Annotated in this window: 100 protein-coding genes and 1 riboswitch (1 of these 101 running past the window's edge); of the genes, 51 read left to right on the top strand and 49 right to left on the bottom strand. The window is 70.2% G+C overall.

Translation table 11 applies throughout. From position 1 onward, the window contains the following. The 3 genes from ABD817_RS16800 to ABD817_RS16810 all read right to left on the bottom strand — a co-directional run. Positions 1-324, bottom strand: a 324-nt coding sequence (locus tag ABD817_RS16800) for a hypothetical protein (protein WP_344918871.1), incomplete at its 3' end; no start/stop codon positions are given. 614 nt (positions 325-938) lie between these two features. Next, positions 939-1,400: an amidohydrolase family protein gene (locus ABD817_RS16805; protein WP_344918872.1), complete on the bottom strand. Its 462-nt coding sequence runs from the start codon at positions 1,398-1,400 to the stop codon at positions 939-941. A gap of 135 nt (positions 1,401-1,535) precedes the next feature. Then, a complete protein-coding gene (locus tag ABD817_RS16810) occupies positions 1,536-1,769 on the bottom strand; it encodes a hypothetical protein (protein ID WP_344918873.1) in 234 nt (77 codons plus the stop codon). 262 nt (positions 1,770-2,031) lie between these two features. Between ABD817_RS16810 and ABD817_RS16815 the strand changes: the two genes are divergently transcribed. The 3 genes from ABD817_RS16815 (at position 2,032) to ABD817_RS16825 (ending at position 4,646) form a co-directional block, all read left to right on the top strand. Then, entirely contained in the window at positions 2,032-3,249 is a 1,218-nt protein-coding gene (locus tag ABD817_RS16815) for a helix-turn-helix domain-containing protein (protein ID WP_344918874.1), read from the top strand. 130 nt (positions 3,250-3,379) lie between these two features. Beyond that, entirely contained in the window at positions 3,380-3,766 is a 387-nt protein-coding gene (locus tag ABD817_RS16820) for a hypothetical protein (protein ID WP_344918875.1), read from the top strand. A 178-nt stretch (positions 3,767-3,944) separates the two neighbouring features. Continuing rightward, entirely contained in the window at positions 3,945-4,646 is a 702-nt protein-coding gene (locus ABD817_RS16825) for a hypothetical protein (protein ID WP_344918876.1), read from the top strand. A 281-nt stretch (positions 4,647-4,927) separates the two neighbouring features. On the opposite strand, the gene ABD817_RS16830 is transcribed toward ABD817_RS16825, so the two are convergent. Further along, positions 4,928-5,887 (bottom strand): C40 family peptidase, encoded by a 960-nt coding sequence (locus tag ABD817_RS16830; protein ID WP_344918877.1) that lies wholly within the window; start codon positions 5,885-5,887, stop codon positions 4,928-4,930. 634 nt (positions 5,888-6,521) lie between these two features. On the opposite strand from ABD817_RS16830, the gene ABD817_RS16835 reads away from it, so the two are divergent. The 4 genes from ABD817_RS16835 (at position 6,522) to ABD817_RS16850 (ending at position 9,462) form a co-directional block, all read left to right on the top strand. Beyond that, positions 6,522-7,145 carry a DUF305 domain-containing protein gene (locus ABD817_RS16835; RefSeq protein ID WP_344918878.1) on the top strand — a complete coding sequence of 208 codons (624 nt, stop codon included), beginning with the start codon at positions 6,522-6,524 and terminating at the stop codon, positions 7,143-7,145. Positions 7,146-7,411: 266 nt separating this feature from the next. Next, the gene (locus ABD817_RS16840; RefSeq protein ID WP_344918879.1) at positions 7,412-7,690 is read left to right on the top strand and encodes a heavy-metal-associated domain-containing protein; all 279 of its coding nucleotides are present in this window, start codon (positions 7,412-7,414) and stop codon (positions 7,688-7,690) included. Positions 7,691-8,146: 456 nt separating this feature from the next. Then, on the top strand, positions 8,147-8,515 hold the full coding sequence (locus tag ABD817_RS16845; protein ID WP_307568654.1) for a BlaI/MecI/CopY family transcriptional regulator: 369 nt from the start codon (positions 8,147-8,149) through the stop codon (positions 8,513-8,515). After that, positions 8,512-9,462 (top strand): M56 family metallopeptidase, encoded by a 951-nt coding sequence (locus tag ABD817_RS16850; RefSeq protein ID WP_344918880.1) that lies wholly within the window; start codon positions 8,512-8,514, stop codon positions 9,460-9,462. Before ABD817_RS16845 ends, ABD817_RS16850 begins: the two co-directional genes overlap by 4 nt. Positions 9,463-9,641: 179 nt before the next feature. Here ABD817_RS16850 and ABD817_RS16855 read toward each other — a convergent pair whose 3' ends face one another. Further along, on the bottom strand, positions 9,642-11,000 hold the full coding sequence (locus ABD817_RS16855) for a S8 family peptidase (RefSeq protein WP_344918881.1): 1,359 nt from the start codon (positions 10,998-11,000) through the stop codon (positions 9,642-9,644). Positions 11,001-11,171: 171 nt separating this feature from the next. Between ABD817_RS16855 and ABD817_RS16860 the strand changes: the two genes are divergently transcribed. After that, complete coding sequence (locus ABD817_RS16860; RefSeq protein ID WP_344918882.1) at positions 11,172-13,241, top strand: spermine/spermidine synthase domain-containing protein; 2,070 nt, start codon at positions 11,172-11,174, stop codon at positions 13,239-13,241. 178 nt (positions 13,242-13,419) lie between these two features. Here the strand turns inward: ABD817_RS16860 and ABD817_RS16865 are convergent, their stop codons facing one another. Both ABD817_RS16865 and ABD817_RS16870 read right to left on the bottom strand, forming a co-directional pair. Then, positions 13,420-15,429 (bottom strand): LCP family protein, encoded by a 2,010-nt coding sequence (locus ABD817_RS16865; RefSeq protein ID WP_344918883.1) that lies wholly within the window; start codon positions 15,427-15,429, stop codon positions 13,420-13,422. Positions 15,430-15,722: 293 nt separating this feature from the next. Beyond that, on the bottom strand, positions 15,723-16,820 hold the full coding sequence (locus ABD817_RS16870; RefSeq protein ID WP_344918884.1) for a neutral zinc metallopeptidase: 1,098 nt from the start codon (positions 16,818-16,820) through the stop codon (positions 15,723-15,725). Positions 16,821-17,585: 765 nt separating this feature from the next. Between ABD817_RS16870 and ABD817_RS16875 the strand changes: the two genes are divergently transcribed. The 3 genes from ABD817_RS16875 (at position 17,586) to ABD817_RS16885 (ending at position 20,119) form a co-directional block, all read left to right on the top strand. Next, a complete protein-coding gene (locus ABD817_RS16875) occupies positions 17,586-18,455 on the top strand; it encodes a LysR family transcriptional regulator (RefSeq protein ID WP_329083172.1) in 870 nt (289 codons plus the stop codon). Between the two features lie 97 nt (positions 18,456-18,552). After that, positions 18,553-19,386 (top strand): dihydropteroate synthase, encoded by an 834-nt coding sequence (gene folP, locus ABD817_RS16880; protein ID WP_344918886.1) that lies wholly within the window; start codon positions 18,553-18,555, stop codon positions 19,384-19,386. 115 nt (positions 19,387-19,501) lie between these two features. Further along, the gene (locus ABD817_RS16885) at positions 19,502-20,119 is read left to right on the top strand and encodes a VOC family protein (protein ID WP_344918887.1); all 618 of its coding nucleotides are present in this window, start codon (positions 19,502-19,504) and stop codon (positions 20,117-20,119) included. Positions 20,120-20,324: 205 nt separating this feature from the next. Here ABD817_RS16885 and ABD817_RS16890 read toward each other — a convergent pair whose 3' ends face one another. The 5 genes from ABD817_RS16890 to ABD817_RS16910 all read right to left on the bottom strand — a co-directional run bounded on the left by ABD817_RS16890 (position 20,325) and on the right by ABD817_RS16910 (position 26,922). Next, positions 20,325-22,097: a S8 family peptidase gene (locus tag ABD817_RS16890; RefSeq protein ID WP_344918888.1), complete on the bottom strand. Its 1,773-nt coding sequence runs from the start codon at positions 22,095-22,097 to the stop codon at positions 20,325-20,327. A 149-nt stretch (positions 22,098-22,246) separates the two neighbouring features. Further along, the gene (locus ABD817_RS16895) at positions 22,247-23,677 is read right to left on the bottom strand and encodes a pyridoxal phosphate-dependent decarboxylase family protein (protein ID WP_344918889.1); all 1,431 of its coding nucleotides are present in this window, start codon (positions 23,675-23,677) and stop codon (positions 22,247-22,249) included. Positions 23,678-23,931: 254 nt separating this feature from the next. Then, positions 23,932-24,573, bottom strand: coding sequence for a TetR/AcrR family transcriptional regulator (locus ABD817_RS16900; protein ID WP_344918890.1), 642 nt, complete (start codon positions 24,571-24,573; stop codon positions 23,932-23,934). A 59-nt stretch (positions 24,574-24,632) separates the two neighbouring features. Beyond that, positions 24,633-26,258 carry a sensor histidine kinase gene (locus tag ABD817_RS16905; RefSeq protein ID WP_344918891.1) on the bottom strand — a complete coding sequence of 542 codons (1,626 nt, stop codon included), beginning with the start codon at positions 26,256-26,258 and terminating at the stop codon, positions 24,633-24,635. Continuing rightward, positions 26,248-26,922 carry a response regulator transcription factor gene (locus tag ABD817_RS16910; protein WP_344746749.1) on the bottom strand — a complete coding sequence of 225 codons (675 nt, stop codon included), beginning with the start codon at positions 26,920-26,922 and terminating at the stop codon, positions 26,248-26,250. Before ABD817_RS16910 ends, ABD817_RS16905 begins: the two co-directional genes overlap by 11 nt. Before the next feature lie 162 nt (positions 26,923-27,084). Here ABD817_RS16910 and ABD817_RS16915 point away from each other — a divergent pair, with 162 nt between their 5' ends. From ABD817_RS16915 to ABD817_RS16925, 3 genes are all read left to right on the top strand, one after another. Further along, positions 27,085-28,281, top strand: a complete 1,197-nt coding sequence (locus tag ABD817_RS16915) for a LolA family protein (protein WP_344918892.1) — start codon at positions 27,085-27,087, stop codon at positions 28,279-28,281. Between the two features lie 243 nt (positions 28,282-28,524). Then, positions 28,525-29,610: an ABC transporter ATP-binding protein gene (locus ABD817_RS16920; protein ID WP_344918893.1), complete on the top strand. Its 1,086-nt coding sequence runs from the start codon at positions 28,525-28,527 to the stop codon at positions 29,608-29,610. Positions 29,611-29,623: 13 nt separating this feature from the next. Then, positions 29,624-30,610 (top strand): ABC transporter permease, encoded by a 987-nt coding sequence (locus ABD817_RS16925; protein WP_344918894.1) that lies wholly within the window; start codon positions 29,624-29,626, stop codon positions 30,608-30,610. A 54-nt stretch (positions 30,611-30,664) separates the two neighbouring features. On the opposite strand, the gene ABD817_RS16930 is transcribed toward ABD817_RS16925, so the two are convergent. The 3 genes from ABD817_RS16930 to ABD817_RS16940 form a co-directional block, all read right to left on the bottom strand. After that, positions 30,665-32,023, bottom strand: coding sequence for an ABC transporter substrate-binding protein (locus tag ABD817_RS16930; protein WP_344918897.1), 1,359 nt, complete (start codon positions 32,021-32,023; stop codon positions 30,665-30,667). A gap of 408 nt (positions 32,024-32,431) precedes the next feature. Next, positions 32,432-33,172, bottom strand: coding sequence for a YcnI family copper-binding membrane protein (locus ABD817_RS16935; RefSeq protein WP_344918898.1), 741 nt, complete (start codon positions 33,170-33,172; stop codon positions 32,432-32,434). Between the two features lie 51 nt (positions 33,173-33,223). Continuing rightward, positions 33,224-33,748: an MFS transporter gene (locus ABD817_RS16940; RefSeq protein ID WP_344918899.1), complete on the bottom strand. Its 525-nt coding sequence runs from the start codon at positions 33,746-33,748 to the stop codon at positions 33,224-33,226. Between the two features lie 130 nt (positions 33,749-33,878). Here ABD817_RS16940 and ABD817_RS16945 point away from each other — a divergent pair, with 130 nt between their 5' ends. After that, positions 33,879-34,361, top strand: a complete 483-nt coding sequence (locus tag ABD817_RS16945) for a hypothetical protein (RefSeq protein WP_344918900.1) — start codon at positions 33,879-33,881, stop codon at positions 34,359-34,361. Positions 34,362-34,468: 107 nt separating this feature from the next. Here the strand turns inward: ABD817_RS16945 and ABD817_RS16950 are convergent, their stop codons facing one another. From ABD817_RS16950 to ABD817_RS16970, 5 genes are all read right to left on the bottom strand, one after another. Further along, complete coding sequence (locus tag ABD817_RS16950; protein WP_344918902.1) at positions 34,469-36,001, bottom strand: sensor histidine kinase; 1,533 nt, start codon at positions 35,999-36,001, stop codon at positions 34,469-34,471. Continuing rightward, entirely contained in the window at positions 35,998-36,828 is an 831-nt protein-coding gene (locus ABD817_RS16955) for a helix-turn-helix transcriptional regulator (protein WP_344918903.1), read from the bottom strand. The genes ABD817_RS16950 and ABD817_RS16955 overlap by 4 nt, the downstream gene beginning before the upstream one ends. Before the next feature lie 408 nt (positions 36,829-37,236). Next, a complete protein-coding gene (locus tag ABD817_RS16960) occupies positions 37,237-37,986 on the bottom strand; it encodes an ABC transporter ATP-binding protein (RefSeq protein ID WP_344918904.1) in 750 nt (249 codons plus the stop codon). 3 nt (positions 37,987-37,989) lie between these two features. Further along, positions 37,990-38,778, bottom strand: coding sequence for an ABC transporter permease (locus ABD817_RS16965; RefSeq protein ID WP_344918905.1), 789 nt, complete (start codon positions 38,776-38,778; stop codon positions 37,990-37,992). Between the two features lie 81 nt (positions 38,779-38,859). Beyond that, positions 38,860-39,642 (bottom strand): ABC transporter permease, encoded by a 783-nt coding sequence (locus tag ABD817_RS16970; RefSeq protein ID WP_344919039.1) that lies wholly within the window; start codon positions 39,640-39,642, stop codon positions 38,860-38,862. Positions 39,643-39,999: 357 nt separating this feature from the next. On the opposite strand from ABD817_RS16970, the gene ABD817_RS16975 reads away from it, so the two are divergent. From ABD817_RS16975 to ABD817_RS16990, 4 genes are all read left to right on the top strand, one after another. Further along, entirely contained in the window at positions 40,000-41,139 is a 1,140-nt protein-coding gene (locus ABD817_RS16975) for an alpha/beta hydrolase (protein ID WP_344918906.1), read from the top strand. Between the two features lie 242 nt (positions 41,140-41,381). Continuing rightward, the gene (locus ABD817_RS16980) at positions 41,382-43,040 is read left to right on the top strand and encodes a protein kinase domain-containing protein (protein WP_344919040.1); all 1,659 of its coding nucleotides are present in this window, start codon (positions 41,382-41,384) and stop codon (positions 43,038-43,040) included. A gap of 84 nt (positions 43,041-43,124) precedes the next feature. After that, positions 43,125-43,940 carry an ABC transporter ATP-binding protein gene (locus tag ABD817_RS16985; RefSeq protein ID WP_344918907.1) on the top strand — a complete coding sequence of 272 codons (816 nt, stop codon included), beginning with the start codon at positions 43,125-43,127 and terminating at the stop codon, positions 43,938-43,940. A gap of 136 nt (positions 43,941-44,076) precedes the next feature. Further along, complete coding sequence (locus ABD817_RS16990) at positions 44,077-44,811, top strand: DUF7873 family protein (protein WP_344918908.1); 735 nt, start codon at positions 44,077-44,079, stop codon at positions 44,809-44,811. 443 nt (positions 44,812-45,254) lie between these two features. Here the strand turns inward: ABD817_RS16990 and ABD817_RS16995 are convergent, their stop codons facing one another. Both ABD817_RS16995 and ABD817_RS17000 read right to left on the bottom strand, forming a co-directional pair. Further along, complete coding sequence (locus tag ABD817_RS16995) at positions 45,255-45,542, bottom strand: HU family DNA-binding protein (RefSeq protein WP_030909250.1); 288 nt, start codon at positions 45,540-45,542, stop codon at positions 45,255-45,257. Between the two features lie 344 nt (positions 45,543-45,886). Then, entirely contained in the window at positions 45,887-46,060 is a 174-nt protein-coding gene (locus tag ABD817_RS17000; protein ID WP_344918909.1) for a hypothetical protein, read from the bottom strand. Positions 46,061-46,223: 163 nt separating this feature from the next. Between ABD817_RS17000 and mihF the strand changes: the two genes are divergently transcribed. Further along, positions 46,224-46,532 carry an integration host factor, actinobacterial type gene (gene mihF, locus ABD817_RS17005; protein WP_344918910.1) on the top strand — a complete coding sequence of 103 codons (309 nt, stop codon included), beginning with the start codon at positions 46,224-46,226 and terminating at the stop codon, positions 46,530-46,532. Positions 46,533-46,770: 238 nt separating this feature from the next. On the opposite strand, the gene aceA is transcribed toward mihF, so the two are convergent. Next, on the bottom strand, positions 46,771-48,063 hold the full coding sequence (aceA, locus tag ABD817_RS17010) for an isocitrate lyase (protein WP_344918911.1): 1,293 nt from the start codon (positions 48,061-48,063) through the stop codon (positions 46,771-46,773). Between the two features lie 355 nt (positions 48,064-48,418). Between aceA and ABD817_RS17015 the strand changes: the two genes are divergently transcribed. Then, entirely contained in the window at positions 48,419-49,888 is a 1,470-nt protein-coding gene (locus ABD817_RS17015) for a helix-turn-helix domain-containing protein (protein ID WP_425583369.1), read from the top strand. Between the two features lie 16 nt (positions 49,889-49,904). On the opposite strand, the gene ABD817_RS17020 is transcribed toward ABD817_RS17015, so the two are convergent. Further along, a complete protein-coding gene (locus tag ABD817_RS17020; RefSeq protein WP_344918913.1) occupies positions 49,905-51,815 on the bottom strand; it encodes a hypothetical protein in 1,911 nt (636 codons plus the stop codon). 132 nt (positions 51,816-51,947) lie between these two features. On the opposite strand from ABD817_RS17020, the gene ABD817_RS17025 reads away from it, so the two are divergent. Further along, the gene (locus tag ABD817_RS17025) at positions 51,948-52,898 is read left to right on the top strand and encodes a glucosyl-3-phosphoglycerate synthase (protein WP_344918914.1); all 951 of its coding nucleotides are present in this window, start codon (positions 51,948-51,950) and stop codon (positions 52,896-52,898) included. Between the two features lie 37 nt (positions 52,899-52,935). Here ABD817_RS17025 and ABD817_RS17030 read toward each other — a convergent pair whose 3' ends face one another. Then, a complete protein-coding gene (locus ABD817_RS17030) occupies positions 52,936-53,907 on the bottom strand; it encodes a threo-3-hydroxy-L-aspartate ammonia-lyase (protein ID WP_344918915.1) in 972 nt (323 codons plus the stop codon). A gap of 300 nt (positions 53,908-54,207) precedes the next feature. Here ABD817_RS17030 and ABD817_RS17035 point away from each other — a divergent pair, with 300 nt between their 5' ends. The 4 genes from ABD817_RS17035 (at position 54,208) to ABD817_RS17050 (ending at position 57,652) form a co-directional block, all read left to right on the top strand. After that, positions 54,208-54,639 (top strand): cold-shock protein, encoded by a 432-nt coding sequence (locus ABD817_RS17035; protein WP_344918916.1) that lies wholly within the window; start codon positions 54,208-54,210, stop codon positions 54,637-54,639. A gap of 316 nt (positions 54,640-54,955) precedes the next feature. Further along, the gene (locus ABD817_RS17040) at positions 54,956-55,783 is read left to right on the top strand and encodes a copper resistance CopC family protein (RefSeq protein WP_344918917.1); all 828 of its coding nucleotides are present in this window, start codon (positions 54,956-54,958) and stop codon (positions 55,781-55,783) included. 156 nt (positions 55,784-55,939) lie between these two features. Then, complete coding sequence (locus ABD817_RS17045) at positions 55,940-56,326, top strand: cupredoxin domain-containing protein (RefSeq protein WP_344918918.1); 387 nt, start codon at positions 55,940-55,942, stop codon at positions 56,324-56,326. A 9-nt stretch (positions 56,327-56,335) separates the two neighbouring features. Then, complete coding sequence (locus ABD817_RS17050; protein ID WP_344918919.1) at positions 56,336-57,652, top strand: hypothetical protein; 1,317 nt, start codon at positions 56,336-56,338, stop codon at positions 57,650-57,652. 22 nt (positions 57,653-57,674) lie between these two features. On the opposite strand, the gene ABD817_RS17055 is transcribed toward ABD817_RS17050, so the two are convergent. From ABD817_RS17055 to ABD817_RS17065, 3 genes are all read right to left on the bottom strand, one after another. Then, positions 57,675-58,442, bottom strand: coding sequence for a S1 family peptidase (locus ABD817_RS17055; protein ID WP_344918920.1), 768 nt, complete (start codon positions 58,440-58,442; stop codon positions 57,675-57,677). 193 nt (positions 58,443-58,635) lie between these two features. Next, on the bottom strand, positions 58,636-59,910 hold the full coding sequence (locus ABD817_RS17060; protein ID WP_344918921.1) for a cytochrome P450: 1,275 nt from the start codon (positions 59,908-59,910) through the stop codon (positions 58,636-58,638). Beyond that, positions 59,897-60,874, bottom strand: coding sequence for a TetR family transcriptional regulator (locus tag ABD817_RS17065; RefSeq protein WP_344918922.1), 978 nt, complete (start codon positions 60,872-60,874; stop codon positions 59,897-59,899). The genes ABD817_RS17060 and ABD817_RS17065 overlap by 14 nt, the downstream gene beginning before the upstream one ends. A 141-nt stretch (positions 60,875-61,015) precedes the next feature. Here ABD817_RS17065 and ABD817_RS17070 point away from each other — a divergent pair, with 141 nt between their 5' ends. Then, positions 61,016-61,645 (top strand): NUDIX domain-containing protein, encoded by a 630-nt coding sequence (locus ABD817_RS17070; RefSeq protein ID WP_344918923.1) that lies wholly within the window; start codon positions 61,016-61,018, stop codon positions 61,643-61,645. Between the two features lie 90 nt (positions 61,646-61,735). Then, positions 61,736-62,077 (top strand): hypothetical protein, encoded by a 342-nt coding sequence (locus tag ABD817_RS17075; RefSeq protein WP_344918924.1) that lies wholly within the window; start codon positions 61,736-61,738, stop codon positions 62,075-62,077. On the opposite strand, the gene ABD817_RS17080 is transcribed toward ABD817_RS17075, so the two are convergent. The 3 genes from ABD817_RS17080 to ABD817_RS17090 form a co-directional block, all read right to left on the bottom strand. Further along, positions 62,074-62,619: a S1 RNA-binding domain-containing protein gene (locus tag ABD817_RS17080; RefSeq protein WP_344918925.1), complete on the bottom strand. Its 546-nt coding sequence runs from the start codon at positions 62,617-62,619 to the stop codon at positions 62,074-62,076. The two genes, ABD817_RS17075 and ABD817_RS17080, sit on opposite strands and share 4 nt — an antisense overlap. A 575-nt stretch (positions 62,620-63,194) precedes the next feature. After that, a complete protein-coding gene (locus ABD817_RS17085; protein WP_344918926.1) occupies positions 63,195-64,262 on the bottom strand; it encodes a hypothetical protein in 1,068 nt (355 codons plus the stop codon). 286 nt (positions 64,263-64,548) lie between these two features. Continuing rightward, positions 64,549-65,505 (bottom strand): cyclase family protein, encoded by a 957-nt coding sequence (locus ABD817_RS17090; RefSeq protein ID WP_344918927.1) that lies wholly within the window; start codon positions 65,503-65,505, stop codon positions 64,549-64,551. Positions 65,506-65,853: 348 nt separating this feature from the next. Between ABD817_RS17090 and ABD817_RS17095 the strand changes: the two genes are divergently transcribed. The 3 genes from ABD817_RS17095 to ABD817_RS17105 all read left to right on the top strand — a co-directional run bounded on the left by ABD817_RS17095 (position 65,854) and on the right by ABD817_RS17105 (position 70,403). Beyond that, entirely contained in the window at positions 65,854-66,279 is a 426-nt protein-coding gene (locus ABD817_RS17095) for a VOC family protein (protein ID WP_425583380.1), read from the top strand. A 287-nt stretch (positions 66,280-66,566) separates the two neighbouring features. Then, on the top strand, positions 66,567-68,441 hold the full coding sequence (locus ABD817_RS17100) for a glucuronyl esterase domain-containing protein (protein ID WP_344918929.1): 1,875 nt from the start codon (positions 66,567-66,569) through the stop codon (positions 68,439-68,441). Positions 68,442-68,915: 474 nt separating this feature from the next. Next, entirely contained in the window at positions 68,916-70,403 is a 1,488-nt protein-coding gene (locus ABD817_RS17105; protein ID WP_344918930.1) for a sulfatase family protein, read from the top strand. 233 nt (positions 70,404-70,636) lie between these two features. On the opposite strand, the gene ABD817_RS17110 is transcribed toward ABD817_RS17105, so the two are convergent. After that, positions 70,637-71,239, bottom strand: a complete 603-nt coding sequence (locus ABD817_RS17110; protein ID WP_344918932.1) for a CGNR zinc finger domain-containing protein — start codon at positions 71,237-71,239, stop codon at positions 70,637-70,639. Positions 71,240-71,328: 89 nt separating this feature from the next. On the opposite strand from ABD817_RS17110, the gene ABD817_RS17115 reads away from it, so the two are divergent. Continuing rightward, complete coding sequence (locus ABD817_RS17115; RefSeq protein ID WP_344918933.1) at positions 71,329-72,111, top strand: MBL fold metallo-hydrolase; 783 nt, start codon at positions 71,329-71,331, stop codon at positions 72,109-72,111. Between the two features lie 390 nt (positions 72,112-72,501). Further along, a complete protein-coding gene (locus ABD817_RS17120) occupies positions 72,502-73,245 on the top strand; it encodes a flavodoxin family protein (RefSeq protein WP_344918934.1) in 744 nt (247 codons plus the stop codon). Here ABD817_RS17120 and ABD817_RS17125 read toward each other — a convergent pair. From ABD817_RS17125 to ABD817_RS17160, 8 genes are all read right to left on the bottom strand, one after another. After that, positions 73,188-73,724: a hypothetical protein gene (locus ABD817_RS17125; RefSeq protein WP_344918935.1), complete on the bottom strand. Its 537-nt coding sequence runs from the start codon at positions 73,722-73,724 to the stop codon at positions 73,188-73,190. The two genes, ABD817_RS17120 and ABD817_RS17125, sit on opposite strands and share 58 nt — an antisense overlap. After that, positions 73,721-74,107 (bottom strand): carboxymuconolactone decarboxylase family protein, encoded by a 387-nt coding sequence (locus ABD817_RS17130; RefSeq protein WP_344918936.1) that lies wholly within the window; start codon positions 74,105-74,107, stop codon positions 73,721-73,723. The genes ABD817_RS17125 and ABD817_RS17130 overlap by 4 nt, the downstream gene beginning before the upstream one ends. 3 nt (positions 74,108-74,110) lie before the next feature. After that, complete coding sequence (locus ABD817_RS17135) at positions 74,111-75,319, bottom strand: MFS transporter (RefSeq protein ID WP_344918937.1); 1,209 nt, start codon at positions 75,317-75,319, stop codon at positions 74,111-74,113. A gap of 7 nt (positions 75,320-75,326) precedes the next feature. After that, positions 75,327-75,839 carry an aromatic-ring-hydroxylating dioxygenase subunit beta gene (locus tag ABD817_RS17140; protein WP_344918938.1) on the bottom strand — a complete coding sequence of 171 codons (513 nt, stop codon included), beginning with the start codon at positions 75,837-75,839 and terminating at the stop codon, positions 75,327-75,329. Continuing rightward, entirely contained in the window at positions 75,836-77,155 is a 1,320-nt protein-coding gene (locus ABD817_RS17145) for an aromatic ring-hydroxylating oxygenase subunit alpha (protein ID WP_344918939.1), read from the bottom strand. The genes ABD817_RS17140 and ABD817_RS17145 overlap by 4 nt, the downstream gene beginning before the upstream one ends. Next, positions 77,152-78,318, bottom strand: coding sequence for a glycosyltransferase (locus ABD817_RS17150; protein ID WP_344918940.1), 1,167 nt, complete (start codon positions 78,316-78,318; stop codon positions 77,152-77,154). The genes ABD817_RS17145 and ABD817_RS17150 overlap by 4 nt, the downstream gene beginning before the upstream one ends. Positions 78,319-79,017: 699 nt before the next feature. Next, positions 79,018-79,227, bottom strand: a complete 210-nt coding sequence (locus ABD817_RS17155) for a hypothetical protein (RefSeq protein ID WP_344918941.1) — start codon at positions 79,225-79,227, stop codon at positions 79,018-79,020. 2 nt (positions 79,228-79,229) lie between these two features. Then, positions 79,230-79,643, bottom strand: coding sequence for a hypothetical protein (locus ABD817_RS17160; RefSeq protein ID WP_344918942.1), 414 nt, complete (start codon positions 79,641-79,643; stop codon positions 79,230-79,232). Positions 79,644-79,784: 141 nt separating this feature from the next. On the opposite strand from ABD817_RS17160, the gene ABD817_RS17165 reads away from it, so the two are divergent. Beyond that, positions 79,785-80,930, top strand: a complete 1,146-nt coding sequence (locus tag ABD817_RS17165) for an NsdA family TPR-like regulatory protein (protein WP_344918944.1) — start codon at positions 79,785-79,787, stop codon at positions 80,928-80,930. Between the two features lie 286 nt (positions 80,931-81,216). Here ABD817_RS17165 and ABD817_RS17170 read toward each other — a convergent pair whose 3' ends face one another. After that, the gene (locus tag ABD817_RS17170) at positions 81,217-81,624 is read right to left on the bottom strand and encodes a hypothetical protein (RefSeq protein WP_344918945.1); all 408 of its coding nucleotides are present in this window, start codon (positions 81,622-81,624) and stop codon (positions 81,217-81,219) included. A gap of 255 nt (positions 81,625-81,879) precedes the next feature. Further along, complete coding sequence (locus ABD817_RS17175; protein WP_344918946.1) at positions 81,880-82,617, bottom strand: uridine kinase family protein; 738 nt, start codon at positions 82,615-82,617, stop codon at positions 81,880-81,882. A 331-nt stretch (positions 82,618-82,948) separates the two neighbouring features. Then, a riboswitch (cobalamin riboswitch) is annotated at positions 82,949-83,160 on the top strand. A 110-nt stretch (positions 83,161-83,270) separates the two neighbouring features. On the opposite strand from ABD817_RS17175, the gene metE reads away from it, so the two are divergent. The 5 genes from metE to ABD817_RS17200 all read left to right on the top strand — a co-directional run bounded on the left by metE (position 83,271) and on the right by ABD817_RS17200 (position 93,568). Beyond that, a complete protein-coding gene (metE, locus tag ABD817_RS17180; protein WP_344918947.1) occupies positions 83,271-85,496 on the top strand; it encodes a 5-methyltetrahydropteroyltriglutamate--homocysteine S-methyltransferase in 2,226 nt (741 codons plus the stop codon). Positions 85,497-85,809: 313 nt separating this feature from the next. Next, a complete protein-coding gene (locus ABD817_RS17185; RefSeq protein WP_344918948.1) occupies positions 85,810-86,316 on the top strand; it encodes a lytic polysaccharide monooxygenase auxiliary activity family 9 protein in 507 nt (168 codons plus the stop codon). 545 nt (positions 86,317-86,861) lie between these two features. Beyond that, a complete protein-coding gene (locus ABD817_RS17190; RefSeq protein WP_344919041.1) occupies positions 86,862-90,812 on the top strand; it encodes an NB-ARC domain-containing protein in 3,951 nt (1,316 codons plus the stop codon). A gap of 137 nt (positions 90,813-90,949) precedes the next feature. Next, on the top strand, positions 90,950-91,768 hold the full coding sequence (locus tag ABD817_RS17195; protein WP_344918950.1) for a PIG-L family deacetylase: 819 nt from the start codon (positions 90,950-90,952) through the stop codon (positions 91,766-91,768). Between the two features lie 144 nt (positions 91,769-91,912). Continuing rightward, positions 91,913-93,568 (top strand): penicillin-binding transpeptidase domain-containing protein, encoded by a 1,656-nt coding sequence (locus ABD817_RS17200; protein WP_344918951.1) that lies wholly within the window; start codon positions 91,913-91,915, stop codon positions 93,566-93,568. A 49-nt stretch (positions 93,569-93,617) separates the two neighbouring features. On the opposite strand, the gene ABD817_RS17205 is transcribed toward ABD817_RS17200, so the two are convergent. After that, on the bottom strand, positions 93,618-94,652 hold the full coding sequence (locus ABD817_RS17205) for an aldo/keto reductase (RefSeq protein WP_344918952.1): 1,035 nt from the start codon (positions 94,650-94,652) through the stop codon (positions 93,618-93,620). 170 nt (positions 94,653-94,822) lie between these two features. Here ABD817_RS17205 and ABD817_RS17210 point away from each other — a divergent pair, with 170 nt between their 5' ends. From ABD817_RS17210 to ABD817_RS17250, 9 genes are all read left to right on the top strand, one after another. Further along, the gene (locus ABD817_RS17210) at positions 94,823-95,413 is read left to right on the top strand and encodes a phosphoribosylanthranilate isomerase (protein ID WP_344918953.1); all 591 of its coding nucleotides are present in this window, start codon (positions 94,823-94,825) and stop codon (positions 95,411-95,413) included. Between the two features lie 828 nt (positions 95,414-96,241). Next, on the top strand, positions 96,242-97,816 hold the full coding sequence (locus ABD817_RS17215; protein WP_344918954.1) for a pyridoxal phosphate-dependent decarboxylase family protein: 1,575 nt from the start codon (positions 96,242-96,244) through the stop codon (positions 97,814-97,816). Then, positions 97,813-99,354: a phenylacetate--CoA ligase family protein gene (locus tag ABD817_RS17220; protein ID WP_344918955.1), complete on the top strand. Its 1,542-nt coding sequence runs from the start codon at positions 97,813-97,815 to the stop codon at positions 99,352-99,354. Before ABD817_RS17215 ends, ABD817_RS17220 begins: the two co-directional genes overlap by 4 nt. Positions 99,355-99,402: 48 nt before the next feature. After that, on the top strand, positions 99,403-99,885 hold the full coding sequence (locus ABD817_RS17225) for a hypothetical protein (protein ID WP_344918956.1): 483 nt from the start codon (positions 99,403-99,405) through the stop codon (positions 99,883-99,885). Positions 99,886-99,910: 25 nt separating this feature from the next. Beyond that, on the top strand, positions 99,911-100,693 hold the full coding sequence (locus ABD817_RS17230; RefSeq protein ID WP_344918957.1) for a hypothetical protein: 783 nt from the start codon (positions 99,911-99,913) through the stop codon (positions 100,691-100,693). A 39-nt stretch (positions 100,694-100,732) separates the two neighbouring features. After that, entirely contained in the window at positions 100,733-101,209 is a 477-nt protein-coding gene (locus ABD817_RS17235) for a hypothetical protein (RefSeq protein WP_344918958.1), read from the top strand. Then, positions 101,206-101,754, top strand: a complete 549-nt coding sequence (locus ABD817_RS17240; protein ID WP_344918959.1) for a hypothetical protein — start codon at positions 101,206-101,208, stop codon at positions 101,752-101,754. Before ABD817_RS17235 ends, ABD817_RS17240 begins: the two co-directional genes overlap by 4 nt. A 339-nt stretch (positions 101,755-102,093) precedes the next feature. After that, entirely contained in the window at positions 102,094-102,666 is a 573-nt protein-coding gene (locus tag ABD817_RS17245; RefSeq protein ID WP_344918960.1) for a carboxymuconolactone decarboxylase family protein, read from the top strand. 98 nt (positions 102,667-102,764) lie between these two features. Further along, positions 102,765-103,274 (top strand): DUF4396 domain-containing protein, encoded by a 510-nt coding sequence (locus ABD817_RS17250; protein ID WP_344918961.1) that lies wholly within the window; start codon positions 102,765-102,767, stop codon positions 103,272-103,274. Between the two features lie 68 nt (positions 103,275-103,342). Here ABD817_RS17250 and ABD817_RS17255 read toward each other — a convergent pair whose 3' ends face one another. Then, positions 103,343-103,945, bottom strand: coding sequence for an O-methyltransferase (locus ABD817_RS17255; protein WP_344918962.1), 603 nt, complete (start codon positions 103,943-103,945; stop codon positions 103,343-103,345). A gap of 186 nt (positions 103,946-104,131) precedes the next feature. Here ABD817_RS17255 and ABD817_RS17260 point away from each other — a divergent pair, with 186 nt between their 5' ends. Beyond that, positions 104,132-104,926, top strand: a complete 795-nt coding sequence (locus tag ABD817_RS17260) for an SDR family NAD(P)-dependent oxidoreductase (protein WP_344918963.1) — start codon at positions 104,132-104,134, stop codon at positions 104,924-104,926. Positions 104,927-105,063: 137 nt separating this feature from the next. Here ABD817_RS17260 and ABD817_RS17265 read toward each other — a convergent pair whose 3' ends face one another. From ABD817_RS17265 to ABD817_RS17280, 4 genes are all read right to left on the bottom strand, one after another. Beyond that, positions 105,064-106,437, bottom strand: coding sequence for a GntP family permease (locus ABD817_RS17265; RefSeq protein WP_344918964.1), 1,374 nt, complete (start codon positions 106,435-106,437; stop codon positions 105,064-105,066). Then, complete coding sequence (locus tag ABD817_RS17270; protein WP_344918965.1) at positions 106,434-107,057, bottom strand: gluconokinase; 624 nt, start codon at positions 107,055-107,057, stop codon at positions 106,434-106,436. The genes ABD817_RS17265 and ABD817_RS17270 overlap by 4 nt, the downstream gene beginning before the upstream one ends. A gap of 522 nt (positions 107,058-107,579) precedes the next feature. Further along, positions 107,580-108,395 carry an SAM-dependent methyltransferase gene (locus ABD817_RS17275; RefSeq protein WP_344918966.1) on the bottom strand — a complete coding sequence of 272 codons (816 nt, stop codon included), beginning with the start codon at positions 108,393-108,395 and terminating at the stop codon, positions 107,580-107,582. Positions 108,396-108,756: 361 nt separating this feature from the next. Further along, complete coding sequence (locus tag ABD817_RS17280) at positions 108,757-109,005, bottom strand: hypothetical protein (protein WP_344918967.1); 249 nt, start codon at positions 109,003-109,005, stop codon at positions 108,757-108,759. A gap of 406 nt (positions 109,006-109,411) precedes the next feature. On the opposite strand from ABD817_RS17280, the gene ABD817_RS17285 reads away from it, so the two are divergent. Continuing rightward, entirely contained in the window at positions 109,412-110,725 is a 1,314-nt protein-coding gene (locus tag ABD817_RS17285; protein ID WP_344918968.1) for a YncE family protein, read from the top strand. Positions 110,726-110,892: 167 nt separating this feature from the next. Here the strand turns inward: ABD817_RS17285 and ABD817_RS17290 are convergent, their stop codons facing one another. Continuing rightward, positions 110,893-112,194, bottom strand: coding sequence for an alginate lyase family protein (locus tag ABD817_RS17290; protein WP_344918969.1), 1,302 nt, complete (start codon positions 112,192-112,194; stop codon positions 110,893-110,895). A gap of 275 nt (positions 112,195-112,469) precedes the next feature. Between ABD817_RS17290 and ABD817_RS17295 the strand changes: the two genes are divergently transcribed. Then, positions 112,470-113,111 carry the 5' portion of a class I SAM-dependent methyltransferase gene (locus ABD817_RS17295; protein ID WP_344918970.1) on the top strand. The gene runs 156 nt beyond the window's last position, so 642 of the gene's 798 nt are visible here — the first part of the coding sequence; its start codon is at positions 112,470-112,472; its stop codon lies off the right edge, out of view.

Here is a 113,111-nt window from a genome sequence, read left to right on the forward strand (position 1 = left end):
GTATTCGCGTTTGCGGTTGCTCGCGCACGTGAGGCCGAGTTCGCGCTTGTATGCGCGCCTGAGTTCGCGGCGGTATTCGCGTCTGCGGTCGCTCTTGCACGTGAGCCCGAGCTCACGCCTGTACTCGCGCCTGAGTTCGCGACGGGCGCGGCACCTGTCGGGGTTCTTGTGCTCGCTGCAGGGCTTCAGGAGGAAGGTGAGAGTTGTCGGGGTGGTCATGGCCAGGGTGTCCGCGGCGGCGAACGAGGTCGACATCGCCGCGGGGACGACGAGAGCGGAGGCCATCACGGCTCCGGCTGCGAGGGCGTTTCTGATTTTGGTCATGGCAAATCACTCCACGTCGAATCGGTGTCGAATCGGTCGAGCCCCGGGCGATGCCCCGGGCTGGCGGAGCGCCGTGCGGCGTCGAGGACGACGCCGACACGATGCGTAACCTACCCTCACGGTAAGTGGAGGGGGTCGCGGGAGTCTGCTAGTGGATCCCAAAGCCTTGGGGCGGTCAGATTACCCGGCGGTAGCAGAAAGGAGCGGAAAAGGGGTGATCGGTAACGTTCGGCTACCGGCCTCCGTCGGAGGCTCGTGTCCCGACAGGATGCCATCCGCGGCCGGACCGCCAGAGTTCAGTAGATCGTCTCCGCTCAAGCGCCCGTTTTCGTGGGCAGAATCCCGCCGATCCTGGGCCGTCACGACGCCCGAGCGCCGACTTCCCCGGCCTCGCCCGCGCGCGGCCTTGCCGGTTTCCCGGCGTCGCTCGTTCGCCGCCGTGCCGGTCTCTCCGCCTCGGCCGTACGGCGCCTGGCGTCCGCGCCCGTCGGAGAGGAACACCGGGTCCGGAGGAGGTGTGCAGGCTGGACGAGGCCACGACCCGGCCCGCGACGACGACGTGGCGGGGCGGCGCGGGCCGGTCAGGGCCTCGCGGAGGGTCCGCTCCTCCAGGATCACCAGGTCGGCGGGAGCCCCGGGCTCCAGGCGGTGGGCGGGCAGGCCGACGACCCGCGCCGCCTCGACTCGATGTCGGCGAAGGCCTGTACCGCCCGGACGCCCTGTCGTACGGACTCCAGGAGCACCGGCCTGGCGCGTTCGAGGACGGATTCTGCGGTCTGGCCGGTCTTGACGGTGGCGGCCGTCTCGATGGCGCTCATCGCGGCCCCGGTGTACTGCGAGAGGGCGGCGGGTCCGGCCCGGTCGAGGGTGTGGACCTTGCGCAGGTGCAGGTGGGCGTCCACGAACGGCTCGGTGACCAGGGCGCCGTCCGCGTCGAGGGTCACGCCGGTCGCCGGGGCCAAACCGGGATCGTCCTCGGCGACGAGGCTGATGAGCCCGCCCGTGGCGGCCGGCGACCACCTGCCGGGACGGCCGCACAGGGCGGCGTTCCTGATGAGGAGATCCGGAGTGTCCATGACAGCACGGTAGAAGCACGCCGTGAGGGCCAGACCTGCCAAGCCGCCGCCTCGCGAGCGGCTGTCCGCGTGAAAGCTTCCCGATTCGTCGAAGTGTTCGTTGACAGCTGGAAAGCGCTTTCCTATGGGAAGGGCTCAGCCCGAGGGGCCGTACGGCTCGATCCTCGGGTCGGAGTAGGGGCCCCCGCCCGCCTCGGGGGCGACGCGGTGGGCGGCGGACTCGCTCACCCGCAGGCCGTACAGACCCTGGTCGGGGTCGATGAGCACCAGGCCGTAATCGGTGTCGACGTCTTCCTCCGGTAACTCCAGACGCCGCATGGCCTGCGCGAGCGTCGCGTCGGGCGGGAGCCGTACGGTGATCAGGAGCATACGCATCACGCTACGCGCTCTTCCTCGCCATCGCGGAAGCTCTCTTCCCTTCGGGGGCTTCGCGTGGGTGGAATCAATCTCAGAAATACACAGATGTTTCTTGAGACCGCAAACTACACACGAGACCCGACCGGCTGATCCCCCGCGCCCTGATCGGCGACTAACTTCTCTCCTTCACCGTGTGGGTGTCCGAGAATGTTCATCCCCTTGGCAGGGGCACACCATATGGTAAGGATGTCGCGTCAAGCGAGGAGAGAAGCGCATGACCGGAATGGACTGGGACCCCGACCTGGGGGGTAGCGGCAAGCTGGAACCTACAGGCGTCCGGATCGCCAGGGCGCGAAAGCGTCGAGGATGGACCCAGAACGGTCTGGCTGCCAAGGCGAATGTCTCCCGTAGCTTGATCGCACAGGTCGAGTCCGGTCACAAACCAGCCACCCCGTCACTTGTCGCGATAGTGGCAAGAACCTGCGGGGTCGATGCGGCGGAAATCAACGGCCAGCCGTACAGAGGGTCAGATAAACGCACCGATGCCGTACACGCGGCGATACCCGTCATTCGGCGTGCTCTGGCGTATGCTGATATCGCTCCTGAGCTGGAAATACCTCCTCGCCCACTCGAAGTGCTGGCCGTGGAGATGACAGCGCTCCAGAAGCTTCAAGGCTCCGCCGCGCACGTCGCCGTCGGCAGCCGCCTACCGGCTGCGATCGAGGAATTGACGATTCACACGCTGGAGTCAGGCCTCCCGGGGGCGTGGCGGCTGTTGCATCACTCTTACGCCCTGGTGGTGTCTCTGGCGCGTCGTCTGGGGTACAACGACCTGGCGCATGTCGCCATCGAGCGAGGAGCGGCTGCCGCGCTACGCGCCAATGATCCGCATCTCCAACACCTCGTCTCCCTGTCGCGGACGACCTTGCTCCTCACGCTGGGTTCCGGGGACATCGCGCTGACGCTGGCGAACCGAGTGGTGAACAACGTGGACCAATCCACACCAACAGGGTTGGAGGTCTACGGGTCACTCCATCTTCGTGCGGCCGTATCCGCAGCACGGATGGGCCGTGCGTCGGAAGCGTGGGACCACCATGGCCATGCGGCTGACACGGTGGCGCGCATCGCACCACGAGACCGGCTGGACCCGCATGGGCTACAACTGAACCCCGCCAATGTGGCCATCCACGGCTGTGCGCTGGCGACGGAACTCGGCGACTACGACACGGCAATTCGCCTGGATGCGGATTTCAAGCTGCCTACCAGCCTTTACGGCGAGCGCAGGGCACACCACGAGATCGACATGGCCAGAGCGCACCTGTGGCTCAACGAAAATGACAAATCGCTCAATCGGGTGCTTAAAGCCGAGCGGATCGCACCACAAATGACGCGATTCCATCCTATGGCGAGAGAGACGGTCAGGCAGCTGGGTCCTCGCTATCGCATCGTCCCGGAAAAGCTGCGTGCGCTGGAAGCGCGAATGGCTCTCTGAGCTTCATTCGAACGATTTGTTCACGGAAGCTGTGAACGTTTCCCGTCCTTGCGCTTCGTAGGGTCGTGGTGACAGAGAGGAGTACGGTCCTCTCCGTCCGAATCTGATGATTCCGACCCCAGGGGGCGATATGGCGAAGCTCGCGTCAAAAGCCGAGGAGCGTGCAGAAGAGGCCATAAGTGATGAGACGGCGGAGAAGCACGACAGGGCGCTGGGGGTCGTGCAACGGCTGTTGAACGCGAAGGGGGTTCCCTCCTACGCCGTTCACACGATCGTCCTGAAGCTGAGCGAGGGCGGCAAGCCATGGGCTTTGGGGCAGTGCACCCGTCGTGTCCCCCACCTGATCGCGCACAAGCGCGACGGCCGGGAGGTGGCGAGCGTGACCGTGGGGCCGCGCTCCGGCTGCTACGTGGTCTCCCTGCTTACGGTGGGGGTCGCGGCTCAGCTGGTGAACGCCGACCAGCCTCACGCGGTGGTGGACCTGATTCTCGCGGCGCTCTCGGAGGAGAGGGCATGAGGCGGGAGGTCCCGGAGTCCGACGTGACGAAGCATCCGGACGACACCCTTGAGGCACGCCGCACGGGCAGTCCCGCGGGTGCCCCGGCCGACGTGACCGTAGCGATGTTCCAAGACCTTCGACCGGGGTGCCCGGCCGTGCGAGTGGCATGGTCGATCGGGCCGGACGGGGAGACGAGATGACCGGCGCCGCGTCGGCACCGCTTCGTGTTCCCTACGTCATCGCGCACGCGGAGGAGGCCGTACCGCAACGTCTGCGGTTCGTCCGCCGCCCGCTCGGAAGGCTGCGGCTCGCCTACGACGACCCGCGCCGGGGTGACATGGTCGACGGGGTGCTGCGTGCCCGCGTTCTGACCAACCGCCGGGGGGCGCCGCAGTGGCGCATGCTCAACACGCTGCGCCAGTGGAGGTGCATGGTGAGAGACCTGTGCCAGGTCTGCGGGCAGGCCGCGACCGACCCCGGCACCGGGCGCATTCCGTGGATCATGACCGCCACCGCGTTCCGCGACATCCCCGACGTGCCGGACAGCGGCTACACCAGCGCGCCCGCGACCTGCCGGGCGTGCATCCCCGAATCACTGAGCATGTGTCCCCAGCTCCACGTGTCGTCGGCCGTCTACACCGTGGCCCGCAGCGAGCCCGCCGCCGTCCTGGCGGACATGTTCCGCCCAGGCTCGGACGGGCGACCTGTTCATACGGGAGAACACAACGTCCTGGTGGGTCTGAACGAGCCGCACCTCCTTCGCCGCGCGCTGGCCACCCAGCTGATCGTCCAGGTCCACGACCTCCGTCCGGCGCCCCACCTGGCGAACCAGGACAGGGACCACCGGCATGTCCGGCCGGGCGAACCGGATGGGCCGAGCCGGGATCTGCCCGTCTAGCCCACCGAAAGCTCCTCCGGTAGGGCGACCCTTCCCCGGACGGTCTGTCTCTGACCGCCGCCCTATCGGGGGCCACAACCCCCCTGGCTGCAGGTGAACACCCACGTCACCATCCCTCGACGTCGCGGAGGGCGAGGAGAGGGAGCAGCCAGGGGGCCACAACCCAGCGCAGTCGCCCTGCGGCTGGTGACCGCTGGAAAGAGCCCGGGTTGGGCGTATCGAACATCTCGCCACGCCGATTCCCGCCCGTACGCGGCCCGGTCCAGGAGGCCGGAGCGGTGTCAGGGACGAATGGCGCCAAGGAGGCGGCCCCACCAGTAGTCGTCGAGGTCGACCTCTTTGATGACGTCGCCGGTCCGGGGGGCGTGCACCATCTTGCCGTTGCCCGCGTACATGCCCATGTGCCCCAGGCCCTTGCTGAAAAGCAGGTCACCGGGCTGCAACTGGTTCAGATCCAGTGGCACCCGCCTGCCGGCCCCCCAGCTCCACTGCTCGTAGGTGGTGCGGGGGATGCCGACCCCGGCCCTGGCCCAGGCGCTTTGCGTCAGGCCCGAGCAGTCGTACGATCCCGGCCCCTCCCCGCCCCACTGGTACGGCTTGCCGATCTGCGCGTAGGCGAACTGCAGAGCGGTTCTGGCGCTGCCGGAGGCCGAGCCGGTGTAGGCGACGCCGACGCTGTTGGGGTCGCCGACCCGGAAGGCGCCGAGCCTGCGCAGCAGCTTCGTCTGTTCGGCGATCAGACGCTTGGTCGTGCTCTTCTCCTTGGCCAGTGTGTCTCGCGCCTTGTCCGCTTCGCTCAGCGCGTCCTTGGCCTTGCCGTGCTGCGCTTTGAGGGCTTGGGTGGCGGCGTCGAACGTACGCAGCGACTGCGCGTGCCCTGCCGATATCTGGTCGACCGCGGCCATGCCGCTCAGCAGTGAGCGGGGGTCGTCGCTGGACATGAGCCCCGCCCCGCCGCTCAGCCCACCGGCCTGATAACTGCTGACGGCCAGCGTGACGAGGTTGCGGCGCAGGGCCTCGACTGATTCTCGCTGCTGACCGTAGACCTCGTTCAGCTTGTCGTAGTGCTTCTTCGCCTTCTTCCACCGCTCGTCGGCCAGGTTGTAGCGGTCGACGACCTTGCCGGCCTGGTCGTTGAGCTTGGCCAGTTTCGCCCTGGCCTGGGCGAGGGTGGGCCGTGGCTCGGCGACCGCTGCGTCGAGCGGCGACAGCAGGACGGCGATCACGACTCCCGCCGCCACAGGTATCCGTCGAACTCGCACCGGCATGCCCGCAACGACCACTGTGTGATGCCTTTCCTTGTCCCGATGTCGGGCGAAATGCTACAGAAACAGCAGGGGTCATTCATCTCTTACTCCGTATTTCCGTGCTGATGCGAGGCGGCCCTGCTTGGCGTTCGGGTGAGGCCACGGATTCGCCCGCAACGCTTCGTGCCGCATCGTCGCTGCTCAGCACGGGTCTTCGAAGCCTGCTCGGAGACTTGACCGGCTGTCGGCTCACCTGGGAGCGAGGGGTCGCGGGACGAACAAAATGACTATTGGCCGTAGTAGAAGACCTCTTCCCTCGTGCCGGTGGAGGCGCCGGAGCGGATCTGGTCGCTGGTGTGGAGGGTGGCGTGTGACCATCCGGTGGCCTTCCCGGTACGCGCCTCCTCGGCTCCCAGCCCGTGCTCATGAACGTCAAACTTCGACCGCGTCCAACACAATCCGCAGGTCAGGTCGTGTTGCCCGAATGTTTTCGGGCATGTAAGGGCCGCGCCTCGAACGGTTTTCGAATGACCCGCATCCACGACGAGCGCGTACGCGGCACGTCCCCGAGACCTGCCCGCGACGGCGAGGTCCGGCGGTATTCGAGAAACCAGAAGGAGCCACACCCATGCCCATCGACCGACCTTCGCCCCGCGGGCTCGCTCCGGCCGTCATCGCGGCAGCCGGTGTGCTCGCCCTCCTCACCGCCTGCGCGAGCGGCGGCGACGTCACGGCCGGGCTCACCGGCCCGGCCGACGCTCCGGCCGCCTCCCCGACCCAGGGGCCGGGTGCCTCCTTCAACGAGGCGGATGTGACCTTCACCCAGATGATGATCGAGCACCACAGGCAGGCCGTGGAGATGGCCGGGCTGGCCCGGACGCGCAGCCAGGACCCGGAGATCAAGAAGCTGGCGGCCGCGATCGACAAGTCTCAAGGGGCGGAGATCACCACTATGACGGGCTGGCTGGCGCGGTGGGGCAAGCCCGCGACACCTTCGGGGGGAATGCAGGGACATGACATGCCCGGGATGATGACCGGCGAGGACATGAAGAGGCTCGACGCGGCCAGGGGCAGGGAATTCGACCGCATGTTCCTGCGGATGATGATCACTCATCACCAGGGGGCGATCGCGATGGCCGAAACCGAGCGGGCCCGAGGATCCGACCCGCAAGCCAAGGAACTGGCCACGACCATTGAGGCCACTCAGCGGGCGGAGATAAAGCGGATGCGGAAACTGCTCGCCCGGCGCTGATCCCCGCCGTCGCAGGAAACGCCGTCGCGGGAAACGAGGTGCCGAACCGGTTGATCGGTCCTGACCGTTGCCGTGACGGTACGCGGACGCCGAACGCGACATCGCCGACATCGTCTCCGCGGCACGCGAGAGCCTCAGCGGTGATCCGGACGCGAGTGCCGGTCTCCTGGCTGATCAATGTCCTGCACTCCGTCTTAACTCCCAGGGGGTATGTTAAAGTCGCAAACCAATGTACCCCACCGGGGTACACGGGAGAGGGGAACCCTATGTGCACGGCATGTGCGTGCGCCACCGCGGACAGCACCTCCGCGCAGGTGGAGACCACCGGGAGCGTCTACCGGGTCAGCGGGATGACCTGCGGGCACTGTGTTTCCTCGGTCTCCGCCGAGATCGGCAAGGTCGGCGGCGTGAGCGACGTTCAGGTCGACCTGCCCACCGGCGCCGTCACCGTCACCGGAGCGGGCTTCTCTGACGAGGAGATCCGCGCGGCCGTGGGCCGGGCGGGCTACGCGCTGGCCGACGTCTCGCCGACCGGCGCCTCCTAGAGCGGCTTCGTCGCAGGAGCGCGATGGCGAGATGGTGGACGCCGAGGCGATGGGCGATCGGCGCATGCCAGGGCTTCACCCCGTGGACGGTGCGTCTCGGTCGTCATCGGTTCCCCATCGGTTCCTTCGGGAGCGGAGACGGGCGGCCTTCGAAGGTGACAGCACGAGCGTGGAGGGTGACCTCCGGCCGGGTGGCCAGGCGTTCGCGGCCTTGCCGGTCGAATCCGGACTCATGACCACTGTGGGATGCGCGTGAGCCGGAATCCCGCCTCCTTGCCCGTCGGTCGCATCGCTCGTCGACGGCTTCGGCGAGGAGGTTGGGACCGGTGCTGGAAACCGCCGGTCGGCCGAATCCTCCAGTTGTGGCAGGCGTGCCCTGGCAGGGATAACGCATGGCAGGCGTCTACGACGGCCAGTAGCATTGAACGACTCGCTGGTAGATGGGAGTCTCACACGATGCGTGGTCTGGGAGACCTGGAGTCCACGGTCATGGAGCGCCTGTGGTCGTATCACCGGCCGGCGTCGGTCAGGGACGTTCTCGAAGATCTTCGCCGTGAGCGGGAGATCGCCTACACGACCGTCATGACGGTGATGGACAAACTCCACAAGAAGGGGCTGCTTCGCAGGAAGGCGGTCGGCCGGGCGTATGTGTACGAGACGGTGGCCACCAGGGAGGCCTACACCGCCGACCTGATGCGCAGCAGCCTCGCCTCCAGCGGCAACCAGGCGGCCACGCTGGTGCACTTCCTGGAGCGGCTGACCCCCGAGGAGTCGGTCGCGCTCGAGGCCGCACTCAAGGTGTATCCGCCCGGGGGCCGCGCGTGATCACCGCCGCCGTGCTGGCCCTGTACGCCATGGTCGCGGTGGTCGTCCTGCCCCGCCTGCTGAGCCGGGGCCAATGGGCCCAGCGCGCCCCCCGCCTGGCGATCTGCGTCTGGCTGGCCGCCTGCGCCTCCGCACTCGCCTCCATGGTCTTCTCGGCGCTCGCCGTGGCGATCCCGGCCAGTGTGATCGGCCATGGCCTGGCCGCGTTCTTCGAGGCGTGCGCGGACATCCTCTCCGAGGGTGCCCCACTGAGCTCCCCGGGCACGCGCGCCGCTCTGCTCGGCGCCGGGCTGATCGTGGCCAGGTTCACCTACTGCGGGGCGGCCATCGTCGTCAGGGCGCGTTGGGAGCGCCGACGGCATGCCGACATGCTGAACCTCCTCGGCCGCCGCGACGGCGCACTGGACGCGGTCGTGCTCGATCATGACGAGGCCGCCGCCTACTGCCTGCCCGGCCGCGAGGGCAGGGCGGTCATCACCACCGCGGCGCTGCACTCCCTGGCCCCCGAACAGGTGGCGGCCGTCCTCGCCCACGAGCAGGCCCACCTGCGGGGACGCCATCACCTCCTCCTGGCCGCGGCCGAAACCTTCTGCCGGGCCTTTCCCCGTCTGCCGTTGTTCGCCCGAGCCCGCGGCGAGGTCGCACGCCTGGTCGAGCTCCTGGCCGACGACGTCGCGGCCCGCCACCACTGCCGTCTCCACATCGCCGCCGCGCTGGTACGGCTCGCCACCGGGCGAGCGCCCGCGTTCGCGCTGGGCGCGGGCGGCGAGACGGCCCTCACTCGTGTCAGGCGCATGCTCAGCCCGGCAGCCCCCCTCCGGCGCCGCGAACGCGTCGCGGGCCTTGCCGCCGTCACCGTCCTGCTCGCGGGCCCCGTGGCCGTGGCGGTGATTCCCGGCGTGAGCTCGTTCCTGGCCCACCACTGCCACACCATCTCGATTTTCTAACCGCCAGGCCGTCTACGGCAGTACGTAGTAGATAGGGATGGGTCTTCATCCCGTCCGGTCTTCGCCCGCGCATGCGCTAATGCCGGTGACCGGCGGTGTCCAGAGGCGGGCTGAGCCTTTCCCTCGACCCGGACACCGCCGGGCCCTCCATGACCCACCGCCGCTTCAGGAGCATGCGCTCACGCCACGCGTTTGGCGCGGCGGCGCAGCGAGGCGAGCATTCCGGCGGTGTCGAGGACGCCGTAGCCGTAGTCGTGGTCGAACCCGATGTCGCCGTGGTCGTCGGCGGTGCGCCGGAGCAGGGTGCGCAGCTGGGCGGGTGACAGGCGGGAGGAGGGCCACAGGGTGCGTACGGCCGCGACCAGTCCGGCGGCGACGGGGCACGCGGCCGAGGTGCCCGAGTCGGGCTCGTCGTCGCCGAAGGCCCGCGAGCCGGAGAAGTGGGTGTAGGCGCAGAGGTCGGGCTTGCGGGCGGTGAGGCGGCCGGGACCCTGCGAGGAGTAGCCGACCCGCTCGCCACGGATGTCGACGCCGCCGATCGACAGGACGCGCGGGTGGGAGTTGGCGCCCGTGATCGGCCGGTTGGCGTACGCGCACCGGCCGTCGGGGCAGTCGCGCCCGCAGTTTCCCGCCGCGAACAGCACGTCGGCGCCCGCCCGCTCCAGGCTGGAGACGATCAGGTTGAACGGGTGGGCCGGGTTGTCGGAGTAGTTGCCGGGATGGCCCGCGGGGAAATCCCAGTCGGGGGAGAAGGAGCCCCAGCTGTTGGTGACGACCAGGGAGCGCGAGGCGGCGGGCTGGGCTTCGAGGACGGTGCGCAGGTGGGCGAAGGCCGCGACCGCGTCCGACAGCAGGCCGTCCAGCGCGCTGCCGCCGGGGCGCCGGGAGAGCAGCACGGGAACGTCGATCAGCGACGCCCTCGGGGCGGCGAGAAGCGCGTCGAAGGCGCACATCGTGCCGTGGTCGACGGGGAACTCGCCCGCCTCGCCCCGCACCCCCGACGGCTTCCAGCTGCGCTGCGCGTCGAGGGTCACGGCGCGGTCGAGGCTCCGGGCCACGTGCGCGGCGTTGACGCCGGTGTCGAGCACCGCGAGCGCGACGCCCGAGCCGTCGAGGCCCTCGCGGGCCAGCTCGGTGACGCCGAGCAGCCGCTCCACGTCGCGCCAGTCGCCCACCGGGGGCGCTCCGCCGCAGGTGAGACCCCGCTCGATCACCGGGTCGGCGAAGACCCCCACGACGTCGGGACGGAGCGCGGGCAGCAGGGTGATCCGGGTGGAGATCTCGTCGTCGGAGATCTCCCCGCGGACCAGGACGAAGGCCTCGTTGTCGGCGAAGGAGAAGGTCAGCGGCTGGTTGAGCGAGAGGGGGTCGCCCCCGGCGACGGGAACCGGGCGGGGGGCGAGGACCGGGGTGAAGGAGGGATCCACGACGACCCCGGGCAGCGCGTCGGCGACGTCGGCCGCCGGTGTGCTCACCGCGGGGTCGGCCACGGCCGCGACGACGTCGGGGGAGGGACGGAGCTGGAGCAGGACCCGCATGTGCACCACCGGGGCTCGAGGGGATCGGGTTCCACCACGTTCCTGCATCCCCCTCGGCCGCGTCCAGCCGTTAAAACCACCCCCTATCTGGACTCATATGATGCAATCCGCACAAACGACAGACGTGGATTTCCTTCCCTGCGCGAGTGACGGTCACTAGCGTTGGGCGTCATGACCGCAGAGCCGCCCCCCAACCCCGATGTCCGGCACACACACTGGCTGAGCACGCGGCCCAGACTGATAGTGGCCAGTGGCTTCATGCTCTTCCTGGAGCTGGCCCTGATCCGGTGGACCGGGTCGAACATCGTTCATCTGAGTTACTTCACCAACTTCGTCCTGCTGGGGTCCTTCCTCGGCATCGGGCTCGGCTTCCTCCGGGTGGGACGCAGCACCCGGCAGCCGTACTACTCGCCGATCGTGCTCGCCGCCCTCGTCCTGATCGTGTGGCTCTTCCCGGTCACCGTGGACCGCCAGACCGAGGGGGTCCTGTACTGGACGAGCCTGAGCGCCAGCGGTCCGCCCCCCTGGCTGATCCTGCCGGTGATCTTCGCCGCGGCGGCGATCGTGCTGATGGGCCCGGCCGAGCTGGTCGGGCGCTGCTTCCCCGAGCTCGAACGGCTGGAGGCCTACCGCTACGACCTGATCGGCAGCCTCAGCGGCATCGCGCTGTTCACCGCGCTGTCGTTCCTCAGCGCGCCCCCGGTGGTGTGGGGCACGATCGCCGCGATCGCCTACGCGGTGCTGCTCTGGCCCCGCAGGGTCTGGGCTCGGGCGGCACTGCTGGTGCCGTCGCTGATCGTCGTCGGCGTCCTCGCGACGGAGACGCTGACGGCCGGGGCGCTGTGGTCGCCCTACTACAAGGTGACCTACGTGCGCGGCTACTGGAACGACGTGCCGCTGATGAACATCGACGTCAACGGCATCCCGCACCAGCAGGCCACCCCGGCCAAGAGCCGCCTGGAGTGGGAGCGCCAGTACGCCCTCCCGTACGAGCGCGCGGCCTCCGGCAAGCTGGACAACGTGCTGATCGTGGGCGCGGGCAGCGGCACCGACGTGTCCATCGCGCTGTCGAAGGGCGCCAAGCACGTGGACGCCGTGGAGATCGACCCCAAGCTGCTCGAACTCGGCCGTTCGTACCACCCGGACAATCCCTACAGCGACCCCCGGGTCACCACCCACGTCACCGACGGCCGCGCCTTCCTGGAACGGACCTCCGACAAGTACGACCTGATCCTCTTCGCGCTGCCCGACTCGCTCACCCTGGTGTCCGGGGCGAGCTCGCTGCGGCTGGAGAGCTACCTGTTCACCCAGCAGGCGATGGAGGCGGCCAGGGACCACCTCAAGCCCGGCGGCGCCTTCTCGATGTACAACTACTACCGCGAGACCTGGCTGGTGGACCGCCTCGGCTCCACCATGCAGGCCGCCTTCGGCCACAAGCCCTGCGTCGACATCGTCAGCGAGACCGGCCAGCAGGCGGTGATCACCGCGGGGCTCACCACCGAGGCGCAGCGATGCGGCTCCGAGTGGGCGGGGGCGACCGCCGACACCCCGCCCCCGGCCAGTGACGACCGGCCCTTCCTCTATCTGAAGGACCGGACGATCCCGCAGATCTACATCATCACCCTCGGCCTGATCCTCATCGTCAGCCTGCTCGCCGTCCGGGCCGTCGCCGGTCCGTACCGGCGCATGCGCCCGTACGCCGATCTCTTCCTGCTCGGTGTGGCGTTCCTGTTGCTGGAGACGAAGAGCGTCACCGGGTTCGCGCTGCTGTTCGGCACCACCTGGGTGGTGAACGCGATCGTGTTCGGCGGGGTGCTGGTCGCCGTGCTCGCCGCGGTGGAGGTGACACGCCGCTTCAGGGTGCCGTCCCTGCCCGTGATGTACGGCGTGCTGGTCGCCGGGCTCGTCCTGGCCTGGCTGGTGCCCAACTCCTGGCTGCTGAGCCTGCCGCTGCCGCTGCGCGCGGTGGTCGCCGTGATCGTGGCGTTCCTGCCGATCTTCGCGGCCAACGTGGTGTTCGCCAAGCGCTTCGCCGACTCCGCGGACGCCACCGTGTCCTTCGGGGCCAACCTGCTGGGCGCGATGGTCGGCGGCTGTCTGGAGTATCTGGCGCTGGTCATCGGCTACCAGGCGCTGCTGATCGTGGCGGGCCTGGTCTATCTAGGCGCCTTCGCCCTGCTGCCCAGGACCGGCGGGACCGCCGGGGGCGTCGGGACGACCGGAGCGGTCAAGATCGGCTGAGCCTCGGGCAGCCCTGGAGTTCCGGGGTCCTGGAGCAGTTCCAGGACCCCGGAGCCCGGGGAAAGCGTTGTGGCCCGTCCTCCTTCGTGGAGGGCGGGCCACATGTGTGCGGGGCGGTCAGAGAATCAGGGGCTCAGGGGCTCAGGGGCTCAGGGGCGAAGCCGACCGTGCGGGGTGGTCAGAATCCGCAGAGCTCGTCCAGGGACTGGGCCTCGGACTTGCCGTTCGGGGTGGGAGTCTGGCTCGGCTTGGCCGCCGTCGGCCTGGTGGTCGTGGCGGTGGCGGCGGGCGTCGCACCGCTCATGCCGGGGGAGGCCGTCGCTGCCTGGGGGCGGCGGGCGGGCCGCAGCGACTGGGTCAGCGTCCTGGCGGTCGCGGCACGGATCTTCTGCCAGTCGGGGGAGCCGGTGTAGAACTCCGGCGGCACGAACTGGAGGCTGACGATCCTCGCGTCCTTGACCTTCAGTCCCAGCTCGATGATGTGCTCCAGCAGCTCGCGGGGGATGTCGGTCTTGGCCATCTTCTTGGCCACGCCCGCGATCTTGGCGAAGTTGGTGAGCACGACCGACGGGGTGGCCTGCTGGGCGAAGGCGCCGATGACGCAGCGCTGGCGGGCCATCCGGGAGAAGTCGTCGCTGCCGACACGGGAGCGCCCGTACCAGAGCGCCTCCTCGCCAGAGAGCTTCCGGTATCCGGCCTTGATGGTCCCGGCGGTGCCGTAGAGGCCGCCCCAGGGGACGTCGCGCTCCACCCTGATCCTGAGGCCGCCGATGGCGTCCACCAGGTGGGCGAAGCCGAACATGTTCACCAGGGCGTAGTAGTCGATCTTCAGGTTGAGCGTGAAGCCGATGGCGTCCATGAGCGCCCGGGGGCCCCGCTGCCCGTCGTTGACTCCGGGCATCAGCTCGGGGTGGTCCTCGGCGTACTGCCAGACCTCGTTGAGCAGGCCGCCGTTGGGCAGCTCGCGCATGAAACCGTTGGGGAACCGCTTGCCCAGCGCGGTGCCGGGCGGGAAGCGGACGTGCTGGAGGTTGCGGGGGAGGCTGAACATGGCGGTGTTGCCGGTCGCGACGTGCACGCTGGCCATGGTCATGCTGTCGGTCCGCACGCCCTCCCGGTTCCCGGCGCCGTCGCCGCCGACGAGCAGGAAGTTCACCCGCTTGCGCCCGCCCCACGGGTCCTCGTGCTTGACGGGGACGGCCGTGGGGTTGTCGGCGGAGGACGCGAAGATGGCGTTCGCCGTCTCCTTGCCGGTCATCACGGTGCTCGCGGTCAGCGCGAACGGCGCCATCACCGACACGCACAGCACGCCGACCGCGATGCCCGACACGATCTGCCCCCTGCCGCTGAGCCGGTGGGGCCCGAGGGAGACGTAGGAGAAGAGCACCAGCAGGAACCAGGCGATCGCACCGGCGATGGCCAGGATCGCCCCGGTCATCAGCGTGCTGTCGCGGGCGAGGAAACCGGCGTTCCCCTCACCGCTGAGGACGAGCGCGCCGACCAGGATGGACAGCAGCAGCGCGCCGAAGATCGTGAGCAGGATGTATCCGGTACGACGGTGTCCCGACCGCAGGTGCGCCGCGCCGGGGAGGATCGCCGACAGCGCGGTCCAGCCGATGAGCGCGCCGACCGTCAGCGGCTTGGCGAAGCGCGGCCGCTTCCCGGGAGGGCCTGGAGGGTCGGAAGGTCCGGGCGGGCCGGGGGGAGATCCGGCGGCCCCCCCGATCTGGCCCGGCTCTTGGACCTGCCCCGGCCCCTGGCCTGTCGCCTGGCCCTGGTCCGTTCCCTGGGCTTGGCCCGGCCCTTGGCCCTGGTCCGGCCCCGTGGCCGGAGTGGGCCGCGTACCCGTTCCGGCCGGTGAGGGGGAGGCCGTCCGGCTCTCGGGCGCCCCCCGGGGAGGGAGGGTTTCCTGCCCGTTGTGCGTGATGGCCTGTCCGTTGCGTACGCCGACCGAGGGGAGCGTCCCCTGCCCGTTGGGTACGTCGTGCGGGGGAGGTGTCCCCTGCCCGTTGCGCGCGCCCTGGACGAGGGGCGGCGCATCCTGCCCGTTGGCGGCGCCCCGTACGCCGGGCCTGGGCTGCGGGGGAGGCGTCCCTCGCCCATCCGGTGCGCCTTTGCCCAGGTCAGGGACCGTCCGGCGCCCGTTGGGCGCCTCCTGCCCGGCGGGAGCGCCCTGGGCCTGTGGCATACCGGGTGGGCCGGAGGGGGGCTGCGTCTCGGCCGGACCCTGCGCGCTCCCGCGGCCCGCGCCTCCGCCGCGGCGCCGGAGGCGCCGTTTCCCACTGTCGCCGGCGAGATCCCCCGAGTCTTGCCCAAGGTGCATCGTCACACCGCTTCCTACTACTTTTTGCCCCGGTCTACCTGCCAAAACAGCCAGGTTCCCCGATTGAACGGAATTTGCCAGGATTCTAGTCCCCATACCTGGACATGACAGACAGATCGCTAATCTGTGGTGAATGATCCCTTAAGTCGTGACGTCGGCTAGGAGGTCGACGAGGAGGGCGCCAACCAGGTGTTGCACTGGAACGCCTTGTTCTTCTCGTAGCCCTGGCGGAACCACCTGTTGTTGTTCGCCGGAGAGCCGTGGTCACGGGGATAGCCGGGCCAGTCGCCCACGCGGGAGTAGAAGTAGTAGAGGGTGTTGCGCCGGGCCGGGGTCACCGGGTAGCTGGCCGCGACCGAGCGCATGAACATCGCCCCGAAGCAGGTCGCCTGGAGCTCGAACCGGCGGCTGAGCGCGAGTTTCCCGCTCCGGCTGCTGGAGCGCAGCGACTTCTGCCACCAGGTGTCGGACAGCCCCGACAGCTGCTGCACGTGGTGCCCGTACTCGTGCGCCATCATGCTGATCACCCCGCCGTGCCAGTCGGTGATGGAGCCGTACCCGCCGGAGTCGCCCACCCCCCGCACCATCGCCCTGGTCGAGGCGTAGATGGTGGTGTTGCGCGGGCAGTAGTACGGCACCATGCTGCCCGGCGAGGGAAAGTCGCCGCAGGCGCCGCGGCCCTTCGTCGCGGTGAGGGCGTAGCCGGGCGGGCGCCAGTTCATGCCTTGCTTGCGCATGATCTGGGACCAGCCCCTGTCCATGCACCTGGACGTCTTGAGGATCAGCGCCTTGAGCTGGCTGTGGCTGTAGATGCTGGCCGATCCCGCCGGGCAGTTCACCCTGGGAAGCCCTCCCGCCCGGTAGAGCGTGTTGTTGTCCAGGCTGGTGTTGAGCGTTCGCACCCTGGCCGGGGGCGCGATCGTGTCCTCCGAGATGTCGGAGGAGGCCGTCGTCCGCCTCGGCTCGGCGGTGGGCGTGTACGACGGCCTGCTGTCCAGGAAGGTGGGCAGCGGGGGGATCGCGACCGGCGAGACCGGATCCGAGCGGCGGCTGTTCTTGGCCACCGCGCCCATCACGACGAGCCCGACGAACAGCAGTGCGACCACGCCGAGGATCCCGCCGACGATCGCCCCGGCGCCGCCGGAGCGGGGACGCGGCGGCTGCCACTGCGGCGGGTAGGCGTGCCGCTGCCGGGGGTCCGGCGGCGGCGGTGGCGGGGCCGGATGGCCGTACGGCACCTGGCCCCCGGGCCGCATGGGCGGCGGGTATCCCTGTCCCGGCGGCGGCTGCGGACGCGCCGACGGGGGCGGGAACGGCGGAGGATACCCCGGGGGCGGTGGCGGCTGGGGGTGGCTCCGCGGTGGCCCCTGGGGATGGCCCTGAGGCGGGTACCCCCGGCCGGGCGGGGGCGGGGGTGGCTGCCGGGGGGCGGGCGGGTACCCGTATCCGGGAGGGAATCCCTGTCCTGGTGGCGACGCCGGGTGGCTCCCGTGCCCCGGCGGCGACGCTGGATGGTTTCCCTGTCTCGGTGGTGCGGGTGGATGTCCCACCTGTCCCGGTGGTGGTGCCGGTGGATGTCCCACCTGTCTCGGTGGGGGCGCCGATGGGTTTCCCCGGCCCCGGCCCCGGCCCTGGCCCTGTCCCGGGTACGCGGGCGGTGGCGGATATCCCTGGCTCCCCGGTGCCGGGTGCCCCTGTCCCGGTGGTGGCGGCGGTGGATATCCCGGTGGCGGTGGCTGAGGGTGGCCCTGAGCCGCCCACGCCGGTGGTGCCTGAGGTGGTTGCCCCCGAGGTGGAGGGGGTGGTGGAGGGTAGTGCCCGTTGCCTGTCACGCTGTCTCCCCGTTAACCCGAGCATCCGATATGAGCTACAGGTCCGGACTTTTGCCGAATTTGGGGCGTAAGCATACTGATTTATCATCCGTCACGGATGTCGCTGCATTCGATTACATTCCGAAATCATCCGAGGTGATCTCCGCGATGTGCAGGACCGATCCAGGGCTCGTGACCTAGCTTCAAGTCATGAATCTGCAGCAGCTCCGCTATGTGGTCGCGACGGCGGAGCATCGCACCATGACCGACGCGGCCAGGTCGCTGTACATCGCACAACCTGCCCTTTCCCGTGCGATCAGGGATTTGGAACGAGAGCTCGGGATGACGTTGTTCGCACGTTCCGGACGTGGCGTGGTCGTCACGGCACAGGGACGCCGGGTGGTCAAGCTGGCCCGGGAGGCACTCGACGCCGTCCGCGAGATCGAGGCACTGTCCACGCACGGCCACGCGTCCGAGGCGGAGCTCCGCATCGCCTCGATCCCCAGCCTCGAACCGGGGCTGGCGGGACGCCTCCTCCCCGCGTACACCGCCGAACATCCCGGGGTACGCATTCACATCGTCCGCTGTGACGGGCGGGACGGCGTGGTGAGCGCCATCAGGGACCAGCGGGCCGATCTCGGCCTGACGGACCTGCCCGTCCCCACCGATCTGGTCAGCCACCCGCTGGAGCGCCAGGAGATCGTGCTGATCTCCCCGCCCGGCGTGGACCTGCCCGACCCGGTGCCGATGAGGAGACTCAACGGCATGCGGCTGGTGCTGCCGGTCCCCGGCAGTTCCCGGCGCAGGGAGTTCGACGCGCTCTTCGCCAAGCACGGTGTGGCCCCCGTGGTGGCGACGCAGCTCGACGAGCGCGGCAACTGGCTGAGCACCGTCCGTTCGGGTACGGCCTCGATGCTCTGGTACCGGGGGATGGCCGAGCAGGCCGCCCGCGCCGGGCTCGTGGTCCGCACCCTCGATCCCTCGGTCCGCCGGGTGATCGCCATCGTTCACGCGCGACGGCGGTTGCCCGCCATCGCCCAGGAGTTCCTGTCCGTGGCCGAAAGTGGGTCGGCCGCGTAGGAGCTCCGAGGCTCATCGGTTTTCCCCAGTTTTCCCCCAGAGGCGGCGCAGGTGGGAGCGCCGTCCTCTCCGACACCGGGCTATAGGCTCGGTCTCGATGACTATCTTGCGCCTGCGCGGCCGTGAGTTCCGGCCCGGCGAGTTCGCGATCATGGCGGTGGTCAACCGCACCCCCGACTCCTTCTTCGACAGGGGCAGGACGTACGGCTTCGCGGCAGCCCTGGAAGCGGTGGACGGTGCCGTCGCGGGAGGCGCGGACATCGTCGACATCGGCGGCGTCAAGGCGGGTCCCGGCGACGAGGTCGATCCCGCCGAGGAGATCCGCAGGGTGGCCGACCTGGTCGCCGAGGTCAGGCGTCGTCACCCCCGGCTCATCGTCAGCGTCGACACCTGGCGCGCGGAGGTCGCCGAGGTCGTCGCCGAGGCGGGCGCGGACCTTCTCAACGACACCTGGGGCGGGGTCGATCCCGAACTGGCCGGGGTCGCCGCCCGGCACGGCATCGGCCTGGTCTGCGCGCACGCCGGACGCGTGACGCCGCGCACCCGCCCGCACCGCATCGCCTACGCCGACGTGGTCGCCGACGTCATCGGCTACACCGTCGACCTCGCCGAGCGCGCCGTCGCCGCGGGGGTGCCCAGGGAGTCGGTCCTCATCGACCCGGCGCACGACTTCGGCAAGAACACCTGGCACTCCCTGGAGGTCAGCCGCCGCCTCGACGAGATGGTCGCCACCGGCTGGCCGGTGCTCGTCGCGGTCTCCAACAAGGACTTCGTCGGCGAGACCCTCGGCGGCCTGCCGGTGGACGAGCGCCACGCCGGGACCATGGCCACGCTGGCGGTCTCCGCCTGGCAGGGCGCCCGGGTCTTCCGCGTCCACGACGCCGCCTCCGCCCGCGCCGCCCTGGCCACCGTCGGGAGACTGCGCCGGTGACGGTGACAGTGCCGGTGAGACGCCGGTGACGACGCCCGCCTCGCACCGCACCGCGAGTACACCTCCACCGCGGGCGCCGAGCCGCCCGCCGCACGCACGGACGGGAGCCCGACCCATGCCGGAAGAACTGCTCGACCACCTCGTCTACGCCACCCCCGACCTGTACGCGACCGTACGGGAGCTCGCCGGACTGCTCGGCGCGGAGCCCGCCGAGGGCGGGCGCCACGTGGGCCTGGGCACCCGCAACTACCTGCTGGGCCTGGGCGGGCGCCGCTACCTTGAGATCATCGGCCCGGATCCCGAACAGCCGGATCCCGGCCTCGCCCGGCCGTTCGGTCTCGACCTGCTGCCCGGCCCGCGCCTGGTCACCTGGGCGATCCGCCCGGCCGACCTCGACGCGACCGTCGCGCGGGCCCGCGAGCGCGGCTACGAGCCGGGCGACGTCCACCCGATGTCGCGTCGCACCCCGGAGGGGGAACTGCTGGAGTGGCGCCTCACGTCGTCGCCCGGCGACACCGGCGACGGCCTGGTCCCGTTCCTGATCGACTGGGGGGCCACGACGCACCCCGCGGAGCGCGGCCTGCCCGTGGTGGAGCTGACCTCCCTCACCGCCCTCCATCCCGACCCCGCGGCCGTCGCCGCGAACCTGGCCGCGCTCGGGGCCGAGCTGGAGGTGGCCGCCGGTGACGAGCCCCGCCTGGTGGCCGTGGTCGGCGGCGTCAGGCTCTCGTAAGGCGTCGTCCGTCGTCCCGTTGTCCCGACAGGCCGGGAGGCGAGCCGGATCGGCGTCGGACCCGGCCTGACGCCGATCCGGTGGCCAGATCCGGTGGCCCGGGGAAGAACGGGCCGGAGTCCGGGAGAAACGGATCGGGCCACCCGTGGGGGGGAACGGGTGGCCCGATCGCGAGGCGGGGGCGCGCCTCGCACTCCAGGAAGGTCTACTGTGATGTGATCTTGACGTCGTCGATCCCGGCCTCCACCAGGCTCGCCCCGGAGGCGTCGGCCGCGTCCACGACGACCCGGACGACCTGCCCGGCGTGGCCGGAGATGTTGGCCGTGGCGGTGGCCCAGGCGGCGGCGCGGTTGGACGCGGCTCCGGCCTGGTTCAGCACGGTCGTGGTGGTCGTGCCGACCACGCGGACCCGGACGTAGTCCGCGCTGCTCGCGTTGTTCAGGTGGCCGAGATACCAGGAGAAGGACAGCGTGAGCGTCCCGCTCGCGGGCAGCGTGATCGCCGGAGACTGGGCGCTCGTCACGCCGCCGTCGATGTCGCCGTCACCCGCGCTCGCCCCGGCCGCCGCACCGCTGACCAGCCCGTACATGCCGCTGGGGGTGGTGCCGGGCTGGGTGGTCACGCCGCCGCTCGACGTCTGTCCCGGGTCGCCTCGCTCGAAGCGGCCCGTGGTCGCGGTGTCGGTGCCGCCGGGGTTGACCGTCCAGCCGCGCTCGGCCTCGAAGTCGTCGGAGTAGACCACGGTGGGCTGGGGGCCGGGGCCGGGGCCACCGCCGCCGCCGACGTACAGCAGCAGGTTCGGCGATCCGGTGCCGGGGTTGGTCACCACGCCGGGCGTGGCGTTGGTGACGATCGTGTCGCGCACCTGCGCCGGGGTGGCGGTGGGACTGCCGCTGAGGACGAGTGCCGCCGCGCCCGCGACGTGCGGGGAGGCCATCGAGGTGCCGTTGATCGTGTTGGAGGCGGTGTCGTTCGTGTTCCAGGCCGAGGTGATGGCCGACCCCGGGGCGAACAGGTCCAGGCAGGTGCCGAAGTTGGAGTAGGACGCGCGGGCGTCGGTGCTGGTGGTGGCGCCCACCGTGATCGCGGCGGGAACCCGCGCGGGGGAGCGGGTGCACGCGTTGGTGCTCTCGTTGCCCGCGGCGAGCGCGTACACGACGCCGGAGGCGATGGAGTTGGAGACCGCGGTGTCGAGCGTGGCGCTCGCGCTGCCGCCCAGGCTCATGTTGGCCACGGCCGGCTTGACCGCGTTGGCGGTGACCCAGTCCACGCCCTCGATGATGATCGAGGTGGAGGTGCTGCTGCCACAGCCGAACACTCGCACGCCGACCAGCGTGACGGCCTTGGCGATGCCGTACTGGCCGCCGCCGACCGTTCCCGAGACGTGGGTGCCGTGGCCGTTGCAGTCGGCCACGTCGTTGTCGTCGTCGTAGACGTCGCGCCCGGCCTGCGCCCGTCCGCCGAAGTCGGAGTGGGTGACCCGGATACCGGTGTCGATGATGTAGGCCCGCACGCCGGAACCGGTGTTCGGCGCGGTGTAGTTGCCGTCGAGCGGCAGGTTCCGCTGGTCGACCCGGTCCAGGCCCCACGAGGCCACGGCCTGGTTGACCAGGGTGAACTCCTGGTCCTGCTCGACGTAGGCGACGTCGGGCCGCGCGGCGATCCGGCGGGCCTGCTCCTCGCTGGCCCGGATGGCGAAGCCGTTGACGGCGCGCTGGTAGACGGCGCTGACCTGCGCGCCCTCGCCCTCGGCGACCTCACGCGCCTGGCGGTCGCGGTCGGCGCGGCTGAACTGGCCCTTGAGGACCACGATGTAGCTGTCGGCGAGCGCGGTCGCGCTGTCCGCCTTGACGATGGAACCGGTGGAAGCGATGGAACCCGTGTGCTGCTGCGCCGAGGCCGGGGTGACCGACCCGAGGGCGAGCAGGAGTGCGGCGGTGACCAAGCCCGCTAATCGGATGGCGGGGGCCTTGCTCATGTTCGCGGACCTCCTGGAGGGGGTGGGCCCGGCGTCCCGGTCGGGGATTCCGGGCGGCGGTGGAGCGTCCCCATCGTCGGCCAGCATGATATTTACCGCAATATCATGACTCAAGTAAATCAATTTGTTATGTAGTTGTACTTGGGGAATCAGGCGTAGATAACAGAAAGGAAGCGGATCAGGATCGCCTCTCGCCGGTCGGCGGGAAGGGCGTCGAGCACCGCGTTGACCACGGCCATCTCCGGCTGTCCCGAGCCCCCCAGGTCCACGCCGACGGCCGCCGCCAGCTCACCGAAGGCGGCGTCGTCGAGCGCGTCCAGATCCAGGCCCGCCACCAGCTCCACCAGCCCCTCCGGCAGCTCCGCGGGACCCCGCTCGCGCGCCGCCTCCACGGCCTCCGCGATCACCTCCAGCATCGCCTCGACGCCCCGCAGGGTCACCCCGGTCACCGTGATGTGGATATTGGCCGGGATACCCGCGTAGGACAGCTGCGGCTGCAGGAACCACCCGCGTTTCCTGGCCTCGTCCGACAGCACGAACACGTCCACCCCGTCGTCGTCCCCCGTGGAGCCGAAGGCGACGAGCGCCGACTCCGGGTCGCCGAGCACCCGCAGCCCCGGGATCTTCGCGATGCCCTCGCGGAGCTCTCGGGCCGCCGCCAGGGTGGTGCGGCCGAGCTCCAGGTAGCCCTCCCGGCCCAGCGCCTGGAAGGTGGCCCACGCGCCGCCCAGCGGGCCCGCGGACTTCGAGCTCTGCACCGTGGCGTTGATCACCGTGTAGCCGGGCCACGAGGCCGAGGCGAAGTACGCCCTGCGCCTCATCGCCGGGTCGGCGAACAGCACGACCGAGGCGCCCTTGGGCGCGTAGCCGAACTTGTGCAGGTCGCAGGAGAGCGACGTGACCCCGGGCACCGACAGGTCGAAGGGCGGGATGTCGGCCCCGGCCTCGCGCAGCCACGGCAGCAGCCACCCGCCCACGCAGGCGTCCACGTGGCACGGCACGCCACGCGCGGCGGCGATCCCGGCGATCTCGGCGATCGGGTCGATCACGCCCTGCGGGTAGGACGGCGCCGAGGCGACCACCAGGACGGTGTCCTCGGTGATCGCGGCCTCGACGCCCCCGGGGGAGGCGCGGAACGTCACCGGGTCCACCGGCACGGCGTCCACCGCGAGCCCCAGGTAGTGCGCGGCCTTGTGGAAGGCCGGGTGCGCGGTCACCGGGACCGCCATCCGGGGGCGCCCCCCGGTCTCCCGCGAGTCCCGCGCCGCCTTCACCGCCAGCATGACCGATTCGGTGCCGCCGCTGGTGAAGACGCCGGAACCCCCGCCGAGCAACTCGGCGACCGCGCCGACGACCTGCTTCTCCATCTCCACCACGCTCGGGAAGGCCGTCGGGTCGAGGGTGTTGACCTCCAGCATCTCGAAGTAGGCCCTGGCGGCGGCCTCGTGCACCTCGGGCCGTCCGGTGTCGTAGACGTACGCGGTCACCTTGCCGCCGCGCACCGGCAGGTCGTCCCGCTTGAGCCGGGCGATCTCGGCCAGAAGTTCCTCGGTGCTGCGGCCCTTGTCAGGCAGGCTCATCGGTCTCCTCGGGGGTACGGCTCACGCGGGCCGGAAGGACGCGGCCCGCAGGGGGCCGCCGGGGAAGTGCCAGCATCACACGAATCGTGCCGTACGGGGATGATCGGACAATGCCATGGCCCGGCGGGGAGGGCGAGGGCCCACGATCGCTTCGACCTCCGGGGGAGCGGGGGCGCGGGGAGCCGTGGTTCAGGAGGGAGAGGGCCGGGCATGGCGAGGGCCCGCTCGGGGGCACAAAGACCCGGGGAGCCCGGTCAGGAAGGAGGGGGGCCGGGCAGGGCGGCGACGCGGTGGACCATCTTGTGCAGGTAGGTGCGGAACCGCCGCAGCACGGCGGGATCCTCCGCGTCCTGGCGGTTGCCGTCCCGGTCGAGCACCCCGCCCTGGCAGAAGCCGTGCACGCACCACACCACCGACCAGAAGGCGTACTTCATGTCGACGTCGGCGTCCACGTACCCGGCCTCCATCGCGGGAGTGATCACGCTGGAGACGAGGTCGATCTGCGGCTGGATGTATCTCCGTTCCAGCTCGGTGACGTCGCTGGCGTCCGCGAGCCACCGGTGCATCCACAGGGAGGGGAACTCGGGATGGGCGAGGCAGAAGTCGAGGTAGTGGTCGATGACCCGGTGGATCACCAGCGCCGTCTGCTCGGGGGTCACCGCGGAGATCCCCTCCAGCGCCTTCACCAGGGACGCCCGCTCGGCCCGGTACTCGCGCTCCATGATCTCCAGGTAGAGCTCCCGCTTGCCGTCGAACTCCGCGCCGAGGGCCTCGACGCTCAGCCCGGCGGCCTCGGCGACCTGGCTCGCGGACGTGCTGTCGTACCCCAGCGCGGCGAACAGGCTGGTGGCGACCCGCAGGATCAGCTCCCGTCGGCTGTCGTCACCGGAAGTCATGCATGTGACGCTAGGTCCCGATCCATCGCCCGGCCAAGCGGATGATTCACAAGCCTCGGTCAAGATAGCGGAAGCCGTACGACCGCGCGGAGGCCCGGGGAGGCGTCCTCCAGGTGGACCGCGCCGCCGTGGGCGTGGACCGTCTCGCGCACGATGGCCAGGCCCAGCCCGGCTCCGCCCTCGTCGCGGCTGCGCGCGCTGTCCAGCCGGGTGAACCGGTCGAACACCCGCTCCCGGTCGGCCTCGGGGATGCCCGGCCCGTCGTCGGTGACGGTCAGCACGGCGTCGGCCCCCTCGGCCCGCAGCTCGACCACCACGGGGGCCGAGGTGTGCCGCAGCGCGTTGTCGACCAGGTTGACCAGCACCCGGCCCAGATCCAGCGCGTCCCCGGTGACCCTGATCGGCCTGCCCTCCGGCTCGCCGGTGAGCGCGCCGGACCCGCTCTCCGGCCCGCCGGTGGTCACGCTCCCCGGCGCGCTGTCCGGCCGGTCGGTGTCCGGCCGGTTGACGTCCGGTTGGCTCACGTCCGGTTGGCCGGAGATCCGCACCGTGACGGCCTCGCCGTACCGCTCGACGGTCTGCGAGACCAGCTGGTCCAGCTCCACCGGCTCGCCCCGCGCGGGCGTGCCGCCGCGCTCGTCCAGGCGGGCCAGCGAGAGCAGGTCCTCGGCGAGCCTGGACAGGCGCATGGTGTCCTCCAGCACGCCCTCGGCCGTCTCCCGCCAGTCCTGCCCCTCGGGGTGGCCGAGCGCCACCTCCAGCTGGAGCCTGATGCTCGCCAGCGGGCTGCGCAGCTCGTGCGCCGCGTCCGAGACCAGGGCCCGCTGCCGGATACCGGCCTTCTCCAGCCGGGCCAGCATCGCGTTCAGCGTCGTGGCCAGGCTGTGCACCTCGTCGCGCGCCTCGGGCACCGGCAGGCGGCGGAAGCGGGCGGTGCCGGTGATCTCGTCCGCGCCCCGGCGTAGCGCCGCGATCGGCCGCAGGGTCCCACCGATGATCACCCAGCTCGCCCCCGCGAGCAGGATCAGCAGCAGCGGCGTGCCGACGATCAGCACGTGCCCGGCCGTGGAGATGCTGGTCTGCACCTCGCTGAAGGGACGCGCCGCGATCACCGTCTGCCCCCGGTCGGCGCTGAGCACCCGGACTCGGAGCATGTGCGGGATGCCGTACGGCTTGCCGTCCAGGAAGCGCGCCTCCCCCTCGTCGATCGCCGCCGCCCGCTCCCCGGCGTCCAGCAGCGGCACCAGCCTGTCGGTGCCGGTGGTCGTGTGGGTGATCCGCTCCGCGCCGTCGATCACCTGTAGGAGCGTGCCGTCCGGCGAGGTCATCTCGTTGGGCAGCCGCCCGGCGTCGGCCAGCGAGACGGTCTCCCTGGCCCGCTGGTAGATCGACTCGTCGATGGTGGTCAGCAGCGCGTTGCCGAGCACGGTGATCATCACGTAGGCCGAGACCACCAGCGCCACCGCCAGCACGGCCGAGGCGACCGCCGTCAGCCGGAAGCGCAGGCTCTTGCGCCGCCACCTGCCGACCGCGCGCCCGCCCCCGTGCGCGACCGCGTCGGCCGGGGGGACGGCGCCGGTACGGGAACCCGTGCCCGCCCCGCCGACGGACCGCTCCTGGAGGTCACGGGGCTCCTGACGGTTCCGGGGATCCCGGCGGTCCCGGGGGGCCGGATCAGCCGCCATCGCCGGCCAGCCGGTATCCCGCTCCCCGTACCGTCTGCAGCGCGTTCCTGGAGAACGGCACGTCGATCTTGCGCCGCAGGTAGCCGACGTAGACCTCGACCACGTTGGGATCGGTGTCGAAGGTGTCCCAGACGTGCTCCAGGATCTCCGTCTTGGAGACCACCTCGTCGTGGTGGCGGAGCAGGAACTCCAGCAGCGCGAACTCCCTGGGCGTCAGCTCCACCGGCGTCTCGCCCCTGGTGACGCGCCGCCGCGCCGGGTCGAGCGCCAGATCCCCCGCCCTCAGCACGGACGGGCGCCGGTTCGCCCCGCGCCGCAGCAGCGCCCTCAGCCTGGCCACCAGCACCACGTACGAGAACGGCTTGGTCAGGTAGTCGTCGGCACCGAGGTCGAGCCCGTCGGCCATGTCGTACTCGCCGTCCTTGGCCGACAGCATCAGGATCGGGACCCAGTTCTCCTCGGCCCGCAGCTGCTTGCAGACGTTGTAGCCGGAGATCCTGGGCAGCATGATGTCCAGCACCACGACGTCGTACTCGCCGTGCCTGGCCTGGTGCAGGCCGTCCTCCCCGTCGTGCGCGAGGTCGACCGCGAACCCCTCGGCCTGCAGACCACGCTGCAGGGCGGCGGCCATCCTCCGCTCGTCCTCGACGACGAGAACCCGCATGACTGCCCCTTTCACCACCTCGAACGCGTCCATCCTCGGCCACCCGGCCTGAGAGGCGGCTGAGAACCCTGTGAACCCTCTCAGTCTGTCTCAGCTTCGGCACAGGACCCGTCGCGCAAGCTGCTGTCGACAGGGATTGACGGCATACCGTGGAGGAATGAGATGTCTGAGCAAGCGAGACGGGGCCGCGCGGTGAGGTGGGCCGTGCCGGTCGCCGCGATCGCGCTGGTCACCGGGGCCATCGGAGCCGGACCGGTCATCGCCGCCGTCCAGGGGGATCCCACACTGCCGGAGCGTACCGCCGAGCAACTGCTGGCCAGCGCCGCCCAGGCGAGCCAGGCCGGGCTGAAGCCCATGTCGGGCACCGTCATGCAGACCGCCTCACTCGGGCTACCCGGGCTGCCCGCCGTGTCGGGCATGGGCGGATCCTCGCCCGCGGCCCTGCTGGCGGGCTCGCACGAGCTCAAGGTCTGGTACGGCGGCGAGGACAAGGTCCGCTTCGCCCTCCCCGGGCGGATGAGCGAGACCGACCTGATCGTCAACGGCGACCAGGTGTGGATGTGGCAGAGCGACACGAACAAGGCCACCCGCATCAAGAAGGGGGACGCGGACGGCACCGGAGGCGAGAAGGGCCTCGGGCACGGGGGGCCGGACGACGCGCACCGGGCGCTGCCCACGGCGACCACGCCGCAGCAGCTCGCCCGGCAACTGCTGGGCCGGATCGGGGCCGACACCGCGGTCAGCGTGACCAACACCGAGAAGGTCGCCGACCGCGCGGCCTACCAGCTCGTCCTCGCCCCCAAGGACACCTCGTCCCTGGTCAGGGAGGTCAAGCTGGCGCTGGACGGGGAGACCTTCGTCCCGCTGCGGATCCAGGTGTACGCCAGGAACGCGGCCGAGCCCGCCTTCGAGGTCGGCTTCACCTCGGTCACGTTCTCCCCGCCCGCCGCGGAGAACTTCACCTTCACCCCGCCCGCGGGCGCCAAGGTCGAGGAGGCGTCGATCGGCGAGCTCGCCGGGGAGCACGGGGCCCAGCCGGGCGAGAGGCTCAAGGAGGGCGAGGAGATCAAGGGCAAGGCCAGGACCGTCGGCGAGGGCTGGACCACGGTCGCGGTGATCCCCGCCTCCGAGATGGAGAAGCTGACCTCGGCACCGCGGGGTGAGGCCCCCGAGGGACAGCAGGACGCCGGTGCGATCACCGACGCCCTGCTGAAGTCGGCCAAGCCGATCAGCGGCACGTGGGGCAGCGGCAAGGTCATCCAGACCAAGCTGGTCTCCGCGCTGCTGACCGACGACGGCCGCCTGCTGGTCGGCGCCGTCACCCCGGAGAAGCTGTCCGAGGCGGCCGGTCGGAAGTGAGCCCGGTGCCGGGAGCTCGACGCCCGCGCCGGGCTCCCGGCCGATCTCCCCGGATCCCGCGTACGGGATCCGGGGGTGGGGTCCGGCGGCGCGAATCGGGGACGCCGCCGTCCGGGCCCCACCGGATGTTCGGGAAATCCAGCACGTTCATGGACGGTCGTGGGCGCCCGTGAACGTGCTGGGCGTGAGATGAGGCGGGACGGCCGCGTGGCCGTCCCGCGACCGACGAGCAGTGGGGGAGAAGTGTCGATCGTCCAGAACGCGGGGAGTGGCGGGACCGGGAAGAACCGGACCGGCGCCGCCCCGGAGAACGGAACCGGCGAGGCCCGAGGCGCCGGGACGGCCGGGAGTGCCGTGCTGACGGCCGAAAGACCAGCGCCGGGTTTCCCCGCCGACGACGGGTTCGCCATCGTCACCAGCGGGCTGACCAAGCGCTTCGGGAGCGGCCAGGTGGCCGTGGACGCCCTCGACCTGGCCGTGCCCGGGGGGTCGGTGTTCGGCTTCCTCGGCCCCAACGGCTCGGGCAAGACCACCACGATCCGCATGCTGCTCGGCCTGGTGTCCCCGACGGCGGGAGACTGGCGGCTGCTCGGCACGCCGATGCCCGGCGGGGCGGGCGGCGTGCTGCCGAGGGTGGGGGCCTTGGTCGAGGGACCGGCCTTCTACCCCTACCTGTCGGGCGAGGCCAACCTGCGCCGCTACGACGCCGCCGACCCGTCGGCCGACCCGCGCACCGTCTCGGCCAGGATCGGGTACGCGCTGGAACGGGTGGGCCTGGCCGCCGCGGCCCGCAAGCGCTACCGGGCCTACTCGCTCGGCATGCGCCAGCGGCTCGCCATCGCCGGCGCGCTGCTCGGCCCGAGGGAGCTCCTCATCCTCGACGAGCCGACCAACGGCCTGGACCCGCAGGGCACCCGCGAGGTGCGCGGCCTGGTCAAGGAGATCGCCGCCGAGGGGACGACGGTGTTCGTCTCCTCCCATCTGCTGGCCGAGGTGGAGCAGATGTGCTCCCACATCGCCGTCATGCGGGCCGGGCGGCTCGTCGCCCAGGGGGCCATCGCCGAGCTGCGCGCGGGGGAGGCGGTCAGGATCCGGGTGGAGACCCCCGACACCGTCGAGGCGGCGGCCGTGCTGGCCGGACTCGGCCTGTCGGAGATCCGCCTCGGCGACGGCGACGTCAGCGCCGCGCTGGGAACCGGCGCGGCGGAGCGGGTGTGCGCCGCGCTGGTCGCCGACGGCGTCGCCGTCCGCGGCCTCGCCGTCCAGCGGCCCAGCCTTGAGGACATGTTCGTGGGCCTGACCGGGGAGGGATTCGATGTCGACGGTTAGCGGGAAGGAAGCCGTGTCCACTGAGCAGGCCGTGTCCAGCGAGGGCACCGTGTCCACCGAGAGCGCCGTACGCGCCGTCTCCGGGGAGACCGCCACGGCGACGGGCCCGCTCTCCGGGGGCGTACCGGCCGGAGGGCGGATCCCGCCCGCGCGGGCGGTGGGCGCCCCCCGGGCGTGGCTGCGGCTGCTCGGCTCGGAGATCGGCCTGATCTTCCGGCGGCCGAGGAACATCGCCATGCTCGCCGTGCTCGCCGTGATCCCGGCGCTGATCGGGATCGCGCTGCGGACCTTCGGCGGACCGCCGGAGGACGAGGGAGGTGGCGGCGGCGGGTCGGCGATCTTCGAGCAGGTCACCGGGAACGGGCTCTTCCTCACCTTCGCCGCGCTCTCTGTCCTGGTACAGCTGCTGCTGCCGGTCGCCGTCGCGGTCGTCGCCGGAGACTCGATCGCCGGGGAGGCGGGCATCGGCACGCTGCGCTACCTGCTCGCGGCCCCGGCGGGCCGGACCCGCCTGCTGGCCGTCAAGTACACGAGCGTGGTCGTCTTCTGCCTGGCCGCCGTCGCCACGGTGGCGCTGTCCGCGCTGCTCGTCGGCCTGTTGCTCTTCCCCGCCGGTCCGATCACGCTGCTGTCGGGAGGGACGATCCCCTTCCTCGACGGCGTGCTGCGGATCGGCGTCGTCGTGCTGTACGTCTCCGCGGGCATGGCCGCCCTGGCCGCCATCGCGCTCGCCCTGTCGACCCTGACCGAGGTGTCCATCGGAGCCATCGCCTCGACCGTGGTCGTCGTCATCGTGGCCCAGGTGCTGGGGGTCATCCCGCAGCTGTCCGCGATCCAGCCGTACCTGCTCACCCAGTGGTGGAGCGGCTTCGACGGCGTCCTGCGGGACCCGGTGGCCACCGGCGAGATGGGGGAGGGCCTGCTGGTCTTCGCCGCCTACGTCGTCGTCTTCGGCTCCGTCGCCTGGGCCCGCTTCACCGGCAAGGACATCACCGCCTGATCGTCCCGCCCCGCCCGGACGCCGTCCCGGGCGGGGCACCCCCGGCGCGCGAGCTCATTGTTCAGGGGAGACCTGGAAGCCCTGCCGTCGCGCGTAGGCGCCGATCCGTGACTGCCAGGCCCTCAGGCCGACGTTGAGGTCGGTCGCGTCCGAGAGCGACCGTCCCACGCTGCCGCCGAAGACGCTGTTGGCGTAGAGCTGGAACGGCAGGTACTGCCAGCCCTTCGCCACCTGCGTGGAGCCCTCGGTGAACAGCCTGTTCGCCCGCTGACCACCCAGGACCGGGATCTTGACGTCGAGGAACTCCCGGCTCCTCATCAGCTCGGTCGTCGCGGGGAACACCCCGGAGACGGCGCTCAGCGACCTGACCGCCTCGGGGTCGGAGTCCAGCCAGCGGGCGAAGCCGTAGGCGGCGAGCTGGTGCCTGCTCCGCGAGAGCACGGCCACGCCGGAGCCGCCGTTCTCCGCGTTGACCGGCTTCCCGGTCTCCCAGCTGGGGAGGGGCGCGGCGCGCCACGCGCCCCTGGTCTGCGGGATCGCGCCGTCGATGACGCCGGGTGCCCAGGCGCCCGTTATCCACAGCGCGTACCTGCCGCTCGCCATCTTCTTCCACCACGCGGCGTCCCAGTTCACGGCCGGTTCGACGAGCTTCTCCCGCGACAGTCTCGTCCACAGCTTCGCCCACCGCCTGGCACCCCGGTCCTGCAGGTCGATCCGGATGGTCGTGGCGTTCTCGATGGCGAAGGGCCGTCCGCCCGCCTGCCAGATCAGGCTGTCGGCGACGCCCGCGTCGGTCGGGTCGACGCTGGTGATGAAGACGCGGAGGTCTTTCTTCCTGATCTGTTCGGCGACCGTCACGAACTCGTCCCAGGTCGCCGGGGGTTTCAGGCCGAGGCGGTCGAAGACGTCCTTGCGGTAGATCATGGTCATCGGTCCGGTGTCCTGCGGGACCGCGTAGACGCTGCCGTTGAGGTCCACCTGGTCCCAGGCCGAGGGGCTGAACCGCTTCCTCAGCCCCTCCGCGCCGTACATGTTGAGGTCGGACACGGCCTGGGAGAACGCGAAGCGGGGGAGCGCGAAGTATTCGATCTGCGCCACGTCGGGGACACCGGTGCCGGTCCTCAGCGCCGCCTGGAGTTTGGTGTACTCGGCCCTGGACTGGCCGGCGTTGACCACGTTGACCTTGACCTTGGGATACTTCCGCTCGAACAGCGCCACCGTCTTCTCGATCTTGGGGACCCACGACCAGAACGTCAGCGTGGTCTCGGTCCCCAGGGCCCTCTCGATGTCGGCGGCCCCGATCTCCGGTGCCGGGGGCTGCGGGCGGGGGGCGGGCGGCTCGCCACAGGCCGCCATGGTGAGCAGGACGAGGGAGAGCGCGGTGACCGAGGTCGCGCGCCTGGTGGGCCGCATGAAGACCTCCATGGAAAGTACGGGAACGTTGTCCGGCGGCGTCGGCCGACGGAACCGGTGGTGGCGCGGGAGAGGCAGGGGAGGGGGCGGGACGGGAGGTGCGACAGGGCGGACACACCTGTAGAACGTTGCCCTGAGCTGGAAACATTTCCGTGGCGCGCGGCCGGGCCTCCCGTCTCGCGCCGCGCCGCCGCGCCGGTTCCTCGGTGAGGGACCGGCGGGGTTCGTGGTGCCGCACCTCGCCGTGAGAAGCCGTGAGAAGCCGGGAAAGGGCCGGCAGGTGTCGGAGAACGCGGGACGGCCCCGGGAAGGAGTTTCCCGGGGCCGTCCCGCGTGTGATCAGAAGACGATCAGAAGGTGGTCACGAGGCGATCGGATGACCGGAAGACGGTCAGGAGGCGTCAGGCGTCAGGAGGCGCGACCGCGGCGCAGGCCGAACGCCCCGAGCACGAGCCCGATGAGCCCGAGCACCAGCCCGGCCCCGCCGAGCAGGCGGGCGGTGCCGTCCGAGCTCTCGGAGGAGGAGGCGGCGGCGGGGGCCACCGACGGCGCCGACACCGCCGGGGCCGAGGGGGTGGCGGAGGCGGTGCCGTGACCGTCTCCCTCGGCGGAGGCGGGGGTGAGCTTCAGCGTCGGGGCCGGGCGCTCGGGCTCGGAGCCGTCGGCCTTGGGCTCGTCCGCCCACTTGACGACCTCGCCGCCGCTGTAGGTCTGGGTGGTGGGGAAGACGAGCTGGTCGGTGTCGGTGGGCAGCGTGCCCATGGACACCTCGAACTCCTGGAACTGGCCGGGGTCGATCTTCCCGCCCGACCAGGTGACCTTCGTGACCGCCTCGGTGAGCTCGCCGTACTCGGTGGTGATCGGCTTGGGCAGCTTGCCCTCGACCACCTTGACGTCCCAGCCGGGCACCGGCTTGACCGAGACGAAGGCCAGCGGGTGATCGGTGGGGAAGGTCACCTCCAGCTTGGTCGTCGAGGCGTCGTCACGCTCGTTCGGGACCCGGAAGGCGACCTTGGTGAAACCGCCCTGCTGGGCGGTGCCGGGGTTGATGGTGACGTGCGCGAGGGCGGGGAGGGCGAGGCCGAGGGTGAGGGCGGTGACACCCGCGGTGACGGCGGCCAGACGACGGCAGGCGTGCGAAAGCGACATGGGGGTTCTCCACTTCAGGGTTTCGGGATTTCGGGTTTTCCGGGGGTCGGGTCAGACGGCGGGAAGCGGAGGACCGCGCCGGCTGACGGAGTGACGGAGGACGGCACGCGCGGGAACGGGCGTGACCGGGGGGTGCGCGGGACGGGAGGGAGGGGCGACGGCCGAGGGGGGCCGCAGCAGGAGGAACATGGCGCCGAGGCGGCGGCCGGCCGAACGGAGCATCGCCCACAGGGCGCTCTCACCACGGGCCAGCCACCATCCGGTGATCAGGGTCGCGGTGAGGTGCGCGACGAGCATGCCGAGGCTCTCGCCCAGTCCCCTGATGTGCGGATGCGGGGGCGAGATCCCCGCGGCGCCGCCGAGGGCGAACACCTCGTGCAGCGACAGCTGCAGGGTGGCGAGCCCGGCGCTGATCGCCACCGGAGACCGTTCCCGTCCCGCGAGCAGCGCGGCCATCGCCATCACCGCCGCCCCCGCCGCGCCCACCGCCCACGGTCTCGGCCACGAACCGCCCGCGGCCACGTGGCCGAGGACGGCGAGCGCCAGGCAGACGGCCGAGAAGGCGGCCGCACGCATGAGGCGTAGTGGGAGGCGGGCGCGCATGGTGACCCATATGTTCTCACGTCCCGAGGTGTCTGCCGTTTAGACGTTTTTGTCGCTATGGTTGCCGCGACCGTGACAGGTCCTTCAAGCCGAGGTGGTGGCGATGCGGCACGTCGTTGGACTGCTGGTCGGACTGGTCGTGGCGGCCGTGCTCCTCTTCGGCGCGGGCTGGGCCGTGCAGGAGGCGGCGGCGAGCCTGGCGCCCCTTCCCTCGCCCGCGGAGAGCGGTTCGAAGACCTGGATCGCCCTCGGGGTGATGGCCGGGATCGGTCTCCTGGTCGGCCTGGTGGTCGCCGGTCGTGTCTCCCCGCTGGCGACCTTCGTGCCGTCGATGGTGCTGCTCGCCTGGACCGTGGTCTACGCCCTGGACGTCAGGCGCGCCATGGGGCTGGTGCCCGACGATCCGGCCTTCCACGAGGCGCTCCTGCAAGCCGGTCGTGGCATGGGCCTGCTGCTGACCACCGGTGTGTACACGCTTCTCGGCATCCTGCTGTTCCTGCCGGTGCTGATGCCCTCCCGCTGGGCGCCTCGGTTCCGGGGCGACGAGGAGGAGTACGAGGAGTCCGACGAGCGGGACTACCGCTGAGTCCTCCGGGCCTCGCGCCCGTCACTCCCTCGTCACCACACCATTACTCCCGGGCACTCGGGGGTCGTCATCTTGCCGACGCCGTCACCGCCGCGCGTCGACTCCCGTCACCGCCGCCGGTGCCCGGCCGAGTGGGCCGGGTGCTCCTTGTCGGCGTCCTCTTCGCCTTCGCCGGAGCCTTCCTTGCCGGTGGACTTGCCGGTGGACTTCGCGGTGGTCTTGGCAGTGGACTTAGAAGTGGACTTGGCGGTGATCTCCTTGTCGGCGGCCCTCCTGGCCGTACCGTTGCGCTGCGCCTCCGGGTCGGTTCCGAGCGGCTGCGTGTCCGACAGCGGGAGCCGGAGGACGAACCGGGCCCCTCGCGGCGAGTCCTCGATCAGCAGGGTTCCCTGGTGGGCGTGGGCGATGTCGCGGGAGATGGCGAGGCCGAGCCCGCTGCCGCCGGAGTCGCGCAGCCGCCCGTCGTCCAGGCGGGTGAAGCGTTCGAAGACGCGCTCGCGGTCGGCGGGCGCGATGCCGGCGCCGTCGTCGACCACGGCCACGACGGCCTTGCCGTCCTCGAAGCCGACGGAGACCTCGACGCGGCTGTCGGCGTGCCGCCGCGCGTTGCTCAGGAGATTGCCCACCACCCGGATCAGCTGGATCCGGGAGCCGTGGACCCATACGCGGGCGGCCACGTGGACCCGTACCGGGATCCCGGTGCCCTGGGCCGCCTCCTCCGTCACGAGGGCGCCGAGATCGATCAGCTCCTGCGGCGCCGGATCGGCGGCGCGCAGCCTGGCCAGCTGCAACAGGTCGTTGACGATCGCCTCCAACCGGCCGCTCGCCGTCAGCGCCCCCCGGACGGTCTCGCGGAGATCGGTGTCGTCGGGGTAGAGCAGTGCCTCCTCCAGCTGCACGCGCAGGCCCGCGATCGGCGTCCTGAGCTCGTGGGAGGCGGTGGAGGCGAAACGACGCTGCTGTTCCACGGCCTCCTCCAGCCGTGCCAGGGTCTGGTTGGCGGTACGGGCGAGCAGTGCGATCTCGTCCTCACCCGGCGGGATGGGCACCCGCAGGCTCAGGTCGCTCACCGTGATCTCGGACATTCGCGCCCGGATCGCCGCCACCGGCCGTAGCGTCCGTCCCACGACACACCAGGTCATCCAGGCCGCGAGGGCGAGGAGGACGAGGGCACCCGCGCTGATGAAGTACTCCAGGTGGTGCTTGTGCAGGATGGCGGGCTCCTCGAGGCCCGCGTAGACCACCGGGGAGTCGGCCGCGGGGGAGACCCGGATGGCCATCACCATGAGGGAGCCCTCGGTCAGCTGCTGGAACCGGTCGTCGGGAGGGGGGCGGGAGGCGCTTATCGGCGCCATGCCCATGGCCTGCCTGCTGGAGTTCACGACCACGCCGTGGGAGTTCACCAGCTGGACGAGGTCGACCGGAGCCGAGACGGGAATCGGATCGGGGATGTTGCCGATCCGCACCAGCGCGCTCCACTGGCTGGCGACCCGCTCGGTGTTGCCGAAGACGTCATCCTGGATCCGGTAGCGGATCGCCATGTCGATGCTCGTCCCCACCAGGGAGAGGATGACCAGGAGCAGCATCGTCGTGATGATCGTGTAGCGCGCTTGGATCGAGCGCAGGCGTGACGTTTTCATGACGACGTCAGCGCCGCGAGGCTGCCCAGCAGGTCCAGGGCGTGCGCGGAGGGACTTCCGGGCTCGGCCTGGAAAACGATCAGCTTCTGGCCGGGGGAACCGTTGACGTTGAACAGCTCGTACGTGAGCGTCAGGTCGCCGACGTCACGGTGGCGGAAGCGCCTGGTCGCGACGTTCTCGCTGGACACGTCGTGGCGCGCCCACAGGCGGCGGAAGTCCGTGCTCTTGAGCGAGAGCTCGCCGACCAGGTCGGTCAGGTACGGGTCGTCGAGATCCGCGCCCGCGATGGCGCGCAGCTGGGCCACCTTGGAACGTGCGGATTCCTCCCAGTCCCGGTAGAAGCGGCGGGAGGCGGGATTCAGGAAGATCAGCCGGAGCAGGTTGTCCCGGTGCTCCAGGCTGTCGTAGAGGGCGTCGGCCATCTGGTTCGAGGCCAGCACGTCCATCCAGCGGCCGGTCACGATCGCCGGTGTGTAGGGCCAGCTCCGTATCAGCCGCAGCAGCGCCGGTTTGACCCGGTCCGGCCGGTCGATGTCCCCGGCCCGCCGAGGCCGGGGGTGTGCCAGTTCGTGCAGGTGCGACGCGGCGTCGGCGCCGAGGTCGAGGACCTGGGCGAGGGCGCCGAGCACTCGATCGGAGGGGTGACGTTCCCGTCCCTGTTCCAGGCGGATGTAGTAGTCGGTGCTGACCCCGGCCAGCATCGCCACCTCTTCCCGGCGCAACCCCGGTGTCCGTCGGAAACCCGACGGCAGGAGGCCCGCCTGTTCAGGGGTGGTGAGTTCGCGCCGGGCGCGGAGGAACTCACCGAGGAGCTTGTCGCTGTCCATAGCATTACCGTATGTCAGAACCTATTTGACAAGGTGGCAGTATCACTCCCATGAAAGCATTCTCCGGGTCGAAGAACCCCCAGCTCGGAGCCACTTTTGGTAGATTATCTCCGATGATCGGCTTTCTCGGGGCGACGATCACCCGGCCTTTTGTGATCGCGTTTTACCCGCACCCCCCGAAGCCATTTGCGGCTACACGTAGGGGATTCCAGTGGTAAAGAGAGAAGGGAAACGCTTCCCCGGAATCGGTTTTGTGTATGGAGAAGACAGTGTGGGTCATGCCGGCCTCAACCGCTCACCGGGGAGCGTCCCGCGTCTCGCGGCGATCAGTGATGTGTGACGAACATCACATATATTTTGGCGGGGATTCGTAGTAAGTCCCCGACACCCTGAGCGCCGGTGCCGGGATCAGCCGGAATAGAGGCGGGCGACCACCTCCTCGATGGAATCCCCCTCGGGGGCGGTGGCGCGCAGGTCGTCGAGGGTGCCGTCGAAGGCCAGGCTGCCGTGGTCGATCAGCATCACGCGGCGGCAGAGCTTCTCGATGTCGCCCATGTCGTGGGTGGTGAGCAGGACGGTGGTGCCCCGGTCGGCGTTGAGGCGCCGGAGGAAGTCGCGCATCGCGGCCTTGCTGACCACGTCCAGGCCGATCGTGGGCTCGTCGAGCACCAGCACGGCGGGGTCGTGCAGGAGGGCCGCGGTGATGTCGCCGCGCATGCGCTGGCCGAGACTGAGCTGGCGGACCGGGGTGGTCATGAAGTCGGCGAGGCCGAGGAGTTCGGTCAGCTCGGCCAGCCGTCGCCGGAAGTCCATCTGATCTACTTTGTAAAGGTGCCGGATCAGCTCGAAGCTGTCCCGCAGCGGCAGGTCCCACCACAGGGTCGTCCGCTGGCCGAACACCACCCCGATCCTGCGCGCCAGCGCCGTACGGCGGCGGGTCGGATCGAACCCGGCCACCCGGATGCTGCCCGAGGTCGGGGCCAGGATGCCGGTGAGCATCTTGATGGTGGTGGACTTGCCCGCGCCGTTGGGGCCGAGGTAGCCGACGAACTCCCCGGCCTCCACGGTGAACGACAGGTCCCGTACGGCGTGCACGGTCTTTCTGGTCCTGCGGCGGCCCACGGTGAAGGAGCGGCCGACCCGGTTGAGTTCGATCATGTGTCAACTTCCCGTCGAGCGGTAGCGGCGGATGCCCGCCCGCCACGCGAGGGCGGCGACGGCGGCCAGGACGACGGCCGCCAGGGGCGAGGCGAAGCGGAGCCAGTACGGCAGGCCGAGAGGGTCGTCGCGGTCGAGCACGAACAGCGCGGGCTGCCAGTTCACGAACGCCAGCGGCACGACGAAGGTGACGCCCTTGACGAGCTCGGAGCCGTAGACGCTCAGGGGGTACTGGGTGAGGGTGCCGCCCCCGTAGGTGAAGGCGTTGGCCACCTCGGGGGCGTCGGTCAGCAGGAACTGGACGGCTCCGCCGAGGGTGAAGATCGCGGTGAAGATGACGAGCCCGCACACGACCATCAGCGGGATCATCCAGGCCCTGCTCCAGGAGAGGCCGAGCTGGGGCAGGGCGAGGGCGAGCACGACGGCGGCCTGGGTCGCCCTGCCGAAGCGGTGCACCCCGAAGCGGTCGACGGCCATCTGCGTGAACGCGCTCGCCGGACGGATCAGCATGGTGTCGAAGCCGCCGCTTTTGATGTGCTGGCTGAGCCGGTCGACGTTGCCGAAGAGCATGTCGGCCAGCGCGAAGGACAGGCCGGCGGTGCCGTACAGGAACATCACCTCGGCCACGTCGAAGCCACCGAGCGATCCGGTGTGCTCGAAGATCACCCAGATCGCCGCCACGTCCAGCGCGTTGACCGCGAACGAGCCCAGCATCATCATGATCAACGATCCCGGGTACTGCGCGGAGGCCCTCAGCCAGGTCCAGGCCAGCAGGAGGTACGTCCTCACCATCGGGCGCCTCCCGTGGCCGTCTCCCACACGGCGGGCCCGCCGTCTTCGAGGTCCCCGGGGTTTCCGGTGTCCCGGCTTCCGTCACCCACCCTGGATCACGACCTTCCTGCGGGCGGCGTTCGTGGCCAGGGCGCCCAGGGCGAGCAGTGCCACCGCCCACCCGGCCTGGAACACCAGGGCCTCCAGGACGTCGCGCTTGCCGAGGTAGATGTCGGCGGGGACCTGGACCATGGCCGACCAGGGGAGCGCCTCGGCCAGGGTGCCGAGCCAGCCGGGAAAGAGGTTGAGGGGCAGGATCATGCCGCTGAAGAAGAAGGTCATCACGAACGACATCGTCTGCACCCCCCGGTCGTCGATGACCCAGCAGGAGGACAGCGCGACCAGGTAGCGCAGGGCGAAGCTGACGACCACCGCGAGGACGAAACCGGCCGTGAAGGACAGCCAGGTCAGCGGGTCGACCGGCGTGACGAGGCCGAACAGTGCGGCGCCGACGGCCATGGGCGGCAGGCTCCGTACGAGGAGCAGGTAGGCGGCCCGGCCGAGGTCGTCGGCGAGGCTCCACATCTGCAGGGAGGCGGGGCGGAGCAGGTCGAGGGCGACGTTCCCGCTGCGCACGCGCTCGGAGAGCTCCAGGCCGCCGCCGAAGACCTGCATGGGGCCGATGAAGGCCTGGCTGAGGAAGCAGAAGGTGACGGCGTCGGTGAGGTCGTATCCGGCGAGGCCGGGCCGGGCCTCCCAGAGGGCGATCAGGACGTAGGCGCGGAGGATGCCGAAGACGGTGTTGGTGAAGGCTCCGGCGATGGCGGCGGCACGATAGGTGGAGTGGCGGCGGAAGCCGTACCCGGCGATGCGCGCGTAGAGCAGGAAGGCTGCCTCCCGGGAGGTGTCAGAACAACCCTCCTATCCTCATCGGCGATCCGGGGCGGGGCAACGGATTTTCGGTGGCGCCCCACGGCGCCCCCAGGCGGAGCGTGGCGGGTTTTTCGGCCGCGCCCCACGGCGCCCTAAGGCGCCTCTCAGCGGAGCGCGGCGGGGGACCGGCCGCCGGGACGGTCCGATCCGAGGCTTCGGATCGGGGCCTCGGCGGCGTTCGCGATGAGTGCTATGGTGTGCACCAAGAGTGATATGTACCTGCGTGATACATAGTTGTAATCTTCCCGATATGTTCAATCGCCGATAGAAGCCCATTCTGGGGGGAATGTCCTTTTTTGGAGGTCCCCCATGCGCGATGAGATCGATATGGACGTCAGCCCGGTCTACCCCTTCAGCTGGCAGGCCGCCACCCTCAACGCGATCATGCGCGGCACCTTCAAGCCCATCTCCGAGCTGCTGCTGAGGAACGACGTCGGCTTCGCCGCGGCCTCCCGCATCGTCGCGCTGGCGGGCAGGGTGCCGTTCCGCCTGCCGGTCCACGTACGGGTGACCCCCGACGAGACGGGGCCGTGCCCGGGGGAGTGGGTCCGCGCGGGAGAGGACCTCGACGAGGACAAGGTCCTGCTCTACTTCCACGGCGGGGGCTACTTCGCCTGCTCCCCGGCGACCCACCGGCCGATCACCTGGCGCCTGTCGGCCGCGGCCCGGCGCCCGGTGCTGGCGGTCGACTACCGCCAGGGCCCCGTCCACCGGCCGGCCGAGGCCCTTGAGGACGCGATCGCCGCCTACCGATGTCTCCTGGAGCACGGCTACGACCCCGCCGACATCGTCTTCGGCGGTGACTCCGCCGGAGGCCACCTCACCCTGGCCACCCTCCTGGCGCTCCGCGACCAGGGCATGCCGCTGCCGGCCGCCGCCGTGTGCCTCTCCCCGTGGGCGGACCTCACCGGCGCGCCCCGCAGGGTCAACCGGCTGCTCGACCCGATGATCCCGGCCGGTCGCGTCGACTGGCTCGCCCGCCGCTGGACCGCGGGCCTCGACCCCCACGACCCCCTGGTCTCCCCGGTCCTCGGCGACTACACCGGCCTGCCCCCGCTGATGGTCGTCACCGGCTCCACCGAGGTCCTGCGCGACGAGGGCCGCCGCGTGGCCGAGCGGGCCCGCGCCGCCGGGGTGCCGGTCACGTACGAGGAGTGGCCCCGCATGCCGCACGTCTTCGCCATCCTCGCCGACGTCGTCCCCGAGGCCCGCGAGGTGTATCCGCACATCGCGCGCTTCCTCACCGCGGCCCAGGGCCTCCTGCCCGTCCGGGAGGGCTCGAAGCGCCGCCGTGCGCTGCCGGAGGTCACCGCGTCGGATCTCGCACCGGACCTTCTCCTGCCGGGCATCCCCGTCCCCGGAGGGCGCGCGCCGGACCTCACCCCCGAGGACGCCACCGCTCCGGCTCCCCGGAAGCGGTCCGCGCGCCCGGGTTCCGCCGCCGCCTGAAGCCGTACGCCCGCGAGACGCCGCGGGCCTCTCCCGCTGGTCACACCGTCCCGTCCCGCCCCTCGGGCATCCCGCACACCATGGATTCCTTACCCTGAGGGATCATTCGCCTTACCTCTCATATCCCTTCTGGCCGGTCGGGAGCGAAGAACGCCCGAATCCCGCCACAGTGTGCTTGCCGAAGCCCGCGCACGAGAGGCTCAACGAGGATGGCACGTGGGGGAGCAGGTCCCGTGAACGGCATGCCGACCGGCGTGCGGCCGCTGACCGTCGGGGACCCGGTCATCATCGGCCGCTATCTTCTGCTCGGCCGCCTCGGGGTGGGTGGGATGGGCATCGTCTATCTGGCCGAGCATCCGCAGGGCGGGGTGGTGGCGCTCAAGACGCCGCACCCGATGCATCTCAACGATGCCACGCTCCGCGCCCGTTTCGCGGAAGAAGTGCAATTCTCCCGGAGAGTGGTGCCGTTCTGCACCGCCGCGGTGATCGAGGACGGCACCGACAGGGACCGCCCCTACCTGGTGTCGGAGTACGTGCCCGGCCCCGCGCTGTCCCAGGTGGTCTCCGCGCACGGCCCCCTCACCCCCGACCTGGCGTACGGCGCCGCCCTGGGGGTGGCCGCCGCGCTGGTCGCGGTGCACGAGGCGGGGCTGGTCCACCGCGATCTCAAGCCCGGCAACGTGCTGCTGTCGGACACCGGCCCGAGAGTGATCGACTTCGGGATCGCCAGGGACGTCGACGTGCTCGCCGCGCACACGCAGGCGGGGCAGGTCATGGGCAGTCCCGGCTGGGTCGCCCCCGAGCGGCTCACCGGCGGGCTCGCGCTGCCCGCCTCCGACGTCTTCGCCTGGGGCTGCCTCGTCGCCTACGCGGCCACCGGCCACCACCCCTTCGGCGCCGGGGAGGCGGACGTGCTGACCCGGCGCATCCTGGTCGAGCCGCCGAGGGTGGCCTCGGTGCCCGCGCTGCTGCGCCCGGCCGTCGAGGCGTCCCTGGCCAAGAACCCCGCCGAGCGGCCCGGGGCCGCCGACCTGCTCGGCGCGCTGCTCGCCGCGGGCGGCGTGGGCGCCCCCTGGGACCTGCGCGAGGCGGTCGCGGAGGTGCTGGCGGAGATCTGGACGCCGGTGCCCCACACTCCGGGGGCCGGGAGGGTACGGCTCGCGGTCCCGCCCCCGTCACCCCTGTCACCCCCGTCACCCCTGCCCCCGTCCTCTCTCCACGACCTCCACGACCTTCACGACCCCCACGACGAGCGTTCGGTCCCGGTGGAGATCTCCGGCAAGGGGGCCCGCAGGGCGCCGCGCAGGGGCGCGCACCTGTCGCAGGCCGGCTTCGCGGCGCTGGCCACGGTCTCCATGGCGGCGGTGACCGTGGCCGCCGCGACCGGCGGCGGCGGGTCCGATCCGGCCACCGGTTCCGGCGTCCCCGAGCCGGTGCCGCTGGTCCTCCCGGCCGAAAGTACCCCCTCGGGCTCCATCTTCCGCGACGGCACCCGCCGGCTCCCCGACAGGCCGCCGCCGGTGACGCCGACCACCCCCTCCACCGTCCAGATCACCACCACCAGGACCGTCTCGCTGCCCACCACCGGCCGTGACGACCGCGACGACCGGGAGGATCCGGCGCCGGAGCGTCCCCGGGGCCCCCGAGGCCCCCGCGGCTCCGGCGACTCGTCCAACGACGGTGACGACCCGCGAGACTGCGCGGACGCCACCGCCAAGGGCAGGGGCAGGACCAGGGGCTGCCCGACGGCCTCGAGCGGCCCCGGCCCCAAGCCCTCCTTCACCCAGATCCCGCAGACCGGCGACGGCGAGAGCCCGTCCCCGACCCCCACCGCCCCCGCCCCCTCGGGGACGACCATCACCCCGCAGCCCACCCCCGGCCCCGCCATCCAGATGGGCTGAGACCCGCTTTTCGGGCGATTTACAGGGAGATATCGGTGCATCGGTTAAAGTGAGCGCCGCGAGTCGAGGCGGAGGGGGAGACCGATGGGCGAGCCTGTGTCCGGTGCGGTGGAGTTGAGCGGCGTCGGGGTCCGGGTGGTCGGCCGTACCCTGCTGGACGACATCGGCTGGCGGGTCGGATACGGGGAGCACTGGGTGGTGCTCGGTCCCAACGGGGCAGGGAAGACCACGCTGCTGTCGCTGGCCGCCGCCGTACGCCATCCCACCGAGGGGGCCGTCACCGTGCTCGGCCAGCGGCTGGGCCGGGTCGACCTGCGGGAGCTGCGCCGCCACATCGGCCTCGTCGCGGCCAGCCAGCGGCTCGTCGACGAGGAGCTGCTGGAGGAGGAGGGGGCCACCGCGCACACCGTCGTCCTGACCGGCCACACCGGGACCAGCGCCCCGCTCTGGGACCGCTACGGGCCCGCCGAGCACGAACGCGCCCACCACCTGCTGGCCGACCTGGGCTGCAAGGACCTCGCGGACCGGCTGTTCCGCGTCTGCTCCCAGGGGGAGCGGGCCCGCGTCCGCGTCGCCAGGGCGCTGATGGCCGATCCGGTGGTCCTGCTGCTGGACGAGCCGTTCGCCGGGCTCGACCTGCCCGCCCGCGAGGACCTGATCACCGCGGTGGAGGACCTGGCGGCGACCCGCCCGGCGCTGACCACGGTCACCGTCACCCACCACCTGGAGGAGGTCCCGGCCACCACGACCCACGCCCTGCTGATGCGCGACGCCCGTGTCCAGGCGGGCGGGCCGGTGGCGGAGATCCTGACCGCGGAGAACCTGTCGGAGTGCTTCGGGCGCCCGCTGCGCGTGGATCACCTCGACGGCCGCTGGTCCGCCCGCGCGGTACGCGGCTGAGGACGGCGGCCAGGAGGCCGGACTCCTCCAGGCGGGGGTCCGCCCGCGCGGTACGCGGCCGAGGATCCCGTGCGGGGCGGGTGATCTGCGGGAAAAGCGGTGTTATGCGGGTGATCTTCCCGGTACGGTGTCACGCATGGCGACCAAGTTGAACCAGATCCTCGCCGTGGAGAAGGGCGTCAAGTCCGACACCCAGCGCAAGGTGACCGACGCTTACCACACGATCCAGAAGAACGCCCTGCTGTCGGGCCTCTCGCGGACCTACCAGCCCATCGACGACGAGGGCGAGCGGCTGCCCCCGGAGTCGACCCGGGTGCAGGTGCAGGGTGAGGAGCTGCTCAAGCAGGTGGGCGCCGCGCTCACCCGGTTGTTCGACGTCACCGCCACCAAGGACTGGGCCAACTGCTCCGCGCGGGCCGACGTCAAGGTCGACGGCTCCACCCTCCTGGAGGACGTGCCCGTCACCTACCTGCTGTTCCTGGAGAAGCAGCTGGTCGACCTGCACACCTTCATCGCGAAGCTGCCCGTCCTGGACGCCGCGGAGGCCTGGACGCTGGACCAGTCGACCGACTGCTGGCGGACCGAGCCGGTCAAGACGACCCGTACCAAGAAGGTGCCCCGCAACCACGTCAAGGCGGAGGCCACCGACAAGCACCCGGCCCAGGTCGAGGTCTACCACGAGGACATCGTCGTCGGCTTCTGGACCAAGGTCACCTTCTCGGGGGCCGTGCCGCAGAAGCGGGTCAACGAGCTCCTGGAGCGGGTCGGCAGGCTGCAGAACGCGGTGAAGTTCGCCCGAGAGGAGGCCAACGGCACCGAGATCACCTACCAGCGCGTCGGTGAGAAGGTGCTGGGCTACCTGCTCGGGTAAGATCACAGGACTCCCCGTTGGAGCACGGGGATGCGCGAAAGCGCGGAAGCTGAAACTGAACCGTCAGACTGACACGCGGCCACAGTGGGGGTTCGAGTCCCTCTCCCGGCACTCTCGGGCCGGGATAGCCCAACAGGCAGAGGCAACCGCTCACGCTCAGGCTCTCGCTCCAGATTCAGCATTCGCCGCCGGGCGCCGGATCGAACGGATACGGGCGACGATGGTCGAGTGCGGGTTCGAATCCCGCTGGACGCTCCACGTGCGTCTATAACTTAACGGCAGAGTGCGACCTCATCATGAGTGACCCGGATCCTTAAACGTGCCGGTGCCGCGATATGGCGGCACTCCAGGCCCCCGGGGAATGGATACTTCCCCGGGGGCCGTCGCCTTCCCGCCCGCGTCTCAGGGGGTAGCGCCGAGGGCCGGTCGTGTCCCCGAAGGGATCAGTCCTTCTTGCGCTGGCGGATCAGGCCCATGAACCCCGGGCTGGGCTTGAACTTCGCCGTCCAGGTCTCCGCGATCTCCAGCGGCTCCCCGGTCTGCGGGTTACGCCCGGTCCTGGCGGGCTTGTGCACGATCTCGAAGGACCCGAACCCGGGAATCGCCACCTTGTCCTCGGCCGCCACGGCCGTCTGGATCGTCCCCAGGATCGCGTCGAGAGCCGCGGCCGTCTGCCTCCGGGTGAGCCCGGCCTCGGCGGCGGCCTTCTCGATCAGCTCGCGCTTGTTCATGGGGCCTAGTTAACGCCATCACCGCCCGGTGAATCGAGCCCCGTCCTCCACTCGCCCGCCCCACGGTCCCCGCCGCGCGCGGGCGGCGCGGGTGCCCGCCGTTTCAGGTGGCGGGCACCCGTCCTCGTTCAGCGGTCGGGCCGGGCGGCCAGCCGTTCCGCCTCCGTGTGCAGTGCCTCGACGAGGATGAGCTCCAGGAGGAGATCTTCGTCAATGAGGCCGATCAGAACATCCATCGAGCCTCCCTGACTACTCGACGCCCCAGTGGTCGCGGAAGTTGACACGCGTACCGAACAAAACTCGGGCATGATCCGGCACCGGTCGTTCGTCCGTGCGGGGTTCGCCTACGCCGGGACCAGCTCCGCGAGGTCGACGTGCTCTCCGACCTCTCGGATGCTCATGCAGTACGCCACGAGGACCCGCTGTCCGTCGATTCGACGGGTGACCAGCAGACAGGGGCCGTCGTGGACCACGATCGCCTCAACCTCGATGCCCTGAGGGCTACGCCAGATACCCATGAGCCCGAGGCTACGGAGAACCGGGTAAGGGCGGGGTAACCAAACAGGCATATCGTGATGCACAGTACGTATATCGGGGATCTATCTGTGTGTCTTCCGATGATTAACCGGGTTGCTTTGGGTAGCAGGACGCTGGAATTACCGTCATCAGGGAGAAAACACCATGGCTTTGCCCAAGCTCACCCCCGAACAGCGTCAGGCCGCCCTGGTCAAGGCCGCCGAGACCCGCACAGCTCGCGCCAAGCTTCTCGCCGAGGTCAAGAACGGCGCGCTCAGCCTGGAGCAACTGCTTGGCCGTGATGACGACATCGCCAAGCGCATCAAGGTGTCCCAGGCGCTCCGGGCCCTGCCCGGAGTCGGGACGGTCAAGGCCGCCCAGCTGATGGAGCAGGCCGACGTGGACGAGGCGCGCCGTCTGGGAGGGCTCGGCACCCAGCAGCGCCGCAAGCTCATCGAGGCCGTCGGCCGCTGAGATGTCCCCGCCGTCCTCCGTCCGTCGTCCGCCGTTTCCGGGAGGAGAGGCTCCCGGGAGGCGGGCCGTGGACGACGAGGCCGTGGCGGAACACGTGACGTCGGGACGGGCCGGGGAACGGGAAAGGCCCCGCCGCACGGATCCGGGGGAGATCCATGCGGCGGGGCCTTGTCCGGCGAGCTCGTCCGGGCGCCGTCCCATGCCCTGGAGGTCGTCCGGACGAGCTCGGTCCGGAGGGTCAGTGAGCCTCCGCGAACTGCTGCTCCTCCGTCGAGCCCTTCAGGGCCGTGGTGGAGGAGTCCGGCGCGATGGCCGTGCTGACCAGGTCGAAGTATCCGGTGCCGACCTCGCGCTGGTGGCGGGTGGCGGTGTAGCCGCGCGCCTCGGAGGCGAACTCGGCCTCCTGGAGCCCGACGTAGGAGGTCATGCCGTCCTCGGCGTAGCCCCGGGCGAGGTCGAACATCGAGTGGTTCAGTGAGTGGAAGCCCGCCAGCGTGATGAACTGGAACTTGTAGCCCATGTGGCCGAGCTCGCGCTGGAACTTGGCGATGGTCGAGTCGTCCAGGTGCTTCTTCCAGTTGAACGAGGGCGAGCAGTTGTAGGACAGCATCTGGTCGGGGTACTCGGCCTTGATCGCCTCGGCGAACTCGCGGGCGACGTCCAGGTCGGGGGTGGAGGTCTCCATCCAGAGCAGGTCGGCGTGCGGCGCGTAGGCGAGGCCACGGGCGATGCAGGCGTCCACGCCGTTGCGGACCCGGTAGAAGCCCTCCGCGGTGCGGTCACCGGTGGTGAACGCCTGGTCGCGGGGGTCGACGTCGGTGGTGAGCAGGGTCGCGGCCTGGGCGTCGGTCCGTGCGATGATCAGGGTCGGCACGCCCAGCACGTCCGCGGCGAGGCGGGCGGCGCTGAGGGTCCTGATGTGCTGGCCGGTGGGGATGAGCACCTTGCCGCCCAGGTGGCCGCACTTCTTCTCCGAGGCGAGCTGGTCCTCCCAGTGCACGCCCGCGGCGCCCGCGGCGATCATGCCCTTCATCAGCTCGAAGGCGTTCAGCACGCCCCCGAAGCCCGCCTCGGCGTCGGCCACGATCGGCGCCAGCCAGTGCGGCGCGTCCCGGTCGCCCTCCGACCAGGTGATCTGGTCGGCGCGCAGCAGCGCGTTGTTGATGCGCCGCACGACGGCCGGGACCGAGTTGGCCGGGTAGAGGCTCTGGTCGGGGTAGGTCTGGCCGCCGAGGTTGGCGTCGGCGGCGACCTGCCAGCCGGACAGGTAGATGGCCTTGAGACCGGCCTTGACCTGCTGCACGGCCTGGTTGCCGGTGAGGGCGCCCAGGGCGTGCACGTAGTCCTCGGTGTTCAGCAGGTCCCACAGCCGCTCGGCGCCGAGCCGGGCGAGGGTGTGCTCCTCCTGGACGGAACCCCTGAGTCGAACCACGTCCTCGGCCGTGTAGGTCCGCTCGGCTCCCTTCCAGCGAGGGTTGGTCTCCCACTCGCGCCGCAGCTCGTCTGCGGCTCCCTTGAGGCGATCATTCATCGGTCAACTCCTTTTCGTCCCCTGGGTGGCCTACTTCGAGTGTGTGCCTCGACGAAACGGCCAAACAAGGTCGAGTCAAGCGAAAAAATGAAAATTCTTCTCTCAAAGTCAATACTCATCGGTATTTGGGTGAGAAGAAGTTAATACTTTTCTCTATGGACTAGACCAATCCTTGTGCTGGGGGCGGGCGGTCCGGGGAGGCGTTCCGGCGCGCGGGCGTGATGATCTTCGAATCGCCGGACCGGTCCCCGTCACGAGGACGGCCGGAGGGCGATCCGGGACGAGTGCGGCGACATCCGCCACGCGGCCCGCGGGGAGATGAAATTTCCTCGGAAATTTCGTTTAGCATCGGGTCATGGCATCTTTGGTAGGTGAAGAACCGCTTTCCTTGACGCAGGAGCTTGATCTCATCGCGTTCGGCCAGCGGCTGAGACACCTGCGCAAGCAGCGCGGCCTCACCCTCTCCGACCTGGGTGAACGCGTGAGCCGCGCGCCCAGCCAGCTCTCCCTGCTGGAGAACGGCAAGCGCGAGCCGAAGCTGTCGCTGCTGAAGTCACTGGCCGCCGCGCTCAACGTGCCGATCGAGGAGCTGCTCCGCAGGCAGGCCCCCAACCGGCGGGCCCAGCTGGAGATGGCCCTGGAGGAGGCGCAGCGCGACCCCCTGTACGCCGGGCTCGGCCTGGCCAGGCTGAAGATCTCCGCTCGCGTCCCCAACGACGTGCTCGAACACATCCTCGGCCTCTACGGGGAGCTGCGTTCACGTCAGGCCAGGGGGACCGCCACCCCCGAGGAGGCCCGCGCGGCCAACGCCGAGCTCCGCCGCAAGCAGCGCGAGCAGGGCAACTACTTCGCGGAGATCGAGCAGGCCGCCGCCGAGGCGCTCGCCGCGGTCGGCTACCGCTCGGGCGCGCTGTCGCAGAGCACCGTCCAGGCGCTGGTCAGCCACTTCGGCTACACCGTCCAGACGGTCCAGGACCTGCCGCGTACCGTGCGCTCCATCTCCGACCTGCGCAACCGGCGCATCTACGTCAAGCACGAGCAGGTCGGCATGCACACCCCGCGCACGATCCTGCTGCAGACCCTCGGCCACCTCTCCCTCGGTCACCACAGGCCCCGCGACTTCGCCGACTTCCTGCGCCAGCGGACCGAGGCCAACTACTTCGCCGCCGCGCTCCTGGTGCCCGAGGCCGCCGCCGTGCCGTACCTGCGGGAGGCGAAGAAGGACCGCGCGCTGAGCGTGGAGGACCTGCGCGACGTGTTCGCCGTCTCCTACGAGATGGCCGCGCACCGCTTCACCAACCTGGCCACCCACTTCCTCGACCTGGTCTGCCACTTCGTGCGCAACAACGCCGACGGGATCATCTACAAGGCGTACGAGAACGACGGCATCGTCTTCCCCGCCGACGAGCAGGGCGCGATCGAGGGCCAGCGCCTGTGCCTGCAGTGGTCGGGGCGCCAGGTCTTCCTGTCGCCCGACCGCTTCTCGGTCCATTACCAGTACTCCGACTCGCCCACCGGCACCTATTTCTGCCTCGCCCACGTCGACATCTCGCGCGAGCGCGACTTCGCCATCACCCTCGGCGTCCCGTACCGGGAGTCGCGCTGGTTCCGTGGCAGGGAGACCACCACCCGCACCAAGTCCGGCTGCCCCACCGGTGACTGCTGCCGCCGCCCGCCCGCCGAGCTGACCCAGCGCTGGGAGGGGTACGCCTGGCCCTCGGCCCGCGGCAACTCCCACATCCTGGCCGCGCTGCCGCCCGGATCCTTCCCCGGGGTGGACGAGGCCGACGTCTACACCTTCCTGGAGCGCCACGCCGCGGGCTGAACACGGGGGCCGGGCGTCATCCCGTGGGCGGGGCCGTCCGGCGCAGCGTCAGGGCCGGGTGGCCGTGGAAGCGGTAGGCGCCCGCGCTGTCGGGGTCCTGCGCACGCATGGACCGCAGCACCTCGGCCGGGGGCTCACCGGCGAAGCAGCGCCGGTAGAACTCCGGCGCCAGACCGCCGTCGGCGGGCCAGAGCGGGGCGACGACCCCGCTCGCGCCCGCGATCAGGAACGCCTGGGCGTCCCCCGGCTCCTCCAGGAAGACGAACGGGGCACCGGGCAGCTCGTAGCCCAGCGCCTCGGACGCGGACCCGCCGTCCGTGAAGTGGACGATGTCGGGACCCTGGCCGAGCACGCCCAGGACGTCGCCGAGCGCGGGGGAGACCTGCGTGGCGCCGTACTCCGTCACCAGCGGATGCGCCCGCGCCTCGCCGTACACCACCGCGACGCGGTCGGCCCGCGCGTTCACGGGAGGGGGCAGCTCGGGATGCCGCCCGCCGAGGGGCCAGCGGCCGGTCACCGTCTGGCAGTTCAGGTAGGGGGGCAGCGAGGGGTCGTACGGCTGCTCCAGCACGGCCAGCTCCCAGGGCACCTGCGGCTCCTGGGAGAGGATCAGCACGGTCGGGCGGCGCGGCGCCACCCGGCCGGCCACCGCGTTCAGCAGATCCCAGAAGCCCCACGGCACGCGCGCGCCGACCTCCCGTCCCAGGTCCTCGGAGAGACGGCCCCGCCCGGTCAGGTGCCGGCCGAACTCCGAGGTCCGGGTGCCGAGGTCGCAGCGCTCGGCCCGGTCGGGGGTGACGAAGTGCGGCGACTGGTAGGTCCACCACAGCCGCCCCGGCCTGTCGCCGTGGACGACGATCGCCGTGACGTCCGCGGGCTCGCCCATGAGAGCCGGGCGGATGCGGGTCCCCGAGACCGGCTCCAGCGCCTCGTGCCCGCCGAGGCTGCCGGGCGAGCCGTGGACCGTGACCGCCCGCAGGCCGAACCCGATCACCTGGCCGCGTACCGTGTAGGTGACCTGGATCTGCCGGGCGGCCTCCGGCTCCTCCTGGGCGAGGGCGACGAGGTTGACCACGGCGCGGGGGTACGGGGACGCCTCGTCGGCGCGCAGCCGCACCCGCCAGCCGCCGGGGGCGTCGAAGCCCTCGGCGACGATCTGGATGTCCAGGTCGATCGGCTCGCGCGGTATCGCGGTGTCGTTCCGTCCCTGGCCGGGGGCGACGCCGATCGTCGCCTCGGCGCCCCAGCCCGCGACCGCCTCGGCGGGAGCCTCGATCAGCGGGATCCCCGCCCACTCGGGCCCCGGCGCCGTGGCGGGCGGCTCCTTGCGCCGCCTGCGGAAGGCACCGGTCAGCCTGTCGAGAACCGAGGGACCCCGGTCCTCGGCGGGAGGCGGCGCGGCGGGGGGATCGGCCGGTGCCGGTGATGGTGTCGGTGTCGGTGGTGGCGCCGGTGTTTGGGGCGGGATCGGCGGCGCCTGCTCGGAAGCCGGTGCCGGACGCTCCTGCCCGCCCCCGTCGGGGAGCATCCAGTCGGGAGTGTGGGAGGCGGTCGGCGGGGAGTCGTCCGGACCCCACCCGGAGGGGTCCGTGCCGTTTCGCGGCGGCGCCGCGCCCCAGGAGGGGGGAGTGGGGCCCGCACCGCCCTCCTGGGGCGCGGCGCCCGGCCCCTGGGAGAGCAGGGGAAGCACCTGCTCGGCGGTGATGCCCCGCTCCAGGCTCAGCAGCGCGGTGAGCCGCTCCCAGGCGGGGCCGTACTCGGCGACGAGCATGATGACCGCGTCGGCCAGCTGGCCGGGGGGCCGGCTGCCCGCCTCGGCGAGCAGCGGATCCAGCCGGTCGCGAAGTTCGCCGGAGGCGCCGCCCATCAAGCTGTCAAGCTCGTCGCGGACGCCGCGCGCCGCCCGCATCACGGCTACCGGGTTCATGCCGTCCCCCCCTCGTTCCGGACTGGACCGATCTTCCCACCTGCGTGGCGGGGACGGGAGCCGGTAGGTGTCGGGAATCGGCGCCACATAGGGTGATACCCCTAACTACCGAGGTAATGGAAAGGGTGGGTCGTGCTGCCTGAGGTCGAGGCGTGGCTACGCGGGCGCACCTCATCCTCGGACGACTGGGCGCTGCCGGAGCTGCTGAGAGCCAAGGGTGAGACGACGATCAGTGTCGTGCTGCCCGCCCGCGACGAGGAGGACACGGTCGGGGAGATCGTCGCCGCGATCCGCCGCGACCTCGTGGAGGCCGTGCCGCTCGTCGACGAACTCGTGGTCATCGACTCCCGCTCCGTCGACGAGACCGCCGCACGCGCCGCGCGGGCCGGGGCGAGGGTGATCGCCCAGGACGAGGTGCTGCCCGACCTCAAACCGCTGGACGGCAAGGGCGAGGCGCTCTGGAAGTCCCTCGCCGCGACCTCCGGCGACCTGCTGGTCTTCGTCGACGCCGACCTGCGCGAGTTCCGTACGTCCTTCGTGACCGGGCTGCTCGGCCCGCTGCTCGCCGACCCTGCGGTGGTCTACGTCAAGGGCTGCTACGACCGGCCCCTGCAGAACGTGCAGAGCGGCGGCGGGCGGGTCACCGAGCTGGTCGCGCGCCCCCTGCTCAACCTGCACTGGCCACGGCTGGCCGGGTTCGTGCAACCCCTCGCGGGGGAGTACGCCGGGCGCAGGTCCGTGCTGGAGCGCGTCCCGTTCGTCACCGGCTACGGCGTGGAACTCGCCCTGCTGATCGACCTGCTCGACCTCGCCGGCCTCGACGCCCTGGCCCAGGTCGACCTGGGCCGCCGGGTGCACTCCCACCAGTCGACGGAGGCGCTCGGCGGGATGGCCGCCCAGATCCTGCAGACCTCCTGGTCGCGCCTGGAGCGCCAGAACATGATGGTCTCCCTGCACCGGCCCTCTCCCCGCCTGGCCCAGTTCCGCCGGGGCGCGAACGGCCACCAGGTGAGCGTCCGGGACGTCGCCGTCGCCGAACGCCCCCCGATGGTCACGATCCCGGCCTACCGGCCCGCCCTCTGACACGGTCCCGCGGAAGGTTCAGGACGCGGGCGAACGGTCACGAGGCCAGCAGTGACGCGTAGCGGTCGAGGTCGACGTTGCCCCCGCTGACGATCACACCGACCCGCTTCCCGCCCAGCTGGGCGGCGAGGCCGCGGACGGCGGCGAGGCCGAGGCATCCGGTGGGCTCGACGACGATCTTCATGGCGGAGCCGAAGAGCTTCATGGCGTCGACGAGGTCGGCGTCGGTGGCGGTGACGATGTCGTCGACCTCACGGCGGATGATCTCGAACGTGTGGGTGCCCAGCCGCTGGGTCTGCGCGCCGTCGGCGATGGTCTTCGGCGTGTCGATCTGGACGATGGAGCCCTGGCGCAGCGACCGCCGCCCGTCGTCGCCCGCCTCGGGCTCGACGCCGTACAGCGCGCAGCCGGGCGACAGCGCGCGGGCCGACAGCGCCGTACCGGAGAGCAGCCCGCCCCCGCCCAGGGGGACGAAGAGCGCGTCGAGGTCCCCGGCCTCGTCGAACAGCTCCTTGGCGGCGGTACCCTGACCGGCGATCACGTCGGGGTGGTCGTACGGCGGGATCAGCGTGAGACCGCGGTCGGCGGCCAGCGCGCGGCCGATCTCCTCCCGGTGCCCGGTGTAGCGGTCGTAGCGGATGATCTTCCCGCCGTACCCCTCGGTGGCGGCCACCTTCGACGCCGGCGCGTCGTGCGGCATGATGATCGTGGCCGGGATGTCGAGCAGCCGGGCGGCGAGGGCGATCGCCTGGGCGTGGTTGCCCGAGGAGTAGGTGATCACACCGGAGCGCCGCTGCTCGGGGGTGAACCGCGACAGCGCGTTGAACGCGCCACGGAACTTGAAGGCGCCCATCCGCTGGAAGTTCTCGCACTTGAACACCACGTCGGCGCCGACGATCTCGTTGATCCGGCGCGAGCGCAGCACGGGGGTGCGGTGGGCCCGAGGCGCGATGCGGGCGGCGGCGCTCAGGACGTCGTCGTAGGTCGGTGACGTCGGTGACTGGGACATCGGCTGCTCTCCTCGGTCGGCACGGCTACGGATCGGTCGGCACGGCTACGGACTCGAAGCCTGGCACTCCCGGCGAACGGGCGGGGTGCCGGGGTGCCGATACCGGCGCGTGACCGTTCGCGGGGTCGTGCGGCGGTGTCGTACGGCGGCGGTACGGAATCGGCGGGGACGGCGGCGACACGGCGCGTCGTCCGGTCTACCATCGGGTCGTCCGGCGTGACAGTCAGGCCGGACTCACCGGCCGGACGGTCCGGAAGGTGAGCGCGAAGCGGTGCGATTCTCTGTGTAGGTGGTGTTGTGGTGGCAGTCGGTACGATCCTTCGTTTCGACGAGGTGCGCGGGTACGGTTTCATCGCCGCTGTCGGCGGGGGCGAGGATGTGTTCTTCCACGCCAACGACTTCGGTGAGAGCAGGCATGTCGTCCAGCCCGGTCTGCGGGTGGAGTACGAGGTGATGGAGGGCGAGCGCGGGCTGAAGGTCTCGACCGTGAGCCTTCTGGACCCGCCGCCGGCCCGGCGGCCGGTCGCGGCCGTGGCCCCCTCGGCCACCGTCTCCTCGCAGGAGCTCGGCGACGACGACGGTGTGTGTGACGTGTTGTCGGCGAAGTCCTTCAGCGGGGCGGTGACCGAGCTGCTCATCGAGCACGCGCCCACGCTGACGGGCGCGCAGATCGGGCAGGTCAGGCACCGCCTCTTGGCGTTCGCCCGGTCCCACGGCTGGGTCGACGACTGAGACCGGCCGACCCCTCCTCGGCGGGCCGGGGCGACCCGGCCCGCGCGTCGGGGAACACCCCGCCCATGCCACGTCGAGCGGGTTGAGCAGGGGGAAGCAGCCCTGGTCGCCGGGGTCCCGGCAGCCGTCGCGCGTCCCGGCGCGGGTGCGGGACGGCGTGGCTCACAGTCCCCGACACTCTTCGGTTGGATGCGCCTCCAAGTTCTGTTCATATGGGACAAAAGCGGCTACTCTCGACGGGAATTGACCTTGGGTGGTGGGAATCGTCCGTGGTTCCCGTGGCTCGGTGGGCCTTCCCGTGAGAGCAGAGGTGGCGATGGCGCGCTGGTTGGGCCAGCTGCTCGTGCTGGTCGTCGTCGCCGGCGTCGCGTTGACCGCCCTCGCGACGCCCGCGTCCGCGCACGGCCAGCTCGCGATGTCGACACCGGCCAAGGACAGCACGGTGACCAAGCCGATGAAGTCGCTCGCGCTCTACTTCACCGAGAGACCCGCCCCGAACGCGTACTTCACCGTCACCACCCCCAGCGGCGCCCGCGTCGACGAGCCCTGGTCGCACGGGGAGCCCGAGCGCCTCGACGAGCCGGTCACCGAGTACAACCTCGTGGACGGCAACTGGCAGCCGAGCCTCTACCACACCGGGTTCCCGGCGACCGTCCCGGTCGCCTACTGGCCGGAGCAGGGCCTGTACGTCGCCCGCTACATCTCGGTCGCCTCGGACGGTGAGAAGGTCACCGGAGAGGTCAAGTTCACCTACAAGGGCCCGATGACGAAGGCGCCCAAGGGCTGGAAGGCCCCCACGAACGAGCCCGACCCCGGGCTGCTCACCACGGTGGAACCCAGCACCACCGCGCCGTCGGCCGGAGCGTCCGCGCCCGTCACCCCCCAGGCCACGCCGCAGGCAGCGGCCTCGGACGCGCCCCAGGCCACCTCGGGCTTCGACCTGTCGGTGTGGCTGCTGCCCGCCGTCCTCGTCGTCGGAGCGGGATTCATGGTGGTCCGGGCGGCACGGCGGCCGTCGCCCCGTGGCGCGGAGGTGCGGCGACGCCCCGCCGGGCCGCCGGGGAGACGGCCTCCGGGCCGGTCCGCGGCCGCGTCGCGCAAGCCGCGGGGCGCCAGGGCGGTCAAGACCGCGAAGCGACGCTGACCCGCCGCACCCCGGTCCCGCCGACGCGACGCAGACACCGTGCAGACACTACGCGGACAGCATGCCGCCCCCCGCACCGATTCCCCGTCCCCGCCCCCACGCCGGTTCGCCGCCCCTCGCGCCGGCCCGACACCCCCACCCCCCAGGAGAACAGTCATGAAGTCCCCCCTTGCCCGCCGTCGCCCGCTGCTCGCCGCACTCATGCTCGGCGTGACCCTGCTGATGGCCACGCTTACGGCCACGGCCTGCGGCTCGCCCACCGCGGCCCCCGGCGCCTCGACGGTCAAGGAGATCACGGTGACCATCGCCGGACGGCAGGTGACGCCCCCGCCCGGACGGATCGACGTGACCAAGGGCCAGACGGTGAAGATCACGGTGACCGGTGACGCGGCCGACGTGGCGCACGTCCACGGCTACGACAAGGCCGCGGACCTGAAGCCCGGCACCCCCGCGACGATCGAGTTCGTCGCCGACCAGGACGGGCTGTTCGAGGTCGAGACCCACGACTCGAAGCTGCAGCTCTTCCAGCTCGTGGTGCGCTAGGCCCGCGTGATGCTCCTGGCTCACGGCATCGGTGGGCGCCAGGACCTGCCGATCCCCTTCGAGGCCGCGCTGATCGGCGCGATCCTCGCCCTGCTGGTGTCGTTCGTGGCGCTGGGCGCCCTGTGGACCGAACCTCGGCTGGGCGCCGTCGCCCGCCACCCCCGCCCGCTCGCCTCCCTGGTCCAGCAGATGGTGTCCGCGCGGGCGTGGCCGTGGTTCTGGCGTGTGGCCGGGCTCGTCGCCGCGGCGTACTTCTGCGTGGGCCTGCTTTTCGGCCCCGACCGGGCCGAGAACCCCACCGCGGGGGTGTTCTACGTCCTGTTCTGGGTTGGCCTGGTGCCGCTCTCGCTGCTGTTCGGGCCGGTGTGGCCGGTCCTCAACCCGCTGCGGACGCTGCACCTGCTGGCCTGCAAGGGGCTCGGCCGCGACCCCGAAACCGGGTTGCGCCCGCTGCCGTCCGGGATCGGCTACTGGCCCGCCGCCGGCGGCCTGCTGGCCTTCGTCTGGCTGGAACTGGTCGCCCCCGAACGGGCCACCCTGCCGGTCATCGGGGCCTGGCTCGCCGTGTACGTCGTGTTCATGCTCGGGGGAGCGGTGACCTTCGGGTCACGCTGGTTCGACCACGCGGACGCGTTCGAGGTCTACAGCACCCTCGTCGGCCGGCTCGCCCCGGTGGCCAGACGCCCCGACGGCGTCGTGACCTGGCGCAACTCGCTCGACGGCATGGCCGGGCTCCGGCCGGTGCCGGGGCTGACGGTGCTGGTGGTGGTGCTCCTCGGCTCCACCATGTACGACAGTCTCTCCAACGCCCCGATCTGGGTGCGCCTCGTGCAGGAGAGTTCGGTGCCGGCGCCGGTCACCGGGACGGTGGGCCTGCTCACCGTCATCGGCCTGGTGCTCGCGGCGTACCGGGGGGCGACCGCGCTGGCCGGCCGCTGGGGTGCGGCGGAGCCGGGGACGACGGCGGGCGAGCTCGCCCACGCGGTCGTCCCGATCGCCGTCGGGTACGTGGTCGCCCACTACTACACGCTCCTCCTCCTCGAAGGGCAGCGGACCCTCGCCCTGCTCTCCGACCCGCTGGACACCGGCGCCAACTGGCTGGGCACCGCGGGGTGGACCATCCAGGCGGCCGGTACCTCCCCCGCCGGGATCGCGATGCTCCAGGTGACGGTCATCATCGTCGGTCACGTAATCGGCACCGTGCTCGCCCACGACCGCGCGCTGGCCCTGTTCCCACGGCGGACCGCCGTCCTCGGGCAGATCCCCCTCCTCGTGCTGATGGTGGTCTACACGGTGGTGGGCCTGTTTCTCCTCTTCGCGGGCTGACCGCCCCGCTACCGGACCCCCGCTACCGGATTCCCGCCACCGGCCCGGCGGGGGCCGGTGCCGGGGTCGGCCTCGGAGCCGGCGCGGCAGGCGCCGGGAGGTCCCAGGGACGCGGGTCCTCCTTGGAGGCCACCACGACCACCATGCTCATGTCCACCCCGGTGGACTTGACGATGTTCCGGGTCGCCGTGGCGTACCTGGACAGGATGACGACCTTGTTGCTCCGCACGTCGACATAGCGGACGCCCCCGGCGACCGGGTGGGGGGGCAGGGTCTCGTCGAGTTTCTGTTTGAGCGCTTTGAGCGTCGCCAGCGACGCGCGGACGACCTTGGCCCTGGCACCGGCGGAGACGATCCTCGGAACGTCGGTGGCGCTGGTGGTGGCGATCATGAGGGTCTGCGCGATGGTTCCGATGAACCAGGAGCCGCCGAAACGGTCGCCGAGCTCCTCGCGCAACCGCGCCTCGATCGGCGCCAGCCGGGCCTCGTTGAGCATCCGGGCCTCGGCCTGCTCCCTGGTGAGACCGAGGTCGCGCTGGAGCGCCTCGATGACTCCCGGCGGCGGGCTCGCCACGGCGGGGGCGCTCGGTGGTCTGGTCGCGGTGACGGAGGGGCGAGGGGGCGGGGCGGGCGCGGTGCCCGCCGTCCGGGGCGGGGTGACGGCGGGAAGGGTTGTCCGGGCGAGTGCGGCGCCTGCCGCCCAGTGCGCGGCGACGGCCGGAAGGGTCGTCAGGGTGAGCGCGGTGATCGCTAGGACGCACCCCGTGGTGGCGATGTGGCTGCGGGACATGTGATCTCTCCTCGGCCTCTTTCGAAGCGTGAGGGGGGAGGTCGCTCCACATCGCCGGTTGGTCGTGCGACACGGGCATCGCCACCTTAATGCAGCCGCCGTCGATCCCGGCCGCGAAAGCCGGGCGCCACGCGGGCCGGATGATCCCGGGTGGCGACGCCCCTGCTCGCCGCGGGTACGTTCCGGGCCGAGGTCAGCCGACGCGGAGCGGGAGCGTGCGCGGCCCGCGGACCTGGCCCGTCGCCCACGTCACCGCCGCCGGGTCGTCGAGGCTGAAGTCCGGGAACCGCTCCAGCCACACCTCAAGGGCGACCTGCAGTTCCATGCGGGCCAGGTGCGAGCCCACGCAGCGGTGGATGCCCAGGCCGAACGCGGCGTGCCGGTTGACCTCGCGGTCGATGACGACCTCGTCCGCCCGGTCGAACTGGGCCCGGTCGCGGTTGGCCGCCGGGAACGACAGCAGGATCCAGTCGTCGGCCTTCATGTCGACGCCGTTCCAGTGCATGTCCTCCTTGACCAGCCGCGCCATCGTGACCGGCGCGTAGGCCCGGAGGAACTCCTCCATCGCGGTCGGCAGCAGGGCGGGCTCGGCGAGCAGGCGCTCGCGGTCGGCCGGCGTCTTGGCCAGGTGCCACAGCGACGCGCCGATCGCGCTCCACGTCGTGTCGATACCGGCGATGAGCAGCAGCGCCATCGTGCCCGCCACGTGAAGCGACTCCAGCTTCCGGCCGTACAGCTCCGCGTTGACGAGGTAGGTCGTGAGGTCGTCGCGCGGGTTGTCGATGTGGTCGCGGATCTGCGCCAGCAGGTAGTCGAACAGTTTCTCCATCCGGGGAATGCGCTCCTCGGGCGGCAGGTTGATGCCCTCCAGCGCGTTCTCGACGAATTCCCGGAACCGCGGCCCGTCCTCGGGCGGGAAGCCCAGCATGTCGCCGATGACGCGCATCGGGATGTGCTGGGCGTAGTCACGGGCGGCGTCGACGACGTCCTGCCCCTCCAGCGCGTCGATGAGCGAGTGGCAGAACGCTCGCGTCGCCTGCTCCTGCTTGGCGACCACCGTCTTGGTGAACATCGGCAGCAGCAGCTTGCGCGCGTCGTGGTGGAAGGGCGGGTCGGAGGAGATCGGCGGTGTGCCGCCCACCGGCGCCGCCTCGCGTGGCGGCCGGAAGTTGCTCATGATGACCGACCGGGAGGAGAAGCGCTCGGTGTCGTAGGCGATGGCCGCGACGTCCTCGTAGCGGGTCGGCAGCCAGCCGCCGCCGAACCGGTCCGTGTGCGCGATCGGGCAGCGCCGCCGCAGGTCGTCCTGGATCGGGTACGGGTCGGCCGCCCACTCCGGCTCGGTGTGGGAGAAGTCGGTCGCCCAGTCCGAGACCGGCCCGGTGATCACCTCGTTGCGCACGCCGTCGGGGCGGTCTCGCAGCCTCTCCTTGAATTCCTGCTGGCCGAAGCGGTCATCGACCGTCATGTCGTGCCTCCTGGAGGATCTCGATCGTTCTTTCCGGACAGTTCGCCGCCGCCCGGCGCGCCGCCTGCTCCTCGCCCGGCGGTACGACGCCGTCGCCGACGACATGCCCGTAGCCCTCGTCGTCCTCGCCGAACAGGCCGGGGGCGAGGTCGTAGCAGCGACCGTGCCCCTGGCACCCCTCGGGGTTGATCTTTACTTTCACCGTGAAGCCCCCCTCTGTGGCTGCGGTATCGGCAGGAGCCGATGTCTGTTCCGCCGTACTCTCGGCGGGAGCCGGGGTCTGTGCCATCGTGTCGTTGGCAGTCGTGTCGTTGGCAGGGGCCGGGGTCTGTGCCGCCATGCTGTGGGCGGGCGCTGGGGTTTGCGCCGTCGTGTTGCCGGCGGGGGCCAGGGCGGTGACGACACGGGTGAGCAACGCGGCCCACTCCTCCTCGTCGACCGCGTGCAGGTCCGGTGTGACGAGCGCGCTGCCCATCGCGAGCAGCAGACAGAAATGCGACAGCGCGTCCGGCGACAGCGCGCCGTCCAGCTCGCCGCCGTCCTGGGCCACGCGGACGAGCCCGGCGAGCCACTCGGCGCGTTCGCCGAAGTAGTCGCGCATCGGCCGGGCGACGGCCTCGTCGCGGCGTGCCGCCACGAGTGCCTCGACGATGAGATAGCCGTGGGCGTCGCGCCGGCGCGGGAGCCCGCGGCCGACGACGGTCAGCAGCTCCGTGATCGGCCGGTCGGGATCGGCGGCGAACAGCTTGGCCAGCAGCTGCGGCCCGTGCGCGCGCAGCGCGGCCACCAGCAGCTCGGCCTTCGAGCCGAAGTGCGCGTACAGGGCGCCGTTGCTCACCCCCGCGGCCGCGGCGATGTCGGCCACGCGCGCGCCGTCATAGCCGCGCAGAGCGAAGGCCTCGGCCGCCGCTCCCAGCAACCGCTCACGTGTCTCGGCGGCGGTGACGCCTGCGATACGCCCCACACACCAATTAAAAGAACGTTCATTTGATATGTCAACAGTGAGTCTTTTCCAGGCTCCTGTGTGTCTGAGGGTCCTGAAGACGACAGTCCGTCACGGCAACTGGAAGCGGACATGAAGCGCGCAACCGACGGTGGTTGAAGCATGGCTGGCTTTGTTCGTGAGTTCCGGCACCAGATGTCGCTGAATTTTGGCACCAGCGGAATCTCGCCGATCTCGATGTTCGTGAGTTTGGACGCTACCCCTCGACGGGGGATACGTCTGTCGTCGGCCAGCGCGCCGCTCACGCACGGTGACGGGTGTCGGAGGCAGGACGCGCCCTGTCTGCGGCAGATCCGCATGGGTCAGAATGTGCCGATGACGATATCCATTGACGACTCCGGTCCGGTCCGGATTGTGACGGCCGTTCTTCGCGACGGCGATCGGGTGTTGCTGTGTCATCGAAGCGCCGGACGCCGTTGGTATCCCGATGTGTGGGACCTGCCGGGCGGTCATGTCGAGGAGGGGGAGGATCCGAAGGAGAGCCTTGTCCGCGAGCTTCGGGAGGAGTTGGGAATCACGGCATCGGAGCCGTCCGGCCCGCCGATGCATGAGGTCCGGACCGCGACGTTCGACATGCAGATCTGGTTGGTCGACAGGTGGGCTGGAACACCCGTCAACGCCGCGCCGGACGAGCACGACGCTGTGGCGTGGTTCGATACGTCCGACCTTGACAGCCTGCGTCTCGCCCATGAGTCGTATCTCTCGATGCTCACCGCCGTGCTCGTCACGTGACGTCGCTCCGGAGGCAGGGGGGGCGCTCATCGGTAGGACCGAGTTGGCGGTGTGTCAGGAGGCGGATTGGTGACGGCGAGCCCGGTGGGGATGAGCGAACGTGAGTACTTCGCCCATGTGGCCAAGTGGTTGGGCATGTTCGTGGTGGGATCGAGGCTCACTGGGGTCGAGGGCTTCCTGGACGGTTATGACCAGCACGCGCTGCGTCATGGAGGTCCTGGTCTGAGCGGCTGGCGGGAGTGGCTGGTCACTCGGCGGGGCCAGGACTGCGATCATGGCTGGCCCGGGCAGGTACGCCATATAGCTCTCCCCGACGGGTGGGAGCAGTGGGAACTGACCCTTGAGGAGGAGGCCAAGGTCATCCAGGTCCTGTTCACGCTGCTGGATGAATTCCTCACTGCCCGGGAGGCGTCGGACACCCGTGGTTCCTAGGCCATCGGGCGAGACAGGACGAGCCGACGCCGCAGCGTGTCGATCTCGATGATGATCACGGTGACCTCGTCGCCGACCTGAACCGCGTCGCCTGACACCTCTGGGGGCGGGGCGGTGGGATCGCTGAGGTGAATCAGGCCTTCGATGCCGTCTGCCACACGGACGAAGGCACCAAAGGGCACCACTTTGGTGACCGGGCCGTGCAACATCTGCCCCACGTGAACGCGGCGCGCGAACTGCTGGAACGGGTCCGGCTGGGTGGCGCGCAGCGATAGGCGGGCTTCGCCGTTATGGGTGTCGAGGACGAGGACTTCGCAGGTGACGTGCTCTCCCACGGAAACGACCTCGGATGGGTCCTCGAAGCGGTGCCAGGACAGCTCGGTCATGGTGATGAAGCCGACGCCGGGGAAGACGGGATGGTCGGGTCCGTCGTCCAGATCGACAAAGACGCCGAAGCGTTCGATGGCCGCCACGGTGCCGGACAGCCGCTGTCGCGGACGCAGTGACTTCAGATAGGCCCATAGCCGGGGGTTCTCGGTCACGGACCGCGAGAGCCGAACCCGTCGCCCGGGGAGATCAACGGCGATCACCTCGGCAGAGACCCGGCCGCCGACTTCTCGGAAATGTCAGTGCATGATCATACTCTTGCCGACCATGACCACCACTCGCACCGTCTCGTTCGACCTCCGGGTTTCCTACGGGCAGGCATATCTCGTCGATGACACTGACGACAACCCGGGCTACGCCACTTTTACCGATGACCATCCCGATCACCCCGTCGGAATCATCCGCGTCGAGGACGGCGCCGCTCTCTTGCTCACGGGCACACACCGGCACCCTCGTTTTTTCGGCAACCATGGCCGACCACGACCCGGGAGTGAACACCAAACCGTGTTCGGATCGCACTGTCACTTTGAATGTCGTTCGGGCGACCTGAATAGATGCCGATCAAAATGACAGTGCCCAGGCCGACCCCAAGCCTCACTGCCGTGTTCGGTAACGCCAGACAGCTCCCGTTGCCCAGAGGCGTTGAAACCGGCAGTACGGCACGCGAGCCGGCGGTGCGCTGGCACGGCGGCCGCGGCGACCAGGCGTGGTCTGGGGCGCCGCGGCCGGCTCAGCGGCCGTGGGCCCAGATCAAACCGCCGCGGCCGGAAGGTGCCGTGCCGACCGCCCAGACGGAACCGGTCTCCGGCTGGATGGCGAGGTCACGGACAGACGCTTTCCGGTTCGGTGGAGCCGGAAAGGTGCCCGGCTCGACGCTGTCGGCGCCGATGCGCAGAAACCCGCTGCCTCCGCCCCTGGCGTCGTAGACGATCCAGGCCCCGCCTCTGCCGTCGGGCTCCGCCTGGGCACGAGGCTGGATGCCCGGTTCGGTGCGGACCTCGAAGTCGAAGCCGCCCAGGTAACCCGAGAGCAGCAAAGTCTCGCCGCAGAAGGGGCGCTTCGCACCGCCGCACGGCCAGGCGACCCAGCCGACGGCCATCACCCGGCCGGTCTCACCGTCGACCGCGACATCCGTCAACTCCGAGATCTGGCCCGAGCGCGCGGACGGAATGGCGGGGAGCGCGACCGTGCGCCAGGCAGTGCCGGTCCAGCGGGCCAGAGCCGCCATGCCCCGTACCGAGCCCGCCGCCCACTTGCCGTCGAGGCCTTTGACCACGATCGGCGTGTCGACCTTGCGCCACACCGACCCGGCCAGGCGCCGCAGCGTGGACCGCGCCTTCCACCCGGCGTCACCAGCCGCGGGGAACGTGTTCGAGTTCTCGATGACCCACAGGTTCTCGCCGATGGCGTACGCCTGATCCACCCGGCCATGGCGCCATCGCTTGACCTGCCAGCGCTTGCCGTCCCACCGGGCGTACCGCGAGGCGCCGAACGCCCAGACCCTGGTGTCGGACGCCGACGTCAGCCGCTTCACCCGGAAGCCCGGCCCGGTGACCCGCTTGAAGGCGGACCGGCCGCCCTTGAGCAGGAGCGACTCGGTGCGACTCGATCCGAGATCCGGACGCCTCGTCCCGGCGACCCAGACCGCCCCACCCGGCGTCACCGTCACCGCGTCGTAGGAGTCGCGGCGCTGGTCATGGACGACGCTCCACTGACCGGCCGGTGCCACGGCGTGGGCGGCGGCCGGCCCGGCGGCGACGAACAAGGCGACGGCCGCAGCGGTGCCGCGCGACAACATTCCCATAAGGATGAGACGCGTCTTTCCAGGGAAACGTTTACGTGCGGCGGGGCGGGAGGTGGTGAGATCCGGACCTGTCGCTCGACCGTCTCCGCCGGGCGCGAGGGTGACGGGGCGAAGTCCCGCCCTTGCCGATCAGCTCGATCGCGGTCGTGCGCGGCACGTGGGAGACCTGGGCGGCGACATCCGGATCCGCTGATCCCGGGGTGGTCGCCGACGAGCTCTCCGATCAGAAGGAGGGCGCGAGCCGGGGGTTCATGGCGTCGCGCCTCCTCGTGAACCGCGGTCAGAATGTGGCGATCGGGTTGACCGGGCTGCCGGACGTACCGGCGAAGCGGACCGGCGCGACCGCGAGGTGGAAGTCCCACTGGCCGAGCTCGGCGGCCGTCGTCGCGCACGCCTCCAGGTCGCAGTTGTCGAGCATCCACAGACCCATGGCGACGAGACTCACGGCGTGAACCGGCATCAACACGTCCTCGTACCCCGATGGCTGAACGTCCTGGGGGGTGTCGGCGCCGATCAGCGCGACCTCCCGTTCACGCAGCCACGGCAGGCAGGACGCGTGCCATCCGGCCTGCGTGAAACCGCTGACCGCACCGGTCTCGTGCCGGGCGCGGCCGTAGCCGGTCCGCAGGAGCACCGCGTCGCCGGATCGCACCCGCACACCCTGGCGACGCTCGGCCTCCTCGAGATCCTCGGGAAACACACCCTGCCCCGGTTCCAGCCACGGCACGTCCCGTACGCTCGCGATGTCCAGCAGGACACCACGCGTGATGATCCCGTTCGCCGCCGCCGTGACGGACGCCCACGCCGATCCCGTCGCGGCGTCGACCAGCGAGTGCGACCGCCCGTTGTACATCGTGCCGTCCCAGAAGATGTGGCACGGCGAGTCGATGTGGGTGAGGGTGTTGCCGTGGAACGTGATGCCGAGCCGCTCGGACGAAAAGCCCCAGCGCCGGTCGTTGTGGAATGCGGACACCGGCATGTTCTCGGCACCCGGCATGTCGGCGGCGCACGGGCACGTCGTCGTCGACCGCTCCATGTCCTCCGGTACGGCGACCTCCCACGCGCACGACACGCTCCTGCCGTGGCGCACGGCCCGCGCCGCCGCCAGCCGGACGTCGTCGGTGATGTGGTTCAGAGTGCCGAGCTCGTCGTCGTCGCCCCACCGTCCCCAGTTCGACAGCGTGTCGAAGTATCCGAGCACGTCGTCCTGTGTGGGTATCGGTCGCCCTGCCGTCATCCCAGCATCGACTCCTCCGGTCACGTGATTCGAAGCACCGCAGGCAGGGTATCCCGCTCGCTCCTTTCATATGACCTCGCCGGGGCCGGAGAGACGGTGTGAGCACCCTCGGCCCACCCCCGGCGAGGCCCCTGTCGATCCCCAACGGAGTCGCCTGGACCGGGCGGGATCGCCCGACGACCTGCCCGGCGGCGGCCTGAGTGTCCACCTCTACCGGCTCACCCGCTTCGGGCGTGGCACGGATGTCGCGGAGAATGTCGAGAACGGCGCGGCGGCTCCGTCCCAGGGGTGGACGCGGCCACCGTGGCCGCACACGTACCAGGGAGACCCAGCATGACGATCCAGCGGATGGACAACGTCCTCATCGTTGTCGACGACCTTGACGCCGTTGTCGCGTTCTTCGTCGAACTCGGCATGGAGCTGGAGGGCAGGATGCCGATCGAGGGACGCTGGGTGGAGCGTGTCATCGGGATCGACGACGTCCGGCAGGAGGTCGCGATGCTGCGGACCCCGGACGGCCACGGCCGGATCGAGCTGGCGATGTTCCACACGCCGAAGGCGATCGGTGCCGAGCCGAAGGACACACCGGTGAACACGCTGGGCATTCGTCGCATCATGTTCGCCGTCGACGACATCGAGGACGTCGTCGCCCGCCTGCGCACCCACGGCGCCGAACTCGTCGGCGAGCTGGCGCGGTACGAGGACAGCTACCGGCTCTGCTACGTCCGCGGTCCCGAGGGCATCGTGGTCGGGCTGGCCGAACAGCTCGGCTGAGGGCCGCCGAAGGGATCGCGTGACCTCCCGGGCACCCGCGCCCGGGAGGCGCCGGCGGCCGATCGGATGGACGGCTGAGCCGAAAGTTTCGGGGTGGCAGTCTGGGCAGGGCGGACCCCGTCTCGTTTTCAGCTAGTTTCCATGCGTTCCGGAATCGGCGTCGATGGATTTCCAGCTCAGGAGGGCGGCAGGAATCGAGCTTTCGAAATATTTCGATATCTCGTTGACATGTTTCGGGCAGATTTCCAGACTGAGCGCCAACACCCCACCCGGAAGGGAGAGCCCTAGTGATCATCAGTCTGGCCCGCTCCAGGATCCGTTCGAGGGTCGTCGCACTGGCGGTGGCGGTGACGCTCTCGATCGCCGGAGCGGTGACGGTGGCGCCCCCCGAGGCCGCCGCGGCCGCCGGAGTCGAGAACGAGGGCGCCGACTGCGCGGTGGCCGGCCTGCCCGACACGGGATCCCTGCCGACCAACTCCAGGCTTCCCGACCCTTTCAGGAAGCTGGACGGTACGCGTATCTCCAGCACGTCCGAGTGGCGGTGCCGACGGGAGGAGATCAAGAGGCTGGCGGAGAAATTCGTCTACGGCGAGAAGCCCGCCAAACCGGCCACTGTCACGGGAACGGTCTCCAGAACCGGCATCACGGTGAACGTGAACCACAACGGCAGGAGCTCCACCTTCTCCGCGAGTGTCTCGCTGCCGAGCGGTTCGGGACCGTTCCCCGCCGTCGTCGTCCTGGGAGGATTCGGGGCGGACACGGCCGCGATCAGGGCGGCCGGTGCCGCCGTCATCAGCTACGACCCCTACGCGGTCGGGCGAGAGGGCACGCCACGCAACAACAAGCAGGGCGCGTTCTACAGTGTCTACGGCTCATCGAGCAGCACGGGGCTGCTCCTCGCCTGGGCCTGGGGGGTGAGCCGGATCATCGACGTCATCGAGCAGTCGGACGGCAGCGTTCTCAGGGCGGACGCGACCGGCGTCACGGGATGTTCCCGGTTCGGGAAGGGCGCCTTCGTGGTCGGCGCGTTCGACCAGCGCATCGCCCTGACCATGCCGATCGAGTCGGGAAGCGCCGGTGTCCCCATCTTCCGCGGGATTCCCGGGGAGGGCGCCCAGAGCCTGAGCAGCGCCTACGGGGAACAGCCGTGGCTGGGTGACGCGTTCGGCTCCTTCACGGGCAGCCCGGCCAGGCTGCCGGTGGACACCCACCAGATGGTGGCCATGGTCGCCCCGCGAGGACTGTTCATCATGGACAACCCCCACATCGCCAATCTGGGCCCCCGGTCCGCGAGCGTGGCGGCCCTGGGCGGAGCGGAGGTCTACAAGGCGCTCGGCGCGGGGGAGAACATCACCTACTGGTCCGACGTCCAGGACGGCGGCCACTGCGCCAACAGGCCTGAATGGAGGACCCCGCTGCAGCAGAACATCCAGAAGTTCCTGCTACGGACGGGCAACGCTCCCGGCGCGATCAGGATCTCCCCCAGGGCGAGCGGCAACCTGGCCGAGTGGAGGGACTGGCAGACCCCGGCCCTCGGCAGTTCCGGCGACACCACGCCGCCGACGGCCCCGGCCGGTCTGGCGGCCTCGGGAACCACGTCCACGGGCGCGACCCTGAGCTGGACGGCCTCGACGGACGACAGCGGCGTCACCGGCTACGACATCCTGCGCGCGCCCGGCGCGAGCGGTGGCACGTTCACCCAGGTCGGCACCTCGGCCACGACCTCGTTCGGCGACACGGGCCTGACCCCGAACACCACCTACCGCTACCAGGTCAGGGCGCGGGACGCCGCGGGCAACGTCTCGCCGGTCTCCAACACCGCGCAGGTCACCACCCAGCCCGGCACGTCCACCGGAAACTGCGCGGCCGTCCCGACCGTGCAGACCCAGTGGAGCACCGGGTACGTCATCCAGCCGCTCACCGTCACCAACACCGGCACCTCGGCGATCACCGGATGGACGGTCACCTTCACGCTGCCGTCCGGGCACACGCTGACCGGCTCGTGGAACGGCACCACCACCGTCAGCGGGCAGACCGTGACCATCAGGAACGCCGCCCACAACGGCTCCCTCGCCCCCGGCGCCACCACCACCGGCGTCGGCTTCCAGGTGAGCCGTCCGAACGGCAACACCGCGCTTCCGTCCGGATACACCTGCGTCTGACATCCGGCCACGCCCCGGCCCGCCGCGGGCCGGGGCGTGGTGCTTCCGGCCCTGGCCGTGACGGTGCTCATCGTGCCCGTCCTCCCGGCGGTTCGCGGGCGCCGCGAGGTCGTGTTCGCCGAGGAGGAGGGATGACTCCCGGGGGCTGAGTGATCCCACCACGATCCGGTTCCCCCTCGGATGGTCGGTCCGTCGAGAAAGAAAGCTGATAAATCTACCTGTTTAGTGGCTATTGCGCGTTCTGGTGGTGGATGCGAAGCTCTTAGCATGCCGACTGAGATCGTCCTGGCGAGGCGGTTGCACGTTGATCTGATGCGAGTCGGTGCCACCCGCTGTCTCACCGGCTGAGCACGCCGGCGCTCCGGCGCCCGAGACCGTTCTCCCCTTTTCTCCCCTTCAAGCCGTACTGATCGCTCCCCGCTCCACGGGCTCGTGATGCCCGCCGTCCTGTCCCGAAGGACCCGAAGGAGTCGTATGTTCGCACGCCCGTATCGACGTAAACTCGGCGCGACCCTGCTCGCTCTGGCCGCTGTCGCCGCGCTGACGGTGACCAGTACCGGCGCGCCGGCCGGCGCGCTGGCGGCCAAGCCCAACGTGGTCGTCATCATGGTCGACGACATGAACGTGTCCGCCCTGCGGCACCTGCCCAACGTGCGGTCGCTGCTCGCCACGCCGGGCACCACCTTCGACAACAGCGTGGTGTCCTACTCGCTGTGCTGCCCGTCGCGCAGCACCTTCCTGACCGGGCAGTACGCGCACAACCACGGCGTGCTGGGCAACCAGCCGCCGGACGGCGGGTACGAGAAGCTGCCCGCCGCGGAGACCCTGCCGGTCTGGCTGCGCCGGGCGGGCTACGCCACCGCGCACATCGGCAAGTTCCTCAACGGCTACGGCACCGCGCGTCCCACGGAGATCCCGCCCGGCTGGGCCGAGTGGTACGGCTCGACGGACCCCAGCACCTACCGCATGTGGGGCTACACGCTCAACGAGAACGGCGTCCTGCGCACCTACGGCACGGCCAACGTGGAGGATCCCGCGCTCTACCAGACCGACGTCTACGCCCGCAAAGCCGTCGACTACATCGGGCGCAAGGCACCGGCCGCCGAGCCGTTCTTCCTGTCCTTCGCACCGCTGGCGCCACACGGCGAGGGAGCCGCCAACGGGTCGGACCTGTCCCAGCGCAATCCCCGTCCCGCGCCCCGGCACCGCGGCACCCTGGAGAACGTGACGCTGCCCAAGCCCCCCAGCTACGACGAGGCGGACGTCTCCGACAAGCCGGCGGCCATCCGCGACCGGCCCCGGATCACCCCCGCGAACGAGAACAAGATCGAGGACGTACGGCTCAAGGGGCGCCTGGAGTCACTCCTCGCCGTGGACGACGCGGTCGCCGACATCGTGGCGGCGCTGCAGGCCTCCGGCGAACTGGCCAACACGCTCATCGTGTTCACCTCCGACAACGGCTGGATGCAGGGCGAGCACCGGATCCAGAGCGGCAAGACGGTGCCCTACGAGGAGTCGATCCGGGTACCGCTGATCATCAGGGGGCCCGGCCTGCCAGCGGGCAAACACGTCAGCACGATCGCGGCCAACATCGACCTCGCGCCGACGATCCTCGACGCCGCGGACGCGACCGCCGGGGTGACCGTCGACGGCCGCTCACTGCTGCCGATCGCCGTCGACACCGCGTCGCCCGCCCGTGGCATCGTGATCGAGACCGGTCCCAAGCAGAGCGGCCGGTGGTACGCGGGCCTGCGCGCTCCACGCTGGAAGTACGTCGAGCACTCGACCGGCGAACGAGAGCTGTACGACCTGCAGCAGGATCCGTACGAGCTCGTGAGCGTGCACAACGACCCGCGCTACGCCACCACGCGGCAGGCGCTGGCCAACCGGCTCGCGACCCTGCGCACGTGTGCCGGTGACGTGTGCCGCCAGTGGACACCGGTGGCCGGACCGCAGCCCTGAGCCTGACCACGCCTTCGGCCGCTCCGCGTGGCGAGGCCACGCGGAGCGGCCGAGGAACGGCGCCGGTCATCGCGTCGAGGAGGAACGCTCCCTGAGCTCGAAGAACGGCACGGGCGTCCGGGAAGCGGGGGCGCTGACCCGCCTTGACGCCCGCGATACCGAGGAGCGACGACCGGCGCGGAGGTGTCGCCCAGGCGCGTGTCACCAGGTAGACGCGCCTGAGTCCGGCCAGGTCATCCGTGATGTGGAGTCCGGCCGCGCCGGGCGTAGGCGCGGGCGGCGCGAGCGCGGTCGCCGCAGCGAGTGGAGCACCAGTGGCGGCGGCCGTGGCGCAGCAGGTAGCGGTTGCAGGGGGTGGAACCGCAGGCGGTGAGGCGCTCGGCGTCGGGGCCGGTGAGGAGGTCGGCCGCGTTGGCCGCGAGGGTCGCGAGGGCGTGGTCGAGGATCTCGTTGACGGGGTGCGGGGCCGCGCGGTAGGGGCCGCTCCGCTCGTCCCAGTGCAACAGGGCGGCCGTGGGGGCCCTGGTCAGCGCGTCATTGACGGCGGACAGGGCGGCGGGCAAGGCGGGAAGCCCGTCGACGCGGGCGGCGAACAACGCCCTGAGGTGCTCGCGCAGCGAGCGCAACTGCGCCGTGCACATCTCCCGCAGGCCCGCGTCGGCCGGGGCGAGGCCGTGGTCCGCGAGCCACCGGTTCGCCGCCTCGGGGGTGCCGAGGAGGTCGACGAACTGCCCGCCGGGCAGCGCGATGGCGCTGTTGACGAAGTCGAGGGCGAGGTGGTGCTCCGCTCCCGGCGCGGGCGGCGGCGCGAACTCGGCGATCGGGGGCTCGCTCATAGGTCTCATGGTACGACTTGCATTCATCCGTGAGAAACAACTACCGTCACTTCACGGATAGACAAGCCTTCATCCGTGAGGAGTTTTCCGTGACCGCTACCGGTGCACCCCATAGGCAGGTTCCCGTCCGTGTCTTCGGCGGCCCGACCGCCCTCTTCGAATACGGCGGGCTGAGGTTTCTCACCGACCCGACCTTCGACGAGCCCGGCGACTACTGGCGGGACGGCCGCAGGGTCCTGACCAAGACCGCGCCCTCCTCCGGCGGCCCCGCCGACCTCGGCCGCGTTGACGTGGTCCTGCTCTCCCACGACGAACACCCCGACAACCTCGACGACTCCGGCCGGGCCCTGCTCGCCGGCGTCCCGCTCACCCTCACCACGCCCGAGGGCGGGCAGCGCCTGGGAGACGGGGCCAGGGGGCTGGCCGACTGGGAGACGGTCGAGCTGGACCGCCCCGGCGGCGGCACGGTCACCGTGACGGGCGTGCCCGCCCTCCACGGACCCGGCGCACGCGAGGAGGTCGAACCGATCACCGGCCAGGTCGTCGGATTCGCCCTGACCGGGGAGGGCCTGCCCACGGTCTACGTCAGCGGCGACAACGCCTCGCTCGACGCGGTGAAGGAGATCGCCGGGCGCTTCGGCCCGGTGGACACCGCCATCCTCTTCGCCGGGGCTCCCCGCTTCCCCGCCCTCTTCGACGGCGCGCCGATCGTCCTCGACAGCGTCCAGGCCGCCGAGGCCGCCAGAATCCTCGACGCCCGCCAGGTGGTTCCCGTCCACTACGACAGCTGGGCCCACTTCACCGAGGGCCGCGACGAACTGGTGGCCGCTTTCACCGCCGCTGGACTGGCCGACCGCCTGGACCTGGACTGACCGGGGGATCGTCGACCTGGCCCAGATCGTCGGTGTACGCGGCACTCGACCACGTGGCCATCCGGATGGGCGAGGAAGTGCTGCGCCGGGGGCCGGAGGGGGAGGGTGCCCCGCTGAACACCGAGGTGACCCCTGTGACCGCGAACGCGTGGACGATGACCTGGTGGATCATTCTCGGAGCGGGCCTGGTGGGTGTCACGCCGATCGCCATCGGCGCTCTTCTCCTCCGGCTGCGCGGCCGGGGCCTGGATCATCGCCCTGTCCTACCTTGGCCCCGTTTCGGTGGTGCCGCATTGTGGGTAGGTCAAGGCTGCTTCGATGTGCGGCCACGAGGGCTTCGTCGGATGGCCGGTCCTGGGTGGCGCTGAGCGGACAGGGGAGACCCCTCGGATGAAGATCGTTGCGTTGTCCTGCACCCAGAAGCGTCTCCCGTCGCTGACCGACGCGCTGCTCGAGGCGGCGATCGACGGCGTCGTCCGGGAGGTCGACGACGCGGAGATCCAGCGGATCCGGTTGATCGACCATCGCATCGCGATGTGCGAAGGCGAGGACACCTGCCTCGATCCCGAGGTGGGCCGGTGCACGCTTGACGACGACTTCGAGCATGTCGTCGATCTGGCCGAAGGCGCGCAGGCGATGCTGCTCGCCATGCCGGTGTACGCGGGGAACGTGCCCGCGGTGCTGAAGATCTTCCAGGAACGCCTGAAGAGCTTCATGAACGCCAGGCAGCGCCCGTTCGGCAACCTGCTGGTGGGGACGATCGTGCATTCGCGCACGATGCTGACCGAGCCCGCACTGGGATCGTTGTTCCCGTGGTACCTGCGTCTACGGAACAAGAACGTGGCGTCGGCGTGCTTCACCCAGAACGATCACCAGGACCTGACCCGCACCGCGGCGCTCGATCTGTGTGTGGCCGTGGGCCGGCAACTCGGCATGACGCTCGACGCCAGCCGGTCACCGGCCAACGACCGCGACGACCGCGCGGCGCCGCCGTTGCTTCAGTCACCGGCCAATGACCGTACGGCACCGCCGTTGGTCCAGTCACCGGCCAGCGACCGCACCGCACTGCCGCTGGTTCAGTCACCGGCCCGTCCGCGGTGCGGTGACCCGGCCGCGTCCTCTCCCGGAGCGTGAGGGGATTCCGCGCGCCAGGTGCACCCGTCGCCCACCTGTTCGCACGACACCGTGACGTCCGGTTCCACGTAGCGGGCGGCGATGGCGGTGTTGAGTTCCTGGCAGTACGGGCACGGTGACGAGAACGTCAGCACGACACCGGCGCGGGCGGCCCGTTTGCGGTACCGCAGGATCCCGCAGTCGGCGTTGCGCAGGACGGTGCCCGAGGGCTGGAGCTCACTGGTCACCGCCGAGTCGTACAGCAACAGCTGACGCTGCAGCCGGGTCATGAAGTGATCGGTGGTGGACACCCCGGCGGGCCGTTGCGCTCGCAGCAGCTCCGCGGTGATGCGGGAGTTCGCCTGGATCCACGCGGCCAGACCCTCTTCGCCGTGCTCTCCCAGGATGAACTCCTCCGCGGCCGCCTGGGCCTCGAAGAACCGCTGGCGCCACAGGTCGACCTTCTCGGCCGGGTCGAGGGGAGACGGTTCACCGATCATGGTTCCGCGTCCTTCCCGGTGGTGCCGTCCAGCTCGGCGAAGACCTCCTGGGCGACGCGCAGCCCGTTGTTGGCGACCGGCCAGCCACCGTAGTAGGCGAGCTGGATGATGACTTCGACGATCTTCTCCCGCGACATCCCGAGGTGCAGGGCGGCACCGATGTGACCGCGCAGCTCCCAGTCGGTCCGCGCCAGCGTGACCGCGGTCAGCGCGACCAGTTCGCGCTCCTCGACGCTCAGGTGCGGGCGGGTCCAGATCTCCCCGAACAGGTGGTCGACGGTGATCCGCAGGAAGTCCGGGTAGGAACCCGGGCGCGGTTCGCGGCCGAAGACCTGCTGGAACATGGCCTCACCCCGCTCATGTCGGTCGGACGGCTGATTCATCGATCAACTCCTTCGTGTTGGCCGAACAGTTGTCAACGTCCACGACGCCACGAAGGCGACGACCAGCAGCGCGGCGCCGCTGCCGAAGGCGGCCGGAACACTCACCCGCTCGGCGACGAGCCCGACGACGACCGGTCCGACCACGGCGCCGACATCGATGCACATCGAGAAGAAGGCGACGCCACTGCCGGCCCGGCCGGCGACGACGTCACCGATCAACGCGGCCGGTGCGGCGCTGAGCAGCGCCGATCCCGCCGCGTACACACTGAGCAGGACGACGAGCCAGGCGTAGCCGTCCACGAACATCAGGGCCGTGATCGCCGCCGCGGCCACACCGGTGCCGGCGATCATGGCGGGCCGGCGGCCGGCCCGGTCGACGACCCGGCCGGCCGGCATGATCAGCAGCGCCTGGACGACGGCGGATATCGTGAACGCCCACCCGACCCACGTCACGTCGTGTCGCCACGCCACGACCACCGTGGGGACCAGCGCCCCGCGCAGCCCGAACAGGACCCATCCCTGCGCCAGCACCGCGAGGCAGGCCACCACGTAGCGTCGGTCCCGCAGCAGGACCGGTAGCCGGACCACGTCACGGCCGGGCTCCGCGCCGGTGGTCCGGCCGGTGCGGAGCACCGCCAGGGTCAGTAGCGCGGCGGCCAGCAGCAGTACGGCGTACACCACGAACGGCGCGGACAGGGCGACGAGAGCGAGGAGCCCGCCCAGTGCCGGTCCGCAGATTCCGCCGAGCAGGAAGCCCGCTTCGAACACGGCCCCGGCCCGGCCCCGCTGGTCGGCCGGCGCGATCGCCAGGAGTGTCGCCAGTGCGGACACCGAGAACAGCACCGAGCCGACGCCGCCGATGCCGCGGAACACGAGCAGCTGCTCGTAGGACCCGGCGAACGCCGCCAGGGCCGAGGAGACCGCGCACAGCAGCAGACCGGCGACCAGCACCCGCCGTTCCCCGAAACGAACCCCGAGCCGGCCGCAGAACGGACTGGCGGCCAGCCGCATCAACGCGAACAGGGCGACGAGCGCTCCGACCTGGGTGGGCCCGGCCCCGAACGCCGCCGCGTACACCGGAAGCACCGGGAGCACCAGTCCCAGGCCCAGCATGACGCAGCCACCGACGACACTGAGGACGTAGACCTCGCGGGGGAGACTCGGCTGGGCGGCGGCAACGGGTGGGACGCTGCCAGGGCCGGCCGTCGTCACTGTCCGATCACAGGATGATGCTGAGCTTTCCGTGCTCGTACAACGTCTCGTGGTCGAGCACCACGACCCGTCTTCGGACCCGGAACGACTCGCCTTCGACGACGAGCTCGAACCGGTACTTTCCGACGTAGGCGTCGGAGCGCCCGTGCCCGAAGCGGTACACGACGACGTTCGCCGCCACGTCGAGGTGCGTGCCCCGATCGGTCAGGATCTCCACATTGCTGATCATCCGGTTCGTCCGCGACCGAGGGTTCTCGCACCACACCTCACCGTTGAGGAGTTGTTCGATCCGCTGGCGTAGCCGGGCGGCGTCGTCGTCGATGAGCCCGAGCGCGTCGGCGGTCCCGCCGCGGACGTCGGTGGCCGGCACCGAGTAGCGGATGTCGTCGGTCAGCATCTCCTCGTACCACTCCAGCAGGCGCCACTCGTCGAGCAGCCGCGCCTCACGGAAGAGGAACTGGCCCACCCGGTGCCACAACCGCACCTGGGCCGCGTCGTCGATCGTCAGCTCGGTGGTCATCGTGCTTCCGCCCCTCGCGTCTCGGTTCGGTGAGCGACCTCGAGGTGACCGTCGTCGCCGTGCATCAGCCGGTCCCACTGCCGCCAGAACTCGCGGGCGGGAAGCTCGTCGGTCGTCTCCGGGACCTCCTTGTTCATACCGCGTGACAGATCCGAGTAGCGGACCGTGCGGTTGAGGTAACCCCGCTGGCACGACTCGACGATCTCGATGTCGTCAGGGGTGGCGAAACCGGCGGGGCCGAGGAACGTCAGGTAGTGGCTCTTGCGGAGTTCCCGGATGTCCGGATCCTCGTCCTTGGGGGCGAGGGCGACCGAGGTGATGGCCATCTGGCCGGCGCCGACCGGGTCGATCTTGCGGATCGTGATCGCGATCGCGTCGATGATCATCAAGTTGGGGAAGATCAGCACCGCACGATTGGTGCCGGTGATCCGTTCGGCGCGTTCGGCGCCGAACCGGTCGACGAATCGTGCGGCCGTCGCCTCGATCCTCGGCCGGACCTCGGCGCCGAACATCGGCGTCCAGTAGGCGAGCGGGCGGGCCGCCGCCGGTGGCAGCTCGTTGGCTCCATGCCCCAGCCCGAGGGCGCAACCGAAGCCGCCCCGTCGTCGTGGCGGCACCGACCCCAGCGACTCCATGTAGCCGACGTAACGCTTGTGCAGGGCCCGGAAGTGGTAGATGTCGACGCTGTTCTCCATCATGAGCTTCCAGTTGGCCCGAGCCCCGTGGAGTTGCGCGCCCTGGATCACCTCCATCCCGACCTCGGACTGGTCGTCGATCAGATCGAGGTACTCCGTCGCGCCCGCCAGGTACTCGGTCAGGGTGCGCGGCTGCTCCGGGTCGAAGGTGGCGAACACGAAACCGCGGTAACTGTCACTACGGTGCCGCGCCAGGCCGAAGTCCGCCTTTCGGAAGCCCGGCCCGTACCCGTCCGGGATCGGGACCCCGACCAGGTCGCCCTGGTTGGAGAACGTCCAGTCGTGATACGGGCACCGGAACGATCTGGCCTGCCCGGCCGGCTGCGAGCAGATCAGAGCCCCGCGGTGAGTACAGCTGTTCGCGAACACCCGGATCACCCCGTCGGACCCGCGCGCCATGACCACCGGGCGCCCGCCGACGTCGCGTGCCACGTAGGAGCCCGGCTCGGGCACCTCCGATTCGTGCCCGACGTACAACCAGCAGCGATCGAAGATCCTGGTCATCTCCTGTGCGGCCAGGTCGTCGTCGGTGTAGGCGCGGCGATCCACCCGGAAGGAGAGGCGCTCAAGATCATCAATCACGATCGGGTCGCCCACCGGCCGCTGCAGTTCGATCGTCACCGCTCACCCTTTCGCTGTAGCGTCTCGACCGTGCCGGTGACCAGCTCGGCCGTGCGCACGGCGGAATCGCCGCACTCCGGCCGCGCGGCGCGCAGCCGGGCCCGGTAGTCCCGGGCGGGATCGAGCAGATCGGTGACGGCGTCGGTGACCGCCCGCTCGGTGACGCCGGCCGGCTCCAGCGCCGTCCCGAAGCCCGCGCTCCCCACGAAGTGGGCCTGGATGGGCTGGTCCACGGCCAGGGGGATCACCAGCATCGGTATCGCCGCCCGGATCGACTCCGCCACGGAGTTGTATCCGCCGTGGGTGACGAACACGTCGGCGCGTTCGAGCACCTCACGCTGCGGCACATACGGGGCGGTGAGCACCTCGTCGGGCAGCGCGAGCTCCTCGGCGAGATCTCCCACCGAGGCGATCACCTGTGCACCGGTCGCCGCCGCCCCGGTGATCACCGTGCGCAGCAGGTCCGGCCGCCGGTAGAAGATCGTGCCGAAGGAGACGTACACCACCGGGCGGTCGGGGTCGATCCGATCCAGGCCCGAGAAGGCGACCTCGTCGCCGCGGGGCCCCGCCGCACCCGGCAACCCGACCAGTCGCACACCGTCGTCGGTGACCGCGTCGTCCCCGACGAGAGCGGGAATCGTCGGCATCAGATTGAGAATCGGCGAACGCGCCGAATGAGTCCGGGTCGACCACAACACCCCGTGCCTGGTCAGATAGTCGCCGACCTGCTCGTCGTACGCCCAGCGACCTCGTCGATGCTCCCTCGGGCACACTCCCCCCAGGTTGGCCCAGATCATCCCGTACGGCACGCCGGACGCTTGTGCGCCGGCCATGGCCGACGCCGTGACCGGCAGCGAATCGACGAGCACGAAGTCCGGCGCCGTCTCACGGAGCGCGTCGGCCGTCTGGCCCGCCACCGGCGACGACTGGAGCATCGGGCCGATCTTCGCCGGGTCGCCGCTCCACGGCGCCATCTCGACCTGTCCGATCACGTCGACCTGCGCCTTGCCCAAGGCCTCGCGACGCCGCTCGTCGAGCACGCCACCGTCCGCGGACAACAGCAGCAGCGCGACCTCACCGCCGGCGTTCTGGAGCGCGTTGACCACTGGAATGTACGGGTTCAGGTGACCATGTTGAGTCGTGGTGAGGAGGGCGACGCGCATCAGATCTCCGATCCATCGAAAGAGGACGACCAAGCCGACTCAAGATCTGATTCTGGATGTATCACAGCGGCCGTGACCGCGACACCCCCCTGCCTTCAGATGCCTTCAGAAACGAGTCGAGACGGCGACTCACGAACGGCGGAACTACGCCCCCGGACAGGCGAGAACGCCCGGCAGGCGAAGGGGATCGCCGAGGTCACGCGCTGGAACGGCTCCCACGACTCGCCGGGGACCAGTCGTTGAAGAAACGCATTCACGGACGATCTAACGACCGACCACCAAATGAGTCACGATCCAATTTCTTGACAACGGCAGTGAATTTCAGTTGTCCTTCGAAGTTATTCACGAACCGTCTTCGCGGGCGTTCGTACTGACGTGCCGACCTCGGGCGCACTCCGATTGTCTCTGGACGAAGAGGCCGCGGGTTTGTCCGCGTCATCAGGGCGTCAGCGCCTCGCGCCACGGTCCGGCGCGGCACGCCCGTCCGCGTCGCGCGACCATCGAGACCGGACACGCGGCCTGGAGGGTGGTCCCGTCCGGCCGGAACTCGCCGCCCGCCGTACCGAACGCCGCACCGACCGTGAACGCCCTGCCGTCCCGCTTTTGATACGCGGGCTTGGCGGCCCTGTGCTTCGGGTCAGGGTGCCACCGGATGACATGGTTACCAACAGCGAGAGTGACCTACTCCCGCCGCCGCCTTCAGGTGTCCCTGGCCTGCCGTAGCCGGTCCAACGCCGCGTTGACCAGGCGACCGAGGTTTCCCAGCTCGTACAGCATCCGGTGACGTTCCTCGTCCTCCCAAGCCTTGATGGCCGCCCCGAGGTCACCCGACCTACCAGCGGTGACGATGATCTCTTGGCCGTTGACGCGCTTCGTGGCCGCATCGCCCAGGATGACCCAGCCGTGCACGCTCACGTCCCCCGAGCGGCCAGGATCAGGTCAACCACCTTTTCCGGCTGTTCCTGCCTGACCGTTCGAAGGTCGGCGCCATTGCGGAAGGACACCAGGTAGCACCCCGAGCGCGGACCCATGGTCACCGTGATGTCGCGCCGGCCCAGAGAACCGATCACCGTGAGTTCGGGCGGGTGCCGCTTCACCCACGTCCGGGAGTCAGGTCGGTTGGGCCAGGTAGGGAGGTTCACATGGTTGCCGTAGAGTCCGAGGCTGATCGTGGTGTGGCGGTGGGCACGAATGCCATGCTCGGTGAGAAGTCGGTGCACGACGGCCAGGGCCCTTTCCTGGCTTTCCGCCGTAGCGTCAGTGATCACCCCGTCGCCGCGCTGGTTTTCGTTCTGCCCCTCTGTTGCGTCTTGCGTCACTCTCATAACACCCGCCTTTCCTCTCACAGGTGCGCGCTCTTTGGGGACCTTATGGTTCCGACCCGTTTCTGAGAGCACCAGCAAGGGCATCGCTTACAGCGATAGGAGTGCTAGGGGAAAGATCGCTCACAGCGATACGCTCGTTCGGTGAATGTGCGGACTTTCCCAGAGGCCCTTAAAGCGATCATGGAGCAGCAGGGGTGGACCCAGACCGATCTCGCCCGTGAGCTAGGTGTTTCCCAGGCATGGGTCTCCGAGGTGTCCCGAGGTCAGAAGGACACCGGCATGGCCAAGGCCGTCAACCTACTGGCGCGCGTAGGCTGGGAAATACGCATATCGCCTAAAGTGGAGGAGTCCGTGGAACGCAGGGAATTCCTGGCAGCCGCCGCATCCGTTATCTTCGTCCCCTCTACCGGTGCGAATCCCTACCAGGACGCCAGCTATGTGAACACGTTGGCCACGTCACTTGCTCGCAGCCGCTATGAGCTTGGTGGAATTCCCCTCATGTCGCGTGCGTCAAGCCACATGCAGCACGTTGACCGAGTATTGAAAGATGTCAGCGAGCGGCCCCTGCAAAAAGCGGTTTCCGAGCTTATGTACCAGGTCACCCTCGTTCTGTATGACGCGGGAAAGCTTGCCCAGGCCGACCGTACCGGCGGCATCGCGCTTGACCTCGCACTCCGAGCCCAGGACTTCAAGAGCCAGGCCCGCGCGTACGACAGCCTGAGCCGGGTCGGTCTCTATCGAGGTGATCATGCCCGAGGGGTTACCTACGCTCAGCGGGGACTACAGGTCCCGGACATCACCGGTAGCCAGCGGGCGTCTTTGAATATGAGGCTCGGGCGTTCCCTGGCGCTCATACCGGAGCAGAAAGCGGCGTCCCGGGACGCGCTCGATCGTGCGCTCAATGTCGGAGGGCTTTCCCCCTTCGGGGAAGCCGCCCTGGCGGGTGACGTCGGCATCGGACTGAGCCAACTCCGCGAATATGGGGAAGCCGGAACGCTTCTCAACGAAGCGGCCAGCACCATCGGGCAATGGTCACCGCTTTTCCGGGCCCAATACCTGGGACGGCAGATACAAACGGCACTGAGGGCTTCCGACCCTTCTTTCGCGGCCGATCGGATGAACGAACTGGCGCGAGCGCTCCCGTTCGTCGCTTCGGCGAGGGTCGACAAACGGGTGCATGAAATACTCCGAGCGTCCCTCAAATGGAACGCCACCCCGGAGATACGACAGGCGCGCGAACACCTGCAATCCATGATTTCCCCCGAAACCCCACCGCTCGCCGCATGACAACTGGCCTATGTTGTTACCCGTTCTCTGGTAATCGTGCGTGCAGTCACGATGCGTTGCCGTGTCGGTGGCCGCTTCCGGCGTAGCGCCATTCCGGCAGGGGGGCGGTCTCTTCGGCAGGGGCAGGCGGGCCGAGAAACGTCTGAGCTTGCGCGGCCCGGTGGTCAGCACGGGTACGGCGAGGCTCGCCAAGGGGGTGCCGTTCATGATCAGTGGCAGCGAAGATCCCAGCCCGGGTCATGGAGGTTGTCCTGCACCTCGACGATGATCAGCTTGTCGTCGAAGCTCAGGGGAAGGGTGGGGGCTCCGAAGGTGTCCAGACGACGACGGAGATTCCGCCTCCTTCGATGCCGATCTGCGCGGCTTTGTAGTGACGCGCGACCTCGTCCGGCGACAGTTTCGTGCCCAGGTTGAACCTGAGGCGGTAGTCGCAGTGGTTGCTGTTGCCCCGCAGCGCCACTGACGCCTGCACCTCGTCATCGGAGAATCTGGTCTCGGGAGGTAGAGGATAGCTAAGAAAACGGTTGGCAAGGCCGTCGAGTTGACGGTTGTGAATCCACTGAGGCGTCATGATGAGCGCGAAGAACAGTACGAATGATGCCGCGATAGCCGCCGGGAGTTTCCAGCGCCGCTTCCGTCTCGCCGTCGATGGTGGTCGCGTGCTGTGGAGGTCGTCCTGCGCAGTGCTCGGCATGGTCTCCATGGTCGTGCGGCACGCGTGCGATGATCAAGAGAGGGAGCTGGAACCGCGCTTCGCCGCTTCTCGTGGAAGAGCCGGGAAGTTGAACGGTGATGAGCTGTGAAAGCGTTGGCTCGGCCTGTATGGGGTCACGTCCCGTACCTGCCACACCGCCAGGAAAAATCCCTTACCGGAGGGGTTTTGGTGGCTGCCGGCGGGAGGCGCGGCTCTCGAACCGCTCACCCGCGTTCTGCGGGTGGACCGGCCAACCTAAGGGCTGGTCGGCGGGGCGACGACCAACTCGGTGTCCGGGTCGTGGTCGATCTGCGGAGGGCCAGCGACGATCATGGTGGCTCGGGCCCACGGCTGTTCTCGTGAGATGAACGGCAGTTCCTCCAGCAGCCAGTTCGCCACGTGCTCCAGCTGCTTGGGGGAGTCGCCGTCGCGGACGACCAACAAGCGCTCTTGCTCGTCGAGGTCACCCTGCATCCACACCGAGGCGTCCAACCACGGGGCAAGCTCTTCGCGGATGATGCCGGTGCCCTCGACCCAGATGAAGTCGGCACCGGCGGGAATGGTGATCGATCCGGGCCGGTCGTGGGTGATCCAGGCATCAGGGCGGAAGTTCACCGCTTCACCCCGGTGCAGGGGGTGCAGGATGTTCTCGACGAGCACGGCGCCCCAGTCGAAGTAGGCGTGGTTCCAGGCGATGTCGTCGGTGTGCACGATGGCGGAGTTAGGCACCCCCTTGCGTAGCCGCTCGGCCAGGGTCGTCTTGCCGGCGCCGCCCCGGCCGTCGATCGCGATCACCCGCGGGCGTCCGGTGACGTCGGGTGAAGCATCACGCAGCTGCCGGACGGCGTCGAGCACGGTCACCACCCGCCAGCCAACGGCCTCGGTCTCGCCTGGATGCAGATGCATCGACAACCTGTCTTCGAAAGAGAGGACAAAGATCAGCATACGAGCCGCTGCCGTCGACCAGTCACGCTGAACGATGTACAGCAGCACCACTTCACACGATCACACACCACCAGCCCGTCGTCCCTCTCTTTCGCAATCCCAGGAGCGGTCGCGATGCGCTGCCGACCTTGATCTCCACCAAATCACCCTCAAAGACCTACCGGCCATTCCCCGGGGCAGCTCGCGGCGTACCACCGCTCGGCGAACGGCTCCCTGGTGGTCTGCGAGGTGTCTCCTCCACCCGGGACGAGCCCATTTCTTCTGCAGGGGCATTTCCGAAGGCGGCCTTCTTTCCTTTCCCACCCTCCGGGTGGCCGCAGTACGGTTCCCGCTTCTTCGATGCGCCGGACGGTGGCTCCGGCCGGAGGTGCGGGCGGGTTATGCTCGTGGTGCGGTTGGTTCTTCCGGTGTCGTGTTGGCGCTGGGAGTCGTAAGAGGGAACCCGGTGGGAGTCCGGGACTGCCCCGCAGCGGTGAGTGGGAACGAACGCCGTCATAGGCACTGGGTGCGTGGCATCTGGGAAGCGACGGTCAGTAGGGGTTGAGTGTGGTGCCCGCGAGTCCGAAGACCTGCCAGCCGTCCGTGTGCCGTCCGGTGCGCGGTGATCCGTGGCCTCGTGGGAGGGCCTGGGAGGTGTCTTTCCCGTGTGTTCCTTCCGTGTGGCTGTGGGTTGGCATGGCATGAGCCGAGGGAAGGACGCCATGAGTCAGGTCACTACGACCGTTTTGGGGTATCCCCGTATCGGGGGCCGTCGCGAGTTGAAGCGGGCGACGGAGGATTACTGGGCCGGGCGCACGGACGCCGCCGCTCTTCGGGAGACGGCCGAGGGTCTGCGGGAGCGGACGTGGCGGGAGCTGTCGGAGGCGGGGCTGGACGCGGTGCCGTCCAACACGTTCTCGCTGTATGACCACGTGCTGGACACGATCGCGATGGTGGGGGCGGTGCCCGAGCGGTTCGCCGGGGCCGCCGACCCGTACTTCGCGATGGCCCGGGGCGCCGAGGGGGTGGCGCCGCTGGAGATGACCAAGTGGTTCGACACCAACTACCACTACCTGGTTCCCGAGCTGGGACCCGGCACCCGGTTCCGGCTCGACTGGAGCAAGCCGCTCACCGAGTACGCCGAGGCGCGGCGGCTGGGCGTCGAGACCCGGCCGGTGCTGGTCGGGCCGCTGTCGTTCCTGCTGCTGGCCAAGTCCACCGAGCCCGGCTTCGCGCCGCTGCGGCTGCTGGACGGCCTGCTGGAGACCTACGCCGAGCTGCTGGAACGGATGGCCGCGGCGGGGGTGACCGAGGTGCAGCTGGACGAGCCGGTGCTGGCCGCCGACCGTACGGACGAGGAGCTGGCCGCGCTGCGCCGGGCCTACGCGCGGCTGGGCGCGCTCAGCAGTCGGCCCCGGATGCTGGTGGCCACCTACTTCGGTGAGATCGGGCCCGCGCTGGAGATCCTGGCCCGAGGCCCGGTCGAGGCCGTCGGCCTGGACTTCGTCTCGGCGCCCGGCAACCTGGAGGCGCTGGCCGCCGTCGGCGGGCTGCCCGGCAAGACCCTCGTCGCCGGGGTCGTCGACGGCCGCAACGTCTGGCGTACCGACACCGCGAAGGCGCTGGCGACCTGCGCCGCGCTGCTCGGGCTGAGCGACCGGCTGGTGGTGAGCACCTCCTGCTCGCTGCTGCACGTCCCGCTCGACCTGGACGCCGAGACCTCGCTGGACCCTCGGCTGCGCGAGCGGCTGGCCTTCGCCAGGCAGAAGGTCGACGAGGTCGTACGGATCGGCAGGGCGCTGAACGGTGAGGAGGTCATCGCGGGGGAGAACGTCACGGAGCGGTTCCTCAACCCCCGGGTGCGGGCCAGGCTGGACGCGCTGGGCAAGGGCACCCCGCGCGCCCCGCACGCCGAGCGGCTCGCCGTGCAGAACGCCGACCTGGGTCTGCCGCCGCTGGCCACCACCACCATCGGCTCCTTCCCGCAGACCGGCGAGGTGCGCCAGGCCCGCGCCGCCCTGCGCGCGGGCGACATCGACAGGGCCGGGTACGAGCGCAGGATGGAGGCCGAGATCGACCGCGTCATCGCGCTGCAGGAGGACATCGGCCTGGACGTGCTGGTGCACGGCGAGCCCGAGCGCAACGACATGGTCCAGTACTTCGCCGAGATGCTGGAGGGCTACGCCGCCACCGAACACGGCTGGGTGCAGTCGTACGGCAGCCGCTACGTCCGCCCGCCGATCCTGTTCGGCGACGTCTCCCGTCCCGAGCCGATGACGGTGCGCTGGGCCTCCTACGCGCAGTCGCGGACGAAGAAGCCGGTCAAGGGCATGCTGACCGGCCCGGTGACCATGCTGGCCTGGTCCTTCGTCCGTGACGACCAGCCGCTGGGCGAGACCGCCAGGCAGGTGGCGCTCGCCCTGCGCGACGAGACCCACGACCTTGAGGCGGCGGGCATCAGGATCATCCAGGTCGACGAGCCCGCGCTGCGCGAGCTGCTGCCGCTGCGGCGGGCCGACCGCGAGGCCTACCTGGAGTGGGCCGTCGACGCGTTCCGGCTGGCGACCAGCGGGGTGGCCGACAGCACGCAGATCCACACCCACATGTGCTACTCGGAGTTCGGGGAGATCATCGGCGCGATCGGCGACCTGGACGCCGACGTGACCAGCGTCGAGGCGGCCCGCTCCCGGATGGAACTCCTGGACGACCTGCGCGCCTTCGGCTACACGCGCGGCATCGGGCCCGGCGTGTGGGACATCCACTCGCCCAGGGTGCCCTCGGCCGAGGAGATCGAGACCGCCCTGCGTACGGCCGCGGCCTCGGTGGACCCCGCCCTGCTCTGGGTCAACCCCGACTGCGGCCTGAAGACCCGCGGCTATCCGGAGACGGAGGCCAGCCTCAGGAACATGGTCGAGGCGGCCCTGCGCGTCCGGGCGGAAACGGTCTAGCGGTCACCGTGTTCGCGGGGGTGTGATCCGTCCGGGTCACACCCCCATTTCGTCGGTACGTCACCTCTGGGCGGGACCGACGCCCCTCCAGGGGACCGGCCCCGTCTCACCCCGCCTGGGCAGGACAGACGTTCCTCTAGGGAACCGCCCCTGTCGCGTTGTCGCGCCCCGCGCGGGGCGGAGGTACGCCCGGGGAATCGGTCGCGCGCGACCCACCGGATCTGACGAGCTCCCGAATCTTCCGTGACTCAAATGTTTACTGTTAGGAAAGTTTCTTTTATATTTGAGTCACCCCCCAGCGAAGGAGCAGGATATGCGCAGAACGGTCACCTTCCTCGCGATGGCGATCATCGCCGTCGCTTCGACCGTGTTCATCGCGTCGCCGGCCAACGCGCACGGCTACATCTCGTCGCCGCCGAGCCGTCAGGCCATGTGCGCCCAGGGCCGGGTCACCGGCTGCGGCGACATCATCTACGAGCCCCAGAGCGTGGAAGGTCCAAAGGGCCTGAAGAACTGCCACGGCAACGTCGCCCGGTTCTCCCAGCTCAGCAACGAGAGCAAGGGCTGGCCGGCGACGAGCGTGGGCAACTCGGTCACCTTCAACTGGGTGCTGACCGCCCGCCACGCCACCAGCACGTGGGAGTACTTCATCGGCAACACCCGCATCGCCGTGTTCAACGACGGCGGCAGGCAGCCCGGTGCCACCGTCTCGCACAATGTGAACCTGGGTAACAGGACCGGCCGTCTGAAGGTTCTCGCGGTCTGGAACATCGCCGACACCGCCAACGCCTTCTACTCCTGCGTCGACCTGCAGCGCTGACCTGAGATCCGGTGGTCCCGCCGGACCCGACCCGACACGATCTGACCTGACCTGATCCGATCTGATCAGAGAGATCTGACGCGCCAGACCCGAACCGCTCCCGCCCCCTCCGTGGCCAACGGCGTTCCCCGCCGTCACAGGCCCGGTGGGCGCGGGGGCGGTTTCGCCGTTTCGGCGATCACCTTCCCCGGCCGGCTCCTCTTCCCGGTTCCCTGCGGCGGTCCGCGAGGTCACCAAGGGCGATCGCGTGGTCACGGAAAAGGATCTACCTTGAATGGGGGCCGGAATGGCGGGCGCGACGTCGTGGACATAGCAGCTCAAACTGTGCAACGCGGCTTTTCGTGTGCGCTTTAATTGCCGGAACCTCGGTGATTCAACTCAAGGTCAATGGGGAACAGATATCGTGCGTCCAGGGGTCCCGGCGCCCGTCGGGGCAGGGGTCGGCACTGCAGGGGTGGTCGGTGGCTCGCCGCGCAAAAAGAATCGCCGATGTCGCCACGGCGATTCTGGTGGTTTTCGGAATTCTGGTCGGACTTCCGGTGCGAATGGTCGAAGAATATCTGCCCGACACGGTCGTCGCGCACAGGATCGAATGGGTTGTTATTTTCGGATTAACCGCCTCCCTTGTCGTCCTGCTCACCTGGCTGACACCGAAACTGATGGAATCACGCACGCGCGGCGGGCTCTTCCTGGTGCCGGAACGGCAGGCGGGATGGGTCAGGAGGACCGAGCTGGACGACGTGGTCTCCACCCTGACGATGAGGGGTTCGGGCACGGTCGGGCTGACCACCGGCCTCGCCGGGGCGGGCGGGTTCGGCAAGACCTCCCTGGCCGTGGAGGCGTGTCACAGCGACGAGGTACGGAGACGCTTCGGCGGCGGCGTCATCTGGGTCACCGTGGGCCACGACCGCGCCGGTGCCGACATCGCGGCGCTCGCCAACGACGTCACGGAGGCCGTGCTGGGCGTCCGGCCGGAGTTCTCCAGCCCCGAGCAGGCCGGTCACCGGATGGCCGAGGCCCTCGCGGAGCGGGGTCACGTGCTGCTGGTGGTCGACGACGTGTGGCACCCCAAGCAGCTGAGGCCCTTCCTGTCCGCGGCCGTGAGATCCCGGGTGCTGGTGACGACCCGGCTGCCCAGGGCACTGCCCTCGAAGGCGATCGCGATGATCGTCGACGAGATGGCGCCGAGGGTGGCCGTCCAGCTGCTGAGCCGGGGACTGCCGCCGATGAACCCCGGCGTCCTCAGCGACCTGGTGGGCCTGACGGGGAGGTGGCCGCTGCTGCTCTCCCTCGTGAACGCGCGGCTGCGCGACGAGCACGGCGCGGGGACGAACGCCGACGTCGCCGCCCGCCGGGCTGCCGGGCGGCTCGGCCGGACCGTCCCCGCCGTCCTGGACGTCACCGTCGCCTCCCAGCGGGAGACCGCGGTGCTCGCCACCGTGGAGCACAGCCTCGAAGCCCTCGGCGCGTTCGACCGCGCCCGCTTCCTGGAACTGGGCGTCTTCCCCGAGGACGTCGAGATACCGGTCGCCGTCGTCGAGCTTCTCTGGCGCGGCACCGCGGGCCTCACCTCCAAGCAGACCGAACGGCTCTGCGGGAGGCTTCGGGACCTCGCGCTGATCAGCGGGCGCTACGCGGAGGGAACGGTGCCGTCGATCACGATCCACGACGTCGTCCGTTCCTCCCTCCGCTCGGAGGACGGCCTGGGGAAGGAGCGCGCCGAGGCCGCCAACCGCGACCTCCTCGACGAGGCGAGGACCCTGATACCCGACGACGACCTCACCGCGGACGCCGAATGGTGGAGGCTGCCCCGGACCGTGCCCTACCTCTGGGACCACCTGCTGTTCCATCTCTCCGAGGCGAGGAGATACCGGGAGCTGGAGTCACTGCTGCACGACGTGCGGTGGTTCGTCACCCGGGTACGCGTTTTCGGGGTGGCCGCGGCGGAGTCGGATCTGGCCCTGTCGACCTCCCGTTCCGTCGCCGGGGTCCGCCGGTTGATCGCCCGCAGCGCCCACCTGCTCACCCCCTTCGAGTCGGACGCCGTCTCCACCGCGAACCTGCTGGCCCGTCTCTACGCGTTCCCGCCGATGCGGGCGTCGGTCGAGCGCTACAGCCAGGAGAACGAGACCACCTTCCTGAGAGCCCGCTGGCCGCTGCCCGACGACGGCGCCACCTGTCTCCTGCGGACCCTCACCTCGGCGACGCGACGGCTCAACGAGGTGTCGATCACCCCGGACGGGTCGCGGTTCGTCGTGCACGCCCGCGACGGCGGCGCGCAGGTCTGGAAGGCCGACGGCACCACCAGGACGACGCTGGCCACCCACGGCAGGCCGGTCCACCAGGTCGCCGTCGCGCCGGACGGTTCGTGGCTGGTGACCCGTTCGGGGAGCAGGAGGGTACAGATCTGGGGGATCGGCGGCACCGAGAGGGCCGTCCTGCGCAACGGGATCGGCAGGCTCGCCGAGATGGTGGCCGCGTCGGACGGTTCGTGGCTGGCCACCCTCTCCACGAGCGGGAAGGTCTGTCTCTGGAATTTCGACGGGAGCAGGCGCGCCGTCCTGCGAAGGGGGACGGGCAAGTTCGCCGGGATGGTGGCCGCGCCCGACGGTTCGTGGCTGGCGACCCGCTCCGCGGCGGGAGGGGTCGGTCTCTGGAGCCCCGGCGGGAAGAGGCTCCTGATCCTCAGGAGCCGGATCAGGGTGAGGACCAAGCCGCGAAGGCTGAAGGACGTCCTGAGGATGCGCGGCTGGAGCCAGGAGGACGAGAAGGTCTCCGGCCGGAACCGGCCGATCGGCAAGGTCTCCCAGCTGGTCGTCTCCCCTGACGGTTCGTGGCTGGCGACCCGCTCCGGAGACGGGAGCGTGCGTCTGTGGGGGGCCGACGGCGTCGAGCGGGCCGTCCTGACGGGGCACACCGGGACGGGATCGGGCATGCGGATCTCTCCCGACGGTTCGTGGCTGGCCACCTGGGCCTCCACCGGTCCCGTACGTCTGTGGGAGGCCGACGGCAGGCAGCGGGCCGTCCTGACGGGTGACGCGGGGACGGTTCGTCAGGTGGTGATCGCTCCGGACGGTAGTTGGCTGGCGACGCTTTCCGGTGATCGGAGTGTGCGTCTGTGGGAGGCCGATGGTGGTGAGCGGGCCGCGCTGACGGGTCATGCGGGGACGGTTCGTCAGGTGGTGATCGCTCCGGACGGCAGTTGGCTGGCGACGCTTTCCGGTGATCGGAGTGTGCGTCTGTGGGAGGCCGACGGTGCTGAGCGGGCCGCGCTGACGGGTCATGCGGGGACGGTTCGTCAGGTGGTGATCGCTCCCGACAGCAGTTGGCTGGCCGCCTGCTCCGACGAGGGGACGATCCGGATCTGGCAGTCGGAGCGTACCGCCCGGCAGAGCCGCAGGGGCCGGACCGGGACGGTCCGCCAGGTGACGATCTCCCCGGAGGGAAGCTGGATCGCCACCCACGCCGGTGACGGGTCGGTGAGACTCTGGAACGAGGACAGGATAGAAGGGGCGACCCTCACCGTTCCCCTGGAGAACGGTCACCACGGCGCGGTCTCGCCGGACAAGACGTGGCTGGCGGTCTGGTCCACCGATCACGTCGTCCGGATACGCGGGGCCGGTGGCCGCAGACGGGCCATCCCGACGGGACACCCGGGACGCCTGCGGGGAGTCGCGATCGCCCCCGACAGCACCTGGCTCGCCACCTGGTCGGCCGACCGGACCGTACGGCTGTGGGGCGCGGGCGGCAGCAGGAGGGCGGCGCTGACCGGTCACACCGGGCCGGTGCGCGAGGTGGTGATCGCCCCCGACAGCAGCTGGCTCGCCACCTGCTCGGAAGACGGCACCGCCCGCGTGTGGTGGGCCGACGGCACCGAGCGCGCCGTCCTGGTCGCGAACATCCGGGCGACGGCCCACCTCCTCATCTCCCCGGACGGCGCCTGGCTCGCCACCCTGTCCATCTACGGGAAGATCCAGCTCTGGAAACCGGACGGCAGCAGGTACGCCGCCCTGAGGGGCAGGGTGGAGGGCATCGGTGAGATCACCGTGGCGCCGAACGGCAGGTGGTTCGCCATCTTCTCCGCCAACGGCACGGCCGGTTTGTGGGGAGCCGACGGGAAGGCGCGGGCCTCGCTCAAGGGATGCCCGGGACCGGCCCAGGGGGTGACGATCGCCCCCGACGGCACCTGGCTGGCCGCCTGCTTCGACGACGGCAGCGCCCGCGTCTGGTCGGCGGGCGGCACGGAGCGGGCGAAGCTGTCCGGCGGCGAGGGAAGGATCCGCGGCGTGGCCATCTCCCCGGACAGCAACCTGCTCGCCACCTGCTCCGACGACGGCACCATCCGGGTGTGGGACAGATACGGCGAGTCGTCCGCCGCCGGAGCGCGGGTCGAGGCGGGCCTCAACTGCCTGGCCTGGTTCCCCAGCGGTCTGGCCATAGCCGCCGGTGGCGACCAGGGCCTGTACGGGTTCGACCTCTACCCCCCGCCCGAATAGCGGTCGGCGCGGCGTACGCGACGAGCGCGACCATCGCGCGGCCGAGGTCCGGTGACCCGCCTGCCGCTCCTGACTGTCGGACGGCCACCGTAGAGTGGGCCGGTCCGCAGGGTTCTATCGCGAATGGGTGAAAAGTCATGAATGAAAAGCTGACGCTGATGGCCGTTCACGCCCATCCCGACGACGAGGTGATCAGCACCGGCGGGATCCTCGCCAGGTACGCGGACGAGGGCGTCCGTACCGTCCTGGTCACCTGCACGAACGGTGAGCAGGGCGACGGTCCCGGTGGGGTGAAGCCGGGGGAGGCCGGCCACGACGAGGCGGCGGTGAGCGCGCTGCGGCTGGAGGAGCTCCGCGAGTCGGCGACCCACCTGGGGATCTCCCACGTGGAGCTGCTCGGTTACCGTGACTCGGGCATGGTCGGCTGGGCCGCGAACGAGGCGCCGGAGTCCTTCGCCAACGTGCCCTTCGAGCAGGCCGTCGGCAGGCTCGTCGAGCTGATGGAGCGCTATCGCCCGCAGGTGGTCGTCACCTACGACGAGAACGGCGGCTACGGCCACCCCGACCACATCCAGGCCCACCGGATCGCCCTCGCGGCCGCCGAGGCCAGCGGCATTCCCGGCAAGCTCTACTACACGGCCGTGTCCCGCGAGCGGATGGCCGAGCTGTTCGAGTATCTCCGCTCGACCGGTGACGCCCCAGAGGACTTCGAGTCCTCCGACGACTTCGGCGTCCCCGAGGAGCAGATCACCACCGTGGTCGACGTGTCCGACCAGGTGGAGCGCAAGATCAAGGCGCTGAAGGCGCACGGGAGCCAGGGAGACAGCGCCTTCTTCCTGCGCATGCCCGCCGAGGCCCAGCACCGGGTGTTCGAGCACGAGACCTTCATCCGCCACATCAACCGCGTTCCCGCCGCGGCCGACCGCGAGGACGACCTCTTCGACGGCCTCCGTTAGCGGGGACGGCTCCCGGGGGCGTCGTCGGATGTCGTCGGATACGGTGTCATACCGAAGTCCGGAAAAACCTGGTTGGCCGCTTCTTGTCGCCTTTACGATCTTTTCTCTGGTATGCAATCCTGCAAACCCGGGGGAGTGAACGGTATGCGTGATCGACGGCTCCTCGCGCTGGTCATCTCGGCGGCCGCGATCCTCGTCTTCGGCGTGTACGGGGTGGTGGCCGCCCCCGGCGCCGTCGTCGCCTCGCCCTCGCCGAGGTCCTCGCCACCGGGTGACCACGAGGAGTCCGGCGACCCGGACACCGGGACGAACGCGGTGCGGGCGGGGGAGCCGCCCACCCCGCTGCCCGCCTCACCGCCCCCGAACCTGATCACGCTGACCCCGGCCACGCCGAGCCCGCAGAGCGGCCCGGAGACGACCGCGACGAACTACCTCACCGCCTGGCAGGGGGGTGACCTCGCCGCCATGACGGGCATGGTCGTCGACCCCCCGGCCGACTTCGGCGTCCGGCACCGAGGCTTCGACGCCGACCTGCGGGTCTCGTCGATCTCCCTCACCCCCGGCGACCTGCGCCGCCACGGCGAGGACGAGGCCGAGATGTCGTTCAACGGGGTACGGCAGGTCACGGGGCTGGGCGACTGGCCGTTCGCCTCCGTGCTGCGCCTGGAACAGCGGTTCGGGGTGTGGAAGGTGCGCTGGACCCCCGAGACGATGCACCCCTCGCTCAGGGACGGCGGGAACGTGCGGCTGAGGGAGACCGAGGTCCGGCGCCCGGCCACGCTGACCCTCGAGGGGGTGCCGTTCCCCCGCGACAGCAGGGCGGGCGACTACTTCACCGGGCTGGGTGACACGGTGATCGACCTGAGGCTGGAGGAGGAGCCCTCCGGCCAGGTGCTGCTGGACTCGCCGCTCCCGCCGACCTCGGGGACGAAGACCACGATCTCCCAGCCCGTGCAGGCCGCCGCGGCCCGCGCCCTGGACGACGTCGGGCAGCCCGCCGCGATCGTGGCCGTGGACGTCCAGACGGCCCAGGTGCGCGCGGTGGCGGACACGCTGGGCGGCAAGCAGGCGTTCAGCGGCCTCTACCCGCCCGGCTCGACGTTCAAGGTCGTGACCGCCGCCGCGCTGCTGCGCGGCGGCCTGACCCCGGAGTCGCCGGTCGCCTGCCCGGCCAGCTACACCATCCCGAACGGCAGGAGTTTCACCGACTCCGACGGCGTCGACCACGGCAGCGTGGCCCTCACCACGGCCTTCGCGCTCTCCTGCAACACCACCTTCGCCCAGCAGACGTACGAGCGGCTGCGCGACGACCGGCTGCGCGCCGAGGCGGCCGACCGGTTCGGCTTCCGGGAGAAGCCGGGGCTGAGCTCCTGCCGGATCCAGCCCTACGGAAGCCCCGACGAACTCGGCTCCGACGCCATCGGCCAGAACTCGGTGCAGGCCAGCCCGCTCTGCATGGCCGAGGTCGCCGCCGCGGTCGCGAGCGGTGTCTGGAGGCCCGCGATCACGACCGACGAGCCTCCCGCGGACTCGCCGCCGCCCGTGCCGCTGGACGAGGGGGTGGCCGCGAGCCTGCGGGCGATGATGGGCGCCGTGGTCGCCCAGGGAACGGCCTCCCAGGCCGGGCTCCCGCCGGACACCGCCGGCAAGACCGGCACCGCCGAGGTCGCGGACGGCGGGGACCACGCCTGGTTCATCGGCTACCGGGGTCCCCTGGCCTTCGCGGTGTTCGTCCGGCACGGCGGCGCCGGGGGCAAGGTCGCGGCGCCGATCGCCGCGAGGTTCCTGAACGCCCTCTGAGGCGTTCGGGGAACCTCGCGCACATCGATCCGCGCGGGCACCGGCGGGCTCAGCTGTTCGGGGAGGGCTCCTCGCCGAGGGGCTTCGCGTCGGGGGTGGTCCGCAGGTCCTTCAGCACCTCCTCCAGCTGGGCGAACTCGTCCCGGCCGAGCGGCCCGTACTGGAGCGCGCCGGCGTTCTCCTCGGCCTGCGCGACGGTTCGGCACCCGGGGATCGGGATCGTCGTCTCGCTCCGCGCCCACAGCCAGGCGAGGGCGCCCTGGGCGAGCGTACGGCCGCCGGAGGTGAGCAGCTCGCGCGCGGCCTCGATGCGGGGCAGCCACTCCGGCACGGCCGCGCCGTCCTGCCCGAAGTAGATCTGCCAGTCGAAGCCCTGGCTGCGCACGTCGTCGCGGCCCACCGTGCGGCCGTCGTGGTACTTGCCGCTGAGCAGGCCCATCGCGAGCGGACCCCGGTTGACGCTCGCCTGGCCGGTCGCCTCGCACACCGCGATCACGTCGGCCGCGTCCCGCAACACCGAGATGTCGTGCTGGATGGCGGTGCAGTGCGGTCCCGCGATCGCGAACGCCCTGGCGTGCTCGGCGTTGTCGGTGCTCCAGCCGTACGCCCGGATCCGCCCGTCGGCCACCAGGTCCTCAAGCGTGTCGATCAGGTCGAGCGCCTCGGTAACCGGTAACTCGTTGATGTGGAGCTGGTAGAGGTCGATGTAGTCGGTGCCGAGCCGCCGGAGCGACCCCTCCAGGCAGTCGCGCAGGTAGGTGGCGCTGCTGTCCGAGCCGCCGGCCTCGCGCGTTCGCTCGTCGAAGGTCCAGCCCCACTTGCTCGCCACCACGACCTCCTCGCGGCGCCCCGCCAGCGCCCGGCCCAGCACCGACTCGCTGTGCCCGGCGCCGTAGTTGCTCGCGGTGTCGAAGAAGGTCACCCCGAGGTCGAGTGCCCGGTGGACGGTGCGGATCGACTCGTCGTCGTCCACCGCGCCCCAGCCGAACTGGTCGTCGCCGCCCTTCCAGGGGCCGCCGATCGCCCAGCACCCCATGCCGAGCGCGCTGGTCTCGATGCCGCTGCGACCGATGATCCGCCTCATTGTCCGCTCTCCAAACTCGTCGGGATTCACGGCTTCCACCTTTCCCGCTGGAGTGGGCTCCAGGTCAACCCCGAATCTGTCCGGGTTTCCCATGACCCGCCGCCTGTAGCAGAGAGCGGAGCGCTCGCCGTGGTCCGGTCGCGGGCGGGGGACGGGCTACCGTACACAGGGTGTACGTGAAGATCTGTGGGCTGCGCGAGCCCGGACATGTGACGGCCGCCGTCGAGGCGGGAGCCGACGCCATCGGATTCGTCCTCACCAGGAGCCCGCGGCGGGTCACCCCCGCGCGGGCGAGGGAGCTGGCCTCGGCGGTGCCCCAGCACATACTGACCGTGGGGGTGTTCGCGGGCGAGTCCTCCGAGGAGGTGAGGGCGGCCACGCTGGAGGCGGGGCTGCGCGCCGTCCAGTTGCACGGCGACCACCCGCACGAGGACTTCACCGCGTTGAAGGACCTCGGTGTCACGCTGGTCCGCGCCGGGGCCGCGAGCGTCGACCTGCGCTGCGGCGCCCTCGACGAGGACCTGCTCATCGTCGACGCGCCCAGGCCGGGCTCGGGGGAGCCGTGGGACTGGGCGGCCGTGCGCGGGCGCCCGGCGGGCCGCTGGATGCTGGCCGGGGGACTGGACCCGTCGAACGTGGCCGAGGCGATCGCCGCCGCACGACCCTGGGGGGTCGACGTGTCGAGCGGTGTGGAGGCCGGGCCCGGGGTGAAGGACTCCGGTCTCATCAGGGACTTCGTCGCCGCCGCCCGCGGCGCCTGAGCGTGGCGGCCGGGCCCGCCGTCATCGGCGATCACCCGTTCCGGGCCGGACGGCGGGTCCGGGAGTGATGCCGTCCGGAGCCTGGCGGGCCCGGCGCCGCCCGAAAGTGTGAGAGAGATCTCCTTCCGGGGCCGGCCCGCCAGGAAAACCGACATACCGCCCTATTGGGATTTTCTTCGCATTTTTTCTAATACGATCACATTAGATGTGAATATCCTGTCAATAGGGTCGCTCTCCGAGGCGACGGCCTCGAATGTGTCGATCTTAATACCGTTGTGGGGAAAACCCATAAGCCCCAAAACAACTGAGAGTCGCCGTCCATCACCATCCCAATCACCGCACGTAAGTAACTGTGGCCGGAATCTGCCACTCCACCTGCATCCGAGGTCTTGCGCCTCTCCTGTCATCAATGATTAGCTCGCTTACATGACGGGCGTGCCAACGTATACGGCTGGCGGATTTCAGATCGAATTAACCGCGATTCGTCCACGACGGGTCTCCTGCGAACCCTGATCGTCTTCGAAGGCTTGAACAGGGCGTGAACGGGGGCAGCGAGGCCCCCTCGTGCCATCTTCCACCATCACCGATCGCATTCCCCTCGTCGTTGGACCGTTCCAACCTGCTGGAACGGTCCGGTGACGACACGAATACCGCTCGTGTCCCCGGATGCGGGGGTCTCTTTCTCGCTCGACGCATCACCGTAGATAAAGCATTTATTCACGAGAACCTTCATGTGATCGCCCGGGAGTTCAATTCATCATGTCCGAATTCTCGGCCAAGCGTGACCATGCGGGCGTTCTCGACGCCGGATCATTTGGAGGCTCCTCCATGACGAGTTCGCTTTCCGATGTCCAGAGTTCCTTTCCGGAGCCGACGACCGACGAAGGATCCCGGTCACCCACGCCGGGCCTCGCCGCGGCCTTCGACCCCGACCGTTTCCACGACGGCGCCGTGGACATCGTCGGCCGCCTGGCGACATATCTGGGGGACCGGTCGGTCCGGGGACTCGACCTCCTCGATCCGGCGGTGCTGCTGAAGGCCGCGCGGGAGCTGATGACCCCGGAACGGCAGCGCATCGCCGACTTCGACGCCGACCGGGTGAGCCAGATCGTCGACCTGTACACGGCGACCGGCATCCCGGTCTACTCACCCGGCTACATGGGACGGCAGTTCTCCGGTGTGGTGCCGCTGGCCAGCCTCATCGACCTGGTCGGCTCGGTGGTCAACCAACCCTCCTCCTTCTACGAGGCCGGACAGCTCCCCAACGTCGCCGAGCGGCTCATGGCCGAGGAGCTCAACCGATTCATCGGCTGGGACCACGACCGGTTCGCCATGGTGACGACCTCGGGGGGCTCCCTGGCCAACCTGACCGCGCTGCTCGCCGCCCGCAACCGCGCCTTCCCGCAGATCTGGACGCGCGGCGTCGGCGGCATATCGGGTCTTCCGGCCATCGCGGTCAGCGAGGAGGCCCACTACAGCGTGACCCGGGCGGCCGGTGTCCTCGGCATCGGCGAACGGCAGATCGTCCGGCTCCCGGTCGACCGGGCCGGGCGGATCCGCCCCGATCTGGCCGGCCCGGCACTGGAGGAGGCGCACCGGCGCGGTCTGCGGCCGTTCTGCCTGGTGGCCTCGGCCGGGACCACGTCGATGGGCGCCTTCGACCCGCTGGAGGAGCTCGCGGCCGTGGCCCGCCGGTACGGGCTCTGGCTCCATGTGGACGGGGCGCACGGGGCGAGCCTGCTGCTGTCGGACCGGCACCGCCACAGGCTGCGCGGCATCGAGCAGGCCGACTCGCTGACCTGGGACGCCCACAAGATGCTGTTCATGCCGGCGCCGTGCACGCTGCTCCTCTACCGTGACGGCGCGGCGGCGCGCGGCGCGTTCCGGCAGCGCGCCAGCTACGTCTTCGACGAGGAACCGGACGTCTACAGCGCCTACGACAGCGCGGACAAGAACTTCGAGTGCACGAAACGCCCGATGATCATGCCGCTCTGGACGGTCTGGTCGGTCTACGGCCCGGCACTGTTCGCGCAGCGGATCGACCGGCTGTGCGAGATGACCCGGCAGGCGCACCGGATGCTCGCCGCCGAGCCGGACTTCGCCGTGGCGCACGAGCCGGAGTCCAACATCCTGTGCTTCCGATACCGGCCGGCCGGTCTGGAACCGGCGACCGTGCACCGGCTGCAGCTGGAGGTCCGCAACCGGATCCGGGGCGGCGGGCGCTTCTTCATATCCAAGGTCGACATCGACGGGGTGGCGGCGCTGCGCGTGGTGGTGATGAACCACCTGATCGACGCCGACCACCTGGCCATGCTCATCGCCGAGATCAGGGACATCGGGCAACGGGTGCTGCGCACGAGCGCCGCGACCCGGCACGACCAGCGGAACGGGAGTCACTCATGACCATGATGGATTTGGACATCGCCACCTCGGCGGAGCTGGCGGCACGGCTGATCCCCGAGGAGGAGCTGCGGCCCCGCTCGGTGGACGACGTCACCCGGCTGCCGTCGTTCGCGGAGAAGCTGGAGGAGTGCGGGCGGCTCACCGGGGTCCCGTACTGCGAGGCCCCGCTCGACCTGCAGAACGCGCTGGTGTTCCGCCGGCTTCGGCAACTCGTCGGCATCGCCCTGCTCAACCCGCTGTGGCGCGAGCGGCTGCACTACTTCGGGCTCCGCGACGCCCCCGCCGACATGTCCGAGTGGGAGCGGATCCCCCTCTCGGACAAGACCGTGCAGCGGGACATGTTCATGGGCGCGCGGGCCGGGATGGTCGTGCCGATCGACCGCGGCGGGTTCGAGGTGGTGGCCAGCGGCGGCACCGGTGACGGCATGCCCCTGGAGATCGTGTACTCCCTGCGGGAGCTGCGCGACACCTACCGCATCTCCGGGGCGTTCATGGGCGCCTACCAGCTCGGCCGCTACCTGCGCGGCCCCGCGCCGCGCTGGCTGTTCACCACCCTGGCCGACTACCAGATGTGGAGCAGCGGGACCATGGTCGGCGGCGTGCTGTCCCACGTCCCGGGGGTCAACTACATCGGCGCGGGCCCGGTGAGCGCGCCGGTGCTGGAGCACATGTTCTCCTACCCGGGCCACAAGGCGCTGATGGGCATCACCGCCGGTATCGCGCTCCTGCCCGAGCTGGGCGCGGCCCTGCCCCCGCACGCCAGGGCGAGCTTCCGGGTCGCCATGTACGGCAGCGGCTCCCTGCCGCAGCGCAAGCGCGACGAGCTGCAGGAGTTCTTCCCCAACGTGTCGATCCTCAGCTACTTCGCGGCGACCCAGGCCGAGTGCGTCGGGCTCCAGCTCGACCACACCTCGCCGGCGCTCTCCGCCGTGCCGGGGCTGCACCTGGTGGAGATCGTGGACGAGGACGGCCGCGCCGTCGCCGAGGGCGAGGAGGGGGAGCTGGTCGTCACCCGGCTGCACGCCGACGAGACGCCGCTGCTCCGGCTCAAGCTCGGCGATCGGATGATCCGCCGCCCCGCCCTGAACGGTCCCGGGCTGCGCACCGGGCGGTTCGAGTTCGCCGGGCGCACCGCCGACGTGCTGCACCTCAACGACAGCCAGTATTCGGCGACGCTCGCCTACGCGGCCCTGCGCGGGCGGCTGCGCTCGACGACCGGCGTCGACCTGGACCTGGTCGCGCACGAGGTCCAGTTCCACAACCACCGTGAGGAGCGGGCCCTCACCCTGCTGGTGGCGGTGGACGACGCCGAGGGCACGGCCGCGGCCGTCGAGCACGCCCTCGGCCCGAGCGGGACGCGTCAGCTGTTCACCCAGGCGCTGCCGAGCTCCCTGTCGCTCTTCAACGACCGGGAGGCCAACGCGGCGGCCATCGAGCAGACCGGATACGGGTTCCGGCTGCTGTTCGTGCCGCGCTCCTCACCACAGATCGAGCGGACCACCGTCGGCAAGACGCCGCTGGTCAGGGACCGGGGCTGAGCACATGGTGGCCCGTACGCCCGAGTGACACCCAACAAGGGAGGATCGATGAAAGACAGGATCAGCATCGTCGTGATGGTCGACGCGGTCGGGGCGTTGTCCGACCGGACGCTGCACAACGGCAACCTCTCGCTGGTCGACGACAGCTCGGCGGGAAGCAAGCACCAGGGGACCCCCGACCTCGTCACGGCGGTGGTCCCGGGGCAGGTCGTCCAGTGGACGCCCATCCACGTGGACGTGCAGACCCCGGTCGAGATCCAGGCCATCGAGTTCCTGTCCGGTGCGGCCGTCCCGCCCCCGGCCGACCAGGCCGTGCCCTCCACCGTCGCGGCGCCCGGCGTCGTGTCCGGGGCGAAGGTCGACGCCACGGGCTCCAACGGTTACGAGAACTACGACCTGCTGGTGTGGGAGGGCGTCGTGCCCTACGACATGACGCCCGGTGTCCCGTACCGGTACCGGCTCTCCCTCAGGCTCCACGACGGACCCAACAGCGTGCTGCACATCGACTCGCCCGCGCTGCTGCGCGTGTGAGCCACGTTCTGCGAAAGGCGGTTTCATGGCCCAGCAACACGGGATCATCGTGCTCTTCGACGTCGAGAACGCGCTCCGGACGCGGTCGCTCGACGGCAACACGTACTGGTTCGACAACATGAAGTTGTTCGGCTCGGCCGGGGTGGGCACCGAGCGGCTGGTGACGATCGTGCCCGGCACCCACTTCCTCGACGGGTCGCAGGCGACCGAGCAGGTGCTGAACTGGTTGCCCGCCGCACTGGGGTCGATCCCCCCGACGGTGCCGCGCAACTACCTGGCCGAGCAGGAGCGCGCCGACGACCGGCGCACGCTGGACGAGCTGGCCTCGCTCAACGCCGAGGACGGCGTGAGCGAGACCGACCTCAAGCGGCTGCAGCGGCGGGTCGGCAAGCGCCCCCACAAGCCGGAGGGCGGGCGCGGCCTCACCGAGGCCAAGCTGCTGGACGTCACCGGTAAGACCACGAGCGGCACCGGCGCGTACAACTACCCGGCTCCGGTGATCACCGACATCACCGGCGAGGCCGTCAGCGAGAAGATCATGTACCCGGCCCAGTACGGGTCGCCCGACATGATCTACGACGGCTGGTACTGGGCCGCGACCGTGGACACGAGCCGGCCCGGCGTCTACGCGTACACGATGCACATCCAGCTGCACGAGCTGGTCGAGCGGAACGACGAGCTGGTCTGGGAGTCCGTGGACCTGACCTGCGAGTCCAGCCTCAAGATCATCAACGATCCGAAGCGCAACGGGTTCACCGGTGCCGGACTGGGCGTGCTTCCCATCCCGCCCGTCCCGGCCGCCAGCTGACCCGGTCCGAGCCGGAGCATCTTCGAGCGGAGGAGCCACATGCCCCCGAGGAACAAGCAGCCCGAACGCCAGCCCGCCCAGCCCGCCCGGCCCGTCCGGCCCGTGACGATCACCGCGGTGGTCGACCCCGTGGCCGCGCTGGCGTCGGAGAACCTGGACGACAACATCTACTTCTACGACACCAACAAGAACGCGGGGTCCACCGGTTTCGGCACCCCCACGCTGCACAGCCGGGTGCGCAAGGGCGACACCCTGCTGTGGAACGTGATCCCGCTGGAGTGCGAGACCTACGTGTCCCTCAACGACATCGAGATCGACCCGAAGGTCGCCGAGCCCACGCGGAAGGTGTATCCCGGCACCGACATCGTGTTCTGGACCGCCGAGGTCAAGCAGGACCTCACCGAACCGGTCCCGTACCGGCTCTCGTTCCTGCTCGGCACCGTCAGCACGCCGTTCACCCCCACCGCCCGGCCGACCCTGGCCGGTCCCGCCAACGACGGAAAGGAAGGCCGATGACCCAGACGTACGCGGCCACGGACTTCGCCGATCGGGGCCAGCTCAACTCCGTCCAGCTGAACGTGGTGACCCTCGTCGACATGGAGAGGGCCGCGGCGACGAAGTCCCTCGACGGCTGCCTTTACATGATGGACAACAGCGTCGGCGGGGTCGGGCAGGGCGGCGACCACCTGGAGACCATCTGCAAGCAGGGGCAGGTGATCAACTGGATCATCCGCCCGATCGACATGCACCGCCGTCCGGACGGCACCTGGCCGCCGATGCCGAAGATCAACAACATCGTCTTCCTCGACATCGAGAAGGGCGACGAGGACGACGTCGCCGAACGCCGGATCATGACCGAGCTCAAGGTCTACGGCGCCCCCGACCGGATGCGCGACCAGTACACCGCCGTCTACTACTACTGGGCCGGAGCGGTGATGAGCGACGCCCGGCCGGGGCTCTACCGCTACCGGTTCGTCCTGGAGCTGGAGAAGGAGCACGGCACCGACAAGCTGTACCTCAACTCGGTCCACTATCCCGCCCTGCGGGTGCTTCCCGTCTGACGGTCCCCGGGGCCGTGAGCGCGGTGTGGTGAGAGGGGAGGTCATGGTCGCCGCTCCGGCGGCGACCATGACCGACCGGCCGCGCGGCCCGACTCCGCGTGTGCCACCTCGGCGTCTCGCGATGGGCGAGCGCCTGCCGGGGGCGACCTGTGCCGTGGCCGACGGTGGGGGCTCCAAGGTGCCCGGAGTGCCTCGGTGATTCCCCGCGAGGGTGCCTCTCGTTGCCAATATCGTCAATCATGTTTACCATATAGACAACCTCGTTGACGATTTTAGTCGTGACGCGCGATCGTCGAGCCCGCGTTCCGAGGGCTCGGAGAATCCAGAGAGAAGGCCCCCGTGTCCACCGATGTCCATGCCCTTTTCGTCACCCACACCGCCGAGAGCGCTCCGGCCGACGCCCGCCCTGCCATCGAGGGCGTGAAGCGGAAATTCGGCCACGTCCCCACGGCGGTCGGCCGGATGGCCACCTCCCCGCAGCTGCTCAGGGGATTTCTGGCGGCCAGTGCCGCCTTCGAGCAGACCACCCTCGACCCGGTCGGCCGCGAGATCGTCGTGATGACGGTCGCCACCCGCAACGGCTGCCATGTCTGCGTGGCGATGCACACCGCCACCCTGGTCGGGCTGGAGGCCCCGCCGGAGGTCGTCGAGGCGCTCCGGGCCGGGAGGCCCCTCCCGGACGCGCGGGCGGAGGCGCTCCGGTCGTTCACCCTCGCCGTCATGGACCACCGGGGAGCGGTCGGCGACGAGGAGACGCGGGCGTTCCTGAACGCGGGCCACAGCGCGCGGAACGCTCTCGAGGTCGTCCTCGGGGTCGGCGCGTACACCATCTCGACCTTCGCCAACCGGCTGATCGACGCCCCCCTCGACCCGCCGTTCCGGGCCTTCGCCTGGGACGGTGACGACGAGTGAGGTCGGGCCGGCCCGCGCTCTGATCGTTGTCATATACCCCCCATGGGTATAAGTTGGGGGGTGTCGGTCAGAGAACGACGGAGCAGAAGGAGGTCGTGATGTCCGAACCGGTGCAGCACGTGAGCCATGCCGCGGGTGCGGGGCACCATGAGCCCGGCCACCACCCGGGGAAGGCCGGCTGGCGGGTGGCCGCGTCGGCGACCCTGCACTGCCTCACCGGGTGCGCCATCGGCGAGGTGCTCGGCATGGTGATCGGCACGGCTCTGGGATGGCCGAACGTGCCCACCCTCGCCCTGGCCATCGCGCTCGCCTTCTTCTTCGGCTACGCGCTCACCCTGGTCGGGCTGCGCAGGGCCGGTGTCGACTGGCGCAAGGCCCTGCGGCTGGCCCTGGCGGCCGACACCCTGTCCATCCTCGTCATGGAGATCGTCGACAACGCCGTCATGGTCGCGGTTCCCGGCGCGATGGACGCGGGACTGACCTCGGGCCTCTTCTGGGGCGCCCTCGCCTTCGCCCTCCTGGTGGCCTTCCTGGTCACCACGCCCATCAACAAGTGGATCATCGGCCGGGGCAGGGGACACGCCGTCATCCACGCCTACCACCACTGAGACCGCCCTCACCCGCCCGCGCCACCCGGAACCGCCGGGAACGCGCCGTACGCCGGTCAGCGGGGAGGTCAGCGAGGGCGGCGGACTCCGACGACGGTGCTGAGGTCGCCGGACAGGGGGATGTCGACGGCGCGGAGCGCGGGATGGTCCAGCCAGTGGACGCGGGCGGAGTCGGGGCGCCCGAGATGCTCCGGCGGCCAGGTCGCCGAGGGGGCGAAGTCGTCGACGACCAGCACGCCGCCGGGGGTGAGCAGCCGCTCGGGGTCGGCGGCGGCCTCGCCGTTCTTGCCCTGGCCACCCCCGTCCAGCACCAGGAGGTCGTAGGGCCCGTGCGCATACACCTCGGTCCAGTCGGCGTGCAGGACGCGCACCCCCGGGGTGTCGGCGAAGATCTCGGCGGTGATCCTCGCCTGGTTCCCGTCCCGCTCGACACTGATCATCTCGACCCCCGGTCGCGCGCCGGTGGCGAGCCACGCCAGGCCCACCCCGTACCCCGTGCCCGTCTCGGCGATCCGGCGGGTGGCGCCGCCCGCGAGGGCGCGCAGCAGGCGGCCCTGCTCGGGGAGGCAGGAGAACGCGAACCCGTGCCGCTCGGCTGCCGCGACCGCGCGGGCCACGAGCGGTGGGAGGTCGGTTTCGTCCCGGTACGCGGCGGTACCCAACGGAGACATGAGCACATTATCGGGAGAACCGCCGCCACCCGGAACCGTTCCCCCAAAAAATGATCACTGCCCGCGCGTTCCACCCCGGCGGACACGGGAACGAACACCGGATCAGCTGGACGACATATCGCCAGGTCGTGAAGGGCCCGCCCGCATCGGAGGGCCGCTCCACGCCGGGTTCCAAGGACGTGACGCATGCACATCGATCTCACCGGCAAGACGGCGCTGGTCACCGGATCCACCCAGGGCATCGGGGCGGCCATCGCCACCGGCCTCGCGCGGGCGGGCGCGACGGTGGCCGTCAACGGCCGCACACCCGACAAGGTCCAGGCCGCCGCCGACGCGCTGCGCGCGGAGGTCTCCGGTGCGCAGGTCGTCCCGCTCGCCGCCGACCTCGCCACCCAGGAGGGCGCGGACCACGCCGTCGATCTCCTGCCGGAGGTCGACATCCTGGTCAACAACCTCGGGATCTTCGGGGCGAAGGAGCCCCTGGAGATCACCGACGACGAGTGGCGCCGCTACTTCGAGGTGAACGTCCTGGCGGCGGTCCGCCTCACCCGCGCCTACCTGCCGGGGATGGTGGCGCGCTCCTGGGGCCGCGTCCAGTACATCGCGAGCGACTCCGCGATCGTCACCCCCATCGAGATGATCCAGTACGGCATGTCCAAGACGGCACTCCTCGCCGTCTCGCGCGGCTTCGCCAAGGCGGTCGCGGGCAGCGGCGTCACCGTGAACTCCGTCATCGCCGGTCCCACCCACACCGGCGGCGTGGAGGAGTTCGTCTACGAGCTCGTCGACCGGAACCTGCCCTGGGAGGAGGCCCAGCGCGCCTTCATGCGGGAGCACCGCCCGCAGTCACTCCTGCAACGGCTGATCGAGCCGGAGGAGATCGCCAACATGGTCGTCTACCTCAGCTCGGCGCAGGCCTCCGCCACCACGGGCGGAGCCCTGCGCGTCGACGGGGGATACGTCGACGCCATCGTCCCCTGAGCGGCCATCGTTCCCCAAGCGCTACGGAGCCGGTGCGGTGCTTCGCTCGGGGGCGCGTATCCCCCGAGTGGCACGGCCCCTCCGAGCGCATGGCTCCTCCGAGCGCATGGCTCCTCCGAGCGGCATGGCGCGTAAGGCTATAGGAAGAGGCTCAGGATCAGGACGAAGACCAGGCCGGTCACCGAGATGATCGTCTCCATCACGGACCAGGTCTTGATGTTCTGGCCCACGGTGAGCCCGAAGTACTCCTTGACCAGCCAGAAGCCCGCGTCGTTGACGTGGGAGAAGAACAGCGAGCCCGCGCCGATGGCGAGCACGAGCAGGGAGGTCTCCCCGACACTGAGGTTGGCGACCAGCGGGGCGAGGATCCCCGAGGCCGTGACGGTCGCGACGGTCGCCGAGCCCGTGGCCAGCCGGATGAGCACGGCGACCAGCCAGGCGAGCAGCAGCACCGACAGGCCGCTGTTCTCCACCCACGTGGCGATGAGGTCGCCGATCCCGGTGTCGATCAGCGTCTGCTTGAAACCGCCGCCGGCGGCCACGATCAGCAGGATGCCCGCGATCGGCGGCAGCGACTGCTCCAGGGACTTCGCGATCGCCTTCCTGTCCATACCGGCACCGAGGCCCAGGGTGAACATCGCCACGATGACGGCGATGAGCAGCGCCACCAGCGGCGTACCGAGGAAGTCGAGCACGGTGCGCAGGACGTTGCCCTCGGCGGTGAGGATGTCGGCGAGGGCCTTGCCCATCATCAGCACGACCGGCAGCAGCACGGTGGCGAGGGTGACGCCGAACGACGGACGCCGGGTGTCCTCCGCCGGGGACCGGGTCTCGTAGAGCTCCGGTGCCGGTACGTCCACCCAGCGGGCCGCGTACCTGGAGAACAGCGGCCCGGCGATGGCGATCGTCGGGATGGCGATGAGCACGCCCAGACCCAGCGTGATGCCGAGATCGGCCTTGAGGGCGTCGATGGCGACCAGCGGGCCCGGGTGCGGAGGGACGAGCCCGTGCATCACGGAGAGGCCCGCGAGGGCGGGGATGCCCACCCGGATCAGGGAGACGCCGGAGCGGCGCGAGACCAGGAAGATGACCGGCATCAGCAGGACGAGGCCGATCTCGAAGAACATCGGCAGGCCGATCAGCGAGCCCACCGCAGCCATCGCCCAGGGCAGGGATCGGGGGCTGGACCGGCCGACGATCGTGTCCACGATCTCGTCGGCCCCGCCGGAGTCGGCGAGCAGCTTGCCGAACATCGCGCCGAGCGCGATGAGCGTGCCGACACCGGCCGCGGTGCTGCCGAACCCGTCGGTGAAGGCGGCGATGGTGTCGGTCATCGCCAGGCCCGCGACGGCTCCGACCGCGAGCGAGCCGAGGGTCAGGCTCAGGAAGGGGTGCAGCTTGAAGTACGTGATCAGTACGACGATCAGCGCGATGCCGACGAGCGCGGCCGGGACGAGCCTGCCGGGGGAGGTGGCGGCGGGCTCGGCGAGGGCGGTGAGGAGCGGGCTCACCTCGCGCTCCCGCCCTCGTCGTCCCGGCCTCGGTCACGGTCCTGAGGCGCGGCCGGGTCGGCCGGGGCGGTGGAATCGGCGGGGGGCGGTGTCCGGGCCGTCGCGGCGAGGTAGGCGTCCACGAGCTCGTCCACGGGCGAGGAGAAGTCGAGGACGATTCCCTGCTCGTCGGGTTCCAGGGGTTCCAGGGTCTTGAACTGCGACTCGACCAGCGAGGCGGGCATGAAGTGCCCCGGACGGCCTGCCACCCTCCGGCGTACGGCGTCCATCTCACCGTGGAGATGGACGAAGCTCACCGTCGGCGCGGCCTCGCGCAGGATGTCGCGGTAGCTCCGCTTGAGCGCCGAGCAGCTCGCCACGCCGCCGGTGGCCGCGTGGTCGCCGAGCCAGGCGCCGATCGCGCGCAGCCAGGGCAGCCGGTCCTCGTCGTCGAGGGGGATCCCGTCCGACATCTTGGCGATGCTGGCCTCGGTGTGGAAGTCGTCGGCGTCGGCGAACGGCACCCGTAACCGCTGGCTGAGGGCGGCGCCCACGGTGGTCTTGCCGGAACCGGTCACCCCCATGACGACGAGCAGCGCGGCGCCGGGGGGTGGTGAGGCGGGATCCTGAGCGGGGTTCATGGAGAGGGCCTCCCATGTCGATCTTCGCGACAGCCTGACTGGATCGGTGGTACCGCGACCCAGAGTTGAGGTTAAGAAATCATACTTTTGTGAAGATATGTCACCATTTGTGATGGTTGGCTACTGCGGGAAGGCGGTGGCCGGACGACTATGGGACTGCACTGGAGCGTCCTGAATAAACCCGGTTCACCGGCCGCGTCGGATGATCTTGTCGCCGGTCAGCCGCCGGAAGCCGAGGGACCGGCTCCGCTGGAGGGTGTCTCGGGCGATGACCGGTGTCCTGGAGCCGGTGGGACAGGCCGATGGCCCGTAGCCGCGTCGGCGTCATCGCGACGACGCGAGCGGCCACGCGGCCGGGAGCCGACCGCGGGTCTCGTCACCCGTTCGGCGGGGGAGGCCCGATCATGAGATCCGGCGGCGACTCCGGGGCCGGGGCGGGGGAATGGACGTCGATCCTCGGACCCTCGAAGATTTTCGCCGGGTTCTGGGTTCGAGTGTTCGGTGAGGTCGGCGAAGGAGACGTCAGGGCTTGCGGGCGACGCCGCAGAACTGGGACACCTCCGCGGCCTCGCCCCACGGGGAGTGTTCCGGACGCCATCGCGAGCAGGAGACCACGCCGGGCTCCAGAAGTTCCAGGCCGTCGAAGAACGAGGTGAGGTGGTCTCGGTCGCGGGCCACGATCGGGGTGCCGCCCCGCTCCATGAACCGCCGCATCGCCTCGTGCATGGCGTCGCCGTGAACCTCGGCGGTGGCGTGCGCGATCACCAGGTGGCTGCCCGAGGGGGCGGCGTCGATCAGGTCCTGTACGACCTTCCGGGCCTCGCCGTCATCGGTGAGATGGTGCAGGATCCCCAGCAGCATCAACGCGACGGGCTTGGTGAAGTCGAGGGTCTCCGCGGCCGCCCGCAGGATGTGGTGGGGGTCGCGCAGGTCGGCGTCGATGTAGTTGGTGGCGCCTTCGGGACTGCTGACGAGCAGGGCGCGGGCGTGGACCAGGACCAGCGGGTCGTTGTCGACGTAGACGACCCGGGACTCCGGGGCGATCCGCTGCGCCACCTCGTGCGTGTTGTCGGCGGTGGGAAGGCCCGTGCCGATGTCGAGGAACTGGCGAACCCCGGCCTCGGCGACGAGGTACTGGATGCAGCGGCCGAGGAACGCCCGGTCGGCACGGGCCGAGTCGACGATGCCGGGGATGAGGTGCTCGACCATGTCACCGGCCTCGCGGTCGGCGGGATAGTTGTCCTTTCCACCCAGCCAGTAATTCCAGATGCGGGCCGAATGTGGCCGATCGGCATCGAGCTCCACGGGCTGCCAGTCGGATTCGCGAGGGGTACTCATGGGGGTGGGGTCCGTTCATGAGGGATTCGCAGCAAATGAGGTAGGAGGTAGTTGATCACAACCGTGATGTTCACGGCAAATCATCTCGACATCCAGAGCGGTCATTGAAACGATCCATGCGCGTTTCCGGGCTTCGGGCGAGGTGGGGCGGCCGATCCCGTCGTCCCAGGGTGAAGTCGGCGGGATCTCGGGATGGAAGTGGGCCGACGTTACGGGCGCCCGAAAGAGGACACTTTTATATGAATATTTCCGCTGAAAACAAATGAGCGGCCATCGGCCACACCCCCGACCAGCTCTGACCCGATAGGACTCCGTCCTCCGACCTCCTCCCGCACGGACGGTCCGGCACGTGCCCCATCCCTTACGGCCCCCCTCGCTCGGTGGGTGCCGCGAATTGGACGAGGAAGGGTTGCGCGCCGAAGACCCGGACGCGCTGGACGCGTAGCGGGACGAACCGCCGCCGGATCCCGGCCGCGATGTCACCGGCGTCCTCGGCGTCGTACCGGTTGAAGGTACGCCTTCCCAGGAAGGACGCCGACACCTCGACCCCGGTGGCCGCGCCGGAACCTCCCTGCTCCTCCCGCAGCGGCATCAGCGTGCCGAGGTCCACGGTGTCGGCGAGCTGGGCGAGTACGGTCGCAACCGGCGGCGGCGATCATGAGAACGATCGCGGCGATCAGACCGCCGTATGAGGACCGCCGTATGAGGGGGGAGCGCGGCGGGCACTCCGGCCGCGGGTCCGCGGGCTGCCGTGCCGTGTCGCCGGTCGTTATCACCGCCGGGGCCGTTTACGAGTTCATATATCGAAATGTTTTATATCTTCTTTTCGCCTCTTTCGAGGTTTGACTGCTTCCCCTCGTAACTACTCGCTGCTCTCGCGTGTGAGGCGTCTTGACCTGCTTTCCTTACAAATTAGACAATTGCTGTGCTTATTGAGAAACGGAATTAAAAGTGGAAAATAAGTGCTCTGCAGGGATACCGGCGGATACTCCGGCCGGAGCGGTTGTGGAGGGGTCATGGGAAAGTGGCGGGCCGTGATCGTCGCGGTGCTGACGCTGTTCGTCCTGGGCGCGGGAGCGTCGTCTCAGGTGGCGGCCGAGAAGTCGTACGAGGTCTGGCTGGTCGACCAGTCCAATACCAACGGGCTCGCCCACGGCGGCACCGTCCGCGTGTACTCCGGTCGCGATGTCACCCGCCGGTTGTCGGCCGCGCGGCCCGTCGACGTCATAGATCTGGGTGGCGCGACCTCGTCCCTGTGCCTGGCGAGGACCGGCAGCGTGCCCGTACGCCCCCACATGATTGTTTTCAACAAGGCCGACACCCATGCCGCGATCGCCTTCGTCGCCAGCGGCCACGTGGTCGTCTTCGACGCCCGTACCCGGCGGCCGCTCACCTGTCTCATCACCGAGGCGGGGGTGGGAGGGGTGCGGCAGGCTCACGCCCTCTGGCCCACCGAGGACGACAGGTACCTGATCGTCTCCAACCAGAACGGCAAGAGGCTGGAGCGCGTCAGCACCGACTACGCCTCGAACACCTTCGTCCAGCAGCCCGCCGCGACGATCGACCTGGCCGGTTGCACCACGCCGAACGGCGCGCCGTGCCAGTCACCCCAGCTTCGTCCGGACAACGCGCCGATCTGCCCGTTCATCGCCTCGGACAACGGCCCGGTCTTCGTCAGCCTGCGGGGTGGCGGGATGCTCGTGGTCGACTGGCACACGACGCCGATGTCGATCGTGGCGGAGTACGACACGACCAGGATTCCCGCGAACGGATGCGGGTTCATCGAGGCCAAGGGCAGTGTCTTCGGCAACGGGGGCGGGGGTACGCCCGCCAACCTCGACCAGTTCAGCGTCTTCCGGCTGCCGATGAGCGGCTACTCGCCCGCCAACCCGCCCAACACCCCGGCGGTCCAGCCGCTCTTCAACGACGACTCGCCCGAGCGCGACGCCCACGGTGTCCTGGTGTCCGCCGGGGAACGTCACGTGTGGGCCGGTGACCGTGACGCCAACGTCGCCGAGGTCTTCAACGGGGCGACCGGCGCCCACGTCGGCACCGTCGACCTCGTCTCACCGTTCAGCGCGGACCCGACGGTCGATCTCTTCGCCGTCTCACCGGACCACAGGTGGGCCTTCGCCTCGACGCGGGGGCCGAACCCGCTCTCCGGCGACCCGCACTCCTCCCACGGGAGCGACCCGGGGATGCTCATCGTCAAGCTGACCGGCAACGGGAAGAAGGGCAAGGTGGAGGGCCTGATCCGGATCTCCAACGTGGACGCCGGAGGTGTCCAGCGGGCCGACGCCCACGGCATCCGCGTGCGACGTACGAACTGACCGGACGGGCCGGCGGCTTCTGGTGGCGGCTCCTCGACGCCGCCGAGCCGAGGTGGGGCGAGGGAGTTCCCGCACGTGAGGGAGAGGCCGCGGCGGGCGACACTGACGAGGGTTCCGCACGCGCGGGAGGGGCCGGCCTCGCCGGTCGGCCCCTCGGGGAGTCGGCGTCAGTTGGGGTTGGCGGCGTGGGTCAGGGTCTCCCAGGCGACGAAGAGGACGTTCGTCCCGGCCGGGCGCTGCTGCTCGGTGAGACGCTGGGTGTTCGTCATGGCGATGCCCATCCGGTTGCCCAGGGCGTTGAAGCCGACCTCGGTGATCGGTCCCAGGCCGAGGTGGAGGGTGCCCCCGCACAGTGAGGACGGCACGGCGGCGCCGAGCTGGTACTTCGCCTGCATGCCCAGCGCGTGGCGCAGCCGCTCGCTGATCTCCGGGTAGAGGTCCTGTCCCTGGATGCGGGTGGTCTCGGCGAAGTGCGAGATGGCCGACAGCCCGTACCCGGTGTGGGTGAAGTCGCGGCAGGTCTCCTGGGTGAGGCCGTCCATGAAGGTGGACTGGCCCTGCCAGTAGTTGATGATCTCGGCGCGGGTGTCGATGCCGCTTCCCGGAGGTGCCTTGGGGAGCGCGCCGTCGGAGGAGATGTAGATGAAGGCCGGAACCCGCCCGCGGAACTTGGCCACGGCCTTGTCGTAGCTCGCCCTGTCCTCAAGGAAGACGGAGATGCCGAGCGCGGCCTCCATCATGCTCAGTTCCCAGTTGCCGTTGCTGTTGGAACCGTTGATGATCTTCGGCAGGTAGACGGTGCGCAGCATGGTGGAGAAGCGACTGACGGAGGCGGCGGACCAGCCGGTGTAGGTGTAGCGGATGATCTCGGCGGCCCTGGGCCACGAGGACCCGGCCCACCCGGTCTGCAGCGGGGCGTTGCTGTTGGTGTGATCCCTGATCACCGCGGACCAGGCGTCCATGATCTCGATGGCCTTCTGCGCGTACCTGCTGTCCTGCGTGATGTACCAGGCCAGCGCCATCGTGTACGCGGCGAGCGCGTCCTGGCGCTCGTCGGTGCAGCCGTTGTTGGGGTTGGAGTACGAGCCGCACTCCACGATCGCGCGCGGCTTGGGAGTCCGCGACAGCGACGCCAGGGAATGCCTCATCATCTGGTCGAAGGCGCCCTTCCACGGCTGGGCGCCGGAGTTGACCTTCGAGCGGACGAAGTCGAGCTGGGACCTGCCGACCAGGACTCCCGGGTGGGTGAAGGTCGCCGGGGCGGCCTTCGCCCCCGCGACCGGAAGGTTCGGCGGTGGCGCTCCCTTCGCCTGCGCGGCCGGGAGGTTCGGCGGTGGCGCTCCCTTCGCCTGCGCGGCCGGGAGGTTCGGCAGCGGCGCGGCACCGGCCGCGGGGGCGGCGAGGGGGGTGACGGCGAGAGCCGCGGCACCCAGGATCGCGGCTGCCGTCGTTCGGATGCGTCTGAGCATGTGGAGCTCCTCGCTGGCCTGACAGGCCAAGGGGGGTGGCGAGAGGTCTCGGCCGGGGGCCTCGATGACCGCCTATCCAACCGATCTCGACAGCGGTCCGTCAATATTTTTAGGAAACTTTCCTAACATTTAAGGTTGGACGCGGGGGTGGCGTTGGGCCGTGTCTTCACAGTGATCCAGGCGTGCGGGATCGTCATCGGGTGATTCGTCGTCGTGAACCGTCCGACGCGGAATTGCGGTGGCCGCGCGGGCGCGGGGCCACATATGTTCGCTCCATGGTTGACGCGACTTTCGGGCACCCGCGCCTCGCCGCCATCTACGACCCGCTCGATCCGGACCGCGGCGATCTCGACGCGTATCTCGCGATGGCGGAGGAGTTCGGCGCGCGGTCCGTGCTGGACATCGGGTGCGGTACGGGCGTGTTCGCGCTGCTGCTCGCCGAGCGCGGGATCACGGTCACCGGGATCGATCCCGCGCGGGCGTCCGTCGACGTCGCGCGTGGCAAGCCGGGCGCGGAGCGGGTGCGCTGGCTCGACGGCGACGCGGGGGACCTGCCGCCCATGCGGATCGACCTGGTGACGATGACCGGGAACGTCGCCCAGGCGATCGCCGATCCGCGGGCATGGCATAGGACGCTGCGCGGCGCGTACGAGGCGCTGCGGCCCGGCGGGCGGCTTGTCTTCGAGACGCGCGATCCGGCGCGGCGCGTGTGGGAGGAGTGGGCGGAGTGGACGCGCGAGACCACGTACCGCGTGACGGACATTCCGGGCGTCGGCCCCGTCGAGACCTGGGCCGAGCTGACGGATGTGAGCCTGCCGCTGGTGAGCTTCCGGGGCACGCACGTGTTCGCCGCGGACGGGGACGTGCTGATCTCGGAATCGACACTTCGCTTCCGCGAACGTACGGAGATCGAGCGG

This window comes from Streptosporangium oxazolinicum (assembly GCF_039537505.1).
In the GTDB taxonomy this organism is placed as follows: Bacteria; Actinomycetota; Actinomycetes; order Streptosporangiales; family Streptosporangiaceae; genus Streptosporangium; species Streptosporangium oxazolinicum.

Excerpts from the sequence above, each read along its gene's own strand:
- ABD817_RS17055 (WP_344918920.1), bottom strand. The coding sequence starts at position 58,442 with ATGTCCCGCAGCCACATCGCCACCACGGGGTGCGTCCTAGCGATCACC.
- ABD817_RS17120 (WP_344918934.1), top strand. The coding sequence starts at position 72,502 with ATGAAGATCGTTGCGTTGTCCTGCACCCAGAAGCGTCTCCCGTCGCTG.
- ABD817_RS16865 (WP_344918883.1), bottom strand. The coding sequence starts at position 15,429 with ATGCCACAGGCCCAGGGCGCTCCCGCCGGGCAGGAGGCGCCCAACGGG.
- ABD817_RS17045 (WP_344918918.1), top strand. The coding sequence starts at position 55,940 with ATGAAGTCCCCCCTTGCCCGCCGTCGCCCGCTGCTCGCCGCACTCATG.
- ABD817_RS16990 (WP_344918908.1), top strand. The coding sequence starts at position 44,077 with ATGGCGACCAAGTTGAACCAGATCCTCGCCGTGGAGAAGGGCGTCAAG.
- ABD817_RS16960 (WP_344918904.1), bottom strand. The coding sequence starts at position 37,986 with ATGATCGAACTCAACCGGGTCGGCCGCTCCTTCACCGTGGGCCGCCGC.
- ABD817_RS17290 (WP_344918969.1), bottom strand. The coding sequence starts at position 112,194 with ATGCTCAGACGCATCCGAACGACGGCAGCCGCGATCCTGGGTGCCGCG.
- ABD817_RS17150 (WP_344918940.1), bottom strand. The coding sequence starts at position 78,318 with ATGCGCGTCGCCCTCCTCACCACGACTCAACATGGTCACCTGAACCCG.
- ABD817_RS17050 (WP_344918919.1), top strand. The coding sequence starts at position 56,336 with ATGCTCCTGGCTCACGGCATCGGTGGGCGCCAGGACCTGCCGATCCCC.
- ABD817_RS17020 (WP_344918913.1), bottom strand. The coding sequence starts at position 51,815 with ATGAACCCGGTAGCCGTGATGCGGGCGGCGCGCGGCGTCCGCGACGAG.
- ABD817_RS16810 (WP_344918873.1), bottom strand. The coding sequence starts at position 1,769 with ATGCTCCTGATCACCGTACGGCTCCCGCCCGACGCGACGCTCGCGCAG.
- aceA (WP_344918911.1), bottom strand. The coding sequence starts at position 48,063 with ATGAATGATCGCCTCAAGGGAGCCGCAGACGAGCTGCGGCGCGAGTGG.
- ABD817_RS17270 (WP_344918965.1), bottom strand. The coding sequence starts at position 107,057 with ATGAACCCCGCTCAGGATCCCGCCTCACCACCCCCCGGCGCCGCGCTG.
- ABD817_RS16835 (WP_344918878.1), top strand. The coding sequence starts at position 6,522 with ATGCCCATCGACCGACCTTCGCCCCGCGGGCTCGCTCCGGCCGTCATC.
- ABD817_RS17030 (WP_344918915.1), bottom strand. The coding sequence starts at position 53,907 with ATGTCCCAGTCACCGACGTCACCGACCTACGACGACGTCCTGAGCGCC.
- ABD817_RS17170 (WP_344918945.1), bottom strand. The coding sequence starts at position 81,624 with ATGCCGAGCACTGCGCAGGACGACCTCCACAGCACGCGACCACCATCG.
- ABD817_RS17220 (WP_344918955.1), top strand. The coding sequence starts at position 97,813 with ATGACCATGATGGATTTGGACATCGCCACCTCGGCGGAGCTGGCGGCA.
- ABD817_RS17130 (WP_344918936.1), bottom strand. The coding sequence starts at position 74,107 with ATGAATCAGCCGTCCGACCGACATGAGCGGGGTGAGGCCATGTTCCAG.
- metE (WP_344918947.1), top strand. The coding sequence starts at position 83,271 with ATGAGTCAGGTCACTACGACCGTTTTGGGGTATCCCCGTATCGGGGGC.
- ABD817_RS16845 (WP_307568654.1), top strand. The coding sequence starts at position 8,147 with ATGCGTGGTCTGGGAGACCTGGAGTCCACGGTCATGGAGCGCCTGTGG.
- ABD817_RS17085 (WP_344918926.1), bottom strand. The coding sequence starts at position 64,262 with ATGTTGTCGCGCGGCACCGCTGCGGCCGTCGCCTTGTTCGTCGCCGCC.
- ABD817_RS17015 (WP_425583369.1), top strand. The coding sequence starts at position 48,419 with ATGGCATCTTTGGTAGGTGAAGAACCGCTTTCCTTGACGCAGGAGCTT.
- ABD817_RS17040 (WP_344918917.1), top strand. The coding sequence starts at position 54,956 with ATGGCGCGCTGGTTGGGCCAGCTGCTCGTGCTGGTCGTCGTCGCCGGC.
- ABD817_RS16820 (WP_344918875.1), top strand. The coding sequence starts at position 3,380 with ATGGCGAAGCTCGCGTCAAAAGCCGAGGAGCGTGCAGAAGAGGCCATA.
- ABD817_RS17260 (WP_344918963.1), top strand. The coding sequence starts at position 104,132 with ATGCACATCGATCTCACCGGCAAGACGGCGCTGGTCACCGGATCCACC.
- ABD817_RS17070 (WP_344918923.1), top strand. The coding sequence starts at position 61,016 with ATGGCTGGCTTTGTTCGTGAGTTCCGGCACCAGATGTCGCTGAATTTT.
- ABD817_RS17195 (WP_344918950.1), top strand. The coding sequence starts at position 90,950 with ATGAATGAAAAGCTGACGCTGATGGCCGTTCACGCCCATCCCGACGAC.
- ABD817_RS17110 (WP_344918932.1), bottom strand. The coding sequence starts at position 71,239 with ATGAGCGAGCCCCCGATCGCCGAGTTCGCGCCGCCGCCCGCGCCGGGA.
- ABD817_RS17275 (WP_344918966.1), bottom strand. The coding sequence starts at position 108,395 with ATGAGTACCCCTCGCGAATCCGACTGGCAGCCCGTGGAGCTCGATGCC.
- ABD817_RS16965 (WP_344918905.1), bottom strand. The coding sequence starts at position 38,778 with ATGGTGAGGACGTACCTCCTGCTGGCCTGGACCTGGCTGAGGGCCTCC.
- ABD817_RS17200 (WP_344918951.1), top strand. The coding sequence starts at position 91,913 with ATGCGTGATCGACGGCTCCTCGCGCTGGTCATCTCGGCGGCCGCGATC.
- ABD817_RS16995 (WP_030909250.1), bottom strand. The coding sequence starts at position 45,542 with ATGAACAAGCGCGAGCTGATCGAGAAGGCCGCCGCCGAGGCCGGGCTC.
- ABD817_RS16825 (WP_344918876.1), top strand. The coding sequence starts at position 3,945 with ATGACCGGCGCCGCGTCGGCACCGCTTCGTGTTCCCTACGTCATCGCG.
- ABD817_RS16855 (WP_344918881.1), bottom strand. The coding sequence starts at position 11,000 with ATGCGGGTCCTGCTCCAGCTCCGTCCCTCCCCCGACGTCGTCGCGGCC.
- ABD817_RS16940 (WP_344918899.1), bottom strand. The coding sequence starts at position 33,748 with ATGCGTGCGGCCGCCTTCTCGGCCGTCTGCCTGGCGCTCGCCGTCCTC.
- ABD817_RS16890 (WP_344918888.1), bottom strand. The coding sequence starts at position 22,097 with ATGAGCAAGGCCCCCGCCATCCGATTAGCGGGCTTGGTCACCGCCGCA.
- ABD817_RS17160 (WP_344918942.1), bottom strand. The coding sequence starts at position 79,643 with ATGAGAGTGACGCAAGACGCAACAGAGGGGCAGAACGAAAACCAGCGC.
- ABD817_RS16805 (WP_344918872.1), bottom strand. The coding sequence starts at position 1,400 with ATGGACACTCCGGATCTCCTCATCAGGAACGCCGCCCTGTGCGGCCGT.
- ABD817_RS16935 (WP_344918898.1), bottom strand. The coding sequence starts at position 33,172 with ATGTCGCTTTCGCACGCCTGCCGTCGTCTGGCCGCCGTCACCGCGGGT.
- ABD817_RS17190 (WP_344919041.1), top strand. The coding sequence starts at position 86,862 with ATGGTCGAAGAATATCTGCCCGACACGGTCGTCGCGCACAGGATCGAA.
- ABD817_RS16885 (WP_344918887.1), top strand. The coding sequence starts at position 19,502 with ATGCCGGAAGAACTGCTCGACCACCTCGTCTACGCCACCCCCGACCTG.
- ABD817_RS16915 (WP_344918892.1), top strand. The coding sequence starts at position 27,085 with ATGTCTGAGCAAGCGAGACGGGGCCGCGCGGTGAGGTGGGCCGTGCCG.
- ABD817_RS16875 (WP_329083172.1), top strand. The coding sequence starts at position 17,586 with ATGAATCTGCAGCAGCTCCGCTATGTGGTCGCGACGGCGGAGCATCGC.
- ABD817_RS16950 (WP_344918902.1), bottom strand. The coding sequence starts at position 36,001 with ATGAAAACGTCACGCCTGCGCTCGATCCAAGCGCGCTACACGATCATC.
- ABD817_RS17095 (WP_425583380.1), top strand. The coding sequence starts at position 65,854 with ATGGACAACGTCCTCATCGTTGTCGACGACCTTGACGCCGTTGTCGCG.
- ABD817_RS16895 (WP_344918889.1), bottom strand. The coding sequence starts at position 23,677 with ATGAGCCTGCCTGACAAGGGCCGCAGCACCGAGGAACTTCTGGCCGAG.
- ABD817_RS16955 (WP_344918903.1), bottom strand. The coding sequence starts at position 36,828 with ATGGACAGCGACAAGCTCCTCGGTGAGTTCCTCCGCGCCCGGCGCGAA.
- ABD817_RS17235 (WP_344918958.1), top strand. The coding sequence starts at position 100,733 with ATGCCCCCGAGGAACAAGCAGCCCGAACGCCAGCCCGCCCAGCCCGCC.
- ABD817_RS16860 (WP_344918882.1), top strand. The coding sequence starts at position 11,172 with ATGACCGCAGAGCCGCCCCCCAACCCCGATGTCCGGCACACACACTGG.
- ABD817_RS17215 (WP_344918954.1), top strand. The coding sequence starts at position 96,242 with ATGACGAGTTCGCTTTCCGATGTCCAGAGTTCCTTTCCGGAGCCGACG.
- ABD817_RS16985 (WP_344918907.1), top strand. The coding sequence starts at position 43,125 with ATGGGCGAGCCTGTGTCCGGTGCGGTGGAGTTGAGCGGCGTCGGGGTC.
- ABD817_RS17250 (WP_344918961.1), top strand. The coding sequence starts at position 102,765 with ATGTCCGAACCGGTGCAGCACGTGAGCCATGCCGCGGGTGCGGGGCAC.
- ABD817_RS16910 (WP_344746749.1), bottom strand. The coding sequence starts at position 26,922 with ATGCGGGTTCTCGTCGTCGAGGACGAGCGGAGGATGGCCGCCGCCCTG.
- ABD817_RS16975 (WP_344918906.1), top strand. The coding sequence starts at position 40,000 with ATGCGCGATGAGATCGATATGGACGTCAGCCCGGTCTACCCCTTCAGC.
- ABD817_RS16870 (WP_344918884.1), bottom strand. The coding sequence starts at position 16,820 with ATGCGGCCCGGGGGCCAGGTGCCGTACGGCCATCCGGCCCCGCCACCG.
- ABD817_RS17105 (WP_344918930.1), top strand. The coding sequence starts at position 68,916 with ATGTTCGCACGCCCGTATCGACGTAAACTCGGCGCGACCCTGCTCGCT.
- ABD817_RS17140 (WP_344918938.1), bottom strand. The coding sequence starts at position 75,839 with ATGACCACCGAGCTGACGATCGACGACGCGGCCCAGGTGCGGTTGTGG.
- ABD817_RS17255 (WP_344918962.1), bottom strand. The coding sequence starts at position 103,945 with ATGTCTCCGTTGGGTACCGCCGCGTACCGGGACGAAACCGACCTCCCA.
- folP (WP_344918886.1), top strand. The coding sequence starts at position 18,553 with ATGACTATCTTGCGCCTGCGCGGCCGTGAGTTCCGGCCCGGCGAGTTC.
- ABD817_RS16840 (WP_344918879.1), top strand. The coding sequence starts at position 7,412 with ATGTGCACGGCATGTGCGTGCGCCACCGCGGACAGCACCTCCGCGCAG.
- ABD817_RS17000 (WP_344918909.1), bottom strand. The coding sequence starts at position 46,060 with ATGGGTATCTGGCGTAGCCCTCAGGGCATCGAGGTTGAGGCGATCGTG.
- ABD817_RS16980 (WP_344919040.1), top strand. The coding sequence starts at position 41,382 with ATGCCGACCGGCGTGCGGCCGCTGACCGTCGGGGACCCGGTCATCATC.
- ABD817_RS16945 (WP_344918900.1), top strand. The coding sequence starts at position 33,879 with ATGCGGCACGTCGTTGGACTGCTGGTCGGACTGGTCGTGGCGGCCGTG.
- ABD817_RS16905 (WP_344918891.1), bottom strand. The coding sequence starts at position 26,258 with ATGGCGGCTGATCCGGCCCCCCGGGACCGCCGGGATCCCCGGAACCGT.
- ABD817_RS16930 (WP_344918897.1), bottom strand. The coding sequence starts at position 32,023 with ATGCGGCCCACCAGGCGCGCGACCTCGGTCACCGCGCTCTCCCTCGTC.
- ABD817_RS17225 (WP_344918956.1), top strand. The coding sequence starts at position 99,403 with ATGAAAGACAGGATCAGCATCGTCGTGATGGTCGACGCGGTCGGGGCG.
- ABD817_RS17185 (WP_344918948.1), top strand. The coding sequence starts at position 85,810 with ATGCGCAGAACGGTCACCTTCCTCGCGATGGCGATCATCGCCGTCGCT.
- ABD817_RS16900 (WP_344918890.1), bottom strand. The coding sequence starts at position 24,573 with ATGACTTCCGGTGACGACAGCCGACGGGAGCTGATCCTGCGGGTCGCC.
- ABD817_RS17125 (WP_344918935.1), bottom strand. The coding sequence starts at position 73,724 with ATGATCGGTGAACCGTCTCCCCTCGACCCGGCCGAGAAGGTCGACCTG.
- ABD817_RS17060 (WP_344918921.1), bottom strand. The coding sequence starts at position 59,910 with ATGACGGTCGATGACCGCTTCGGCCAGCAGGAATTCAAGGAGAGGCTG.
- ABD817_RS17285 (WP_344918968.1), top strand. The coding sequence starts at position 109,412 with ATGGGAAAGTGGCGGGCCGTGATCGTCGCGGTGCTGACGCTGTTCGTC.
- ABD817_RS17090 (WP_344918927.1), bottom strand. The coding sequence starts at position 65,505 with ATGACGGCAGGGCGACCGATACCCACACAGGACGACGTGCTCGGATAC.
- ABD817_RS16815 (WP_344918874.1), top strand. The coding sequence starts at position 2,032 with ATGACCGGAATGGACTGGGACCCCGACCTGGGGGGTAGCGGCAAGCTG.
- ABD817_RS17205 (WP_344918952.1), bottom strand. The coding sequence starts at position 94,652 with ATGAGGCGGATCATCGGTCGCAGCGGCATCGAGACCAGCGCGCTCGGC.
- ABD817_RS17075 (WP_344918924.1), top strand. The coding sequence starts at position 61,736 with ATGAGCGAACGTGAGTACTTCGCCCATGTGGCCAAGTGGTTGGGCATG.
- ABD817_RS17230 (WP_344918957.1), top strand. The coding sequence starts at position 99,911 with ATGGCCCAGCAACACGGGATCATCGTGCTCTTCGACGTCGAGAACGCG.
- mihF (WP_344918910.1), top strand. The coding sequence starts at position 46,224 with ATGGCTTTGCCCAAGCTCACCCCCGAACAGCGTCAGGCCGCCCTGGTC.
- ABD817_RS17240 (WP_344918959.1), top strand. The coding sequence starts at position 101,206 with ATGACCCAGACGTACGCGGCCACGGACTTCGCCGATCGGGGCCAGCTC.